Below are 115,343 nucleotides of genomic sequence, written 5' to 3'. Positions count from 1 at the left end.
AAGAATAGTTTGCTCTTCCGAAGAAAGAAACCAGGTAGTTTTCCGTTTCGTCTTTTGAATTAACAATTACGGTACTGAAACGATCCACTTCGTAAGCCGAGGCGTTGGACCAGAAGTGTTGCCACTCATAACCAGCCATGGCATCCACACGGCTATCGATGTTCGTAAGGTCTTTCTTGTAGTTCAGGTAAAAGTTGAAAAGCTTATTGCGTCTTTTTTGCGTGTAATCACGTTTTACGCCTGACGAAGCTGTTTGTACCCATGAAGCTGAAGGATCTGTATTGGTGAAACCATCACTGTCTGATTCGTCCAAACCAACTTTTAAAGTGGCTGTGATGTCGGGGAAGAAGTGCAGTTTATAGTTTGCCTGCGCATCCACGATGTAGCGATTCACATCCGACTCGTCATGGCGCTGTTGCAATTGGGCTACCGGGTTACGGGTTCCGTTTACGTTGCGTGAGCCATCGCCCATCAACCAAGTGGTGTAACCGCCATAAATACCCGTGTTGTTGAATACCGGTTTGGTTGGATCAAAACGCAGGGCGTTACCAATGGCTGCTTTATCTGCAAAGCGGTTGTCAATGTTCATGTACTTAATACCGGCAGTTACTTTCAGGTGATTGTCAAACAAGCTTGGATTGACCTTAAACGTAGCTGTCTTACGATCCATGGATGAGGTTCTCAGGATACCGAACTGATCGGTATACCCCACAGAGGCACGGAATGGAATTTTGTCAACTGCTCCCGATACACTTAAGTTGTGCTCATGTCCAATGGCTGTTTGGAAAATCTCGTCTTGCCAATTGGTTTTGGCATTGCCCATCAGTGCCGGATTGACTGAACTATTGACGGCTGCACGCTCATTTACCAAATTTCTGAAGGCATCGGCATCCAACACATCAATATATTCTTTGATTTCGTTGACGCTCATTTTAGATTCCAGCTCCACACGGAAATCCTGGTTTTGCTTGCCTTCCTTAGTTGTAATCAAAATAACCCCGTTTGAGGCACGAGAACCATAAATAGCTGTTGATGAGGCATCCTTCAACACAGTGAATGAAGCGATATCGTTAGGGTTAATTGACGTCAATACGTTGCTCATTCCGTCAATGGTACGGTTGTCAATGGGCATTCCGTCAATCACGATCAACGGATCGTTACTGGCAGACATGGATGAACCTCCACGAATTCGGATTTTGGCTGAGGAACCGGGGGCGCCACCTTCTGTTTGAATCAGTACACCAGCTACTTTCCCTTGAATCAGGTCTTGTGGGGAGCTGGTAGCACCTTGGTTAAAATCAGATGAATTCACAGAGGCGACAGCTCCGGTAGCATCTTCTTTGCGTATTTGTCCGTAACCAATGACCACAACTTCTTCCAGCTGTTCTGTATCGAGCCGAAGGCCAACATTTAGTGTTTGAGCACTTGAGATAACAAATTCGGATGTTTCATAACCAATGTAGGAGAACTGAACCGTTGCTCCTGGTTCAACACTCAATGTATAGTTGCCATCAAAATTGGTGATTGTTCCATTGGTCGTTCCTTTCACAAGGACGGTTACCCCGGGAAGTCCTTCTCCGGTTTCCTGGTCGGTGACCGTACCGGAGATACTGACAACCTGAGCAAAAGAAATCTGTGAAATGATCAATCCCAGGATCATCAGCGAGATCTTTAGGTTTTTGCGAATAATCTTCATAATGATTTAATAATTAGTTTTTAAACTCAATTAGATCAGCATTTTTGTCATTTAAATTCTTGATTTTTTAATGTTTGGTTAATTCTTTTTTACTTCAATTTTTGTATTCCGATGGGCAATGATAGCCTTTTTAACAGGACTTTCTTTTGTTTTAAAGCAGGCCTTCAACTGCAAACGTTTGCGGTGTCGTTTGCAGTTAATATGTTTCACAACAGGTAGTCACTGGTAGGTATCATCTTTTTTTTCATAATTTTGAGACTATTTTATAAGCAGAGAGTGATTATTAAGCTCATCTGGAATGGGTTGGCAGTTCTGGTAGCTGTTTAAACAGGTGTCTGTCAGAAAAATAAGTATTGATTTGCTTCGGAAGATGGCAGGAAATCAAATCCCGGATAATTCGATGTCAACTAAATAAATTGCTATTTTTAACGACAGATAGTAAGGATTAACAGTTCTTTTAAGCATGAGCAGTAATCAGGTCACCATAAAAGATATTGCACGTATTTTGGGCATATCTGCATCAACGGTATCGCGGGCGTTGAAAAATCATCCGGATATTAGTGAGGCCACTAAACAGGCGGTTAATGAGTTGGCTCAAAAGCTGAACTATGAGCCGAATGCGGTGGCTTTGAGTCTAAAGCATAACCGAAGCAATACCATTGGTGTCATCATTCCAGAGATTGTCCATTATTTTTTCTCCTCGGTAATTAGTGGGATTGAAGATGTGGCCTATGATGCGGGTTTTACGGTAATCATTTGCCAGTCGAACGAGCGTTATGACCGGGAGGTGGCGAATGTGAAAGCCTTGCTTTCTCACCGGGTTGATGGTGTTTTGGTGGCCATTTCAAAGGAAACGCATCAATACGATCATCTTTTTGCCATTCAAGATCGCAATGTACCCATGGTTTTTTTTGATCGGGTCATTCCGGAAATAGAAGCTGATCATGTGATTATTGACGACCGTAAAGCATCGTACGAAGCAACCAAACACCTAATTGATGGAGGACGAAAGCGTATTGCTCACTTTGCAGGTCCTCAAAATTTGTCGATCGGTATTGAACGCCGTATTGGCTATGAGCAAGCCTTGAAAGACGCAAATTTACCGGTGATTCCTGAGCTAATTATTGAAGCTGACAGTTTTGAAAAGGCGATAAAAGCAACGAATAAGCTGTTAGACATGGAGAATCTGCCTGATGGCATCTTTGCCGTTAACGACCTGACTGCCATTGGTGCGATGCAAACCCTTCAGAAACGGGGCATAAAAATTCCGAAGCAGATTGCGGTGGTTGGCTTTAGCGATGGCCGTTTTTCCGGAATAACAGACCCAACATTAACTTCGGTCGATCAACATGGTTATGAAATGGGCAGTGTTGCTACCAAAATGTTGCTTAGGCGCTTGCTGAATCCGAACTACGATGCGCCGGTACAAAGCCATGTTTTGGATGCCAATCTGATTGTGCGCGGATCATCGGTTTAGGGAAAATAAGGTTTCCTGACTCCTTGATTGGTTGTTTGTATGCTGGCTTATTAAGACCTGTTTTTGAGAAAACAGCTTTAAACGCAATTTTTTTCAAAAAAACCGAACCTCACTCGCAAACGTTTGCAATAAGGGGTTGCGCCTGTTTATGGGGGCTAAAGCGCCGAAATATGCCTGTGCAGCATGCCTGAGGGCTTGATTTATTCGAAATTACATCTTTATATTTGTAGCGTATTTCCGATTACATACAATTCTTTTTTACTTCCTGAGATTGTTAACCGCTAACGGTTAGCACCTGTATTGTACCTTTTGTTTGGATCAAATTGAGAATAGCTGGCATTAGAGCTGGTAATGACAAATGCGTCGATTCAATTGATTTTTAACAAAACCTGATTTTAAGAACTAATTCATTCTGTTATGAAACGAAAACCTGTGCTGAGTTTTTGGCAAGTGTGGAACATGAGTTTTGGCTTTCTGGGTATCCAGTTTGGCTTTGCACTGCAAAATGCCAACGTGTCCCGGATCTTTCAAACCCTGGGTAGTGATGTCGACCGACTTGCTGTGCTTTGGCTGGCAGCTCCTGTTACGGGACTGATTGTACAGCCAATCATTGGGCATTATAGTGACAAAACCTGGGGAAAATTGGGGCGTCGGCGTCCTTATTTCCTGGTTGGAGCAATTTTGGCTTCGCTGGCCTTGTTTGTTATGCCTAACTCTCCGCTATTGTGGGTGGCTGTTGGAATGCTTTGGATTATGGATGCTTCCATTAATGTTTCGATGGAACCTTTCCGGGCTTTCGTTGGGGATATGCTGCCAAGCGAACAACGAACCCAGGGATTTGCCATGCAAAGCTTTTTTATCGGCACCGGTGCTGTTGTGGCTTCTTTGCTGCCTTACATGCTTAGCAATTGGTTTGGCATTGCGAATGTGGCTTCGGGCGATGAGTTGATTCCACCTTCCGTAAAATGGTCGTTTTACATTGGTGGCTCAGTCTTCTTCTTAGCGGTGCTTTGGACGGTGATTCGAACCAAGGAGTATAGTCCGGAAGAACTGAAAGCGTTTGAAGAAGAAAAAATATTGAGCAACCCCGAAGCGAAAGTCACAGCAAAATCAGCCATTGAATTGCTGGGTGCTTTCGTTCGTAATGGGGTGTTGTTTTCAGTTGCTGGAATCGTATTGAGCTTCCTATTCTACCACTTTGATCTGGAAAAGGAACTCTACATTTTAAGTGGAGGCCTGCTTGTTTTTGGAATGGTTCAGTTGCTGACAGCTTTCTTGTCAAAACAGCGGAAAACCAACAATGGCTTGGTGGAGGTGATTACAGATATGATGAATATGCCTAAAACCATGGGGCAGCTGGCAGTGGTTCAGTTCTTTTCGTGGTTTGCCCTTTTCTCCATGTGGATTTACTCTACGCCGGCGGTTACCGGTTATGTGTTTGGTGCTACCGATACCACCTCGGCTTTGTATAACGATGGAGCTGATTGGGTGGGGGTTTTGTTCGGTGTTTACAATGGCTTTGCGGCTGTTGTTGCGTTCTTATTACCTGTGATTGCGCGGTACACCAATCGAAAAGTAACACACGCCATTGCCTTGGTACTTGGAGGTTTGGGACTGGCTTCTTTTTACGTCGTTCGCGATCCCAATATTCTCATTATTTCCATGCTGGGAGTTGGTGTAGCCTGGGCCAGTATTTTATCCATGCCTTACGCGATTTTAACGGGTTCACTTCCGGCTGAGAAGATGGGAACCTACATGGGAATCTTCAACTTTTTCATTGTCATTCCACAGATTTTAGCGGCCAGTATCTTGGGGTTTTTCATGACCCATGTTTTTGGCGGTGAATCGATCATGGCCTTGTTACTGGGCGGGGCTTCGATGCTGATTGCAGCAGTAACCGTGTTGTTTGTCGATGATGTTGATAGCCCGGATAAATAAAACGATTAAAGAAAAATAGGATGTAGTAGTTGTAGGCTACTGTAATTAAACAATTTATGGATGGAAATAAAAGCATGTCTTTTTGATTTGGATGGTGTAATTGTCGATACAGCTAAGTATCATTATTTAGCTTGGCAACAATTGGCCAATGGACTGGGAATAAGCTTTACTGAGGAGCACAACGAGTTACTGAAAGGAGTAAGTCGGATGCGGTCTTTAGACATTATTCTCGAACTGGGAAACACGACTTTGGCTGATGACGAAAAAATGAAATTGGCAACTCAAAAAAATGAGGTTTACCTCAGCTACATTCAACGGATGAAGGACGATGAGTTACTTCCCGGGGTGAAGGAGTTTATCGAAGAAATTAGAAACAAAGGAATAGTTGTGGCTTTAGGATCAGCTAGTAAGAATGCCCGGTTAATTCTAAAGCAACTACATATTGAAGAATTATTTGATGCCATTATTGATGGTAACGAGGTGACCAAAGCAAAACCCGATCCGGAAGTATTTCTAAAAGGTGCAGAGGCACTGCAGGTCCAAAGCCGGAGTTGTGTGGTGTTTGAAGATGCCATTGCAGGGGTTGAAGCAGCTAAAAATGCAGGCATGGCTTGCATTGGCGTTGGTGATCCGAAAAACCTGTCAGAAGCCGATCAGGTTATCTCCGGCTTCGAAGGGTTCAACTTAAAGCAATTAGCCACTTTTTTAAGCGATAAGAATTAACGGACTAAAAAGCATTACCAGTGAAAAATTACATCATACATTGCGATTGGAAGGTCATTGAAGAAGGATTTGACCCCAAAAACAACCGGGTTTCCGAGAGCTTATTCAGCTTAGGAAATGGCCACACAGGCCAACGCGCAAACTTCGAAGAAAAGTATAGTGGCGACAGCTTGCAAGGGAACTACCTGGCTGGGGTGTATTATCCTGATAAGACCCGGGTTGGCTGGTGGAAAAATGGTTATCCCGAATACTTTGCCAAGGTGTTGAATGCTGCCAACTGGATCGGTATTCACATTCAGGTTGATGGTGAAGAGTTGGATTTAGCCACAGCTCAAGTGGACGAATTCAAACGCGAACTGGACATGCATTCCGCTTTGCTGACCCGTTCATTTGTGGCAAGCTTACCTTCCGGGAAAAAATTGGAAGTTGAGGTCAAACGCTTTCTGAGCATGAAGAATCAGGAGATTGGGGTGATTCGCTACCAACTTAAAAGTTTGAATTTTTCAGCTCCAGTAACAGTCACCTCTTTCATCGATGGTGATGTTATGAATGAAGATTCCAACTACGATGAGAAATTCTGGGTGGAGCTTGAAAAAGAAGTGGAGGGAGCAAATGCTTTCCTGTGCATGGAAACCAAAAAGACGGGTTTTCATTCCGGCAATCGACAGTTAACACGCGTACTGCTGAATGGAAAAGAGCAGCTTGATCAGCCAGAAGCGTTGCAAAAGGAGAAACTCGTTGGCTCCGTGTTTCATAGCCAGCTTCAGGAAGATGATACCTTGTTGGTTGAGAAGTACGCGGCTATCTGTTCGTCACTGCAAACACCAAAGGGAAAAATGAAAGCCTATACCCAGAAGCTTGTTGAGGAGGCTTCAGCCAAAGGGTTTGAGCATTTGTATCAGGAACACAGCAAAGCTTGGGAACTACGCTGGGAAACCAGCGATATTGAGATTAAAGGAGATCGTGCCGCTCAGCAGGGGATACGCTTCAATATTTTCCACCTGATGCAAACTTATACCGGCGATGATGAGCGCCTCAATATTGGACCAAAAGGTTTTACAGGCGAAAAATACGGAGGTGTAACCTATTGGGACACCGAAGCGTACTGTTTGCCTTTCTTTTTAGGAACTGCACCGGAGCGCGTGGCAAAGAACCTGCTCATGTACCGCTACAAACACTTGGGTAGAGCCATTGAAAATGCTGAGAAGTTGGGCTTTAAAAATGGGGCTGCTTTGTATCCTATGGTGACCATCAATGGTGAAGAATGCCACAATGAATGGGAAATCACGTTTGAAGAAATTCACCGAAATGGAGCAATTGCCTATGCCATTTACAACTACATCAACTATACTGGCGATCGACAGTACTTAGCGCCTTATGGCTTTGAAGTGCTGCTTGGAATTTCGCGTTTTTGGGCGCAACGGGTAAACTGGTCCGAAGAAAAGCAGGCTTATGTGATTCTTGGAGTTACTGGCCCCAACGAATACGAAAACAACGTAAATAATAATTTCCATACCAACAAAATGGCGGTGTGGACACTGAAATATACCTTGGATGTTATTGCTTACATCAAGCGCGAACATCCTTACCTGTTCGAAGAACTGATTCAGAAATGGAAGTTCAACGAATTGCAGGAAACAGATCATTGGAAGGAAATCATTGAGAAAATGTACTTTCCTTATGATGCAAAAAGGGAAATCTTTTTACAGCAAGATGGCTTCCTGGATAAGGAGCTTGTTCCGGTTGATTTGCTGCCTGAGGACGAATACCCAATTAATCAAAACTGGTCCTGGGATCGCATTTTGCGTTCATGCTACATCAAGCAGGCGGATACCCTTCAAAGCTTGTATTGGTTTCAGGAAGAGTATGATGAAGAATGCGTGAAACGGCATTTCGATTTTTACGAACCAATCACTGTTCATGAGTCTTCATTATCGCCTTGTGTTCATAGTATTTTGGCCTCACGAATTGGCCGCGAAGACAAAGCATATGAGTTTTATTTGCGTACAGCACGCTTAGATTTGGACGATTACAACAACGATACAGAAGATGGTTTGCACATCACCAGTATGGCAGGAACATGGATGTCGTTTGTGGAAGCTTTTGGGGGTATGCGTGTTAAAAATGGCCAGCTGATGCTGGATCCTTTCATCCCGGAATCATGGGAATCATATTCCTTTAAGATTAGTTTCAGAGGCTCACACCTCGAAATTCAAATGGGAGAGGAACTAAAAATCATCAACCATAACCCGGGAATGGTGTCGGCCATTATTTGGGGCAAAAGTTATGAGTTACAGGAAAAACAAGAACTGATACTAAATAGAGAAGAGAAATGATTAAACAAATAGCGATTGTCTTTTTACTGGTGTTAGCCGGATCGGCTCAATTACTGGCCACTTCAGTTGAGCGGGTAGAACCAATGTTTTGGTGGGTAGGCATGAAGAATCCAAACCTGCAATTGATGGTGCACGGAGAGGATATTGCCCAAGCTGATGTTAGCTTTGATTATCCCGGAGTGAGCTTGGAAAGTGTGAGTCGGGTAAAGAACCCCAATTACCTTTTTATCAACCTTAAAATTGATGAAGAAACCCGCCCTGGAACCTTTGATTTAACCTTTACAACCGGCCGGAAGAAAACAACTTCATATACCTACGAATTGCGGGATCGGGAGGCTAATTCGGCTAACCGAATGGGCTTTAATAGCTCGGATGTCATTTACCTGATCACACCGGATCGATTTGTCAATGGCAATCTGGATAACGACGCTGTTGAGGGAATGAAGGAGCTTCCAAACCGAGCTGATAAAGATGGCCGTCATGGAGGTGATATCCGGGGAATTATCAATAGCCTGGATTATCTGCAAGGGCTTGGCTTTACGGCTGTCTGGTTAAACCCGGTGCTGGAAAATAACATGACTCAGGTGTCCTATCATGGTTACTCAACCACCGACTTTTACAAGGTCGATCCACGCTATGGTAGCAATGAAGAATACCTGGAGCTGTCGAAAGAGCTGAAGAAACGGGGCATGAAGCTGATTATGGATATGATTTTCAACCACTGTGGTTCGGAGCATTGGTGGATGGATGATATGCCTATGGATGATTGGATTCATCATTACCCGGAATACAAAATTACGACGCATCGACGTACCGTGCATCAGGATCCGCATGTGTCTGAAGCAGATCGCAAAGCCATGCTGGATGGTTGGTTTGTACCAACAATGCCTGACTTGAACCAGGAAAATCCCTTCATGGCTACTTACCTGATTCAAAACAGTATTTGGTGGATTGAATATGTTGGTCTGGAGGGGATTCGTCAGGATACCTGGCCTTACCCGGACAAACACATGATGGCCGACTGGACAGAGCAAGTACTGGAAGAATACCCAAATTTCAACATTGTAGGCGAAGAGTGGAGCATGAATCCGGCCATTGTGTCCTACTGGCAAAAAGGCAAGCAAAACTCAGATGGCTACCATTGTAGCTTGCCGAGCTTGATGGATTTCCCGGTTCAAAATGCGACAAGCCGCGCTATGCAGCACGAAGAAAGCTGGGACAAAGGGTTGCAGGAATTGTACGAAGCCTTATCCAATGATTTTCTTTACCCGGATGCTGACAACTTGGTGGTCTTCCCGGACAATCATGATATGTCACGCTTTTACACGCAAGTGGGAGAGGATGTTGAAAAGCTGAAAATGGGCTTGGCTTTCTTTTTAACCACCCGTGGTATTCCACAAATCTTCTACGGAACAGAGGTGCTGATGTCTAATCCGGGCACCGAAGACCATGGGATCATCCGAAGTGATTTTCCGGGGGGATGGGCCGGTGATGCGGTGAATGCATTTACTGGCGAAGGCTTAAGCGATGCGCAAAAAGACCTTCAAAATTACATTGGAACCATTCAGAATTGGCGGAAAAACAAAGAAGTGATTCATACGGGCAAACTCATGCATTTTGTGCCTGAAAATGGTTTGTACGTGTACTTCCGCTACAATGAAGATGAAACGGTGATGGTTGTTTTGAATAAGAATACGACTGATAACCAGCTGGAAACTGCCCGTTTTGAAGAGCTTATTGGAAAGTTTTCACGTGGAACAGAAATTATTCGTTCGAAACCAATCAATGATCTTTCAACCATCACGGTTCCGGCAAAAGCAGCCATGATTATCGAATTAAAATAAACCGATTGAAATCAAGAAAAATGACCAGAAAAATACGACTGTTAGCAGTCATCCTATTGGTAAGTAGTTTTATTGCCAAAGCTCAGCAAATCCAGTCGCCAGATGGGCAACTGATTCTGTCGTTTGAGCTTAAAAATGAAGTGCCTTTTTATACCCTTTCTTACAAAGGACAACCGGTGATTCAGCCTAGTTCTTTGGGAATTGAATTGTTTGACGACCAATGGGGCTTAACCGACGGGTTTACCCTTGGTCAAACCGAAACATCCACCTTTGATGAAAACTGGGAGCCTGTTTGGGGTGAGTACCGGTCGATTCTGAACCACTACAATGAATTGGCTGTCACGCTGAATCAAGAGGATGCCTCGCGTCATATTGTTCTCCGTTTTAGGCTGTTTAATGATGGGCTCGGATTTCGTTACGAGTTTCCAGAGCAGCCTAACTTAAACTATATGGTTGTCAAAGAGGAGCATACCCAGTTTGCGATGACAGGCGATCATAAAGCCTTTTGGATTCCGGGAGACTTTGACACCCAGGAATACGATTACACCGAATCAAAGCTTTCTGAAATCAGGGGCTTTATGGAAACGGCAATTACTCCAAATGCGTCGCAAACTCCATTCTCACCAACAGGGGTGCAAACTTCGTTGATGATGAAAAGTGACGATGGCTTGTACATCAATATTCATGAGGCTGCCTTGGTTGATTATTCCTGCATGCACTTGGAGTTGGATGATCAAAACATGGTTTTTGAATCATTCCTAACACCTGATGCGCAAGGGAAAAAGGGCTACTTACTGGCTCCATGCACTTCTCCTTGGCGGACGGTCATAGTTAGCGACCAAGCGGCTGATATTCTTCAGTCAACCCTGACGCTGAACTTGAATGAACCTTGTAAAATTGAGGATACTTCGTGGATTAAGCCCGTTAAATACATGGGTGTTTGGTGGGAAATGATTACCGGAAAAAGCAGTTGGGCTTATACCGATGTGCCTTCGGTTAAACTGGAAACATTTGATTACTCCAAAGCTAAACCGAATGGAAAGCACGCTGCCAACAATGAGAAAGTAAAGGCTTACATCGATTTTGCCGCTGAAAATGGTTTCGACCAATTGTTGGTTGAAGGTTGGAATACCGGTTGGGAAGATTGGTTTGGCAAGTCGAAAGACTATGTGTTCGATTTTGTAACACCTTATCCTGATTTTGATGTAGATATGTTGCAGGATTACGCCGAATCCAAGGGAATTCAATTGATGATGCACCACGAAACATCAGGCTCGGTGCGTAACTACGAGCGCCACATGGATCAAGCCTACCAGTTTATGGTTGATCATGGCTACAATTCGGTAAAAAGCGGTTATGTAGGAGATATGATCCCGAGAGGAGAGTATCACTACGGGCAATGGATGGTGAATCACTATCATTACGCGATCGAAAAAGCAGCTGAATACAAAATAATGGTTAATGCGCACGAGGCTGTTCGCCCAACGGGTTTATGCCGGACTTATCCGAACCTGATTGGCAATGAGTCGGCCCGGGGAACCGAATACGAAGCGTTTGGTGGAAGCAAGCCGTTCCACACCACAATTCTTCCATTTACCAGATTGATTGGCGGCCCAATGGATTACACTCCCGGTATTTTTGAAATGGACATTTCCAAACTGAATCCGGAGAACAATTCACATGTAAATACAACGCTGGCGCGTCAATTGGCTTTGTATGTAACCATGTACAGCCCCTTGCAAATGGCAGCCGACCTTCCGGAACATTACCAGCGTTTTGAAGATGCTTTTCAGTTTATCAAAGATGTGGCCATTGACTGGGATGATTCACGTGCGTTAGCAGCAGAGCCCGGCGATTACATCACCATTGCACGGAAAGCCAAAGGAACCAACAACTGGTTTGTAGGAACCACTGTGGATGAAAATGGGTACCAGTCAGTCCTGAAATTTGATTTTCTGGATGAAGGCAAGAAATACATCGCGACAATTTATGCGGATGCTGCGGACGCACACTACAAAAATAATCCACAGGCCTACACCATTCGGAAGGCTGTGGTTACCAATAAATCGGTTTTGAAACAAGCTTGTGCTCCGGGCGGTGGCTATGCCATCAGTATCATCGAAGTTACGGATAAAGCACAAACGAAAGGATTGAAGAAACTATAAGCTAATTGGAATAACATGCAGTTAAAAGTGTTTAAACTATTTACGATTTTGTTTGTGGCGGGAGCCTTGGTGTCCTGTCAGCCAAAAACAAAGCCTGAATCGAATCAGGAGCAGGTGATAACCGGTCAGCAATTGCCGAATCCGGATTGGGTAAAAGATGCCGTGCTCTACGAAGTAAACATTCGCCAATATACGCCAGAAGGTACTTTCAAGGCATTTGCCGAGCATTTGCCCCGCTTGAAAGATCTGGGAGTCGATATTTTGTGGATCATGCCCATTCACCCAATTTCGGAGAAAAACCGGAAAGGAACTTTGGGTTCGTACTACGCGGTGAAAGACTACAAAGGAATTAACCCGGAGTTTGGAACGATGGCAGATTTTAAAAATCTGGTTAATGAGGCACACGACCTCGGTTTCAAGGTAATTATCGACTGGGTGGCAAACCATACTGGCTGGGACAACCGGTGGATTTTTGATCATCCGGAGTGGTACACCAAAGATTCAACCGGCGCTATTATTGCACCGAATCCGGACTGGTCCGATATTGCTGATCTAAACTTTGATGTTCAGCCCATGCGCCGTGCTATGATCGATGCCATGGACTTTTGGCTGGAGGAAGCCAATATAGATGGTTTTCGCTGCGATGTGGCTTGGGGAGTGCCTCAGGACTTTTGGGAAGAAGCGCGTGCTTCATTTGACTCCATTAAGCCCATCTATATGCTTGCCGAGGATGAAGATCATCCGGGCTTGCTGAAGTATGCGTTTGAATCGAATTACACCTGGAAGCTGCATCATACGATGAATGCTGTTGCTAAAGGCGAACAAACGGCACAGGATCTGAGAAACTACTTCGTCGAAATGGATGACGAAAAATACACACCGGGTTCTTTCCCTATGCAGTTTATTACCAACCACGATGAAAACTCATGGGCTGGAACAGTGAGCCAACGCATGGGGGACGCGGCTGATGCCTTTGCTGTATTTAGCTTCACCGTACCTGGAATTCCTTTGATTTACAGTGGGCAAGAAGCTGGCTTGGATAAGCAGCTGGCATTTTTTGAGAAAGATGAAATTGATTGGTCAAAGCTCGATAAAGAGGAATTTTATCGTCGTTTAATTGAGCTAAAAAAGACCAATGAAGCGCTGTGGAATGGCTTGGATGGCGGGGATATGAAGTTGCTCAACACCAATCATAACGATCAGGTTTTCGCCTTTACCCGCGAAAAAAACTCAAACAAACTTTTGATCATTATGAACCTTTCCGATACTCCTGTTGTTTGTAATATCAAGTTCGATGTTCATGAAATGTACGAGGGAATTTGGGAAGAGAGCGATTTGGTAGCAGAAGAGAAGGAGAGCATCGAACTTCAAGCATGGGAATACAAAATATACAAACGCAAATAGATTTTTTAGGTTTAGTTTAGGTTTAGTTGGTTTATTAGTTTGAGAAGGGACCGCAATTGGCGGCCCCTTTTTTTATGCTCTTTGGTCTTGTGCCACAACATTTGTGGTGAAAATACTAGCGGGCTGATGCGTTTTAATGGGTATGGTTATGAAAGTAACTGTGTGAAAACTTTTCGAGCGTAGTCCGTAAGTTTTCAATGACCTCCAGGTCGGTGCTTTGCTTGGCCTTCATTGAATAAACCAGCAACTGGTGCAGCAATGCTAACTGGTTGGTATATTTTGCGTAAGCTTCTACCTCCGTCGGTGAAACAGGCTTGATGCGCTGGTGCAAAAAGTACTGGCTCACAATATCTTGAATCTTTTGCGCATGCTCTTCTTTATTCACCACCCAACGAACCAGCTGGTTGTAATTTTTATCCCCGGCTTTGGACAATTCGTTGATTTGATTCATGGACTTCTCCAATGTCTCAATATGCTCAGCAATGAGTGTTACACGTACCGAATCGCCGTAAATGCCACAGGGGATTTCACAGTGAGCAAAGCTTTTCTGGCTAAAAGCCAAAAGACCGATAAAAAGAGTAAGAATGGCTAATTTTTTCATAACTAGTTTTGTTTAAATTTCTATCAGTAAAACAATTGTAAAACGAAGTGGTTTGTTAAGTTTTTGATTATATGTCTCTTGTTACTCCTGATAGCAATGAACTGTTTGGGATATTAGACGTTGATTAAGACGGTTTTATCTTTAATTAATTGTCATGAAAAAAATATTGATTACGGGCTGTAGTTCAGGGTTTGGCTATCAGGCGGCTAAATACTTGGCAGAAAAGGGACATCACGTTTATGCTACCATGCGAAAGGTGGCCGGTAATAATGCAGGAAAAGCTTCAGATTTAAAGGAGTTCGCAAAGGCTAACAAGCTCAACATTGATGTTCTCGACATGGATGTTACTTCTGATGAGAGTGTCAATTCTGCTGTCAAACAGATTCCGACACTAGATGTTGTTATCAACAATGCCGGATATGGATATGGCGGACCTGTGGAGGCATTTTCTTCCGAAGAAATATTACAGCAGTTAGATTTAAATATCGTTGGAACCATCCGTGTTGCTAAAGCGGTATTACCTAAGCTGCGAAAGCAAAAATCGGGTTTGATTATTCAGGTTAGCTCTACGGCCGGGAGAGCCGCTTTTCCTGGCTTTGGTGTATATCATGCCAGTAAGTGGGGACTGGAAGGAGTTAGCGAAGCCATGCGTTACGAATTAGCTCCACTGGGGATTGATGTGGTGATTGTTGAACCAGGACCATTTTCAACAAATTTCTTTGGCAACATTGTGCAGCCCAAGGATGCTGAGATTGCTTCAGCTTATGAACATGTTGCAGGATTTATTCAAGACTTTGGAGGTCAGGTTCAAAACTTCTTTGAGGATGAGAATGCACCGACTGACCCGATGGTCGTTGTTAAGATTTTCGAAGATCTGATCAATAAACCAGCAGGCAGTCGTCCTCTTAGAACGATTGCAGGATTGGATTTCGGTTTTCAGGCATTGAATGATGCAGTTGAGCCAATTCGGGTGGGAGCTCTTGCCGCAATGGGAGTAGGCGATTGGGATGGTCCTAAAGCCTAGTTATTGCTTGTTTTGATAAAAATATGGTTGCCCGACTGATAAAATAGCCGGGCTTTTTTTATTTCAACTCCCAGCTGGAACCATCTTTGGTGTCTTTCACCACAAAGCCAAGTTTACTGAGTTCATCGCGAATTTTATCCGCAGTTCCCCAATCCTTATTGGCTTTGGCTTCCTGACGAAGCTGCAACAGCAAGTCGATGGCATGTTCGTAGGCTTCCGTGTTTGCATTATCTTGTTGTTCTGGTTGCTGCAGACCAAATAAGTCAAACAGGAAGGTGGAATACAAAGTCTTCAGCTCTTTCAGATCATCAGCTGAAATGCTTGCTTTTCCATCGGCCAGAGAGTTAATCATCTTCACACCGTCAAAAAGGTGAGCAATGGCAATCGGGCTGTTCAAGTCGTCATTCATCGCCTGGTAACATTTGCTCTTCAGCTCTGCAACCTGAACCGTTGATGTGGCTGAGCTTTCCAGCTTATCCAGTGTTTCCACAGCTTTAAGCAGCCGCTCCATGCCTTTCTCGGCAGCCTGCAGCGCTTCGTTGGAGAAGTCCAATGTACTGCGGTAGTGCGCCATTAGCATAAAAAAGCGAATGGTCATGGGCTTGTAGGCTTTTTCCAGCAAGGGATGGTTGCCTTCAAAAAAGTCATCCAGTGAGATGGCATTGCCCAGGGATTTACCCATTTTCTGGCCGTTCAGTGTCACCATGTTGTTATGCATCCAGTAGCGAACCGCATCGTGTCCGTTGGCTGCTTTGGCCTGAGCAATCTCTGCTTCGTGGTGCGGGAAGGTCAGATCCATTCCACCACCATGAATATCGAATGTTTCACCAAGGTACTTGCAGCTCATGGCAGTACATTCCACGTGCCAGCCGGGAAATCCGTCTCCCCATTTGGAGGGCCAGCGCATGATGTGCTCGGGTGCCGCCTTTTTCCAGATGGCAAAATCCAGCGACGATCGTTTTTCGTCTTGTCCGTCCAACTGGCGGGTATTGGCTTGCAGGTCTTCAATTTTTCGGCCCGAAAGCTCGCCATAAGGATAATCTTTGGCATATTTCTCGACATCAAAATAAACCGAACCGTTGCTTTCGTAAGCATAGCCGGCGGCCAATATCTTTTCTACCGTTTCAATCTGTTCAATGATATGTCCGGTAGCACGGGGCTCAATGCTGGGGGGAAGAACATTGAGTTGCTGCATGTTTTTATGGTAGTCGTTGGTGTAAATTTGAACGATCTCCATGGGTTCAAGCTCTTCCAGCCGGGCTCTTTTGGCAATTTTGTCTTCACCTTCATCGGCGTCATTCACCAGGTGCCCCACATCGGTAATGTTACGCACGTAGCGAACCTTGTAGCCAATGTGTTTTAGGTAGCGAAAAAGCAGGTCGTAGGTCACTGCCGGACGCGCGTGTCCCAAATGGGCTTTGCTGTAAACGGTAGGCCCACAAACGTACAAGCCGGCTTTACCCGGATGAAGCGGTTCAAAAACTTCTTTTTTGCGACTTAATGTATTGTAAATCTGTAGTTGATTTTCCATGGATTCGAGAAATTTTTGCAAAGTTAAAAATTTTAACTCAACTGTGGCTAAATGAGCCGGTGAGAGTCACCCCGAATCTAAATTGGGCGAATCAACTGGTTTGTTGTCCAGTCATTTTTGCCGGATCAACCCATGCATCATACTGCTCAGCCGTTAGAAGCTTCAGCTTAATGGCCGCTTCTTTCAAACTGGTATTTTCTGCGTGTGCTTTTTGGGCAATTTTAGCTGCATTTTCATAGCCAAGGTAGGGATTAAGTGCCGTTACCAGCATCAAGGAATTGCTGAGGTGGGTATCAATCCGAGCCTGATTGGGTTGAATACCAACAACGCAGTGCTGGGTAAACGACTTACAAGCATCGCCCAGTAGATTGGCCGACTGTAGGAAGGCGTGGATCATAACCGGTTTGAAAACATTCAGCTCAAACTGTCCGTTCGATCCGGCTATGGAAATGGTGGTGTCGTTGCCCATTACCTGAGCACAAACCATGGTGAGTGCTTCCACCTGGGTCGGGTTGACCTTTCCGGGCATGATGGAGGAGCCAGGCTCGTTGGCCGGGATGGTAATTTCGCCAATGCCGGCCCGGGGCCCTGAGGCCAGTAAACGGATGTCATTTGCAATTTTCATCAAGCTGACGCCCAGTTGTTTCAAAGCGCCATGCGATTCCACCAACGCGTCGTGGGCTGCTAATGATTCGAACTTATTTTCAGCCGTTACAAATGGCAGGCCGGTGAGTGTGGCAATGGCCTGGGCTACTTCTTCGGCATAGCCCTCAGGCGTATTGAGGCCGGTTCCAACTGCCGTTCCTCCCAAAGCCAGTTCCGATAAGTGGGAAAGCGTGTTTCTAAGGGCTTTCAACCCATGATTGAGTTGCGAAACGTAGCCGGAGAATTCCTGCCCCAAAGTGAGCGGAGTGGCATCCATCCAGTGGGTACGACCAATTTTGATCACGTCCTTCATGGCTTCGGATTTGGTTTCCAGCGCGTCACGCAGCAGTTCCACCTGTGGAATGGTATGTTCGACCAGTGTTTTATAGGCGGCCAAGTGCATGGCGGTTGGAAAGGTGTCGTTGGATGATTGTGATCTGTTGGCATCATCATTGGGGTGAATTGGAGATTCTCCAATCCCCAGTTGGTTTCCAGCCAGCACATGTGCCCGGTTTGAAATCACCTCATTGACATTCATGTTGGTTTGTGTTCCTGAACCGGTTTGCCAGATCACCAGTGGAAATTCGGCATCCAGTTTTCCGGCGATAATTTCGTCACAAACCCGCTGGATCAGTTCACTTTTGGTTTTGGGCAATACACCTGCTTTTTCGTTCGTTTGGGCGGCTGCTTTTTTCAGGTAACCAAAGGCATGAATCACTTCCAATGGCATACTGGCTGCTGCCCCGATCTTGAAATTTTCGATAGAACGCTGGGTTTGTGCACCCCAATAGCGTTCAGCAGGCACTTTAACTTCACCCAAGCTGTCCTTTTCCATTCTGAAATTCATAATCAGTGTGTTTTGGTCCTGTTAATTCAGACAATCCAGAGCTTCATTTGTTTGGTTTTCAAAAGAACCATAAAAATGAATAAAGCTGTTTTTTGAAATCAAAATGGAACTATATTTACGGCCAGTTATTTGATGTTTTGAATGAATAGGTTAACACCTTTAAAAGAGCGGCACCTGCTGAGGAATCAGGAGGAGTACCAGGTGAAATACAACTATTTGAAATTCCCTTCACCGGAAGAAGCAGCGACTGCTATGCAGGAACGACAAGCCATTTTGTCGGCCATTGAAAGCAGGATCAAGTGGGGATTTCATAACAGCAAAGTGGATGTGACAAAACTTTCAAAAGGATGTCAGCTTTGTGGAGAGGGGCAGTGGTCCTGTCTTTTTATCAATAACCTGTGCAACGGGAAATGTTTTTATTGTCCCACACAGCAAACCGATCTGGGCAAGCCGCAGACCAATACGCTGACGTTTGATGATCCGCAAAACTATGTGGACTACATCCGTCGGTTTGGGTTTAAAGGAGTCAGTATTTCGGGGGGTGAGCCGCTGGTTTCGTTCGAGAAAAGCCTGGCTTTTGTGCAAGTGGTAAAAGAGGCTTTTGGCGACGAAGTGTATGTTTGGTTATATACCAATGGCATTTTGCTAACCGAGGAAAAGGTTGCCGCTTTAAAGCAGGCAGGTCTGAATGAAATGCGCTTTGACATTGGTGCTACGGAATACAAAACCGATAAAATTCAGTTGGCTGTTGGTCAGATCCCGGTGGTAACGGTGGAAATTCCGGCCGTGCCGCAGGAAGAAGAATTGCTGAAGGAGAAAATCCGGGAGTTGCATCAGTTGGGTGTCAATCACCTGAATTTTCACCAGATGCGGCTTACTCCCTACAATTTCAATCAGCTGATTGAGCACGATTATACGTATTCGCATGGCGAAAAGGTGACGGTCATTGAATCTGAACTGACTGCTTTGCGCCTGATTCAATTTACTTTGGATGAAGGCATTGATTTGCCCATCAATTACTGTTCGTTTGTTTATAAGAACCGGCATCAGAAATCGGCTAATCGCATGAAACATGCGCCACAGGTGGTTAAACCCTGGGAGCGAGTCACCGAAAACGGCTTTATCCGTCGCTTGTTTGTGAAGCTTCCCGTTGAGCAGGAAGCCGTTGTTTTGGCTGAGCTGGATTCACTGATTGAGCAGCAGTTGGCTTTTTATTATCCGCAAAAACGGGAGTTGAGTTTTCACCACTACATTTTGGACGAAATAAAGCAACTGGCTCTGCCTATGTTTCTGGAGTACCACGTCAGTCATATCTTCCCGCAGGAAACGGGCATCAATGAGTTTGATCCGATTCCCTTGAATGAGGAGTGCCAGGTGGTGATCGAACGGGGGGCCGCTATTTTGCCTATTGAACTCAATGTTGAAATGCTTCAGCTTTTGGAGCAATTGCTGGATGGTCAGCTGAGTTACCAGGAAGCTGACTCGAAGGCGATTCAGGAAATCATGACTCACGAATTTATCCCGGAAGGACTGGGCGAATACCATTAATTGAAGGATCCGGTCTGTGGGGAAGACCGGATCCCTTTAAATGCTTTTGGGCCTTTAAACTACCCGGATCAGATCGTTCTGCGGAGCGACCAGTTGTCCAAATGGTTCGGCTGTAATGTTGTGTTTTTTCAGAATTTCCTGCACCTGTGGCAGGGCATCCGGTTCAACAGCGACCAGTAATCCGCCACTGGTTTGTGCATCGCACAGCAACAGTTTGTCCGACTCATTTTTCAGTTTCACCTTACTTCCATAGCTGTCCCAGTTTCGGTGTGTACCGCCGGGAATACAGCCTAATTCAATGTATTCGGCTACTTCTGCAAAACGTGGAATTTTGTCCAGTTCAATTTCGGCCGAAAGCTGGCTTCCCTCGCACAGCTCGGTTAAATGGCCCAGCAGCCCAAAGCCTGTGACGTCAGTCATTGCCTTGATGCCCGGCACAGCGGCCAGTTCAAAGCCTACCTTGTTGAGTTGCATCATGGAATTTGGAGCCAGGTGTTGGTGCTCTGCTTTTAACTTTCCTTTCTTTTGTGCTGTGGATAACACACCTACACCGAGGGGTTTGGTGAGCAACAGTTGGCAGCCTTGGGTCGCCGTGTCGTTTCGTTTCAGTTGGTCCATAGCCACCTGGCCGGTAACGGCCAAGCCAAAAATAGGCTCAGGACTGTCGATGCTGTGTCCGCCTGCCAGCGGAATGCCTGCCTCCTGACAGGTCTCACGTCCGCCTTCCAGCACTTTTTGGGCCACTTCGGGGGCCAGTTTATCGATGGGCCAGCCCAAAATAGCAATGGCCAGCAGGGGTTTGCCGCCCATGGCATATACATCGCTGATGGCATTGGCTGCTGCAATTTTCCCAAAGGTGAACGGATCATCAACAATGGGCATGAAAAAGTCGGTTGTGCTGATGATGGCTGTTCCGTCCTGCATGTCGTAAACCGCGGCATCATCGCGGCTGTCGTTTCCTACCAACAAGTTGGGCGAGTTAAAAGGTGCCAGATTGGTTTGAAGAATGGAGCTGAGAACTTTGGGTGATATTTTGCAGCCACAACCGGCGCCGTGACTATACTGTGTGAGTTTTATTTCGTTCATATTTTTCGACTAAAGTGATCAGTGTTTTTGCATTATTTTCGTGGTTCATGTCGGGAAGTGGAACCATGCAAACCAATTCCGGGTTGCGGTTCTGTACTCCTCTCAGGTAGGCTTTATCGTAATACTGAAGGGCCAAAAGCGCCACCTCGTAAAATTTTTGTTGGGCCAGGTATTCGTGGGCCAGTTTTACATTTTGCCCGCCAAGCCGCTTGGCAATCCCATTGATGGCGTAAGCCAGCTCGGGCGTTTCGCAAACGGTGTATTGACCAACCAGATGCCGGGCCCGCTGTTCTTTGCTGAGTTGAATGAAGTAAACCATTTGCTGACGCATTTGCCGGAACAGCGGGATGGGAATTTTTACCTTTCCAATGCTGTGGCTTTCATCCTCCAGCCAAATTGGCTGCTGCAGGTTGAGCTGCCGAAAGGCTTCAAACAAGTTGTTTTCGAATTGCTCTACGGTGGGCTGCGGACTTTCGCCGATTGCTCCAAAAGCAGAGCCTTTGTGGTGGGCCAGCCCTTCCAGGTCGACGACTTGCTGCCCTTGTTGCTGCAGGTTTTTCAGAAGCAGGGTTTTGCCACTACCTGTAAAGCCGCCCAGAATGCGCAGCTGGAGTGGCTGAGCAAAAAAGTCAAGCACATAATTCCGATAGGCTTTATAGCCACCGGTAATTACATAAACCTCATCAAAGCCGTTTTCGTGCAAGTGTTCGGCAAAGGCATGACTGCGCATTCCTCCGCGCCAACAGTGTACGGCAACCGGGGAATTTCCGGCTACTTTCCGGCTTTCGCTGATAAACCAATCCAGCTTCGGTGTAACAAACCGATAGCCCAGCTCAACGGCTTCGTCGCGCGATTGCTGAACGTAAACGGTGCCTACCTGCGCCCGCTCCTCATTGGAAAATAGGGCAATATTGGTTGCACCCGGAAGGTGTCCTTTTTCATATTCTCCCGGTGAACGTACATCAATTAAAGGCAGGCGATGTTGCTGGCAATAAAAATCGTGGATGCTGATTTCAATAATCATGACCACAAAAGTAGCTGATTTTCGATGACGAAAGGAAGCCGGAAAAAATTAAATCATCACCCTTTCCATTTTTATTCCGGCGAAGGTTACCATTCCTTTTATTTTAAAGCTTAACCCGTCCATTTCTTGATAATTATCAGTTTACACACTACATTTGCATGAAATTATCAAATGTTCCCATCGTTTGGGAATTCTTGGTTATAAGGAAGAGTGGAGAGAGCGGGCTCCTGGAAACTCTGGCAACCCTCTGTTCAACAATGGAAACGGTGCCAAAACCCGGCCGGAAACGGAATTATAATTGATCTTAAAAAATGAAACGAGTGAAGAAACAAGCCAATTCTCTTTTTCTGCTGAGCTGTATGCATTTTGCAAACTGCTGCATGCGCTAATCGGCGCACGATCTTTTTTCCATTATTCGGACCATTTCAGTCAAAACAAATGAGTTTTTCGTGAATTCGAACCTCAGGCTTTGAAACAGGAACTCAATAGCTTATAAGAACGATGTTATTTAAACCCAAAACATACCGCGACAGCTTTTCCAAAGAACGTTTTCAATCGTTTGTAGTTACCTACAAGGAGTCCGATTTATGGATCGGAATGAATGCGGATTCGTACAAGGAAGAGATGGAAACTCTGGCCCTTGAAACCGTAAAAAGCCTGGCTGACGCGCTGGAACAGTATATGGCTGAAGAGCCCTTTTTTAAAAAAAGCCTGAAGCCGTGCCAGGTGAGCGAAAACGCCCCGCAGGCGGTTCAGCAAATGGCGGCTGCGGCCGAAAAAGCCGGCGTAGGACCTACTGCTGCCTGGTCGGGAACGTTTAGCGAGCAGGTCGGAAAAGCCCTTTTGGAGAACTTTTCAATTCAAGAGTTGGTTGTTGAGAACGATGGTGACTGTTTTCTGAAGCTGCAGAGCCCCTTGGTGCTACCCATTTTTGCGGGCGAATCGCCTTTGTCAGGCATGGCCGGACTGGAAATTCAGGCTGCGCAAACCCCACTGGGGATATGCACTTCCGCAGGAACAAGTGGCACATCACGCAGTTTTGGCAAGGCCGATGCCGTGCTGATTGCCTGCAAGGATACCGCCCTGGCTGATGCTTTGGCTACCGGCCTGGGGAACCTGATCAAGAAACCGGCTGACGTGGAAAAAGTACTGAATCGGGCCGAACGCATGGAGGAAATCATTTCGGCGGTATTGATTTGCGATGACCAGATCGGTATTCGGGGGGAGTTTGAATTAAATATATTAGGTTGAAACGAAAGTGTCGGGAACATTGGCAATGAGCCGACACGAAAATAGACGAGGATGATAACAAAAAACGACATACGCGAGGAGTTAAAAAGCAGGGTGCTGGTGTTGGATGGAGCCATGGGAACCATGATTCAGAAACACAAGCTGACAGAGGATGATTTCCGCAACGGGGAGATGGCGGCCATGACGAATGATTTGTTTGGAAACAATGATTTTCTGTCGCTTACACGTCCGGATATTATTCGGGGCATCCATGCCGACTTTCTGGAGGCGGGTTCTGATATTATTGAAACCAATACCTTCAATGCGAACCGGATTTCACAGGCTGATTACCACACCGAAAAATGGGTGTATGCCATGAACAAGGCCTCGGCCGAACTGGCGCGCGAGGTGGCCGATGAATACACGCAAAAGGACCCGTCGAAACCGCGTTATGTTGCCGGTGCATTGGGACCAACGAATAAGACCCTTTCGCTGTCGCCCGATGTGAATGACCCGGGCTACCGGGCCGAGTCGTTTGATGGCATCAAAGAGGCCTACCGGGAGCAGCTGGAAGGCCTGCTGGATGGTGGCGTGGACCTGTTGCTGGTGGAAACCATCTTCGATACCCTGAATGCCAAGGCTGCCCTTTTTGCCATTGAAGAAGAGCTGGAGAAACGCGGTCAACGCTTGCCGGTGATGGTTTCCGGAACGATTACCGACGCCAGTGGACGAACCTTATCGGGGCAAACCGTGGAGGCATTTTTGAACTCCATGCGCCACATCGATTTGCTGAGTATTGGTTTGAACTGCTCGCTGGGAGCCAAAGATATGCGCCCGTACCTGGAAGAGCTGGCGAAAAAAGCCCCTTTCTTCATCAGTGCCTACCCCAACGCCGGTTTGCCGAACCAGTTTGGGGAGTACGACGAAACTCCGGAGGAAATGGCCACCCAGGTGAAGGATTTCCTGGACAACCATTTTGTCAACATCATTGGAGGGTGCTGCGGAACAACACCTGACCATATCCGCAAATTTGCCGGAGTAGCTGCGGCTGCTCAACCGCACATCAAACAAAAGAATGACGAATTAACTCGATTCAGCGGACTGGAGCCGGTGACCATCACGCCCGAAACCAACTTTGTAAATATTGGCGAACGGTGTAATGTGTCGGGATCACGCAAGTTTGCCCGCCTGATTCGGGAAGAAAAATACGAAGAAGCGCTGGCCGTTGCCCGCGACCAGGTGGAAGACGGTGCCCAGGTGATTGATGTGAACCTGGATGATGCCATGCTGGATGCTAAAAAGGAAATGGTGCGGTTCCTGAACCTGTTGATGGCCGAACCTGATATTGCCAAGTTGCCGGTGATGGTCGACTCCTCGAAATGGGAAGTGATTGAAGCCGGACTGAAATGTCTGCAGGGCAAGGCCATTGTGAACTCCATCAGCATGAAGGAAGGGGAGGAGCAATTCCTGGAGCAGGCGCAAAAGATTAAACGTTATGGTGCTGCGGTGGTGGTCATGGCTTTTGATGAAAAAGGCCAGGCCGACAACTACCAGCGGCGCATTGAAATATGTGAACGGGCTTATAAACTGTTGACTGAGAAAATCAACTTCCCACCCGAAGATATCATTTTCGACCCCAATATTCTGACCATTGGGACAGGGATGGAAGAGCACAACAATTACGCGGTGGACTTCATCAATGCCATTCGCTGGATTAAGGAAAACTTGCCGCATGCCAAAACAAGTGGTGGGGTGAGCAACGTGTCGTTCTCTTTCCGCGGAAACAACCTGGTGCGCGAAGCCATTCACTCGGTCTTCCTGTTTCATGCCATTAAAGCCGGGCTGGACATGGGAATTGTGAATCCGGGAATGCTACAGATTTACGATGAAATTCCGAAGGATTTGCTCGAATATATTGAAGATTTGGTGATGAACCGTCGCCCCGATGCAACAGAGCGTTTGCTGGATTTTGCACAAAACCTGAAGGAAGATCCGGCCAAGGCTGTGCGGAAAGATGCATGGCGTGAGTTACCGCTTGAAAAACGACTGGAGCATGCTTTGGTGAAAGGATTGCCTGACTATGTGGAGATTGATTTGGCCGAGGCCTTGCCGCACTATCAGCCCACGTTAAACATCATTGAAGGTCCGCTGATGGATGGAATGAATGTGGTGGGTGACCTGTTTGGCTCCGGAAAGATGTTCCTGCCCCAGGTGATCAAATCGGCCCGGGTAATGAAAAAGGCGGTGGCTTTCCTGCTGCCTTACATTGAGGCCGACAAGGCGAAGTTTAAGAACCAGCAGAGTAACCAAAAAAAGGTGCTGATGGCTACCGTAAAGGGCGACGTTCACGATATTGGTAAAAACATTGTTGGCGTGGTGCTGGGCTGTAACAACTATGAAGTGATTGACTTGGGCGTGATGGTGCCTACGGAAAAAATATTGGAAGTGGCCAAAAAGGAGCAGGTTGACATTATTGGCCTGAGTGGTTTGATTACCCCTTCGCTGGAAATTATGGCCAGCGTGGCCGTTGAAATGGAACGTCAGAACTTCCACCTGCCATTGTTGATCGGTGGGGCAACTACGTCTAAAATCCATACCGCGGTTAAAATAGAACCCCATTATTCGCATCCGGTGGTGCATGTAAAAGATGCCAGCCGCACGGTGAATGTGGTGGCCAACCTGTTGGCAAACAACCAGGAGTATATTCAGTCGGTAAAAGATGAATATGCTAAAATTCGTGAGTTCCACGGGCAGAAGAAGAAAAAGGAATACCTGACTTTGGAGCAAGCCCGTGCCAATAAATTCCGGATTGACTGGAGTAAAAATGAAATTTACAAACCCAGACAAACCGGGGTTTTCGAGCTGATCGACTTCCCGATTGAAGAACTGCGCAAGTACATCGACTGGAATTTCTTCTTCTTTGTGTGGGAGTTGCGTGGCCGGTTCCCGGAAATTTTGGAAGACGAACGCCAGGGCGAACAAGCCCGCAAGGTGTATGAAGATGCCCAGATCATGCTCGATGAAATCATTGAGAAGAAGATGCTTCAGGCGAATGGTATTTATGCCATTTGGCCGGCGCATACCGAGGGCGACGACATTGTGTTGTTTGAAGATGAAGCGCGCAGCAAGGAACTGGGCCGTTTTTACCACCTGCGTCAGCAGGAGAAGAAGCGCGAAGGTTCGCCTAATTTCTGCTTGTCGGATTTTGTAGCTCCCAAGGAAATTGATCAAACCGACTACTGTGGCGCTTTTGCCGTAACGGCGGGTATTGGCATTGAAAAGTGGATGGCTGAATACAAGGCCGATCACGACGATTACAAGGCCATTATGCTGGAAGCACTGGCCGATCGGCTGGCGGAGGCCTTTGCCGAGCTGCTGCACGAAAAAGTGCGTCAGGAATATTGGGCATACGCCCCGGATGAGAAGCTTTCGTGGGACGATATCCTGAAGGTGAAATACCAGGGAATCCGTCCGGCCATGGGCTACCCGGCTTGTCCGGAGCACCACGAAAAGGAGAACCTGTTCAACATCCTTGGAGCCGAGAAGATCGGCATCACCTTGTCGGAACACTATGCCATGTACCCAACAGCAGCGGTGTGCGGACAGTTTTTCGCCCATCCCGAATCCCGCTACTTCAGCCTGGAGAAAATTGGCAAGGACCAGGTGGAAGATTACGCCAATCGTAAAGGCGTTCCGGTGGATGTGGTGGAGCAGTTTTTACCCGTTAACCTGAACTATAAAGGAATTTAAAATACCAAAAGTTCGTCATCCTGAGCTCGTTTCAGGATCTCTAAAATAGAAAGGACAGGCCCTGAAATGAATTCAGGGAGACGATTATAAAAAGGATCAAAAAACAGATAGATCATGAAGAATTCGGCAACAAAAGTTCTTATTGCCTTTGTGTTAGGAATGGCTCTTATGTTTGTATTGGATATGGTTTTTCATTTCAACAATTCAATTGAAAAGGAACTGGAACGCGAAGCCCAAAGAGCGCAGAAGAAAATAGAAAACATTTTTAAATAATCAGAGTAAGTGAAAGTATGACTCACAGCTCGAAATGCACGACCCGACTATGAAAGTGATAGACATCATCAAGCAGAGCGATCAAACGGTTTTTTCATTTGAATTGCTTCCCCCTTTGAAAGGGAATGATGCCAGTAATATTTACCGGACCATCGAAAGCTTAGTGGATTACAACCCCAAGTACATCAACATTACCACCCATCGCGACGAGATGGTGTTTAAGGAGTTAAACGATGGAAGCATTGAAAAACGCACGGTTCGCAAACGTCCCGGAACGGTTGCCATTGCAGCCGCTATTCAGCACAAATACGGCATTCCGGTGGTGCCCCACATTTTGTGTGGTGGTTTTTCGAAAAGCGAAACCGAACACGTGCTGATTGACCTGAATTTTATGGGAATCAGCAATGTGCTGGCCTTACGGGGCGATGGCCTGAAAACCGACAACATGTTCCGCCCCAACCCCGATGGGCATGCCAATGCCAACGAGCTGGTGGAGCAGATCGTGAATTTGCGCGAAGGCAAATACCTGGAGCCGGACCTGAAAAACAACGCTCCACTCGATTTTTGCATTGGGGTGGCGGGTTACCCCGAGAAGCACTTCGAAGCGCCCAATTTCGATACCGATATGGCTTATTTGAAGCAAAAAGTGGATGCCGGGGCCGACTACATCGTAACGCAGATGTTTTTCGACAACCAGATGTACTACAATTTTGTGGATAAATGCCGCGAAGCCGGAATTACCGTGCCCATCATTCCGGGTATTAAACCCATTAACCTGAAGAATCAGCTGACCGTGCTGCCCAAAATTTTCAGCATTGATTTACCGCAGGAACTGGCGACCGAGCTGGCCAAATGCAAAAACAACGACGATGCCAAGATTGTAGGAACCGAATGGGCCATTCACCAGTCGAAAGACCTGGTGGCCAACAAAGTGCCCAGCTTACACCTATACACCTATGGCGTGTCGGACAATGCCCGTAAAATTGTGGAAGCCGTATTTTAACAGGCTATAAAAGAGAATCAAAATACAGGAATCCGGTCTTCAAAGGCCGGATTTTTTGTTGGGGAAATGTTGTGTTTCAGGAGAATTCTCAGGCGTACATTTTCCATTGTAAATGGGGCGTTGCCCCTGAACCCCAATTCCTTTTTTGCCTTGATGCCAAAAAGGAATCAAAAAAGATCAAGGCTGACCAGTCTTTTGAACGAAAACGACGGGTCAGTCACTCCCCGAAAACCAACTCCTCCCGTTGGTCGTCAAACAAGGTTTTCTTAGCGAGTACCTGCGCTGTATCCTTCCCTTGTTTTCTGTTTCAAAAGCCTCGTAGGCCAACCGAACCGCCCGACTCGAAGCGTCATGCTGAACTTGTTTCAGAATCTGCCAGCGAGTTATTGGATGGTCGCGCAGTATTGGGGAAGATTGCGGAAAGGCCCTTCTGTATGCTAGCAGGCGTCTATTCGACTAATCAAAGACAGTTACTCCTTATTCAAATGTATCGTTTTTTGATTTCCATAGCCTTGTAATACGATACTGTCTTGGTGAATTTCAAGTATTGCATAAGAGCTAACCCTGGTGTCTACCATTCCGGATATCGTAATGTAGTGTATCCCATTTTTGAATTCATAGCCTCCGGCATGATTGTGTCCATTAATATAGGCTACAACATTCGAACTCTTCTCGATGAGGTTGATAATTTCATCATCATTCCATAGGTTATGCGGATCATCCTCCGGCTTTAGTGGCAAATGCGAAAAGAGAATCACCTGTTGATTCAATGATTTTGCAGCATCCAATTCCTGTTTAAGCCAGCTTTGCTGGTCTTTTCCGATTGCACTGTTCCAACGGTGATTATTTGATTTTCCTTGGGTTTTATCCAAATAGGAATCTATTTGATTGATATCGTGATGATGCAGCAAATTTGAATAGTATGAATAATCAGTAGCGTCCAGCACGATAAATCTGTAACCTTCTTTTGAATAGGAGTAATAATAGTTTGGCATTGATAACCTTTCAAGTAAACCGTTCAAATGAGTTGAATCAATATCAAAATCATGATTTCCCAGAAGATGGTAGTTTTCAATACCAGGGGTAAGTTTATCGTAGACAGATAAAATGGAATCAAAACTTTCCCATTCTGTATCTATAATATCTCCAAGGTTTTGAACAAAGTCAACCTTGTGATAATTAAAGGTGTCAATGGCTTCTTCCAGTTTCCATAAGGATTCCCTATAATACCTTTTTCCTGCTGTTGGTTTATTGGCATATTGCGGGTCAGCGACCAGACCAATTTTTAGAACGGGTTCTTTTTTTGAACAAGAACTGAGAAGGATGAGTACCGATACCAGGTAAAATGAGAAATCTTTCATTGGTGTATGAGGTGTTTATTAATGATTCGGTATATCGTGTATTACGTTTGCAGTTTTTGCTACCGCGTGTAATTGCCTCGGCTGCTTAAGGCGAGTAAGTAGCGCTTCACAACCTGGTTCGACGTCAGCATGGGGCAAGTTAGCAAAAACAAGTTGCTCATAAGCTCACTTTTTCAAAAGTTTTTGAGTCATTTTCATTTTTTGGGGTGCTGGCTGAGGCTCAGAAAAGTTGCCTGAGGTTCAGTTCTGCTCAGCCGAGGCTCAGCTGGCTTGTTTTTTATTGAGTTCTGTTCAGCTGAGGCTCAGCCGGGCTGTTTTTGTTCCGGTTCTGCTTAGCTGAGGCTCAGCCAGCTTGTTTTTGTTTCAGTTCTGCTCAGCTGAGGCTCAGCCGGGGTGCCTTTAATTGGTTTGGGCTTAGCTGAGGCTCGGCCGGATTCAAAAAATGGCATGGCGCCCAAGTGGTGGCCTTGCATCGGGTGTTTGGCTTGATTTTCAGTCGAAAAGGCAGCTTAAAAATGGCAATTTATCAGTAGAAATGTTTTTTATTTCATCAGAAGGTCATAACTTGTAGTTAATTATAAACATAAAACGACCTAGCGATGAAACATTTTCTTGAGTCTTTGCGCGTTTCTGCGCTTTCGAACCTGGAAGCAGGCCAATTAGTTAACCGGCATTTAGCCGATTTGGGAACGATTGATCAGGCTCTGATGACCGATGAGCCATTTAACAACTACATGAGTAAGTTAAGTGATCATAGTGATTTGTTCGAGAAGGCCATGGCACAGATCAGGGCGAGTGAAATAACCCTGAATATTGCCAATGCCGATACCAAACGGGATAAGTCGAACCAGGCCTGCCGGCGATGTTTGGCCCTTTATGCGCTTTCGGACGACCCGGAGGAAGTGGCTGCCAGCCGTAGCCTGAACCTGATTTTCAAAAACTTTAAAAATTTGCCCAACCTGAATTACGAAGCCGAAACGATTGCCATTGACAAATTGATCAGCGATTTAGAAGAACCAACGGCTGCGGCGCATGTGAGTACCCTAAACATGGAGCGCTATGTTGAGCGTTTAAGGGCCGACAATGAAGCTTTTAAAGTGTTGTTTGGTCAGCGTATTCAAACCGAAGCCCAAACGGAAGATTACGATATGAAGACCATCCGCCGGGAAACCTTTCAAACCTATCGGGATTTCTGCAATTACGTGTTGGCAATGGCTAAGGCCCTGGGCAGTCCGTTGTTTGAAGAGGCCCTGGATTTAATCAACGCCGGAAGAAATTACTACGCGAATATGTTAGCCCGCCGAAATCCGAAAGAAGAAGCCTTAAGTCCGAACTAATAAGGTGAAATATCCTCATTTTCGATGAAAATAAACCCGCCGGTTCTCACTGGTGGGTTTGTTTTTTGTGATCGCTGCTTTCGCAGGCTTGCATCCTTGCTTTGCGCTTTCTTCGCGCCTTTGCGGTTATATCGCGTGGTCAAGCTTAGCAGGAAATACCACACGATACAATCGTGCGGTAGCGGGTCAGCTGGGGTGCCTTTAATTGGTTTGGGCTTAGCTGAGGCTCGGCCGGAGTCAAAAAATGGCAAGGCGGCTAAGGGGTGGCCTTGCATCGAAATCCCAGTTTCTGAGTTCCTTTCTTTGTGCCTTTGCGGTTAAGAGCGGGGTTTTCTTAGCGAGTCCCTGCGCATATTCCATCCCTTGTTTTCTAGCTCAAAAACCTCGTAGGCCAAGCGAACCGCCCCAAGCAAAGCGCCATTCTGAACTTGTTTCAGAATCTTGGTTCTTCAAATCCAGCAATCCAAACATCCAGCAATTTGAGAATCAGGATATAGGGTGAAATCGTGCGGTAGTGAATCTTATTCACTTTCGTTATAATCCAGGCTGAAAAATCCGTTTTTATAATACATTTTTTCTCCGGCATCAGATCTGTTTTCGTCTCTCACCAACCTTAGTTCAAATGTTCCGCTGATCTTTTTCTTATCCGTGTCAAATGAGTTGATTGTAATCAGGTTATTGTAGTTAGAGTCGATTATATAGCTATCTCCGATGGCATCTCCTCCAATAACAAAATCCCATCTGGCGTAAAAGTCTGTTACGGTATTGGATTCTGAAATGTCAGTTGTTTTAAAGCTAAGGTGTAATTGTTCATCCTGATAATATTCAGAATCCCTTTTTGAGCCCGCAATCACCATTTTTTCATTCGTTAGGGAATAGTTGGCCCAACTGCTTGTTGAAATCCATTGGCGATTATCCTTTAAGGCGTAAAATGGAGAATCTGTCGTGAACTTGTCATCGTCTTTTTCGCATGATAGCAAGGAAAAGCCGATCAAAATGTAAAGTAGAATGCATTTCTTTTTCATTACGAGTAGGTTGTTGTTTCAACTATGATGAATTCAAGCGATTTAGGGTTGCGTCGTTAGTCCGTTTTATTAATGATAACCGCATTCAAATAGACTAATCCATTTCATCCTGGCTCTTCAAGCCCAGTCATCCAGATTTCCAGCAACCTGAGAATCCGAAAATCATTTGCGTGCTTTTCCTGATCGAATTGGCAAAACCTCGTGCCAGGGGGTGGCGGGGCGGTTGGCAGGATAACCGTGCTCCAGGCGGTAGGCTTTGCGTTCGTTGGTAAAGTCCCACCACTTTTTGGTTGCGTCGTGGGTGTTGGCATAGTGCACCACCAGGCGAAACTGATCTTCCACGCAGGGATCGGTCCAGAAGCCTTTTTGAAGCTCGTAGGCATCGGTCAATTGGGCGCCATCCAGGCCCTTCAGCTCATCGATGGCGTAGTAGCCCAGGAAAACCAAGTCTTCGGCAAACCTGGGGCCAACCGAAGGGATGCTCTGGAACTCGGCCAAAGCATGAATTTCCCGGGCACGTTCGGGGCTGGTGTCCAGTAAAACTTCCAGCTCATCTACGGCAAAATTAAGAAGTTCACCCAAGCGTACTTTATGCGCTTTGAGTGCGGCTTTTTCGGCTTCAAGCAATGGTAGTTTGATGGTGGACTTGGCTTTCATGTTCTGTAAATCTTGGTTGATGTTCTTGCCTTCATTCGGATTTCTAAGTTACAAAAAATCCAAAGGGCTCCGACTGCGCCGATTTTAGAGGTTTTCAAGGCTACCCTCATTTTTTTAAGAAAAAAAGTAGGGTACAGGCTGTTTGCTCAGGATACAATGAAAGAACAGCTTAGAAATCGGACTTTCGCCGGAAAGTCTTCATCTTAAAATTTGGTACTATGACTAAAAAAATTGGAATGCTCATCTTACTTTGGGCAGCACTTATCCCCTCCGTTCTGGCCAAGGAATGGTTAGCCAACCTGGATGTGGCTAAATCAGAAGCCGCAGCAACAAAGCAGAACATTTTATTGGTTTTTTCCGGTTCCGACTGGTGTATTCCATGTATGAAACTGGAGAAGTTTATTTGGAGTTCCGACGAGTTTAAAACCTTCTCGGAAGATCATTTTGTGTTGCTGCGGGCCGACTTTCTGAAACAAAAGAAAAACAGGCTGAGCGACGAACAACAAGCCTACAACGAGCAGTTGGCTGAAAAGTACAATCCGAATGGCTTTTTCCCGCTGGTGCTGGTGTTGGATCACCAAGGAGAGGTGCTTGGCCAGACCGGCTATAAAAATGTCTCTCCGTCGGAGTACATCAAACACTTGGTTGAACTAGAAAAATAAATGATGGTACGATTCATTTCAGCTTTAATTCTGGTAAGTCTTTCTTTCAACACGTTTGCTTCGGAAACGGTTATGCGCACGCTGAAACTGATGGGCTCGCGCTACGAAATCTCAGTGGTGGCCGCCAGTCAGGCCGAAGGTGACCGCTATATTGATCTGGCGGTGGCCGAGATCAGCCGCATTGAAAAAAGCATCTCTTCGTGGGATGCAGCTTCCCAAACTTCCGAAGTGAATAGGAATGCAGGCATTGCCCCGGTGAAAGTTGATCAGGAGCTTTTTCAACTGATTGAACGGGCCCTGCAAATCTCGAAGATTACGGATGGGGCCTTCGACATTTCGTATGCAGCCATGGATCGCATCTGGACGTTCGATGGAAGCCTGCAGGAAATGCCGGCGGAGGAAATCATCCGGCAGTCTGTGGCTAAGGTGGGCTACGAAAACATTGTGCTTAACCGGGCTGAGCAAACCGTTTTTTTGAAGTTGCCAGGCATGAAAATTGGCTTCGGCGCCATCGGGAAAGGCTATTCAGCCGATCGGGCCAAGGCGCTGTTGATGGAAAAAGGCGTGGTGGCCGGTATGATCAATGCTTCGGGCGATCTCAACTGCTGGGGGCAAAGGCTGGATGGCACTCCCTGGCTGGTGGGAATCACCAATCCGATGAATAAGAACCGGGTTTTTGCCTGGTTTCCAATTGAGAACAGTGCCGTGGTCACCTCGGGCGATTACGAAAAGTTCGTGCTACTCAAGGGCAAGCGTTATGCGCACATCATTGATCCCCGAACAGGGTATCCGGCATCCGGGCTGGTGAGTGTCAGCATTTTTGCGCCCAAGGCTGAGTTGGCCGATGCCTTGGCTACTTCGGTTTTTGTAATGGGGATTGAGGCTGGAATCAACCTGGTTAACCAGCTGGCCGGTATTGAATGCATCCTGGTGGATGATCAGGGGAAAGTGTACTATTCAAAAAATATCAAGAAGAATGAACAGGAAATGGAGATTGCAGCGCGGCAGAAATAGCCTGAAGCATGTGTTGCTGATTGGTTTGGCGATGTTGGCATTGAGCTCATGCGTGGCAGTAAAAGAGTACGAGAAAGTGTACATCAACGACCCGAATATGAAGCTGAGTGCTGCCAGTGATCAGCGGTTTGAGTTGAATTTTCAGGTGTATCGCGAAGCCGCAGCAGGAGCCAATGGCGGAAAAACAGGTGGAGGATGTGGATGTAATTAATCAACTATGAAAAGAATACTGCTTTTATTGATCTTGATGTTTCTCGTTCATTTTGGGAAAGCGCAATCGACCAGTCCCAATTCGTATCAAAAAAGGGTGCTGGAAACACCGGAAATTGAACTTTTGATGAGCTACTACCAGCAGGATGGCGATCATTCGGCTGTTGGGGGAGGCATTGGCGATGAGTCGCTGGATGATGTGACGCCAACGATTGTGATTACGCTCCCCTTGAATGACAATGATGTTTTGACGATTGATGCGGGCTTGTCGGCTTACACGTCAGCCTCTTCCAGTAACATCAATCCGTTCAACAGTACCGGCGCTTCAGGCCGCGGAGGAGATGACGAAGAAGATGAAGATGATTACGAGGGGGATGATGAAGATGACTTTCGCCCGGGGACATCCGGTGCCGCGGTGGGGACACCCTGGCTGGCTTCGTCCGGCGCTTCCAAATCCGATGTGCTGGCCAGTGTCAGCCTGGCTTACAGTCACAGCTCCGACGATCGTAACTGGATTTTAGGCTTGCATGGTTCTGTGTCGAAAGAATACGATTACCATTCGCTGGGATTTGGCGGTAGTGTCGCCCGGCTTTTTGCGGAGAAAAACACGGAGCTGAGCTTAAAAACACAGGTTTACCTGGATGCCTGGAACCCCATTTACCCCACAGAGCTGCACGAGTACAGCCAGTACGGGAGTAATTTTCTGAACTCGGGCTATTTTGAAGGGATGACGGTGCTGAACGAACAAGGCAACCCAACAACGGCCTATTTGCCTAACCTGTTCTCCGAATGGGATGCTAAAAAGCGCAATTCGTATTCGGCCTCGCTGGGCCTATCACAAATTTTCAGCCGACGTTTGCAGGCCTCTTTCTTTGTTGATCTGATTTACCAGGAAGGACTGTTGTCCACGCCTTATCACCGCATCTATTTTGCCGATCGACCCAATTATTACATCGGCAATGCCAGCGATATTCCGGTTTACACCAGCCGTGAAAATACCGGTGTTTTTCGCCTGGCCGATGAGGTGGAGCGCCTGCCTGACACCCGCCTGAAAATACCCTTTGGTGCCCGCATCAATTACTACCTGAGCCAAACCTTCAAGCTACGAACCTATTACCGCTATTACACCGATGATTGGGGAATTACGGCGCATACCGGAAGTGTGGAATTGCCCGTCAGTTTGTCGCCCAGCTTCACGCTAACACCTACTTACCGGTACTATGAGCAGACAGCGGCTACCTATTTTGCCCCGTTCGAAACGCATGTTTCTACCGAGCAGTATTACACCTCGGACTACGATTTAGCCGACTTTCAAAGTAACCAGTATGGAATTGGGCTGAGCTACACCAACATTTTTTCGAAGCCCAAACTGTTTAATCTGGGCCTGAAGAATGTCAACCTGCGCTTTAGTCATTACGACCGCAGCGATGGACTGAAAGCCAACATTGTTTCTTTTGGCTTGAAGTATGTTTTTGAATAGGGTAGGGTTTCCGGCCCTTCGTCAGGATAAATTATAAACAGCGTTCTAATCCGTTGGTCTGAAAAAATTGGTTGGCGTGAGGAGGCAAGGTATTTTCATTTATCTTTGGTTGTGATGTGAAAATATGCAGCCATTGACCAGAGAAGATTTCAATTTTTTATTCCACACGTATTTTGAAGAAGTCAGGCGATACGTGTTTTACCGCTCAGGCAATGAGGAGGTAGCCACCGATATTGCGCAGGACACTTTTCTGCGGCTTTGGGAAAAGCGGGAAGAGATCAGACTGGAGACGGTGAAAGGTTTGCTGCTGAAAATAGCGTCAGACCGCTACATTACAAAGTACCACAAGGAAAAACTGGCTTTCAACTTCTTCAATACGTTTGTGCCCCGGGAACATGCTCCTACACCGGAAGATCAGCTGAATTACGAGGAATTGAAGAAAGCCTATGAAGAAGCTTTAAAAAGTATGCCGGAAAAACAACGGGTGGTATTTCTGATGAATCGCATTGATGAGCTGAAGTACCGGGAAATTGCTGAACAGCTGGGCTTGAGCGTTAAAGCCATTGAAAAGCGGATGAGCCAGGCGCTGGAGCACCTCAAGCAGCAGTTGAAGGATCAGTTGACCAATATTGTTTTGCTGATTCTGAATAGTTGTTTTTTCCGCAGATTGAAACATTGAACCGTGAAAGACAATAAGGAACATATCAAACTGAAAGCGATTGACAGGCAGAGCCAGGCTTTTTTTGCCGGAGGAACCTTCCGCTGGAAAAAGAGTGAGGCTGAAGTACTGGCCGAGCTGAACAGGCAACTTGACCGTAAAGCTGCTGGCCGGTCGTTTCGTTTGAGCCGACGTTGGGTGGCTGTAGCCGCCAGCTTGTTGCTCATCGTTGGCTTGGGAAGCTTGCTTCGGTTTTATGCCATTAGCGTGGATGTTTCGGCCGGAACACATCAATTGGTGGATTTGCCCGATGGCTCAACCGTGGAGCTGAATGCCGGTTCCAGCCTGAGGTACTATCCTTATTGGTGGTCGTTTAAACGCATTGTAACCCTCGACGGGGAAGCTTTCTTTGAGGTTCAAAAAGGCCGGAGCTTTGTTGTTCGTTCGTTGCAGGGAAGGACAACGGTTTTGGGAACCAGCTTCAACATCCTGGCGCGGGGCAGCAACTACCGGGTTACCTGTTTGAGCGGACGTGTTGGGGTGCGCTCCAGGCAAAGGCAAAAGGTTGTTTTAATGCCGGGAAGCCAGGCTGTTGTTCAGCCTGACGGCAAAATAGAAGTCCGCGAAAATATTGAAACCTACCCCGAAATATCGTGGCGCGAGCATGTTTTTGTGTTTACCGAAACCCCCATTCAGGAAGTTTTTGAAGAAATAGAACGCCAGTATAAAGTGACCATCCAGTCAACCATTCAAGCGAAGATTCTGTATACCGGCAATTTCACAAAAGAAGAGGACGTTGAAAACATACTGGAGTATGTGTGTCCTGCCGTTGGTTTGAAATACAGCAGAAAATCACCTACCTTGTATTTCATTACGCAGGCGAATGAATGAAACGTATTTTAATCATCGGAAGCCTTTTTTTGATTTCGAGCCTTGCCGTGTGGGCGCAAAACCAACCCATCGTTATTGAGGCAGATAACCAGCAGCTGACCGAGGTTTTGGTCCAGCTGCGTGATCGGTATGGCTTTTTGCTTTCCTACAATGCCAGCGAACTGGCCACTTACACGATTTCTCTTTCCGAAAGCTATCCGAATCAGGAAGACGCTTTGCGCGGACTACTGGAAGGTTTGCCCTTGCGACTGAAAAAGTCGCGGCAGGTGTTTATCATTCTTTCCGATCGGTCAAAAGCAAGCGAGCCGCCGGAAAGGCGACCCGTCTCCGGGCAGATTGTGGAAGCAAAAACCGGGGAGCCCTTGCCTTTTTCAGCACTAGCCATCAATCAGCAACAACTCTTTGCCGATGTTAACGGCTCGTTTAACTACACCACCAGCGGAGACAGTCTGGTGCGGTTGAAGGTTTCGCATTTGGGCTATTATGTGTTGGATACCCTGCTGAAACCGGGCATTAACCAGCATATTGAGCTGATTCCTTCGTTTAAGCATTTACCGGAAGTCAGAGTAGAAAACAACGTGGTTGAAAAGGCAGCCATTGTTGGCGAAAAGTCGGGCAACATGAAGTTGAATCACAGCATCTCCCGGTTTCTGGCGGGGCAGGGCGACAACGCCGTTTTTAACCTGCTGAAGCTGATGCCTGGCATTCAGGCTTCGAATGAGCAAACCGTGGATTTGTACATTTGGGGAAGCTATGAAGGACAAAGCCAAATCTCGTTTGATGACTTCACCCTGTTTGGCTTGAAGGAGTTCAACACCAACATCAGCCTGATCAATCCATTTCTGGTTAAAAACATTGAGGTGTATAAGGGAGGCTACGAAGCGCGTTATGGCAACCGGGTTGGAGGTTTGGTCAATATTCAGGGGAAGACCGGAAACCCTCAAAAGCCGGGCTTTCAGTTTAACATTAACCCGATGACCTTGAATGGCATGGCCGAACTACCTGTTGGCGACCATTCGTCGCTTATTGTGGCCTATCGCCAAACCTATTACAATCCGTATAGTCACAATGATTTCAACCTGTTTGGACTGAAGATTCACGGGAAGCAAGATAATGCCGGACGAACCTATGAGGAAGGAGAAATTGCCAGTGTCAGCGTGTTTCCCGACCGGTACCAGTTTCGCGACTTCAATGTGAAATATACCGCGAACATCAGTGCGAATGACCAGCTGGGCGTAAGCGCGTATTATGGCGGGGACGATTTTAGCCTGAGTATGGCCAACCGCCTGGTAGAAACCCATTACGATGAAGAAGAGGATGAGGAGCAAGAGACTTCGCTGGAGGTTTTATTTTCGAGCCAGGAAGAGAACCGGCAACTGGGTACTTCCCTGTATTACAGCCGGGACTGGGCTAATGGAAATCGCTCGCGTTTGGTTTTGGCGCATTCCAACTTTCGCCAAAGTATTCTTGATTTAATTGAAGCCGATAACCTGGACGATGGAGAGGTTTATAACCGCGACTGGATTGAGATTGAGAATGAAGCCCGCGAAAGCGCTGTTCGGCTGGAAAACAGCGTGACCATTGCCGGAGCCCACCAGCTGGAGTTTGGCGGTGGTTTTTTTGCCAACGAAGGGTTTGTTGAAAACAGCAACTTGTATGAGGATCCTCAGCTTGCCGACTCGCATGTAAACTTTAAGAATCAACGCTTTTTTCTGTTTGTACAAGATAACTTACCCTTGATGGGACGGCTGACTCTACGAACCGGGTTGCGGCTCAATAAAATGAAAAATAAGCTTTTAATGGAGCCGCGGATGAACCTGACCTATCAACTCAGTGAAAGCCTTAAAATCAACGGTTCGTGGGGAATTTACAACCAGTTTATTTACAAAACGGCTTATGTTGACCGCGACGACAATTATACCTATCTGTGGACGACTGGTGATGAGCATTCCGGGATTTTGCATGCCATGCACGGGAGCGCGGGGATTAACTTTTCGAAGCCGGACTTGACGATGAGCGTGGAAGCTTATTACAAAACCACCGATAATTTGTCGCGCTACCGGCAGGAGAGCCGGCTTGTTGGCACTAACCCAAGGGAAGATTACTACCTGTACCGGGGCGATTCCAAAGCCTACGGACTTGATGTTTACCTGAAAAAGGATTTCGGCAAACATGCCATTTGGGGAGCTTATACGCTAAGCGAAACCCGCGAGCGCCTGGCCTACGAACCGGAGGCTTTGAGCGCCTACCAAGCGGCTCCGCACGACCAGCGTCATGAGTTGAAACTGGCCGGTTTGTACAACTTAAACCAATTCTATTTGTCGGCTAACTACGTGTATGGGTCGGGCCTGTACATTCTTCAAAAACAAGCCGGGAAACCGGTTCACTACAAGCGTCTGGATGCGGCGGTCACCTACCGGTTCAACTGGAAACAGGTGCGCGGCGAAACGGGCTTGTCGGTGCTCAACTTGCTCGATACCCGAAATGTTATTCGGGGCTACCTCACCAATGTGAAAATTAACGAGGAGCTGGGAACCTTTAAGATTTATACCGATGCCATGCCACTCATGCCCATCTTATTTCTGAAGCTGGCCTTTTAGAAGATATGGGGACGGCTTAGTATGGGGCTTTATCCGGACTTTTGGGTTTCTGCTATCCCCACAATTAGTTTGTTAAAGGCTTCAGAAGCCTTGTTTGGGGCGCGTATCAATCGCCTCTTTTTCCCGGTTTAAGTTATGCCTGTTTTTGCCGCTCTTAAACTGATAGCTGATCCGAAACATCAACGGAATGGTGGGTAACGTTAGGTTGCCGGTATACTTGCTGGTGAATCTGGAAGCCTGAATTTCGGAGCCCTGGTAAACAAAGGATTTGGCAAAAGGCAAGGGACTGACGATCCCTATTTTCAGCTTTTTATGAAATGTTTTGTCCAGCGAGATAAAGTAAAGCGGTTCATAAAAAGCATTGTCCTGAATGTTTTCGCGGGCCGTAGCGCATTGAAAAATCGCTGACAAGGCAAAGTCCTTTTTGAAAGATAGAATGGAGGAAATGCTTGATTCAAGTACCAGCTTGTTTTTGTTGGCGATATCGAATTGTTTTGCCGTACTGTTTCCGGCAGTGCTTAGCCGGTACAAACGAAAGGATGGATTGATGGAGACCATCCCAAATTGGAGTGCCCCACTTAGTTGCAGGCCATATTGGTGAATGTCGCCAAGGTTTTCTACCTGTTTGACGAATAAACTCGTGTCGTCTAAGTAGGTCAGCTGGTTGATGGCGTTGGATTGTGTTTCGTAAAACAACTGAGCCGAGAGGGAGTTACTATTGAAACGCCTGGTATACTTAAACTGCACTTGGCTGCGGAACTCCGGCTCTAGCCGTGGATTGCCTTTACGGATGGTGTACGGATCGTCTTGATTAACTGAGGGATTAAGCGAATAAACCGATGGGCGATTGACCGAACGGCGGTACGATACATAAAGGTTGCTGTGCTGGTTTAGGGGGTAATGGCAGGCTACATAGGGCAGCAAGGAAAAGGATGACCGGTGCTGATCGTCGTTGAGCTTTGTTTCTGCATTTTCGGCCCGCAGACCGAGTTTTACATCAAACTTGGGTCGTTGGTAGCTTAGCGTGCTATACAAAGCGTAAACGTGCTCCTGATACGAAAAACGATCCGATGTTTGGTCGTGCATCGCCCGGGTTTTAAGCTTGAGGCCGGTGTCCCATTGCAGGTGCTGCTTGAGCGGGTTGGTAAAATCAACCTTCAGCACAACGCTTGATTGCCTGGGGGTTTCGGCATTGGTTTGGTGCCCGGTATTGGTTCGGTAGCTTACCGTATTTTCCGAACGGCTGTGGGCGTGGCTCAGATCCACCATCAGTGCACGTCCTTCAGCGCGAAACAAGCGTTTGTAGTAAAGAGAATTCAGTTGACTGAGGTTCTTGTCGCTTTCTTCTTTCTGGGCTTCCCAATCCGCACTTCCGCTTGCTTGTGAGACAACATCGCCATCTTGCTCATAGGAATAGGGATTGATAAAGCCGTAAAGGTTGAAAACATCCTTGGGGCTGAGGTGGTAATCCAGCCCATAGTGAAATTTGTGCGACCGGTTTTTCTGTCGCACATGCTGAACGGAGGACAGCTCGGTAAGGGATTTGTTACCAATAATTTGGCGGTTAATTTTCTCATCAATATCTTCGGAATTAATCTCGCCATTGTACGACGTGTACAGGTTGATTTTGTTGTGGCTGTAGTTGAATTGGTAGGTCGGAAACAGGTAAACCACCTTGGACGAAAGGGGAATTTCAGAAAACAGTCGTCCGCTAAAACCACGAAGTTGCTCTTTTTTCAGAACGATATTGATCACGCCTGACACATTTCCCTCGTAGTTGGAAGGAGGCGTATCCAGCACCTCAATCTTGTCGATACTCGACGGGTTAAGTTGGCTGAGATAGCTTTTGTCGCGCTCTTTTCCATCCACAAAAAGGAGGATGTTTGATTGTCCGTTAATCGAAATGTTTTGCTTGAGGTCGACCCGTACTCCGGGAAGCTGTCTCAACAGTTCTGGCGCATTTCCTGTGGCCGACAGCATTTTGTTGTTCACGAAGTAAATGGTTTTATCTGTGGCTGATTTACCTTGAATGCGGTCGGCTACCACCACCGCTTCGGCAATAAACAGTAAGGAATCCCGAAGGTAAATGGGCCCGGCCTCGATCGCTGTGGGACTGGCTATTTCAAAGGTTTTATGGGCCTTTCCATAGCCCACGGAACTGACCAGTAGCTGGTAGTTGCCATTGGGCACCTGGCTGATGGCAAAAGTGCCTTGCTCATTGCTAATGGTTCCTGCCAGCAATTGCGGTGTACTGCCGGAAACATTCATCAACCGAAGGGTCGCAAAAGGGATGGGCTGATGGCTTTCGGCTTCGAGAATGCTTCCGGAGATTGTGGAAGTGCTTTGAGCAAAAAGGGCCATGGAGAGGAATAGCAAAAGGCTCGTTAGTACGTATTTGATGAAGCTTTTCATGACTGTGAGATTTTGGATTTTTACACAAAGAAAAGCCGGAGAACGCCTGCTCTGCAAGTTATTGTGACCGATAGCTAGGAATTGGGACAGATGACAAAGTCGCCTTGAAAAGTGGTTGGGGAAGCAAGCTTTTGGGGATGGGGAGTGGGAGTTATTTTACAGCATGGCTTGCTCAAACTGGCGGGCATTTTGCCGCGAAACCGGAACAATATGGGTGCAATTGGCCAGCGATAGGCGATAGCCCAACGCATTCCCTGTGCGGGAGGTAATTTGCTTGAGATTGACAATGAAAGCGCGGTGTGTCCGCATAAAATGGGGGATGGATGCAAGCTGCGTTTCAATGTCGCTGATGGAATTCCGAATGCTGACAGCGACGGGGCCATCCGGCTTGATCAGGTGAAAAACGACGTAGTTCCCTTGTGACTCGGCAAACAGAAATTCGTGGGGGTAAAACTCCAGATGCTCCTTTTTGGCCTTCGACTCAATTTGTATCAGCGTCTCCTGGCTGTCGTTTGCCTGATCCCGAAGCTCATAGCTTTGAAAGGTTTCCTGGGCAAAGGCATAGCGAATGTTGAACAAGGAGGGCAGGAGCACCGGAACCAACCCAACTAAAACGGCGCGGGAAAAGGAGTCGAAAAAGGTTGGCCAGTTCCATCGCGAGCTGGCGGGTTCCATGACAAAGCCGGCAAAATACGTGGAAATCCCAATGCCCAAAAGGAGAAGAGCCACAGCAAGAAGTTCGGAGCTAACCGTCCAGTTGCCTTTGGGCGAAAAGCCATTGGTCTGCGCAATTGCACTGGCCACCAGCAGCTCGGCTGTGGCAATAAGGACGCAATAGGCCAGCACCGTCAGTTTAAAGCTGAGTAAGGCTGTTTCGTGCACCTGGAGCGGGCGATAGGCGACCACAAACACAAACAGCACCATCAAAAACAACAAGGCTCCCCAAACGGGTTTCCGAATGAGCAGGTTTTGTGGAAAGGGCCGAACAAATAGCTCTTTGATGGTTTGCATCCTTTTTTCCATAGTGTGTTGGTTTGACATTGGTTTCGTTTGTGCGTTTTAAGGAAAATGATAGCCCCGGTTCCGGTTCTGTTGTTTGAGGCTGCGGAAGCGGTAGGGTTGCATGTGCTGATAAGCCTGGAAGAATTGCGTAAAACTGCTCGACGAAAAGCCCATAACTTTCCCGATGGCTTTAAACGGGAGTTGGGTGTGTTCCAGCAAATCGCAAGCCACCAGCCGCAAATATTCATTCATCCATTCGTGCGAACTGATGCCCGACATGCACCGGATTGCTCCATCGAACTGGCGCGGGTCGGCTCCCAGCAAGCGGGCATAACCTTTAGCCGGCTTTTTCCCATGCTTTCGAATCAGCTCGGCAAACAAATCCATGTAACTGTTGCCGCTGGGGTGGTTCTCGCGCAGCATTTCTGCAAGAACCGGGGCTTTTGCGCTCAGGTCTTCTGCCAGTCCGGCGTAAACCATTTGCGGGAGAATGGGCGTGTATTTCAGGGACATAATGGTGTGATTTGCTCTGTTCTTGTGCTCAATTTACGCCTATTTTTTATGAATTTCAACATTTCCCTAAAATCAAAAGACCTATATTTTAGGAAAATGTAACAGGTCCTAAAATCACACTTTGCACACTTTAGGAATGTGTTCTTTGTGATAAAATCTATGGAAGGATCAGAACCACCCACTCCTTCAAGCGGGCGTGTTCAGGCCGGACTTGGTTTTCTTCTTTGAAAATTCCTACCTTTCGTGTCTTAAAACAACGGAAACCATGAATCTGCCCAATATCACCCATACCAATGTGGATGTTTTTCTGAACCGCGAAGACATCATTCTCGATACCATTGCCCAAATTATGAAGGATTTCGGGCTGTTTGGGGTCGAAATTCACTTTTCGGGGCACATTGATGAGGCTTACCATGAGTTGCACCAGCAGCTGGTGGAGCAGATTGATTCCTTGCTGATCAGCAACTCCGACCTGCTGATGTCGATCCTGTATCAGGTCGATATTTCGGATCGTGATATTGCGCGCACACAGCTCGATTTTCCGCGTTACAACCAGGTAGAGGTAATTGCCCATCAGATTATCTTCCGCGACCTGAAAAAGGTCTTATTCCGCCGTTATTTCAGCAGTAAAAGTTAAGCCTCAATTTGGGCTGAAGCGCGATCGGATTTCGGGCGTACATCCCTGTTCAGGATACGGACTTTGCCGAGGGAAAATCCTTGGCAGTAAGACATAAAAAAAGCCAGACAATTGTTGTCCGGCTTTCATTTTTATAGTGGTAGTATCTATCGTTTGCTCAATTCCACAAAGTCGCGTTGCGATTTGATTAAGTTGATCGAATGCAGAATCAGGTTTTTGGTCTCCTTAATGATGTTGAAGAACAGCAGCGAATTACGTGTGCTCACGTCTTTGCCTTTGATCCGCTTGATCTGCTTTTTCTCCAGCTGAGTCAGCATATCAGTCAGTGTTTCTTTCTTCACCAAAACTTCCTCAAACTTCTCGTATTGATCTTCCTTCACCAGATGCAGGGCCAAGTTGAAGAACTCGTCTACCTGGTTGATCAGCTCTGTCATTTCCTCCAGCTGAATTTCAATGAATGGCTTGTGGTTATTGCTCAGGTGCTTGTACAACGGTTCAACCAGGAACTTCAACGAGTGTGAAACCTCGCGCTGGTAATCCACAATCTGAACATAGCAATGTCCGCTTTCCATGGATTCCTGCTGAAGTGTTTGGATGGTTGGGAATACCTTGTCTTTCGCTTTCTTGACCTTTTTCAGGAATTTCTTGTTAAGATCCAGTGATTCTTTCAGGTGAGTCCGGTCTTCCTTGATAAAGCTGTCAATACTGATGGAATAAACCTGGTTGGCGTTCAGGATGGTGTTGAACACTTGCTTTTTGGTTTTTTCAATAATCCGGTCTGATAACTCAATCTCTTCTTCCTCTTCTTCCTCTTCTTCCTTGGCGCGTTTTTTAAACAGCAGGTAAGTGCGTCCGACCATGATCATGGCCACAATGATGAAGACAAAGATCATGAAATTGCCGCTGATTGAAATGATCCAGGCGATGAAGCAGGCAACGGTAAAGGCAACCAAGGCCGTCATAAACCAGCCTCCAATAACCGTGAAAACTCCGGAGATCCGGTAAACAGCACTTTCACGATCCCAGGCGCGGTCGGCCAGCGAGGTTCCCATAGCCACCATAAAGGTGACGTAGGTGGTTGATAAAGGCAATTTGTATGAGGTTCCGATGGAAATCAGAATACCGGCAACCACCAGGTTCACGGATGCTCTGATCTTATCAAAAGCCGGGCGGTCTTTTTCTTTGTATTTGGAATACTCTTCCGTGTTGGGTTCAAAGCGCTTGTCCAAACTGTCGATGACGATCTTGGGAGTAATCTTCCGAAGGGCTTTGTTGATCGACATGGTGCTGCGTACCATGGCGCGTGAAAAGGCCGATGAGGCAAAACGCTCTTCGCCTTCACTTTGCCGCGAAAGGTCAACCGAAGTGGCGACAACCGAACGTGCTTTACGTGAGGTAATCAGGGTGATAATCATGATGAAACCAGCAATGGCCAACATATAGGTTGGTGTAGGAACGGCACCACTCAGCATCCCCATTTCGAATGAGTCAGCCGACATGCCACCACTGGCAGCCCAGGCTTTAAACGAAGAGAAACCGGCCAGCGGAACGCCGATAAAGTTAACCAGGTCGTTCCCGGCAAAGGCCATAGCCAGACCAAAAGTACCCACCAGCACAATGACTTTCGGGATATCGATTTTGAACACCCAGTACAGCAGTTGTAACAGAATTGTCCAGCCAATGAAACTGTACAGCAGAATATTGGTGATGTTGTTTTTCAGGTAATCAACGGTTGTTTCCGACATGAATGAAGCGCCTTTGGCTCCTTTAATGATCATGAAGTAAGTCATGGCTGCAATTGCCACACCTCCAAAGAGCGACCCGTAATACTTGAGTGTTTTATGATGTTTGAACGAGAAAATGACCCGCGCAATGTATTGAACCACTGCTCCGACAAGGAAGGCAATAAAAACGGAGAGCAAAATACCTGTGATGATCGCCAGGGCTTTTTCCGAGTTGATGTACTTGTGTAGTTCGGCGATGGATTGTCCGGCTTGGTTGAGTTTCACCACCGAAACGGCGACGGCTGCTCCCAAAAGCTCGAAAACAATCGATACCGTTGTTGAGGTGGGTAGACCCAGGGTGTTGAATAAATCCAAAAGAATCACATCGGTAATCATGACGGCCATGAAAATGATCATGATTTCGGAGAAGAAAAACATGTCGGGATGAAAAATCCCTTTCCGGGCTACTTCCATCATTCCGCTTGAAAACGTTGAGCCGACCAAAACTCCCACACTGGCAACAGCAAAGATGATCCATTTGGGGGCGGCTTTTGATCCAATTGCAGAATTCAGAAAGTTAACCGCGTCGTTACTTACTCCGACGATTAAATCAGATATTGCCAGGGCAAAAAGTACGACAACAAGAATAAGGTAAAATTGTTCCATTTTTTTTAGTATGATTGACGGAGGCAAAAATAACGCTAACAATTTTTCCACTGCATCTGGGACGTTAAATAAATGTTAACGAACCGTCAATTTACTATTAATGAGAATACAAGCAAAATTTTATTATAAATTAGCCACAAAACAGTTGATTTTATGAAGACTTATTCGCCACAAAAGTTGGCTTTCTATTTGGGATTGGTTTTAACCGTTTTAACGGTTGTTTTTGTCATTGCCTTCTCAGTGTTAACCATTTCCCACTGGGTTTTTCTGGCACTGTCGCTTCTGTATTTCGGGATCATTTATGCGCTGATTGTTTACATCATGCGTGAATATGTGGACAACCGCATTGAGCCGATTTATAAGATTATCCGAAAAATCCCTATCGAAGGGAAAAAAATCAAAAATCAGGATGACCGGGTTGATTTGGTTTCCCGTGCCCGGATTGAAGTGGAAGAATGGGCCAAAAATCAAACCCGCGAAATTACCCGTTTGAAAGACCTCGAACGCTACCGTAAAGACTTTGTCGGGAATGTGTCGCACGAATTGAAAACCCCGATTTTCAACATCCAGGGGTATATTCTTACCTTGCTTGAAGGCGGAATTGATGATCCGAAAGTAAACAAGCTATACCTCAAGCGAACCGAAAAAAGCATCGATCGGATGATTTCTATTGTTGAAGATCTGGAGTCCATTACCAAGCTGGAGTCCGGAGAGTTGAAACTGAAACTGGAAGTTTTTGATTTGGTGCGTTTGGTTGATGATGTGCTGGAAATGGAGCAAATGATGGCTTCGGAACGCAAGATTCAACTGCAGTTTAACCGACCTGAAAAACCGGTAAAGGTGCTTGCTGACAAAAAGCGGATCATGGAGGTGATGACCAACCTGGTGGTGAATGGAATTAAGTACGGGAAGCGAAAAGGGTTTGTGAAAATCTCCTTTTACGACCTGAAGCAGAGTCTGATGGTTGAAGTGGCAGACAATGGCCTTGGAATTGATAATAAACATTTGTCACGTATCTTTGAGCGGTTCTACCGGGCAGACAAATCCCGTTCGCGCGAGCAGGGAGGAACCGGCTTGGGACTTTCCATTGTGAAACACATTATTGAAGCGCACGAGCAAACGATTAATGTTAAGTCTGCAGTTGATGAAGGAACAACTTTTACCTTCACCCTTGAAAAAGCCAAATGAAAGTAGTAATTTCCCTTGGTTTTCAAGTTTAAAGTATAATTAACAATCTATTTACGCTATAGGTCTACTTTAGCGGCGGTTAAAGCTACCAACTATGAGTGATACGAAATACAAAATTTTATTGGTCGATGATGAGGTCGACATTCTGGAATTCATTAGTTACAACCTCGAAAAAGAAGGCTACAAGGTTTACACGGCACAAAATGGTGTAGAAGCCATTAAGCTGGCCGAGAAGAAAACACCTGATCTGATTATTCTGGATGTGATGATGCCGGAAATGGACGGTATTGCCGCCTGCGAAGAAATCCGGAAAATCCCGACCCTGCCCAATGTGGTTATCGCCTTTTTAACAGCACGTGGTGAAGATTACTCGCAGATTGCCGGTTTCGAGGCCGGAGCCGATGATTACATCACCAAGCCTATTCGTCCGAAAGTACTGGTTAGCCGGGTAAAGGCTTTGCTGAAACGCACTGGTGGCGGAATTGCTCCGGAGCAGACTGTTGAAAGTTCAACCACCATTACCATTGGTAACCTGGTTATCGACAAGGAACGCTACCTGATTAACACGAATGGTGTGGAAATGATTCTTCCCCGCAAAGAGTTTGAACTGCTCTCACTTTTGGTTTCCAAACCCGGGAAAGTATTTACCCGCGAAGAGATTTATTATTCGGTTTGGGGTGATAATGTGGTGGTTGGTGACCGGACCATCGATGTGCATATTCGGAAGCTTCGCGAGAAGATCGGTAATGATCATATTAAGACCTTAAAAGGTATTGGTTATAAATTTGTTGAATAGCCATTAATCCCTTAGTTTATAAGGGATTTTTTTATTTCTTTCCTTACCTTTGTTTAAAAGCACGTTGGATATGAAATCAAAAAATCTATTCGTATTAATAGTTTTAGTGGTATTGGTAGCCTGTAAAACCAAAGAGAAAAAAGAAGAGCTACAGGTTGAAGTAGCACCGCAGGATACAGTACAGGTGGCTGAAGTGGTTGAACCAGAGCCGGAACCCGTTCCTGAAGTGGATATGGGGGTTAACCTGGACGATAAATACTTTTTGATTGCCGATACCTATACGGTCAAGGAATTTGCCGAAAGCTGGAATAAGAAGTACCAGCAACAAGGCTACAAATCTGCCGTTATTATGCGCAATGAAGATGGCTATTACCGCCTGGCTTTACAATCATTCAACGATTTCGATTTAGCGCAAAGTGCGTTGGAGGTACTTCGTCAGGAGGAGGACCTTAAAGACGCCTGGATTATGGTTATAGAAAAATAATCACCAGGTAGTTAATTGCAAATCCCAGAAAGAACCCGGCATAAATCTGAATCGGATTATGCTTGTTGAGTAGCAAGCGCGAACTTCCGATCAGGCCGGCCGTGCTGATCAATCCAATCAGAAGAAAAGAACTGTTCATTCCCAGGCGAAAAGACAAAGCCAGTACGGCTCCAATCAGTCCGCCTATGCCCGCCATATGGGCACTGATTTTCCATTTCATGGAGATCAGTAAAAGCAGAATGATAATGAGGATGGTGGATAGCATGAAAATGCGGTAGATGGGATAAACCTGTAGCTTACCCAGGTAAAAATACCCCATGTAAAAATAAACCGCAGTAAATAGAAGAGGAATCACTCGGTCGGTACTCTTATCCATTTTTAGGTTGAATCGTTTGTTAAACGACAGGATGCCCAGGCTGATCAAAGGGAGCAAAAAGGTACTCATGAAGATAATCAGCAAGAGTAGTTTTTTCGCTTCAAAGCTAAGCATGGCAAAATAAAAGTCGGAGTTCATCAGCAACAGAAAACCATAGGTCGGAATCAGTAGCGGATGAAACAGCAGCGATAATAACTGGGCAATGCGTTGATTAATCTTCATGCGTTGTTTTTAGAGTTCTTTTCTTAACCGGGCTACCGGAATGCCCAACTGCTCGCGGTATTTGGCAACGGTTCGTCGGGCGATTGGGTACGACTTTTCTTTTAAAATCTTGGCCAGACGATCATCCGTCAAGGGTTTCCGTTTGTCTTCCTTCTCAATACATTCTTCTAGAATTTTTTTGATTTCCCGGGTGGAAACTTCCTCGCCTGTGTCCTTTTGCATACCTTCGGAAAAGAAATATTTAAGCGGGTAGATCCCGAAGTGAGTTTGAATGTACTTGCTGTTCGACACCCTCGAAATGGTGGAAATATCCAGTTCGGTGCGGTCGGCAATATCTTTCAAAATCATGGGGCGAAGCTTGGTTTCATCGCCTTCCTTGAAGTATTCTTTTTGAAACTCAATAATCTCCGACATGGTTAACAGCAAGGTTTGCTGGCGCTGCTTGATGGCATCGATAAACCATTTGGCCGAATCCAGTTTTTGCTTGACAAACTGGACGGCCTCCTTCTGGTTTTTCGAGGCACTTTTCCGGTTGCTGGAATAGCCTTTCAGCATGTCCAGGTAGGAATTGTTCATACGCAGGTCGGGGACGTTGCGTTGGTTCAGCGACAGGATAAGTTCACCGTCCACATTGTCCAGCGTAAAATCGGGCACAATAACCTGGTTCGAGCGGTTATGCGGATTGTTCATCGAGCCACCGGGCTTGGGATTCAGCTTCAGAATCTCATTCAAGGCCTCTTTTAGCTCTTCCTCGGTAACTTCGTACTTGTGAATGATCTTGTCGTAGTGCTTTTTGGTAAACTCGTCAAAACTGTGCTGAAGGATGCGTGATGCCAGGCAGGTGGAGTCATTGCCTTTTTTACGTTGAATTTGCAGCAACAAGCATTCCTGCAGCGTACGCGCACCAACTCCAGCCGGGTCAAAATCCTGAATGACTTCAAGAATTTCTACCAGCTCCCGTTCGCTTACGTTCATGTTGAGCGTAAAGGCCAGGTCATCGCTAATGGACATTAAATCGCGGCGCAAATAGCCGTCTTCATCAATGTTGCCAATGATATATTGTGCCAGCATTTTCTGCTGGTCAGTTAATTCTGTTAAACCCAACTGCTCGGTCAGCGATTCATAAAAGCTGGTTCCGGTACTGAATGGAATATCGACTTGTTTGTCGTCTTTCGAATAGTTATTGGCATTCAGCTTATAGCTTGGAATATCGTCTTCGTCCATGTAATCTTCCAGCGAAAATTCATCACTGTCATTGCTATCCGTGTCTTCGCTATGATCAATGGGTTCGTCATCAATCAATTCCAGAACCGGATTTTCTTCAATCTCTTTTTTGATGCGCTGTTCGAGCTGAATAGTAGGGATCTCCAAAAGCTTAATCACCTGAATCTGCTGAGGTGAAAGCTTTTGTAACAGTTTTTGCTGTAAACTTAATTTCTGAGATGGCATACTATCCTATTTTCTTCAAAGTTAACTTTTATCGGGATAACAAATATAAGCTTTGTAATCAAAAAGAGGCCATCCTTTGCGGACAGCCTCTTTGATTTATTATCAATGAATAATTCTTTCGTTTAGAACTCAGCATTTTTGGGTGTCCGTGGAAAGGCAATGACGTCGCGAATATTTCCCATGCCGGTAGCAAATAAAATAAAGCGTTCGAAGCCTAAGCCGAAACCAGCGTGAGGCACGGTTCCGAAGCGGCGGGTGTCGAGGTACCACCACATTTCATCAGTTGGAACATCCATTTCCTCCATGCGCTTAACCAGCTTGTCGTAGTCGGATTCGCGCTCTGATCCACCGATGATTTCCCCGATTTGAGGGAACAATACATCCATGGCGGCCACGGTTTTGCCATCATCGTTCTGCTTCATGTAGAAAGCCTTGATATCCTTTGGATAGTCAATAAGAATGACGGGTTTCTTGAAATGCTTTTCAACCAGGTAACGTTCGTGCTCGCTTTGCAGGTCGATGCCCCATTCTACCGGATATTGGAATTTGCCTTTTTTGAATGGCTTGGAATTGCGCAGAATGTCAATGGCTTCGGTGTACGTGCAGCGGATGAAATCATTCTCCAATACAAACTGAAGCTTTTCAATCAACTCCATGGAACGCTGATCCTGTGGTTTGTTTTTTTCTTCTTGCTGCAGGCGGTTGCTCAAAAACTTCAGGTCGTCCATGCAGTTGTCCAGGGCATAACGAATCAGGTACTTCAGGAAGTCTTCAGCCAGATCCATGTTGTCCTTCAGCTCGTAAAATGCCATTTCCGGCTCAATCATCCAGAACTCGGCCAGGTGGCGGGTGGTGTTTGAGTTTTCAGCACGGAAAGTGGGGCCAAAAGTGTACACTTCACCCAAAGCAGTTGCTCCCAGCTCGCCTTCCAGCTGGCCCGAAACGGTCAGGTTGGTCGGACGTCCGAAAAAATCTTGGGTATAGTCAATTTCCCCTTCTTCATTTAAAGGAGGCTCAACGGCAGGCAGGGTGGATACCCGAAACATTTGTCCGGCGCCTTCAGCATCCGAAGCTGTGATGATTGGGGTATGCAAATAATAAAAGCCTTTGTCGTTGAAATATTTATGAATGGCAAAAGCCATGGCATGACGAATGCGAAAAACGGCACTAAAAGTAGCCGTACGAAAGCGGAGGTGAGCGTTTTCACGTAAAAACTCCAGGCTGTGTTTTTTGGGTTGAATGGGGTATTTTTCCGGATCGGATTTTCCGTAAATCGTAATTTCCGAAGCCACCAGTTCTAAGGCTTGTCCGCTTCCCATTGATTCAACCAACTCACCGGTAATGCCCAGTGCGGCGCTGGTATTGATGTTATGCAATAATTCTTCACCAAACTTTTCAACATCAGCAACAACCTGCAAATTATTGATGGTTGATCCGTCATTCAGGGCGATAAAATTGACATTCTTACTGCCGCGCTTGGTTCGTACCCATCCTTTTACCAACACTTGCTGACCCACTTGGCCGCCAGTCAATACTTCTTTAATTTTCAGTCGTTTCATGTTGTTTTTCCTTTTTTGCAGATTTTGGTGTTATCCCTGACTTTCAGGATTTAAAATTGAACAGCAAAAGTACATTTTTCTGTTGAAAAACATGAATTGCCCCTTGGAAAAGTTCTAAGCCAGATGGATTGTGATCAAAAAACAAGTGAGGAGCCACAAATATCAAAAGCGGATCGCCGGCAGATATTGCCGCATGATTTGGTATAGAAAGCAAAAGCCCTCCAAAATTGGAAGGCTTTCTTGCTTGGGTTTTATCTTTTTCACTTAAAAATTATCTGCTTTGCGGTAAGCTTCTATGAAGGCCAGTTCGCCTTCTTTGCCGGGCAGGCTGCGGCCGTGCTCGCAGCATAGTACTCCATCGTAGCCTTTGCTATGGATGTGTTTAAAGACATTCACAAAATTGATTTCGCCGGTGCCTGGTTCTTTGCGGCCCGGGTTGTCGCCAATGTGGAAAGCAGCGATGGAATCCCACGCTTTGTCGATATTGGGGATCAGGTTGCCTTCGGTAATTTGTTGGTGGTATAAGTCGTTCACCAGTTTACAGCTTGGGCTGTTAACGGCCTGGCAAATCATGTGTGTTTGCGGAATTTTGGTGAGGAATAATCCGGGATGGTCTTTCCAGGCATTCAGGGGTTCCAAAACCAGTGTCAGACCATCAGGTTCAACGATGTCGCAGCACATGCGCATGTTGTCAATGACGTTGGCGGTTTGGTAATCCCATTCCAGGTTGTCGGCAAAGCGTCCGGGAACCACCAGCGCGGTTTTGGCGTTGGTTCGTTTGGCGCATTCCAGACCTTCCTTCATTTTGTTTTTCAGCATTTCTTTGATCTCCGGATCTTGCGTAACAAACGATTTCACGCTAAAATCGGCATACAAAACGAACGGACCTAAATCCATCCCCAACCGGGCCAGTTCGTTGGCAATTTTTTCCTGCAGCGCCGGATCTTTGTGCATCAGCCCATTGTCGAAAATGGCGCGAAAGCCTTGGTCGTGCATAAATTTTATCTGGTCAATGGGATCATTGCCGGCAAGTTCTTTAAAGGTTCCCAGTCCGGGAGCATATTTCAGTTTAAACTGAGCGGAGTTTGACTCTTTTGAAGTTGAAGCGGTGGCCGAAAGCCCTGAAACTAATCCTGTGGCAGCAAAGCCTCCGATGGCCGTGTTTTTTATAAAATTACGTCGTTTCATGTTGTGTTTGGTTTAGTGAGAACTCAAAAATAGCTTTATTTCTTGCAGATTACAAGTAGATTTTACGAGTCCTTTCAGCTAATTTCGTTTAGTTCTATTCCTTTGTGGAATAGGATCCTTGGTAAAGATAGATTTAGTTTTGGGAAAGAAGCTAGTAGTTTTGTAAAAAGTATAAGTGGTTTGATAGAATGCAGACTATGGTTTTTTGAATGAAGTAATACTTCTTGAAAATTGAGAATAAGTTTTGCCGGACCCTGATCAGGATTTGAACAATGATAAATTGTATTTGATCAATGCATAAGGGTATTTGTACAATTTAGGAATGATTCGAATTAATAAAGATTTGATTTTCAAGAATGAAGAATTAGTTTTAACTTTAATGAGCTTATCGTAACTCACTAAAACTATTCTTCGTCATGTTACACTACAACCTACGCTATTTACTCGAAATTAAAGGAATTGCCAATCCTTACAACTTCTTAATTAAGCAGGGACTGACCCCCAATGTGGCCACGCGTTCGCTCAACGGGAAAATCACCCAGCTGAAGCTAAATCACCTCAGCGCCATTTGCCGGGCATTGCATTGCACGCCCAACGATTTAATGGAATGGGAGGATGATGGGCAGGAGCCTTTGCCGGAAAATCATCCCTTGCAGGCCTTGGTGCGCGAACAGATTCCGCTGAATATACGCGGACAATTGCGCGAGTTGACGTTTGACCAGCTGAAAGAAGTCCGCTCGTTAATCACCCGGTTGAAGGAAGCCGAAAACAAGCAGAACGGGGACGCCGAAAGCTAAAAGAAGGGCTTTGGGGGAGTCTTTCAGCCTGACCCGAAGCTTTTGTCTTTCCCGATACTATTCTGGTCTGTTTTTTCCGTCTTCAACAGAAGTTTTATACATTTGAGAAGTACTTAAAGTCTAATAAACCAATTACTATGAATCGTAAACTTCGCATGGGAATGGTCGGAGGAGGCTCAGATGCCTTCATTGGTGCCGTTCATCGTCTTGCCGCTTTTATGGATAACCAGATTGAACTGGTGTGTGGCTGTTTCAGTGTTGATCCGGAAATCTCGAAAGCTTCGGGTAAATCGTATTTTCTTCCCGAAAACCGGGTGTACACAACCTACCAGGAAATGTTTGAACAGGAAGCCCGCTTGCCCGAAGGCGAACGCATGGACTTTGTGACCATTGTAACCCCCAACTTTGTGCATTTTGCCCCGGCCATGATGGCCCTGGAAAACGGGTTTCATGTGGTCATTGACAAGCCCATCACCTTTACGCTGGACGAAGCACTGTCGCTTCAATCGAAGTTGCAGGAAACCGGCCTGACCTTGGCCCTGACGCATACCTATTCCGGTTATCCGGCAGTAAAAGAAGCCAAAGAGCGCGTGGCCCGTGGCGAACTGGGCGAGATTAAACGCATTTATGTGGAATACCCGCAAGGATGGCTGGCTTCGAAGCTCGAGGATACCGGGAATAAGCAAGCCAGCTGGCGTACCGACCCCAAACGATCGGGCAAAGCCGGTTGCATGGGCGATATCGGAACACACGCTCATCATTTGGCAGAATATATTTCAGGATTGAAAGTGACGGAACTCTGCGCCGAGCTCAATGTTTTTGTACCCGGACGTTTGCTGGACGATGATGGTGCCGCTTTGCTGCGTTTTGACAACGGGGCGCGTGGTGTTTTGATGGCCACACAAATTGCTACCGGCGAAGAAAATGCGCTGAAAATACGGATGTATGGCGACAAAGGCGGACTGGAGTGGAATCAGCACGAACCCAACACCCTTTGGATGAAATGGGCCGACCGTCCGACAGAGATGGTACGCGTAGGAACGGGACAAATGGGCGCTGTTTCGCAGCACAACACCCGCACTCCCGGCGGGCATCCCGAAGGCTACCTCGAGGCTTTTGCCAACATTTACCGCAACTTCTCCTTAACTGTTCGCGCCAAAATGAACAACGAACAACCCACCGCTGCCATGCTTGACTTTCCGGGCATTGAAGATGGTGTTCGGGGCATGCGCTTTATTGACACGGTGGTGGAAGCGGGCTACAGCGATACGGTAAAATGGGTCAGGTTTGAGGAGTAAGCAGACCACGCTTCGTTGTTGGGGAGGCATTCCTTGAAGGGCTTCAGCCAACAACGCACGTTCAATAACTAATTATCTAATCAGAATAACCACTTAAAAATAAAACTATGGGCAGACCAGTAACCTTATTTACCGGACAATGGGCTGATTTACCATTCGAAACCATGTGTCAGAAAGCCAAGGATTTTGGCTACGATGGCCTGGAACTATGCTGTTGGGGCGACCACATGGAAGTTGATAAAGCCGACCAAGAGTATTGTGACGAGCGGAAGGCGATCATGGAAAAGTATGATTTGCAGTTATTCGCCATATCCAATCACTTGGTGGGGCAATGTGTTTGCGACAATATTGATGAGCGGCATAAAAACATTTTACCCGATTACATTTGGGGCGATGGCGATCCGGAAGGTGTTCGCCAGCGTGCGGCACAGGAAATAATTAAAACCGGGCATGTGGCGAAACGACTGGGTTTGGATACGGTGGTTGGATTCACCGGCAGCTCCATCTGGCACTTGTTGTATGCCTTTCCACCGATGTCGCAGGACATGATTGACCGGGGGTTTGAGGATTTTGCCAAACGTTGGAAACCCATTCTGGATGAATACCAGAAAATAGGGGTGAAGTTTGCCTTGGAAGTGCATCCAACCGAAATCGCTTTTGACATTGAAACCGCCGGAATGGCTCTGAAAGCCTTGGATTATCATCCGGCTTTTGGCTTTAACTACGATCCCAGCCACTTGGGCTATCAGCATGTCGACTATGTGCGCTTCATCTACGACTTTGCCGACCGCATTTTTCATGTGCATATGAAAGACGTGTATTGGAGCGATGTGCCTACCACTATCGGAGTATTCGGAGGTCATACTCCTTTTGGAGATCATCGTCGCTACTGGGATTTTAGAAGTGTAGGACGGGGAAAAATCGATTTCGAAAACATCATCCGCGCGCTGAATACCATTCAGTATTCAGGCCCATTATCCATTGAGTGGGAAGACAGTGGCATGGATCGTGAAGCCGGCGCTGCTGAGTCCTGCGAGTTTGTGCGCTACAGTGACTTTGCTCCTTCGGACATTGCCTTTGATGATGCCATGCAGAAGGAATAATTAATAACCGAACCAATGACTAGTAGAAGATCATTTATCAAGAAGACCACTGCGGCAACAGCTGCAGTGGGCCTGGCGGCCTCGATGCCGGCTGCCATGAGCGCCTGCTCGCCCAACAAGGTAATCCGTTGTGGGTTGATTGGTGCAAAAGGCATGGGCTTTGCCGACTTGCGTGCGTTTTTGGGGCAGCCCAATACCGAGTGTGTGGCCATTTGTGATGTGGACCAGCGGGTGCTGGATGCCCGACTGACGGACACCGAAAAGTTGCAAGGGAAGAAACCCAAGGCGTATAACGACTATCGCCAGTTGATTGCTGATCCGGAGGTGGATGTGGTTATCATCGGAACGCCGGATCACTGGCACTGCCTGCCTTTTGTTGAGGCTTGTCAGGCTGGCAAAGATATTTATTGTGAAAAGCCGCTGGGGAATTCCATCGAGGAAATCAACCTGATGGAAGCCGCAGCTCACAAGTATAAAACCGTGGTTCAGGTGGGGCAGTGGCAACGAAGTGATCCCCATTGGCGCGATGCTGTTGAGTATGTTTATTCTGGGAAGCTGGGCAAAATCCGCACCGTGCGCACCTGGGCTTATCAAGGTTGGATGGAGCCCGTTCCGGTGAAACCTGACCGGGAAGCTCCGGAAGGCGTGGACTATGATTTCTGGCTCGGGCCGGCCGAAAAGCGCCCGTTCAATCCCAATCGTTTTCACTTCAATTTCCGGTGGTTTTGGGATTATGCCGGCGGATTGATGACCGACTGGGGCGTGCACATCATTGATTATGGTCTATTTGGCATGCAGGCCAAGGCCCCCAAATCGGTGATGGCCATGGGCGGTAAGTTTGCCTACCCCGATGACGCTGCCGAAACGCCTGACAGCTTGCAGGCTCTCTATGAATTTGATGGGTTTACCATGCTGTGGGACCACGGAACCGGCATTGATGGCGGCCACTTTGGACGTAACCATGGCGTGGGCTTCGTTGGTAACAACGGCACGCTGGTTGTTGACCGCGAGGGCTGGGAAGTAATTCCCGAGCGCAAAAATGATAAGGATTTGGTGGAGCGTGTGGAGTTGCAAAAAGGGTCAGGGAAAGGCCTGGACCTGCATATGGCTGACTTCCTGAATGGGGTTCGCAATCGCCGGCGCGATTTGAATTGCAGCATTGAAATAGCTGCCAATACCGCGCGTGTGGCACATTTGGGCAACATTGCCCTGAAAACCGGCCGCCGCTTGTATTGGGACAGCGAAAAGAGCTTGTTTATAGACGATCCGGAAGCCAATGAATACCTGGTTCCGACTTACCGAAGTCCATGGACCTTACCAAAAATTTAAGCGTACAGCTCATTCAAAAATCCGAAGGCAATTTTCCTTCGGATTTTTTGTTTGTAATTCTAGCATCCATTCACCATTTTTGAGTCTACAAATTAAACATTATCATCAAATGAAAAGGTATCGATCCTTATTATTCACGCTGGCCAGTGTGCTTTTGTTTGCTTGCCAGCCTAAAGACCCTGCTCTTATGACTTCAACCTTACTGAATGGAGGATGGCAATTTTCGGAACACGGAAAAAATGAATGGTTGCCAGCCACGGTGCCCGGGAGTGTTCATACCGACCTGCTGGCTAACGGCAAGATTGAAGATCCGTTCTACCGGCTGAACGAGCGCGATGTGCAGTGGATTGATAAGCTGGACTGGGATTATAAAACGTCATTCACTGTTGACAAAACGCTTCTAAGGAAAGACCGTATTGCGCTCGACTTTAAAGGGCTTGATACCTATGCGCAGGTGTTTGTGAATGGCCAGCAAGTAATCGCAACGGACAACATGTTCCGGGAATACCTGGTCGATATTAAACCCTACCTGGAAGAGGGGGAAAACACCTTGCTGATCACTTTTCTTTCACCCATCCAGGAAGGAATCAAAAAATACGATGCCAATGGCTTTGTTATCATGGTTTCAGACAACGACCTGGCTGCAATTGGTGAGGTTGAGGGAGGCAAGAAAGTGAGCGCATACGTGCGTAAAGCGCCTTATCATTTTGGATGGGATTGGGGGCCACGCCTGGTGCCCAGTGGTATTTGGCGGCCGGTACATCTGAAAGCCTGGGATGAAGCCCGGATAGAGAACCTGCAGGTGGTTCAGCATGAAGTTCAGGATGATTTAGCCAAATTTTCAGCGATTATTGAAGTTGATTCGGAGACTGAGAAACCCGCCACCTACCGGGTTGAGGTGGATGGCCAAAAGGCCGGCTCTGTTGTGGTCAACCTTCAAAAAGGGTTGCATACCTATTCCGTCGATTTTGAAATTGAAAATCCGAAGTTGTGGTGGACCAATGGGTTGGGCGAACAGCCGCTTTATACGATTACAGCCAACCTGACGGTCAATGACCGGACCACTCAAAAGACCGATCGGATTGGAATTCGAACCCTGGAGCTGGTTCGTGATCAGGATGAAGATGGAACCTCTTTCTATTTCAAGCTCAATGGAGTGCCCGTTTTTATGAAAGGAGCCAACTACATTCCCAACGATGTTTTTGTTGCGCGCGTGTCGGATGAGCAATACCGCAAGGTGGTCAATACGGCAAAAACGTCGAACATGAACATGCTGCGTGTTTGGGGAGGTGGGATCTACGAGAACGATATTTTCTATGATTTGTGCGATGAAGCCGGAATTCTGGTGTGGCAGGATTTTATGTTTGCCTGCTCCATGTATCCGGGCGATGAGGCTTTTCTGAATAATGTGAAAGAAGAAGCCATTGATAACATCAAGCGTTTGCGTAATCACCCCAGTATTGCCTTGTGGTGTGGCAACAATGAAATACTTGCGGCCTGGTATGGTTGGGGCTGGAAACGCGATGAAGAAGCTAAAAACCAGGCGAATGCCGACAAAATGTGGAAAGCGTATGAGGATATTTTCCACAAAATTTTGCCCGATGCGGTGGAGGCTTTTGATGCTTCCCGGTCCTATTGGGCATCCAGCCCATCGTCAGGCACCGGTGTACCGGCAGACCTGGTTAATGGTGATGAGCATTATTGGGGCGTTTGGTGGGGAAAAGAACCCTTCCAAACCTACGCCACGCATATTGCCCGTTTTATGAGCGAATACGGTTTCCAGTCGTTTCCGGAGTTTAAGAGTGTGAAGCAATACGCGCTCCCTGAGGACTATGACATTGTTTCCGAAGTCATGAATTCTCATCAGCGTTCGTCAATTGGCAATAAAACCATTGAATACTACATGTTGCAGGATTATGACCAGCCCAAGGATTTTGAGTCGTTTCTATATGTAAACCATGTGTTGCAAGCCGAAGGGATTAAGTTTGCCGTGGAGGGACACCGAAGAGCGATGCCTTTTTGCATGGGGAGCTTGTACTGGCAAATCAACGATTGCTGGCCGGTGGCCTCATGGAGTTCAACCGACTATTACCAGCGCTGGAAAGCCTTGCAGTACTTTGTAAAGAAAGGCTTTGAGTCCGTTCTGGTATCACCCTATATCGATGAAAACTTCCTGAAAGTGGGCATTGTAAATGATGAGCTTCGGGAGATTAATGCCCAGCTGAATCTTCGGATGGTTAACTTTGATGGGGAAGTTGTTTGGGAAAAAGCCGTGTTGGCCGATGTTCCTGCCAATTCCAGCGCCTCTTATTTCGATGTTAACCGCTATGATTTTTTACGGGATAAGGACAGCTACCGCCAGGTATTGGTTGCTGAAGTGATTGAGGGCGGAAAGGTAATTGCCAGTAACGTGTTTTATTTCCGGCCGGTAAAGGAAATGAAGCTTCCAACGCCTGAGGTGACTTATGAAATTGTACCTGAAGAAGGTGGTTATACAATTTCGGTTAAAACCGATAAGTTGGCCAAAAACCTGTTCATGACGATTGGTGATGAAGAGGGATTTTTCTCGGATAATTACTTTGATTTGCTGCCGGACGAAACGGCCGAGATCACGCTTTCAACCAGTGTTTCAGAAGAAAAGTTGCGGGAAGTGTTCAACATACAAACCTTGGACGCAGCATTCAAATAAGGTAAAAGCCAATGAATGAATAGCCTGAAGGGCTAAAAAAGAAAATCTCCAAAGCACGTTACTTTGGAGATTTTTGTTTTCTGGTTCTAACTAAATTGTTTTGTTTAATTGTTTCCACGGCTAAGTGGCGTATATGTTGTTTTCTCTTGACTTGGTATATACAATTACTGTGCCAAACTCACCGGCTGCCGATTGTGTTTCTTGGATTTTTTGGCTTGTTTGATTTATGCTCCTTGTTGTCAGTTATTTATCTTTCATAGTTTATTTTTCAGCCGATTAGGACAAAAGCAGCTTGATAATTTCCACGGATATCTGACTAATATCTTCAAACAAAAACTTGGAAAATGAGTCATGAGCCTCTTCGTCGGCATGGTCTGAAATAATTCGTATGACCGTGCATGGAAGCTGGTAATCAGCACTCACCTGGGCGATGGCTGCTCCCTCCATTTCAGTACACAAAATTTGTGGGAAGCGTTCGTTTATGCGCACTTTTCCTTCTTTGGAAGCAATAAACTGATCACCCGTACCAATGGCTCCAACATGTACTGTGGGGGCATAGCTGGCATTGATTGCCGGATACTGGCCGTTTTTCAAATTGAGAACAAAATTATCAACAGCAGAAAGTGCTTTGGCACCGGAATCCGGAAAAACATTGAATTCAAAGGTCTTCCAAAATGGTGATTCAACTTTCGGAAAGCCCTCTAAGCGTGTCAAATCGACATCGTGTTGAATGAGCTGGTTGCCTACCACAATATCGCCAATGTTGAGTTGTGGCTGAACTGAACCGGCCAGCCCGATAAAGACCAGTTGATCCACCTGGTAGTGGTTAATCAGGGTGGTTGCAGTTGAGGCGGCGGCAACCTTTCCCCAGCCCGATAAGGCCATGACCAGCTCCTGCCCGTTAAGGGTGCCGGAATAGAATTCGCGGGAACCAAATTTGTCGGTTTTTAACTGTTGGATGTCTTTTTTTAAAAGCAGGATCTCTTCCCGCATCGCGCCAATTAGTCCGGTTTTCATCATTTTATATTTACAATGTTTGGACAAAAATACAGCTCTGCCCTGATTTTAGGCAATTGGTCGGTGTAAAATCTGATTTTAACTATATTTGTTTCATGCCTACTAACTATCTGCGATATCTGATGCTTGCCTGTATCCTGACGATAACCAATTTGTCGTTTGGGCAATTGAAAGATGTGGGGATTCCCGACATCCAACACTTCTCGAAACAGGAATATCGAGGCAGTGCGCAAAACTGGCACATTGCTTCCAACCAGTCTAACTTCATGTACTTTGCCAATAACGATGGGGTCCTTGAATTTGATGGTAACCACTGGCAGCTTTATGGCTTGCCCAATCGCTCCATTGTTCGGGCTTTGCAGATTGACGATAATGGGCGTATTTATGTGGGGCAACAAAATGACTTTGGGTACATGGAGCCCGATGCCAAAGGAGAGCTTCAATACCGTTCTCTGTTGGATTTGGTGGCGGTTGACGAACGGAATTTTGAAGAAATTTGGTGCATTCACTTAACCAGTTTTGGTGTTGTTTTTCAGTCGTACACACATTTGTTTATCTATCGGAATGAAGCCATTGTAAGTGTTCCCTTATCCAACCGGATTCGATTTTCATTCTATGTTAATGGACACCTGTGGGTACAGGATGAGGTGGACGGATTGTGCGAATACCGTCAAGGGCATTTTTTCAAGCTGAAAGGGCTGGATGAGCTTGATGATAAGGAAATTTGGGCGATACTGCCCGTTTACAATAACCGGGTGCTTATTGGTACGGCCAACCATGGGGTGTATAGTTATGACGGGGAGAAGTTAACGCCATGGAAAGGCCCGGCCAATGATTTCTTGCTTGAAAATCAGATTTTTTCGGCCACGCGGTTTAACGAGGCTTACTATGCTTTTGGAACCATTCAGGGAGGTTTACTTATTACCGATGAGTCCGGGCAAATTATCCAGCATGTGAACAAGAAAAAAGGCTTGCAGAATAATACGATCCTTAGCATTGGGGCTGATCAGGAGGGTAATTTATGGCTCGGACTGGATAATGGCATTGATTACATTGATGTGGGATCTCCGTTTACGTTCATGTTTGACCCGGAAGGACTAGGGGCTACTTACACGTCATTGGTTCATAACGGGAAGTTGTATGTGGGCACCAATCATGGCCTGTATGTAAAAGACTGGCCTGAAGATGTGACGATTGATCCTAAAGGCTTTCGGTTGATTCCAAAAACCATTGGTCAGGTTTGGTATTTGGGGGTTCATAATGGGGTTGTGCTGTGCGGACATGATAATGGGACTTATGAGATTGCGGGTGAAACGGCCCGAATGATTTCGGATGTTCGTGGGGCCTGGATTTTCATCGAACTCATGCAAAATGACGATTACCTGCTTGGTGGAAATTATAACGGACTGACTCTTTTCAGGAAGACCGCCGATGGGCAGTCCTGGGAGTTCGTGACTCAGGTCAAGGATTTCTCTGAGTCGTCTAAACTGATGGCTCAGGATGAGAATGGCGATATTTGGATGAGTCATGGTTTTAAAGGTGTTTTCCGGATGCGTTTAAATGAAGCGCTCGACCGGGTTGTTCATTACGATTTTTACAACTCAAACGATGGGCTTCCTTCTGATATTTATATCAACCTGATGACCATTAAGGGTGACATTCTTTTTACCTCGCCCAACGGAATCTATACCTACGATCAGGCTTTGAATCGGTTTGAGCGCTCAGTCGAATATAATAAACTCTTTGGAGAGGGAAATAATGTCGATTACATCAAAGAAGATCAGTACAACAACATTTGGTTTATCGGAGAAAACGGACCAGGGGTGTTGCGGTTTCTCGAGGATGGAAGCTATACGAAAGTGGTGGGGCCTTTTGAAAAGATAGCGGGACTTACCATTTCCGGCTTCCAGCATATCAATGTGGTTGATATGGAGCATACTTTTATCTCGCTTGAAGATGGTCTGGCCCATTATTCTCCCAGTTACCAGCCGAAAAAAGACCGTCAGGAACAGGTGTACATCCGGGAGGTGGTGAATCAGCTGAATCAAAAAAGATTCCATCCCAATTTGATGGACGAAAACTTTCCGGAGGACTCCCTGGCCTTTAAATTTAAAGGAAACAACTTGAAGTTTGTCTATTCAAGTCCGGATTATAAAAACCTGAATCGGATTCGGTTCAGTTATTTTTTGGAGAACTACAGTACCGAGTGGTCAGAATGGTCGGAGGAGGCGAGCTCGGAGTTTATGAACTTGCGGGAAGGTGATTACACCTTCAAGGTGAAAACCGTTAATCCATTTGGGCACGAAAGTCAACCAGCAAGTTTTTCATTTAGTATCAAACCGCCTTGGTATCGGTCAGCTTTGGCTTGGTTTGTTTACATGCTTAGTGGCCTGCTATTGATCGCGGCTATTATTTGGTGGGTTTACTACCGCATGCAGGTATCCAAACGAAAGGAACGGCTCAAAAACCTGCAGGAATACCGGAAGCGGATTCATCAGTACCAGCGTGAAGTGTTGGTTTCAGAGCGGGAGATCGTGAAGCTCAGGAATGAAAAGTTGCGGGGAAAAATGATTCATTTGGATAAGGAGTTAGCCAACCAAACGATGAGTCTGGTTCAGAAGAACAAATTTATGGGCAAACTGAAAACGGAGCTTAAAAGTCTGCAAACCCTGGTGACTGACAGTACCGTGAAATCAAAAATCAGTTTGATTATTAGCCGGATTGACCGGGAATTTGATAATAAAAAGCAGCAAGAGCTTTTTGAAACCTATTTTGATGAAGTACACGAAGACTTCTTCAAGCGACTAACTGAAAAATTCCCAACGCTAACCCCCCGGGAGCAAAAACTCTGTGCCTACATTAAAATGAATATTTCCACCAAAGAGATTGCGACACTGCAAAACATAAGCTCTCGCGGTGTTGAAATTGGCCGGTACCGCCTTCGGAAAAAACTGGGGCTTGATCGTGACACCAATTTGAGCTCATTTATCGCTAGCATTTAAACTTCTGTTGTAAAGCATATTTTCAGATGATGTATGCAAAAACAATCGTTAATCAGAGCTAAACGTCTGTCAGTCAGTGTGTGTTGTTTTTGATTGATGTATTGTTGTAGGGGTGGAAATAAAGACCATGTAGCATTATTGAAGTGTTAAAAAATTTTAAAGTGAGGTTTCTTTACTCCATTTTCGCTTATGGATTTGAAATTCCTAAGTGAAGAATAATTATTTGCTATTTAAAAACTTATCGTATGAAAAGAATCTTGTTTTTCCTATTCTGTTCTTTTTTTAGCGTGAGTTTATTTGCCCAGGAGATATCAGTTTCGGGGCAGGTAACAGCTAAAGAAGATGGACAACCTCTTCCGGGGGTGTCTGTAGTTATTCAGGGAACGACTACGGGTACAATTACTGATTTTGATGGTAATTATACGCTTGAAGTTCCATCCTCTGCCATTCTGGAATTCTCCTACATTGGGATGAAGGGCCAGGTGTTGCCTGTTGATGGAAGGGCTGTAATTAATGTTGCACTTGCCGAAGATTTTACCGACCTGGATGAAGTTGTTGTGGTTGGTTATGGTGTACAGAAAAAAAGTGTGGTAACGGCCGCCATTAGTAGTGTGTCTTCCGAAGAGCTGGAGAACTCCACTCCAACGCGGATTGAAGATGTCATGAAAGGACGGGTTTCCGGAGTTCAGATTACGCAAAGCTCTGGTCAGCCTGGATCAGACTCGAAAGTTCGGATTCGGGGTATTGGTACGATTAACAATAGCGAACCCCTTTATATTGTAGATGGAATGGCTGTTGGTGGCGGTATTAGCTACTTAAACCCAACCGATATTGAATCCGTGGAGGTGCTGAAAGATGCGGCTTCTGCAGCTGTATATGGAGCCCGTGCTGCCAACGGCGTAATTCTGATTACCACCAAAAAAGGTAAGTCCGGAAAAGCCTCTATTAACTATGACTTTTCGTATGGGTGGCAAAACCCATGGAAAAAGAAATCGGTTTTGAATGCTAAGGAATACATGCTGATTATGAATGAATCGGAGCTCAATGATAACAAAGCTCCTCGTTACTCAGCCGAACAAATTGCCAATGCTGGAGCCGGAACGGACTGGCAGGATGAAACGTTCAACTACGATGCTCCGGTGCAGTCACACCAAATCAGCATTAACGGAGGCAACGAAGATGTTACTTACTTCTTATCCTTTGGTTATCTGAACCAGGAAGGTATTGTAGGGGGCGACTATGGTCGTTCAAATTATGAGCGTTACAGTATTCGTTCGAACACCACTTACAATGTGTTTGAAGCCGATCGTTCTTTCCTGAACAATGTGAAGGTAGGCGTGAATGCCGGTTATTCCCGGGTGTTGTCCAGTGGTATTGAAACCAACTCTGAGTATGGTTCCATTTTGGGAAGTGCCCTGACGTTCAATCCTCTTGTTCCGGTGTATGCTGAGGATCCGGATGGGGTTCTGGCTGACTATCCCAATGCCGTAAAAGATAAAAACGGAAACGTATTTTCGATTCCGCCAGCAGGTTTCCAGGAAATTGCCAACCCGGTAGCGATGCTTAATGCACCAACCGGAGCTCAAAACAATGAAGATAAATTTGTTTCTTCTTTCTGGGGAGAAATCAATGTGATCGAAGGACTGAAATTCAAATCAAGCTACGGTGTTGACCTCGCTTTCTGGGGAGCCGATGGCTATGAATTTGAGCACTTCTTAGCGACGCAGGGGAAAGACCTGACGCAAAGCCATGTATATTCAAACATGCATCGAGGTTTCGTGTGGCAGCTTGAAAACACATTGACCTACAACAAAACGATCAACGAAAAACACAGCTTTACGGTATTGTTGGGTCAATCGGCTCAGGAGTACACCGTTCGTCACCTGTCAGGCGATGATTACGACTTGCTGGAAAGCGATCCGAATAAAGCCAATATCGACTACGCGATTGCTCCTCCTACCGAAGGACGTGTTAGCGGTGGAACAGAAGGTTTCTCCAATGAAACTCTGGCTTCTTACTTCGGACGGATAGACTATAACTATGATGAAAAGTATATGTTGCAGGCGACTATTCGCCGCGATGGTTCTTCTTCATTTGGACCCAATAACAAATGGGCGGTATTCCCTTCTGTTTCTGTGGGATGGAATGTGACTAACGAAGCTTTTATGGAAGATATTCCGGAATGGTTCAACTACCTGAAGCTTAGAGCAAGCTGGGGGACAAACGGAAACAACCGGATTGGAAACTTCTCTTACACCAGTTTGATGGATGGTAACCAAAACTATTATTTCGGTGCAGGTGATGCCATGTATATGCAGTATGGTAGTGCCCCTTCAAAATTGGCTAATGCCAATGTGAAATGGGAAGAGTCGGAGCAAATTGACCTCGGTTTTGATGCCCGGTTCTTAAACAGCGCTTTATCCTTCGGTTTCGATTATTTCAAAAAGACCACCAATGGAATGTTGATTGATCAGCCGATTCCTGGTTATGTAGGAAAAGGTGCTCCGATTGCCAATGCCGGTGATATGGAAAACAGCGGATTGGAGTTTGAATTGGGTTACCGCGGAAGTGCTGGTGATTTTAGCTACAACATTTCGGCCAATGCCACTTACCTGAAAAATAAGCTGATCAACATGGGAAATGAATCCGGTGAAGCTATTTATGAAAATGCTGGAGCTTCAGGTGTAGGAAGTTATGTGAAAGGGATGAACGGCGAAGTATTCCCTTATTTCTACGGTTTCCAAACTGATGGTCTTATTCAAAACCAAGCCGAAGCGGATGCTTACAACAGCTTGTACGGCGAAAATGCCAAGCCTGGAGATGTGCGTTTTGTAGACCTGAATGGTGATGAAAGCATTACCGATGATGATAAAACGAAAATTGGAAAAGGTATGCCGGACTGGACCTATGGATTTACGGTTGGTGCAGAATGGAAGCAGTTTGACTTCAATATGTTCTGGCAAGGTTCATTAGGTAACGACATCTTTGACTTCTCACAGCGTGGTGACATTCCTGCCATGAACCGTCCAAGCTGGATTTTGGATCGCTGGACTGGCGAAGGAACTTCCAATTCAATTCCGCGCATGACGAATCAAAACAATAACCGGAACTGGCGTTCATCTGATTTGTACATCAAGAATGGCTCCTATGCCCGCCTGAAAAATGTTCAGCTGGGTTATTCGTTGCCAACAGAGTTGTTGCACAAAGCATCAATCTCCCGTCTGCGTGTATTTGTGTCGGCTGAAAACCTGTTTACAATTACGGATTATGATGGTTTTGATCCTGAAGTTGCATCGGGTGGCTATACTACCATTGGTATTGACCGGGGAATCTATCCTCAATCAAGAACCATTAACATTGGTGCCAATATTACTTTCTAATCAATAAAAACAGAAGAAGTTATGAATAAATATATCAAAGCAATAGCGTTTATTGCGATCCTGGGATTTACATCGTGTACGGATGATTTCCTGACCAATTACCCGACCGATTCGCAAGAAGCCGGTGGCCCGGCAACGGAAGGTGCTATTTTATCAAACTTAGGCTCCTGCTATCAGGTGCTGCTGTTTGATAGTTATGCCAACCAAAACTACAACAGTATAGTGCTGATGTCTGACCTACGTTCAGATGATATCTTTAAAGGTGGTGGTGACGCTGGTGACCAGGGACAGTTGTACCGTTTGTCACAACTCGATGCTACTCCGGACGAATTGCCCGAAGGCCTTTGGATCATTTACTATAACGCCTTGGCTCGGTGTAACAATGCCATTTCAGCATGCGAAAATGCCGTTGATGTCGATGAAACCCGTCTGGCTCAATACAAAGCTGAGGCGCATTTCCTGCGTGCTTATTACATGCATTGGCTGTGGAAATTCTGGGGCAACATTCCTTATTTCGAAGAAGATTTGGAAGAACCTTATTTTGCCCGTCAGTACTCCGCTGATGAAATTTATGCCGAAATTATTGAGGATGTCAATTTTGCACTGGAAGGCGACAAGCTGCCTATGAGTGTTTCGGGTGCTGATCAGGGGCGGGCCACTAAAGCTGCTGCCATGTTGCTGAAAGCCCGCGTGGTGATGTATCAAAACGATGAATCAAGATATGCTGAAGTACTGGCTGACATGAACGAAATTTATGAAAGTGGTGCTTACAGCCTGGTTGATTTTGCATCGATCTGGACCCGGGAAGGTGAGTTTGGTGCTGAATCTATTCTGGAAACAAATCATCTTCCGGGAGAATATGGTGGTAAAACATGGGGTGACGGTTGGACTGGTTTTGGAACCAACTTGCCTGCTTTCATCTCGCCAAACGGTTTGAGTGGTGCTGACGAACTCAGTGGCTTGTCGGTGTATAAAGGCGGCTGGGGTTTTGGGCCCGTACGCCCAGAAATCGTGGATATTTATGAAGATGGCGATAAGCGCCTGAGTGCATCTATCAATCATTTTGCAGATGGAACCTATACGCCACGTTTCCAAAATACAGGATACTTTATGGCTAAATATGCCGCTCGCGAAGGGTATAACGAGCCACCGGGTGATGTTGACCTGAACTACGAAAACAACCTGCGTATTTTCCGTTACGCCGAAGTACTGTTGAATGCGGCTGAATTGATCGTTGTTCACGGTGTAGCGCCAGTAGGCCAGTTGACAGCTGAAGTCGCTATTACTGAAATCAGAGAGCGTGCCGGCCTGGCCACTGCTGCGCCAACAACAGAGTTGATCAAACTGGAAAGACGCCGTGAATTTTTAGGTGAAGGCATGCGTTTCTGGGACCTGGTTCGCTGGGGCGAAGCCAATACCTTAACTGAGAATCTTCCTGAATACTCTTCAAACCGTACGTGGGCACCCACTAAAAAGTACCTGCCGATTCCTCAATCTGAAATCGACAAAACAGAAGGTGAGTTCAAGCTGGTTCAAAATGATGGTTATTAATCGCTAAAAACGAAAAAACGATGAAAAATATATTTAAACTAGGCTTGCTGATGTCCATGTTGACGATGTTCTTCATTGGCTGTGAGCCACAGGAATTTGATTCGGGCGACGCCAGAGAGAGCTACCCGCCTTCGGCCGAGGAAGTGACGGCAACTGTTAGCCAGGGGAGTGATGCCTATCATTTCAATATGGTAAGTAATGCGGGTGTTTCGGGCATCCATTTGATAAAGTGGGATTTGGGCAATGGAAATGTTGCCGAAGGCAAAGAAATTGTGGCCTATTACCCGCTGCCCGGAACCTATGACGTAACATTGACGATTACCACCAATACCGGTGCGTTTACTGAAAAAGTTGTCGCTCAGGTTGTTCAGGAAGAAACAGACTACTCTATTTTTTCCAACGAAAAGTTTATTTTCCTGAGTGGTGGAGTCGATGACCTGGATGGAAAAACCTGGGTGCTGGATAGTTTGTCCCAAGGGCATCTTGGTGTTGGACCTGCCGGTTCAAACGGACTGGCATGGTGGTCTGCCGGCCCGCTGGCCAAGCAAGGCGTTGGCGTCTTGTACGATGATGAGATTAACTTTCAGATCAATGGCTTTGTGGCTACTTTGGAGAATAAAGGACAAAGTTATGTGAAGGCTTTTGTTAGCGATAGCCCGGGTTATAGCAACGGTTATGAAGATGATTCGGACTTTGTGGTGGACTACACACCCTCGCCCGGAAGTTGGTTTGTCGAGGAAAGAGATGGTAAGTGGTATTTAACGCTTTCCGGACCTACGCCAATGTTCCCATGTTTCGACGTAGGAGCCGTCAATGGTTCTTACGAAATTTTGAGATTGGAAGAGAACCTGATGGAGCTAGTTGCAACCGACCGTGTTGAAGGGAATGCCTGGCATTTTCAGTTGATTCCTAAAGGATATGTAAAACCAGCTGTTTCTGCAGAACTATTGGTTAACGACTTATCGGCAACAGCGGTTAATACCTACGAAGTTTCATTGGCAAATGCTGCTATTCCTGAAGGTCAGGCGATCAATGGGGTAACTTTCGACTTTGGTGATGGTACTACAGTGGTGGCTGACAATTATACGGATGTTGTTTCGCATACTTACATGCGTGCCGGAACCTTTATGATTTCAGCGGTTGTGAACACTTCTATCGGGGAATTGAATTTATCTGAAACGGTGACTGTTACGACGAATCATCCAGACTATGTTCCATTCTTACTGGATGAAATGGTCATGTACAACGACTTTAGCGAAGTGGCTATGGCTGCTGTTGTTGGCGAGGATTGCTCTGTCGTTACGATGGCAAATCCTGACCGGATCTATCCAAACCGAAGTGCCAGTGTAGCGATGTATTCTAAAACAGACAATCCATGGGCGAATGCGAATATGAAGCTGCCTTCCGGCTATCGCTTTGACTTGCGCTCCATCTCAACTTTCAAAATCATGGTGTACGGTAAAGCAGGCGATGTGGTGCTGCTGAAACTGGAAAACACGGATTGGGGTGGCGATGCCTGGATGTCAGGTGTGGAATTGAATTACACGATTCAAGAAGATAATACCTGGGAAGTGGCTGAATACGACTTTGCCGGTGTTGCCAATAATGGTTCGGCAGGCGGAGTATTTACCAATGATGTAACCGATCCTGATGCTGCTGTAAGTCATGATTTCTATGATATCGTACGTATCATGCTGAATCCAGGTGTTGGAGAAGGAACCCATGAATTCTATTTCGATGAATTGGCCGGTCCTCACGTAGAGGGAATCAAATCGGCACAAATCAAGTAATTACAAATTGAATCTTAACTAAAAACCGACCTGCCCGATTGGGGGCAGGTCAGGTTTCTTACACGCTACAAACATGAAAGCAATCTCCTTATTTTTAATTGGACTGCTCCTGCTAACCGGAGCCTGTGCACCAGTTTCTTCGGACAAGAAAGAACAGACAGACAAAAGGATAAAGGAACTGATTTCCCAAATGACACTGGAGGAAAAGCTGGGACAGATGTCGCAGTTTGATCCCGGCCAGTTAGGCGGACCGGAAAATGCAAAACAAGCCATTAAAGATGGGAAAGTGGGTTCTATTTTAAACCTGGTTGGTGCCGAAACGATCAATGAGCTGCAGAAAGTTGCAGTAGAAGAAAGCCGTTTGGGAATTCCTCTGGTTATTGCCCGCGATGTGATTCATGGTTACCGCACCATCATGCCCATTCCATTAGGGTTGGCGGCTAGCTGGAATGCTGAAATAGCAGAAAAAACGATGGCTGTATCTGCCGTAGAAGCCGCTTCTGAAGGCATTCACTGGACCTTTGCCCCGATGATTGATGTGTCGCGTGATCCGCGATGGGGGCGTATTGCCGAAAGCTGTGGCGAAGATACTTACCTGACCTCTGTTATGGCTAAAGCCATGGTTAAAGGGTTTCAGGGCGATGATTTGAGTGATCCGAAAACCATTGCTGCCTGTGCCAAGCATTTTGTGGGCTACGGGGCAGCCGAAGGCGGACGCGATTACAATACGACTTTGATTCCGGAAGTTCAGCTTCGGAATGATTATTTACCTCCTTTTAAAGCTGCTGCCGATGCCGGCGTAGCTACCTTTATGTCGGCCTTCAACGATTTGAACGGCGTTCCAACCAGTGGAAACGAATTTACCCTGAAGCAGATTTTGCGGCAGGAGTGGGGCTACCAGGGAATGGTAGTCAGCGACTGGGCATCCATTGCCGAAATGATTCCTCATGGCTATGCCGCCAATAAGAAAGAAGCTGCCGAACGAGCATTAATGGCTGGTGTTGATATGGAAATGGCCAGCGACTGCTACGCCGGAAATGTAAAAGCGCTGTTGGACGAAGGCAAAATCGATATGGCTACCATTGATCGGTATGTGGCCAATATCTTGCGCTTAAAATTTGACCTGGGCTTATTTGAAAATCCCTATACCGATGAAACATTGGCCGAAAAAACACTTCTGGCCGAAAAACATAAAGAAATTGCCCAACAGGCAGCCAGCGAAAGTTTTGTGCTGCTTCAAAACAAGAACGAATTACTGCCCTTGTCCAATGACATTAGCTCGGTTGCGGTGATTGGCCCTTTGGCCGATTCGCCACACGACCAGATGGGAACCTGGGTGTTTGATGGGAACAAAGAAAATTCGGTGACTCCGCTTACTGCTTTGAAAGCCAAGCTGGGCGACGCTAAAATTAATTTTGCAAAAGGACTGGAGATTAGCCGTACTAAATCTACAGAAGGCTTTGTCGCCGCTGTTGAGGCTGCGAAAAAATCGGATGTGGCTGTTCTGTTTCTGGGTGAAGAGTCGATTCTTTCGGGCGAAGCCCATAGTCTGGCCAACCTGAATCTTCAAGGCAGCCAAACCGAACTGCTGGAAGCTGTTCAGGCAACCGGGAAACCAGTGGTGGTGGTGATCATGGCCGGACGCCAACTGACCATTGCGCGCGAACTGCAACTGGCTGATGCCGTATTGTACGCCTGGCATCCCGGAACCATGGGTGGTCCGGCTATTGCTGACATGTTGTTGGGCGAAACGGTTCCGTCCGGAAAACTGCCGGTTACTTTCCCCAAAACAGTTGGGCAAATCCCTATCTACTACAACCATAAAAACACCGGACGTCCGGCTGATTATGAGCAATGGACCGATATTAATAAAATTCCGGCTGAAGCCACGCAGCACTCGCTGGGAAACACCTCGCATTACCTGGATGCCGGCTTTGAGCCACTTTTTCCGTTTGGCTTTGGATTAAGCTATAGTTCGTTTGATTATTCCAATTTGGAATTATCGGCCAACAGCATGGGAACCGATGGCGTTATTGAAGTGTCAATTGATTTGAAAAATACCGGCAAGTACGAAGCTGCAGAGGTGGTTCAGCTCTACATTCGTGACCGATTTGGAAGTGTTACCCGCCCGGTCAAACAATTGAAAGGGTATCAGAAAGTCACTTTAAAACCGGGAGAAACCAAAAATGTCGTAATTCAACTGAAGGCAAAAGATTTGGAGTTTTTTAACGGCAAAGACTATGTTGTTGAAGCCGGCGATTTTGATGTGTGGGTGGGAACCAATTCACAGGAAGGCTTGCATGCGGAGTTTTCAGTTAACGAATGAATCAGTCAACGTATCGATATATGAAGCGAACGCATTTTACTTCAGTCGTCCTGTTTTTGTTAGCGGTTGTTAGTGTTTCCTGTAGCAATTTCAAATCGAATCGGGAAGAAGCTTACCCCGGCTATAAGCTGGTGTGGTCGGATGAATTTGATTACCAAGGTCTGCCGGATTCCTCGAAATGGAGCTACGATACCCATGGAAATGACTGGGGATGGGGAAACCAGGAGGCACAGTTTTATACCAGCCGACGGCTGGCCAATGCGGAGGTGAAAGAGGGGAAACTATTTATCACGGCTATTCAGGAGTTTTATAAAGACCATAAATACACTTCGGCACGCCTAATAACTAAAGGGAAAGGCGATTGGCTTTATGGGAAGATAGAGGTTTGTGCCAAGCTACCGAAAGGACGGGGTTTGTGGCCGGCCATTTGGATGTTGCCAACAGATGGGGCGTATGGCAGCTGGCCAGCTAGTGGTGAAATCGACATCATGGAAAATGTGGGTTACATGCCTGATACCATTCTGGCTTCGTCACACACCAAAACGTACAATCATAAGGTTGGCACTCAGCGGTCTGACACGATCATTGTGCCCACTTGCTATGAGCAGTTTCATGTTTACCAACTTGAGTGGGAGCCCGGAGAATACCGGGTTTATGTAGATGGGCAACACTTTTTCACCTTTGAAAATGAGGGGACTGGGCCTGATGAATGGCCTTACGACAAGCGCTTTCACCTTATACTGAACCTTGCTGTTGGGGGAAGCTGGGGCGGATTGAAAGGGGTTGATCCAACTATTTTCCCGAGTACGATGGAAGTGGACTATGTTCGTGTTTATCAGAAAATTTAACATCGTGTGTTCATGAATTACCTAAGCTTTTTCCTGCTGCTGTTTGCTTTCCTGCCAAGCCACGGAGTATTTGCCCAACAAGATTGTGAGAAACTGGTGTGGTCGGATGAATTTAGCACGGACGGAGCTCCTTCCGAAGAAAGATGGGGCTACGACACTGGTGGTGGTGGCTGGGGAAACAATGAGTTGCAAACCTATACCAATACACGCACCAACTCCTGGGTTGAAAACGGAAACCTTTACATTAAGGCGGTTAAGAAGGATAATAACTGGACATCAGCGCGTTTAATTACCAAAGGAAAAGGGGATTGGCGATATGGGCGGATTGAAGTGCGGGCCAAGTTGCCTTCGGGTAAAGGAACCTGGCCGGCTATCTGGATGCTGCCTACCGACTGGGAATATGGTGGCTGGCCGGCCAGCGGCGAGATTGACATCATGGAGCATGTGGGTTATGACCCGGGCGTGGTGCACGGCACCATCCATACCGAGGCGTATAATCACGGCATTGGAACGCAGAAGGGCGGAAGCATCACCATTGACGATGCCATGGCCAATTTTCATGTTTATGTCCTGGAGTGGACCGAAGAAACCATGCGCTGGTATGTGGATGACGAACTGTATTTTACTTTCAACAATGAAAACAGAACCTATAAAGAGTGGCCGTTTGACAAACGGTTTCACCTGATGCTGAATGTCGCCATTGGAGGAAACTGGGGAGGAGCAGAGGGCATTGATCCGAACCTGACGGAAGCAACCATGACGGTTGATTACGTTCGTGTGTATGCCAGTAAACTGCCCAAACCGGTGATTCAGGGATCTCAGCTGAACAGCTTGAATGAAGAGACTAGCTATGCTGTTAATGCCATTGAAGGAGCGCAATACAATTGGCTGCTGCCCGAAGGTGTAACTGTGCTAAGTGGAGTAGGTACCTCAGCCATTACCGTACAATGGAATGATGCTCCCGGCGACATTCAGGTGGAAGTGTCAACCGCTTGTGATGCGGTGGTGTCGGATGTTTTTCATGTTGATTACCTGATTCAACCGGATGCGGAGGGGTTTGATGTTGCTCCGGTGAATGAGGATCAGGAGCTGCTGTGGCAGACCCATGCCGGTACCGATAACAGTTTGACTTTGGCTGAATCGGATGGCGTATTGTTGGTGGACTTCGATATTAACAATCCTTCTCAAAATGCCTATTTTTCTTACGTCTTTAATGGCCTGATTGACCTGACTGCACATAATGAACTGGCCCTGGAGCTAAAGATTGATCCGGCCAATCCGCCTTCCAATATGCGCTTCGATTTGGTGGATGTAAATGGGCACGTAGAGTTGGTTGATCTGTTTAAAATGGAATCGTTTGATCAGGACGACAGTTTTCATTTTCATTACCACCATTTTGCGTCCAAAACCGACGGCTCTTTTCTGCTGGATAAAATTGCGGAAATCCGGGTGTACGTCAACTACGGAATTTTTGGGAAGGCTGGTAGTGGTCAGCTTCAACTTCAAAATGTCCGGTTGCAGGAAGCAAAAAGCACAGCAGCAGAGGATTGGTTCAGTGCGCCCGAATTTTTGGTCTACCCCAATCCGGCACAGCAGTTTGTCAATATTGATTCGAACGAACCGTTGAATAGCGTGCAAGTTTATGGCATGAGCGGGCAGTTGCTGATGGTTAAGTCAGGTCTTCGGGCCAGGAATTATCGCCTCGATCTGAATGGCTTGCAAACCGGAATGTATTTGTTGAGAATCAATCAGCTGTCCTCGCAGCTGATCTCGGTTCGCTAATCAGGAGAACGAAAGACCGGCTATTTTCTGTTCGGGAAACAATCCTTAATTTTGCCGGCATGAATAAGATTCCTCAAGAAGTAAATAATATCATCTTTGATTTAGGCGGCGTATTGCTGCATATCGACGCGCAGCGGTCCATCAAAGCCTTTGAGTCGCTGGGATTGACGAATGCCATTAACCATGGTGGCTGGGGCTATCAGCACGAGGTTTTCCTGCAAATGGAAAAAGGCTTGCTATCGGACGAGCAGTTTCGGAATGGTATTCGGGAATTGTTGCCGGAGCCTGCCAGTGATGAAGCGATCGATAAAGCCTGGTGCGCCATGATCATTGACTTCTCAGACGACCGCATTAACTTGCTTCATGAGCTGAAAAAGAGCTACAAACTTTACCTGTTTTCCAATACCAATAACATTCATCTGAATCATTTTCAGACGCTGTTTCAGCAGCGGTTTGGCTTTCCAATATCAGACTTGTTCGAGAATGATTACTACTCGCATGTGCTGAATCAGCGGAAGCCAAGTGTGGAATCTTTCCAGACGGTACTCAACCATGCCGGGCTAAATCCGCAGGAGACATTATTCATCGACGATTCGAAGGAAAATACCCTTGGGGCAGAAAAAGCAGGCATGCATGCTGTTCACCTGACAATGGAACAAAACCTGCAGGCACTTTTTGGACGGAACTAGTTCTCTTCCGGATCGTTCCAGTCGCCACTGTCGCGAATGAGTGTTTCCAGTTCATAAACGGCATTTTCAAAGGGAATGTGTCGCTTCTTAAGGGTTTGTCCCTTGTAGAGGTTTACTTTGCCTGGTCCGGCTCCTACAAAGCCGTAATCCACATCGCCCATTTCGCCGGGCCCATTCACCACGCAACCCATTACGCCAATCTTCAGGTGGCTCAGGTGCTTGAAATGCGCCTTGATGTTCTTGGTGGTTTCATGCAGGTCGAAAAGAGTACGACCACAGCCGGGGCACGAGATAAACTCGGTTTTAGTTACCCGCATGCGGCTGGCCTGCAAAATGGAAAAACTTAGGTTTTTCAGGTCGGTAAAGGTGATGTTGTCGCCGTCATTGGTGATGCACAGACCATCGCCATAACCATCCAGCAATAAGCCACCCAAATCCACCGAAGCTTTAATTTGAAGGTCATCCAGGCTTTGTTCGTTGTAGCGGCGGTAGATGATTACCGGTACTTTCCAGATGTGCGTTTCCAGATTCATAAAGAACGCGCGCAACTCGGCCAGCGGGTTTTTGTTAAAGCTTTCCAGAATAAGAACCGTTTTACGGGTTTGTTTCAGCTTGGTGATAATCTCTGGGTTCTCGGCCATGAAACGGTCAAACTCCGGCTTGTTGGTGCGGATAAACTTCATCTGTCCCCAGTGTGAGCCACCAAACAGGTACTCATCAATCGAAAGAATGGGGTATGCGTTTCCTTCCAGATCCAGCACTTCATCATTTTTCAGGAAGTACTCCGGTATTTGTTTGCCGCGCAGTGGAAGAATTTCGGCCATGCTACGGTCGCGCAAGTCAGCGACGACCACCGGAACTTGCTTATCGCCCATATTCATCACCGGACGTACCGATCGACGTTCGTATTCAAATGGGTTGGTTTGCGCAAAAAGAGGCGCTTTTATAGGGGCGTGACCTTGATAGGAGGTCACATGATTGATAATTTTTTGAGCCACCGGAATTTCAGCTTCCGGCGATTCGGTGAGCGAAACCCGAATGGTATCGCCAATTCCGTCAACCAGCAAGGCGCCAATGCCAACGGCGGACTTGATGCGGGCGTCTTCGCCTTCGCCTGCTTCAGTAACGCCCAAGTGAAGCGGAAATTTCATATCCTCCAGGCGCATTTTTTTATTCAGAAGCCGAACCGTGTACACCATCATCCGGGTGTTGCTCGACTTGATGGAGATGACTACGTTGTTGTAATCTACTTTTTTGCAGATGCGCAGAAATTCCATGACCGATTCGGAAATTCCGGCCGGGGTGTCTCCAAAACGGCTCATAATCCGGTCAGAAAGAGAGCCCTGGTTGGCTCCAATGCGCAAAGCCGTGTTGGTTTTTTTCAACATTTCAAGGAACGGAATAAATTGCTCTTCAATTTTACTCAGCTCGGCTTTGTATTCCGCATCGGTGTATAAATGATGCTCAAAACGAGCACGTTTGTCGTAGAAATTTCCGGGGTTAATCCGGATTTTTGAAATGTACTTGGCTGCCACTTCTGCCAGGCGCGGGTTAAAATGAATGTCCGCGATAAGCGGTGTTTCATAGCCTCGGGCTACCAGCTCCTTCTTAATGTTTTTGAGGTTTTCCGCATCATTGATCCCTTTGACGGTTACCCGCACATAGTCAGCACCAGCCTTGATAATCCGGATGATCTGTTCAACAGTTGCATCGGTATCCCGCGAGTCGGTGTCAGTCATCGATTGAATGCGAATCAGGAAATCACTTCCCATTGGCACTTTCCCAATCGTAACGGTAGACGTTGATTGGCGCTGGTATTTTGTTAAATCTTTGATATAATTAAAATTCCGATCTTTCATCTTCAGCCATGCATTTTTTGAGCGCCACAAAGTTAATTTAAAGTTAAGAAATAAAAAATCCCCAAGCCGAAATTCCTGCGCTCAGTGAAAAGAATTCTGGAGGAGTGTTTTCTGACTGAAAATCACTAGTGTTATTCGCGTTTGAAGAACGCCTTTTTTCCCATTTGACGAACCGATTTTTAACGTCCGAAAGAAAGGCATTTTTTTGCAGTCAGGTATTAGGTTAAACTTAATTCTTCGTGACTTGCTCAACTTTCTGTTTTGCCCGAAATCACGTACTTTTGAGAAAACTAAGTTTGAAGTCATGCCGGTAAAAGTTGACAAGATATGCAAAACTTATGGAGTTCAAAAAGCGCTGGACGAAGTAAGCTTTCAGTTTGAAGAAGGAGAGTTGGTTGGTTTTCTGGGGCCTAATGGTGCTGGAAAATCTACCTTGATGAAAATTATGACCGGTTATTTGGCGGCCGATTCAGGAGAGGTGCTGCTGAATGGTGAGCAGATGACTCCAGAGAACTATGCCTTGCGACGGGAAATTGGCTATTTGCCCGAGCACAATCCGTTGTATACGGACTTATATGTCAAAGAATTTTTGGGGTTTGCTGCCGGTTTTTATCAGCTTCAAAATAAAAAGCAAAAGATTGCTGAAGTGATTGAAATGACCGGTTTGGGCCTGGAGCAGCACAAAAAAATACGGCAGCTGTCGAAAGGTTATCGCCAACGGGTGGGGCTGGCCCAAGCACTGATTCACGATCCTTCGGTGTTGATTTTGGACGAGCCAACCACCGGACTTGATCCCAACCAGTTGGATGAAATACGAAGCCTGATTCGCACGATCAGTCGGGAGAAGACCGTGCTTTTTTCTTCTCACATCATGCAGGAAGTGGAAGCCATCTGCAACCGGGTGATCATCATCAACCGGGGAAATTTGGTGACCGATGGCTCGGTCGATCTGGTCAAGTCGGGTCAACTACTGAGTCGGCAGCAGGTGCTGGTCGAACTTTCCACCCCGGTGAATGAAGCAAGCTGGAAGCAGCTTCCGGGCGTAGACAGCCTGCAAGTTGTTTCCGAGAATGTTGCGTTGTTGACCGCTTCGGATGAGCGAGATTTGCGTCCGTCCATCTTTCACTTTGCCGTTGAGCACGGATTGGTTATTTTGACCATGAATGAAAAACAGGCTGGCCTGGAAGATGTTTTCCGGGAATTAACCCGCACAACCCGTTAGTTTCTGCCTATGAGTTTTTGTGCTGTTTCCGTTGTCCTACCTTTTTATCAGGCCGAAAATACCCTAAATCGTGCTGTTACCTCTATTTTGAATCAGACATTCACGGATTTTGAGTTGTTGCTGGTAGATAATAATTCGACCGACCGCGGTGGCGAAATTGGCCGCGAATTTGCTCAGACTGATGCACGTGTCCGAGTCATTCAGGAAAATCAGCAGGGGGTTGTGTTTGCCATGAACCGAGGCATGCAGGAGGCCCGGGGAGCATTTATTGCCCGAATGGATGCTGATGATGTGTCGCTGTCCGAACGCCTGGAAAAGCAATTTCAGTTTTTACAGCAGCATCCGCATATAGGCTTGGTGGGCTGCCAGGTGAAGCATGTTTCCCCCTTGCCATCAAAGGGACTGGAGCGATTTGTCAACTGGGTTAATTCCTTTCACGCCTCTGACGCCATTTTTCAGAACCGGCTGGTGGAGATTCCAATTATTCAGCCCACGGTGATGTTTCGGGCCGAACTGGTTGGAAAGCACGGGAACTACCGGGAGGGGGATTTTCCGGAAGATTATGAGTTGTTCCTACGTTGGTTGGATGCCGGTGTCCGGTTTTACCAACTGCCCGAAATGCTGCACGAGTGGCATGATTCGGAAACCCGTTTAACCCGTACCGATGATCGCTATAGTGCTGAGGCGTTTTACAAAACCAAGGCGTACTATTTTGCCCGTTGGTTTGTGCGTACGCATCCGCAAAGGGAATTGTGGGTGTGGGGTGCCGGACGCAAAGCGCGGCAACGGGCCCGGTTGCTGGAAGAGCAGGGCCTGACGATTTCGGGCTACTACGACTTGAAAGCCGGTAAAACCACAGAAAAAGCCTGTCGCTCGTATGTGGATATTCCAGCTCCGGGGCAGCAGTTTATCCTGTCGATGGTGGGCAATCGTGGTGCCCGCGAAAAAATAACCAACTTCCTGCTGGAGCGCAACTACCAGGCAGGTTCCGATTTTCTGCTGATGGCCTAGCGGAGCTGCTTGAACCTTATTGCTGGCGTGTGTAGCTCCATTGTCCTTGTCCCCTTTTTAAAATGAGTGAGTCGGCTGTAATTTTCTGAATTAACAGGGTGTCGGTGAAATCGAAGCTTACTCCGTTGCCAATGCTTTTTCCTGAGAGTATGAGCTGTGTGTCGGTATTGCTCCAGCTTTTGTATTGTAAGGTGCTCATGTTAATCGATGAAGCCTTGCCATCTTCCTTCAATTCAAATCCTTGTACTTTGGGTTCCTGTCCGGGAATGGATTGTGTCCACGATCCAATGAGCTGATCTTTGGGATTGCTGCATGCTGAAAGTAAAAGTAGGACTGCTGCTGCCAGAATACCGAGTCCGGCACGGATTTGTGGGGAACTGTTTTCGATGTGTGTGTTCATGGCTTTCTTATTTTTAGTTGACAGGCAAAGGTAATAGGCGGAATTAATTTTTCACCGATTGGAAAAGCGATGGTTGGAAGAAAAACTTGTTTATGCAACGTGCTGGCTTCAGCCCTTAGCTTGGCGTATTCTCGTTCTGGTGATTGGATACCGGCAAAGTAAAGGTGAACTTACTGCCTTTTCCGGGTTCGCTTTCAAGCCAGATTTGTCCCTTGTTCTTTGTAATAAACTCTTTGCTAAGGATAAGTCCCAAGCCCGTTCCCTGTTCGCTTTGGGTGCCGTGTTGGGAAATCATCTGGGTGATGTCGAAGAGTTTGTCGCGGGTTTGTTTATTCATACCGATACCGTTGTCTGACACTGAAATTTCAATGTAGTTTGCTTTTTTCACGGTTTCGATCACCACCTCACCTCCCGGGTTGGTGTACTTGATGGCGTTGGAAACCAGGTTCCGAAGAACACTGGAAACGGATTTTTCGTCGCCATAAGCCAGGGTGTCTTTCTGGATTTTACGGACCAGGCTGATTTCTTTCTGGGCAGCGTTGCTTTCAAGTAGCTGACTTACATTCATTCCAATTTCATGCACATCAATCTTTTCAAACTGGTATTGCATGGTTTCCGTTTGAACTTGTGCCCATTGCAGTAAACTTTCCAACAAGGCATACAGGTTGGAAGAAGAATCTTTTAGGGCTACCAGGAACTTCTTGATGGTACCGGGGGGTAGGTCGTCAAAATTATTGACTAGCAGATCGGTGGTTCCCAAAAATCCATTGAAAGGGCTTTTCAGGTCGTGTGCAATGATGGTGAAAAACTTGTCTTTATCGGCATTTACTTTTCGCAATTCGGCTTCCGACTTTTCAAGACGCACACTCAGCTTTTTCAAGGATATGCGACTTCGGGCTACAACAACTAAAATCAGCAAGACCAGCACACCACCGGTAATGAGAATGTGACTGACCATTTTTTGTTGCCGGATGGTTACCCGCTGAAGCTCATTGTTTGTCCTTAAAATCTGGTTTTCCTTTTCCTGTTGTTCGGTGAAATACTTGACCTGAAGGTCATTAAACTTCGTGAGTTCTTCTGCACTAAAAAGACTGTCCTTCAGGGCTGATGCTTGTTTGTAATACTTCAGGGCATTAGTCGTCTGTCCTTCTTTTTCGGCCATTTCAGCTAAAACAAAAAGGTTGTCGCGAATCAATCCGGCGTAGTTTTTTTCTTGCGAAAGCTTCAGGCTTTTTTGCGTATAGTACCGGGCCGAATCCAGCTGGTTAAGGTGCAAAAAATTGTGTCCCAAGTGATGTTCAGCAATGGCAATCCGGTTGAGGTTGTTCATTTGAATGCCGTATTTCACCGCCTGACGGTAATGATACTGAGCCGAATCCAGCTGGTTCATTTTGCTGTAGACATTCGCAATATTGACCGATACAAACGAATAGGAAGGATTGTCGTCCTCCTTTTCCGTAAGAATATCCAGTGCTTGGGTGTAATTTTTTAGCGCCTTGTCCAGCTCATTCATTTTCTCGTAGCAATTGCCAATGTTGGCATACGAATAAGCCACCGAACTCATGCTCTTTATCTGCCTGGCTTGTTCCAGTGCCTGGTAGTGAAGTTCGTAAGCTTTGTCGTACAAGCCCCATTCCTGGTAAACCAGGCCCATGTTGTTCATCACTTTGGAGACGCCATTCGTGTCATTGATGGCTTCGCGGATGGTAAGTGCTTTCTGGTAATGCCTGAGTGCATCGATGCTGTTGCCCATGCCCCAATTGACGACGGCGATGTTGTTAAGTACCTTCCCCAGCCACAGGCTGTCATTCAGCTCGGTAAAGAGGGCATGGGATTGGTTGAAATAATTAATGGCTTCCTGAAAGTTGCCCAGTTGCCAGTTGAAAACCCCAATTTTATCCAGTATGAATGCGCGTTGGAAAGAGTCTTTCTCAAACTCCAGGGCTGAGGTGTAGAAGTATACGGATTTGTTTTTTTCCAACGAAGACTGCGCCAACTTCTTTAAAAGTTCTGCTTTGGCCGAATCTCCCTGTGTATCTGCTAACAAGTCATTCAAGTTTTCCTGATGGGAGCTATGCGCTAACCCAGTGTAAAGAGTTAGGAAAAAAACAGCAAAAAAAAGCAGGCGCGTATTAGTTGGTATAAGCATCAATGTATATTCTCAAAACAGTGTAAATCATAATCTCTGACCAGGCTAATATAACTATTTATCGGCTAAAATAGTTCTCGGTTAAGATTGATTTAAATCAAAATAAAAAAGACGTGATTCTTCCCTGTAAATGTCTGTCACTTCATCAATCTGAGGGCATTTTTGAGCCTGGAGAATGGCTCCTAAAACGCTTTTAAGAACACTGGGCCTAATAAGCCGGCATCCTTGATTTCCCAGGAAGAAGCGTCAAAGGGCTGGTAGTTGATGTTTACAAAATTGATGTCATGAAACTTACGCCAGACAATTCCCCGGCGGTCTAAGTCGCGGATGCGGTTTGCAGCCACGTTGGTCACTTCAACCTGCAGGATGTTTTTCCCGGGCACCAGGTTGTCTACTTTCACCTTGTACACTGGGCCTAGCAAAGTTCCAAAGTCTTTGCCATTAAGGATTACCCGGGCACAATCTTTCACAAGTCCCAAGTCCAGCAAAGCCTCTTTTTCGGTTTGGTCGCGGTTAAATAGGGTGGTGTAGCGCACTGTTCCGGCAAAACGACGGGTTTCCATGTCACCCATTTTAGTCCACGACAGCAGCTCGTCGGTTTGCAGGTTGCCGGGGAATACGGGGCCGCCCTCAATGAACTCAACTTTCCAGAGCGAACCAGCTTCATGGGGCATTTGGTCGGAATTTTCGTAGCGATAATCCGGTGCCTTTGCCTTGTTCCTGGAGCAGAGGATAAACAGTGCCTGCTCTGATTCGAGTTGAATCCGGACCGAATCTCCTTTTTGCCCGGCGAGCGTAATTTCGCCGTTCATCGGATTCATAAAAACATAGGATCGGGCTGAAGCATTCAAGCTAAGCCAGGCGTCTTTCTGATCGGTTGTGGAATTGACAATCCAATACAAATCATCATGGCCCAGCTTCATTTTGCGATAATAAAATCCGTTTTCGGTCAGCGAAACTTCTCCCCGAATCCCGGAACCTGCAAGTAGTTCCAGTACTTTCCCAGTCGTTTTTTCGGGAGACAGGCTTAACTGAAGTTTCATCAGTTGCTGTTCCCGCTCGTGAAGGTTGGCCAGGCCGGGAACACTTTTCGGCAAGCTTTCATCAAAAAATACCTTTGCACCACTTGCCACCAACTGCACCAGTTGCTGCATGGTTGCCAAAGGCATATAAGCCGTTTTGGGAACTACCACGGCCTTATACCGGGCTTTTCCTTCCGTAGCGATTTCACCCTCCTGAATCCGGCAGTTTAGCAATTGCTTGTCGGAGATGTAGTCGAAACTGTATCCGGCCTTGGTCAGTTTTTCGGAAAGCCCGGCCAGTGGAAAGTCGCTAAACCAGGAGGCCTGATCACCTTTATCAATGTTCAGGTTGTTGAAAAGCCGTCCTTCGCTGGCTGCCACGTCAAAATAAGGCCAATACACCAGCAGGTCGTTTTGCGGACTGGCTTGCTGAAGCAGGCTCTGAGAACGTTCGATGTATTGAAACAAGGCAGGAAGCTCACGCCACAAGGGGTTGCGGTTGTTCACCTGGGTAGAGGCATAGAATAACCATCCGGGCCATGGGGCATCAGCCGGCGAATAGCAGGTGCCATGAAAAAACAGGTGGTTTACGCCTGCCAGAAAAAGTCGGTTGGTTGCCCGCACCATGTCTGAAGTATTTACTGTCCAGTGCTCATTGAGCCAAGTGAAGCTTTCTGCTGAAACCAGCTTTTGACCGGTAACATGGGCGGCTGAAGACGCAAATTTATTGACAAAAATACGGACCGTACCCGGCTCAATTGTTTTGAAAATCTCTGTTTCGGGAATGTCGCAGGCAGCATACAAATCCAGAATGTTTCCGGGCGAACCGTGTGCCTGGTTGCGGTTCATACTTTGATGGCTGTTGGCCCAGGCAGTCATGGGTTGGATAAAGGACTCCAGCACCAAGTCGGACAGCGTTTGCCGGTAATCTGATTTGACACGGGCAACCAGCTCTTTGTCGGGATAGTCGTCGGTCAGCACATGCAGGTATTGTGCCAGGTCGTAACCTCTTCGCTTGCGGAATTCCTCGGTGAAATGGGGGGTAAAGTCACCGGTATATTCAAACGAATCGTGAAAAAAGCAACGAAGCAAACCTTCGTCAATCCCCAGTTTGTTCCAGAATTCATTGAAATACCAGTTCGAAATTGTTTGGTCAAAAGTATCAATCGCCCAACCTTCACCTCCTTGTGAGGGGCGTTTTACCTTGTCTTTATTCTTCTGGCGTAGTGCCAGGTAAACGGTGCCGTTTTGAGGTGCGGTAAATTGCCCGGCAGTATTCAGTACCGTTGTTTCTCCTTTGGAATTGACAAAAGAAGCGGCAGCCAACCGACCGGATAGCTTGTTTGGTGCTTGCCACTTTTCACCTTCACGCAGTTCCGTTTGCTGTATTTCCAACGACCACAAGCCTTTTTCTTCCGGAACAAACGGACCTCCGCAGCGCCAGCCACTTCCGGGAGGAAGGTCCACACCCATTCCCAAACCGTGGGCTTGGTTGACGGTGTAGCGAATCAGGTCTGAAAATTCGGGCGAAAGGAATTCAATAAACCGCTGATCTTCGCCTTGGACCCCATAGATGGGGGTTATTTCAACCCCACCAATTCCTGCTCGGGCCATTTCCTGCAACTCGCGTGTGATGTTTTCCTGGTCAACCGCGTTGCCCATCCACCACCAGCGTGTCCATGGTTTTGATTCGCGGGTTGGTGTGGGCCAGGAGACTTGCTGAGCTGAGCCGGAAGTGACAAGACATAGGAAAACCAGTGTTTGCAGAAACCGTGAAAGAAGAGTGTGCATCGTGTTGGATTAAATATTTGGCACAGTAAGTTTACAAAGTTTTTGTGAAGGATGAATTCCTGAAGAGCTTTTATTTCTTCCACACAATTGGGGGCGAAAGCAAGTATAGCAGCGGGGAGGCTTGCCGGGCTTGGGGCTAAACAACAATGGCCACATTGCCTTTTTTATGTCCCTGGTCGACATAGGTGTGCGCCTGAGCAATTTGCTCCAGCGCGTAAGTCCGGTCAATGACTGGTTTTACTTGGCCGGTTTCCAGCAGTTCTTTCAGCAGAAGCAGGTCTTTGGCTCTTTCTTTTGGAGGGCGCAAGCCTGTGGCGGCAATCTTCACTTTTTGTTTTCCAACGAGCGAAGTCCATAGCACGTTTGGAAGAACGCCCAGACCAATAGCCACTTCCAGAAAGGTACCGTTCGGACTCAGTACTTTCTTAACTTGAGGAAAGCGGATTTTTCCCACCGCATCCAGTATGATATCGTAAGTTTGCCCGTTTTGCGTAAAATCTTCTGCAGAATAGTCAATGGCCTTGTCTGCTCCAAGCGATTTAACCAACTCAATATTGGTGCTGCTGCAAACAGCTGTTACTTCTGCGCCGAAGTACTTGGCCAACTGAACGGCCGAAGAACCAACACTTCCGGAAGCTCCGTAAATCAGCACGCGTTGGCCTGGTTTGATTTTGCCGGTATCGCGGAGAAAGGGTAGAGCCGTTAAAAAGCCATCCACGCTGGCAGCGGCTTCTTCCGGACTAATCCCGGCCGGCTTTGGGGCCAGAACCCCTTCCTCGGGGAGGCAAATGTATTCGGCATTGGCTCCAAATTCGGGTCCTGCTGTTCCAAATACCAGATCGCCCTTTTTAAAGCGTTGAACCTCTTGCCCTACGGCTTCAATTTCACCTGCCAGCTCTTCTCCCAGCCGGTTGATTTTGGGTTTCACAAGTCCGGTGAACAGCCGGGTCATAAATGGTTTGCCTTGGCGGAAGTAGCATTCGGTGGTTGTTACGGTAGTGGCCTGTATTTTTACGAGCACCTCATGGGTTTTTGGGCTTGGCTTTTCTACCTCTACGAGTTCCAGCACTTCCGGTCCCCCGTATCTTTTATAAGCTATGGCTTTCATTTTTTCCATTTTTTAGATTTTCTTTGGCGAATTTCCCGGAGCCTGGCTTTCACCAGTCAGTTTGTCGTTAAGTTTGTTGCTTTTAAGTAGCTAACGTTTTCGACAATAAAAGGTTGCCGCGAGATGTGATTCGTCCCGGTAGCTTATGTTGAAGCCAGAGGTTGGCAGTTATTCAGGTTTGAAGGGACAAACAAAAAGCGCAGCAGATGCGTTGCACCTTAGGAAGGAGATTATTATGGAGCGAGATAAATATAAAAATTTGCGGTATCGGTTGATGGAGAGCGAAACCTGGCCGTTGGAATACATGTTTAAGTTCATTACCCCAAACAAAGATGGCAATGTGGAGCAAATTAAGGCCTTGTTGCCTGAACATGGCAAAATTTCCTACAAACATACTTCCAACCTTGCGCATGTGGCCATTACCTGCGTGGCGACCATGCAAAATGCGGATGAGATTGTAGAGGTAACTGAGAAGGTTGGGCAAATTGAAGGCGTGATCGTCCTGTAAATTACCATTTAAATTTCGTGTGAAGATGCATGGTATTTTTCTGATTTTGAGGTTGTCGTGAGTTTAGATCCAGTGTCTGGCAAGGATACCGTGGATCAACCCAAGTATGTCGGGAAAATCTTTTAAAATGCGACGATTGATAATTCGAAGCAGTGGTTTTTGTGGATTAACTTTCCCGAGAAATGAGTTTGCTGAGGGAATAACTTTTGCTTGAAATTTTTAGGCGAACCGGTTACTCCCTGAATAATATGCTTTTTCTTTCGTTTTAGGCCATCAACTACTTCGCTTAACTTTTTGCTGATGCTCTGATTCTGATTGTTTTGTATCCCAAAAAAAGATTGTACATTTGTGCCATCATTGTGGAAAGATTTGAGATTGATTGCAACCACACTAAAAAAATGCTAAAGCAATCGGCTTTACCTTTTGGATTTCCATTCAATCTCCTTTTTTACCGCTGATTTTAGACTGACGCAATGAGTTTGTGTCAGGCAAAGTTGTTCATTTAATATACTTCGATATGAGTTATTTATTTACAAGCGAATCAGTATCCGAGGGGCATCCGGATAAAGTTTCTGATCAGATTTCAGATGCCTTGCTGGATGAGTTTCTGGCTTTTGACCCCAACTCTAAAGTGGCGATTGAAACTCTGGTAACAACCGGACAGGTGGTATTGGCCGGCGAGGTAAAATCGAAAACTTACGTAGATGTGCAGGAAGCTGCCCGTAAGGTGATTAACGAGATTGGCTACACCAAAGCCGCTTACCGCTTCGATGGGGACTCCTGCGGCGTATTGACGGCGATTCATGAACAAAGTCCCGACATCAACCGCGGGGTGGATAAAACCGATAAAATGGATCAGGGCGCCGGCGACCAGGGAATGATGTTTGGCTATGCCAGCAAGGAAACCGATGACTACATGCCGCTTCCTCTTGAATTATCGCACCGTATTTTGATGGAACTGGCGGTTATTCGTCGCGAAGGAAAGGAAATGACCTACTTGCGTCCGGATTCCAAGTCGCAGGTAACCATTGAATACAACGATGATCATAGCCCGAAACGTGTTGATACCATTGTGGTTTCAACGCAGCACGATGAGTTTGATGCCGATGAGCCCATGTTGGCGAAAATCAAGGAAGATGTCATTACGATTTTAATGCCACGGGTGATTGCTCAACTTCCTGAGCGCGTGAAAGCCTTGTTTGGCAGCGATATTATCTACCATGTAAACCCAACCGGAAAGTTTGTGATTGGCGGACCTCATGGCGATACCGGCTTGACCGGCCGTAAAATTATTGTGGATACCTATGGTGGAAAAGGAGCTCATGGTGGTGGTGCTTTCTCCGGGAAAGACCCTTCCAAAGTAGACCGTTCGGCGGCTTATGCAGCCCGTCACATTGCCAAAAACCTGGTGGCCGCTGGCGTGACCGATGAGGTGTTGGTTCAGCTGGCTTACGCAATTGGTGTGGCTCAGCCGGTAGGTTTGTTTATCGATACCTACGGAAAAGCCAACGTGAAGCTGGATGACGGACAAATTGCCAAAAAGGTACAGGAGATTTTCGACCTGCGTCCGGCAGCCATCGAAGAGCGCCTGAAGCTTCGTAACCCGATTTACCGCGAAACAGCGGCCTACGGACACATGGGGCGTACGCCTGCTGTGGTTACCAAAACCTTTGATTCCCCTTATTTCGGTAAGGTTGAGAAGAAAGTGGAACTGTTTACCTGGGAAAAACTCGACTATGTCGATACCATCAAAGCAGCCTTTGATCTATAGGTCGAACAGCATACAATAAAAAAATAAAGCCCGGAGATTAATCTCCGGGCTTTATTGGTTATAAATCCTCCGCAGTTGCTAAAACTCTTTTTCGCCAAACTCACTTTTGGGGAGTTTGCTGTTGATGTTTTTCTTGTTCAGGTTGAAGCTGAGGTTCACCAAAATCATATCTGTTTCATAAATGTAATTGGTGGTGGTATAGAAGTCTTTGCCCCAGGTAGTGATGCGCTGCCGGTTGCTTTCATGCATGCCCAGGTCAATGTTTTGCCATTGCACGCTGGCGGTCATCCGGTTGTTGAATAAACTCTTTTTCAGGCTGAGGTTGGGGCTTAAAAAACGGGAATCTTCGCCTTGTGCTGTTGGGCGCACCGAAAGGTAATTCACATTGGCATCCAGGCTCCAGGTGGGAGCCAGTGTAAAGTTGGTGTTTGCATTGATGGAATATACCCAATCGTCTTTTGGATCAATCCGAACCGGCTCACCCAGAATGACCAGGTCACCCTCGTATTTCTGCTTGTAAATCGTGGTTCCCAGGTAAAAATTCCACCAACTGACGGGCTGCACATTTACACCCAGTTCAAGGCCCAAGGCGGTTGCTTTTTCAACATTGGTATACACCCGGTTCAGGATGGTGTCGGCATATACGCTGTTAACCCGTTGCACCGGATCTTTGCTTGAGCGGTAATAAGCTGTGGTAAACAGGGAACCTTTGTCAAAGGTTTTAATCAGCCCCAGCTCGAAGGAATTGATCAACTCCGGACGCAGATCCGGATCACCAATTTCCAGGGTTTCGGAGTGCTCACGCTCCGGAATTGGGTTGAGCTGGTTGTTGGACGATCGCTGAATCCGACGGCTGTAAGCTCCTTTCACTTTCCAGTCGTTATCTAATGCATAAAGCGCACTGATCGAGGGAAACAGGTTGGACAGTTTCAGCTTGTGTGGGTTGGGATCGGTCGATAAAACAACGGTACGGCTTGAATACTCGTAACGCAAGCCCGCCGAATATTCCAAACGGTCTCTTTGTGCCGAATACTGGACGTAGGCCGAATTGATCCGGTTTTTTGAAACGGCTGTTCCGCTAAATTGATCCAGGCCGGGTTGGTTCGGATCAAAGGGAGTCACCAGGTAGTCGAATACCCCATCTTGGCGGTCGTTGCGAAACTGGTAACCGGTTTCCAGCATGCCACTGGCCACGGGCAGGCGGTAGTCGGCTTTCAGGCGGTAGCCTTTAATGGGTTTCTCGTACGGATTCTGGACGTATTGCAACACTTCGCCTCCCTGTCTGCTCAGGTTGTAGTTGTGGGTGTTGCCATACAAATCATCGTATTCATACAGGCCCGAAAGCGTCAGGTGGGACTGATTGGCAAAAGTGTGGGTGTAGTCCAGGTTCCCCAGGGTAAAGGTTCCTTGCTTGATCTGCTTGTTGGGGTTGTAGTAGTTGAAATGGTAGATGAAGTTATCCTGCAAATCGGTTTGCGAGTTCTTGTAAAAGATGTTGGCATCGCGTTCCTGGTAGCGTTTGCCGCTGTACACACCCAGTGAGATCACATTGTTTTCATCGGCAGCGTAGCTGACAGATGCCCGCCCCATGTAGTTGTAGCGGTAAAAACTACGTTCTCCGGCACTCGGAAAATGATTGATGGTGCCATTCTCCGGATTGGTAATCCGGACATAGCCATCGCGAAAGCCGGCCAGATCGTCGCGGGCGTAATTTCCGCTAAGGGTGATGTCCCACTTATCCTTTTGGTAGCTGAAACTGGCATCGGCCGCATAACGAACAGGTTGATCTTCGTTGCCAAAGGTAGTGGTGCTGGGCAGGCCTCCTTTAAGGTTGATACTAAGCCCGGTATGGTCGCTGCTTCCTTTTTTGGTGGTGATGTTGATGATTCCACCCTTGCCATCCGGATCGTATTTGGCTGACGGAGAGGTGATCAGTTCGACATTTTCGATAGTGTTGGCCGGCAGTTGACTTAACATGCTTTGCGGATCAGCCAATACCGGCTTGCCATTAACCAAGAGCAGAAAGCCGGAGGAGCCGCGCATGGAAATTTCACCCAACCCATTGACCGAAACGGAGGGCATATTCTTGAGGACATCGATGGCCGAACCGCCTTGAGCAGACTCAAACTGATCGGCTTTATACAGTTGCTTATCGAGCTTGTTAAATGCTTGTATTTTGGTTCCGGTTACCGCAATCTCGTCAACCAGCACCTGTGAAGGAGTCAGGGCAATATCGCCCAGCGCTACCGGTTTGTCGGCACTTATCCGGAATACTTCGGATGCTTGTTTCTCATAGCCCATAAACTGAATCTGCACAAAGTAGCTTCCGGCTTTAATTTTAGTGAAAGTGAACTTGCCCGATACATCGGTGATTCCGCCAGCCACCAGCTCCTGGTTTTCGGATTGATACAAAGCCACACTGGCGTATTCCATGGGTTCTTTGGCCTCGTAATCAATAACCCTTCCGGTAACATTGGAAGCGGTTGCATTTGCTGCCAGCAGCAAGCAAATAAAAAAGAGAACATTTCGTAAAATCATAATGGATTGTAATTGAGTTAGCAATGAAGGAGGAGCAAGGTTCAACAGAACATCATGCTTTTATCCTACCATTTCACTTGGATAAAAAAACATGCAAATCTAAAAATAGTTTTGGATTTCTGTGCCCGTCTGAATGCGATGTCGGAAATTGCCTGGCTGATTGTGTTTTGCATAAAATACCTGAAGTGTTATTTCTGCTTTTATTATTTTTGAATGGTGTAGGTTGCTGCATCTGCAGATGTGTGTTGGGGTGAAGCGCAGAGCTTCCTTGATGGGAGGTCTGGAAGAGGAGCAGATTTCAGCCTTTGTAATCTGTTGGTCGAAAAAAGTTTGATTTGTAATCTTTTTGCAACAATTTGCAAGTATTAGGCTGTTAGGGGGGTAGGTGTGTTTCTTGAGAGGTGTTACCAATTCTTAATGACGAATTTAATCGAATTGTAATATTTCATTAACGGACCTGTAATGTTTTAGGTCTTCATTTGTCAGTGAATTCTGTTAAAGGAATTTGAAAAATTCAATCTTAAGTATATGAAACGTATTGGCGTATTAGTAATGGTCATGTTGAGCATGATCGCCTTGGGCCAGGCCCAAACAACCAATGAATTTAAACCAAGTGGAAAACCAGTTATGCGGATTTACAGTAATTATCACAGTACATTTTCGGATGGTGAATCTGCTTCCACCTTTGAACTGACCCGGGTTTACCTGGGCTACCAACACCAGTTTAGCCGGGAATTGTCTGGCGCAATTGTTTTAGATGTTGCCGATCCCGGTGTTGGCGGACTGGAAATGACTGCTTTCGTGAAGAACGCTTACCTGAAATACCATACCGGAAACTTCACAGCAAATTTCGGGATGATTGCAACAACCCAGTTTAAAGTACAGGAAAATGCCTGGGGCTACCGGTATTTGTACAAATCGCTTCAGGATGAGCACAAATACAACGCCAGCGCTGACCTTGGAATTAGTTTGGCTTACCAATTTTCGGATGTTTTGAGTGCCGACGTGATTGTGGCCAATGGTGAAGGCTACAAGAAAGTACAGGCCGACAGCACCTTCCGTACAGGCTTTGGGGTGACACTTACCCCGACTAAAAAGCTGACCGGACGGGTTTACTACGATTTTATTTCCAAAGAAAATACCCAGTCGTCGCTGGCCACCTTTATTGGTTATGCCGCCGACAAGTTTTCGGTCAATGCCGAATACAACCACCAGTTTAATGCCGGTTTTAAAGATGGCCAGGATTTAAATGGTGTTTCGTTCTACGGAACCTGGAAAGCCGCCTCTAAAATTAAGGTGTTTGCCCGCTATGATCAGCTTTATTCCAACACTGTGGATGGAGCTGCCAACGACTGGAACCTGAGCAAGGATGGTCAGCTGTATCTGGCCGGACTGGAGTTTGCTCCGGTTAAAGGTGTAAAACTGTCGCCTAACTTCCAGGGATGGAGCCCGGCGGACAGCAACAAAGATTTTAGTGCATCAGTCTTTTTGAATTGTGAGATCAAATTCTAATCTATAATTGATTTTAGTCATGAAAGTAATTGTATCCTTTGTTTTGGCACTTGTCTTGTTTAGTGCATGCCAAAATTCAAGTAAGAAAACCAATGATTCAGGTAACGAAAGCGTTAGTCTGACTGCCGCTGGAGCAACCTTCCCACTACCATACTACAACCTGGTATTTAAAAACTACACCAAAGCAACCGATGTGCTGGTCACTTACGGAGGTATTGGTTCAGGCGGAGGTATCCGTAGTTTGAAAGATAAAGTGGTGGATTTTGGAGCCACTGACGCCTACCTGGAAGATGGTAAATTAGGCGAAATGCCGGGTGAAGTAGTCCACATTCCAACTTGTATTGGGGCCGTAGTAATTGCTTATAACCTGCCCGGAGTGGACGAGCTGAAGCTTTCAGATCAACTGCTGGAGAAAATCTTCATGGGTGAGATTACCAACTGGAACGATCCGGCTTTAAAAGCCAACAACCCGGATGTGAACTTTCCAGACCTGGAAATCACCTTTGTACACCGTTCAGACGGTAGTGGTACAACCCATATTTTTAGCGACTACATGAGTAAAGTGAGCCAGAAATGGGCCGATGCTGTAGGAACAGGTAAATCGTTGAAATGGCCGGTTGGTATGGGTGCTAAAGGGAACCCCGGTGTTGCCGGTACCATTAGCCAAACCGAAGGCTCCATTGGCTATATCGGTTCTGAGTTTGCCTTTGCCCAGAAAATACAAACAGCCAAAGTGCAGAACAGCAGTGGCGCCTACATTTTGCCAAGCATTGAAAGCATCAGTGCAGCAGCACAGGGCGAAATTCCGGCTGACACCCGGGTGATGTTGACTAACTCATCCGATCCGGATTCGTACCCCATCAGCGGATTTACCTGGATTATTCTGTATAAAGACCAGTCGTATGATGGCCGCTCCAAAGCACAGGCCCAGGCTACGGTTGAATTCCTGGATTGGCTGGTAGGCGAAGAAGCGCAGGGACAGGCCGCCCGGGTTAACTATGCGCCGCTTCCGCAGGCAGCTGTGCAGAAAGCCAAAGCGATCCTTCGCGGGGTCACTTACGGCGGTGAAACACTTTTAAAATAGTTAAATGGTTTAGTCATCGGATGACCCTGAAATCATCCGATGATTAATGGAGTAAACTCTTAGTCGATGAACAGTGATAAAATCACCAAAGCCGTTTTATTCTCCGTATCCATTCTCATTCTGATGCTGGCGGCAGGTATGGTTTACTCCTTGGTTGGTGGTGCTGTACCGGCATTCAAAGCCTTTGGCTGGCAGTTTATATTTTCCGGTGAGTGGAACCCTACGGAAGGACGGGAAGAATATGGTGCCTTACCTTTCATTGTTGGAACCCTGATGACCTCTTTTGCAGCCTTGTTGCTGTGTTTACCCTTGTCTTTTTCCACCTCTCTTTTTCTGGGTGAATACTTTCGGGGAACACGTGTGGCGCGCATCTTAGGTATTCTCGTGGATTTATTGGCGGGAATCCCGTCAATCGTATACGGATTGTGGGGCTTCTATGTGTTGCGGCCAGCTTTGATTGAGCTGGGTTTTGGCGGACGAGGATTCGGAATTTTTACGGCCAGCTTGATTCTGGCCATTATGATTATTCCCTATGCCACTTCGCTGAGTAATGAAATCATCAGCATGGTACCCAACGATTTGAAGGAAGCAGCCTATTCGCTGGGGGCTACCCGGCTCGAAGTCATCGCTACGGTGACGATTCCGAATGCCCGGTCGGGGATTGTTGCCGGCTACATTCTGGCATTTGGGCGTGCACTGGGAGAAACTATGGCCGTTACCATGCTTGTTGGAAACACCAATGTGGTTCCGTCCAGCTTTTTTGACACCGGAAACACCATGGCCAGTGTGATTGCCAACCAGTTTGGCGAAGCCGACGGGCTGAAGTTGAGTTCGTTGATTGCCATTGGTCTGCTCTTGTTTTTGATCACCGGTATCATCAATGCTGTGGGTAAGTTGATAATTAAAAAGATGAACTAATTGGGAAATGGAATCAATTCAGGCACTTAAAAATCAGGATCACTCGTCGGGTCGTTTGTTGAAAGACAAGCTGGTACTTATCGGCGTGGTCATTTTATCGCTGGTCACCATTTCGCCCATCATGCTGATCATCTTCAAGCTGGTGATGGAAGGCTACCGGCAGATCAGTCTTGATTTTCTGATTCAGAATACGCCGGACACCTTTGAAGCGATGACCGCAGTAGCCAACGGCGAGAAGATTCCGGGGGGGATAGCCAACGGAATTGTCGGTACGCTGGTGATGGTGGTGCTGGCAGCTGTTATTGCCATCCCTGTTGGGGTGTTAACCGGCATTTACCTGTATGAAAACCAGGGAAAGATGATGGCGAACCTGACACGCAATGTTTCGGACATCTTACAGGGGGTTCCCTCGATTGTATTGGGCTTAATCTCGTATTTGTGGGTGGTGAAGCACGTTACCAGCGGCTATTCGGCCCTGGCAGGTAGCGTATCGCTGGCCATTATGATGCTGCCCATGATTGTACGATCAACCGAGGAAACGCTGAAAATGATTCCGCAAACGCTGAAAGAAGCCGCACTGGCCTTGGGCGTTCCGTATCATAAAGTCATTTTAAGGGTGTTGGTGCCTACCGGATTCAGTGGTTTACTAACCGGTATTTTGCTGGGTATTTCGCGTATTTTGGGTGAAACAGCACCGCTCTTGTTAACGGCCTTAGGCAGTTCGCGCATCAACCTGGACATCTCTGAGCCAACCAGCGCCATTCCGCTGCTAATCTGGGAGTTTTATAACGACCCCAACATGATTGACCTGATTTGGAGCTCATCCCTGCTTTTAATGGCGATTGTCTTAATTTTAAACATCGTTTCGAAACAACTGGCAGGCAAAAGAAATTAGAACATGACAAACACAATAGCTGAAGTAAAAAAACCGATCCTGTCGATCAACGACTTGTCGATTGCCTATGACAAAAACTATGCAGTCAAAAATGTATCGGTTGAAATCAAAAAGAACACGGTCACTGCCATTATGGGGCCTTCGGGATGCGGAAAAAGTACCTTGCTGCGCGCCCTGAACCGGATGCATGAGCTGTATGAAAACATCAGCACAGAGGGCGAAGTATTGCTGAATGACAGTAATATTTACGACATGTCACCCATCAAGTTGAGGCGGCATATGGGCATGGTGTTTCAGCGGCCCAACCCCTTCCCAACCATGAGCATTTACGACAACGTAATTGCCGGTTACAAGCTGAATGGCATTCGAACCAAAAAGAAGGAGCGCGATGAAATTGTTGAACGTTCCTTGCGCGATGTGGCCCTTTGGGATGAAGTGAAAGATTCGCTTTACAAGAAAGGAACTTTTCTTTCGGGCGGGCAGCAGCAACGCTTGTGCATTGCGCGGGCACTGGCTTTTAGTCCGGAAGTGATTCTGATGGACGAACCCACTTCGGCCCTCGACCCGATTGCCACTTCCAAAGTGGAGGATTTGCTGGTCAAACTGAAAGAAAACTATACCATTGTGCTGGTGACACACAACATGTCGCAGGCGGCACGAATCTCTGACTATTCATTATTTATGTATCTTGGTGAGTTGGTTGAATACGGGAAAACCAAAAACATGTTTACCAACCCGATCGACCCCAGAACCGAAGAATACCTGACCGGAAAATTTGGTTAACAGTCATTTAATAAATTCAAATCATGACCATAAAAAAAGACGACGCGATCAATCACATCCAGGAAGATTTTGAAGCCATGGCCAACCTGGTGCTGGAACAGCTGGATTTGCTGGAACAGATTATTATTTCGGGAGAAATAGAGGTGCCGGAAGAGCTGCTGAAAAAGATTACCCGGAATGAAAAGGACATTGATAAACGGGAAGTCAAACTGAGCGAAAAAATTGTGAATGCCATTGTGTTGTATAAGCCGGTAGCTTCTGATTTACGCTGGATTATGGCTTGTTACCGGATCATTCTGAGTCTGGAGCGGATTGGCGATATTGTGCTGAATGTCACCAATTTCATTGATAAGATTAAAACACCGGAAATTTACGAACGTTTGCTGGAAGTTTTGTCAACCATGACCATTCAGAGCATTAAAATGGTTCGGAAATCCTTGCTGTCCTATTTGAATGACGACCGGGAATTTGCGGTTTGGACCATTAAGAATGATGTGGTTTTTGAAGAAATCAACCATAAGTTGCTGAAAAAGATTTTGGCTAAAACCGAAACGGCAGAAAGCAACAAGCACCTGCTGATGAGCATTGTGACCATTAAAGAAATGATGTCGAACATTGAACGGATTGCTGATCACGCTACCAACATTGCCGAGGCAGCCATTTATTCCATCGAAGGAAAAGATATCCGTCATCATAAATTGGAGAAATAGGCCCATGAATACTACCCCTAAGATATTGGTTGTTGATGACGAAAAGGACCTGCGCGAAATTCTTCAGTTCAATTTATCCAGTGAAGGTTTTGAAATTGACGTGGCTGCATCGGCTGAAGAAGCGTTAGCGCTGCCGCTTGAAAATTACCACCTGATTTTGCTGGATGTGATGATGGGCGGCATGTCGGGCTACAAAATGGCGGATTTGCTTCGGAAAGAGAAAGCCTTGGACATTCCCATCATTTTTCTGACGGCCAAGGGCTCGGAAAACGATTTGCTGACAGGGTTCAACGTGGGAGGCGACGACTACATTGTCAAGCCATTCTCCATCAAGGAAGTGGTGGTGCGGATTAAGGCCATTCTGAAGCGCGGAAAAATGACCGAGCAGGCTTCCACCGTGCTCGAATACCAAGGGCTGCAGCTGGATATTAGCCGAAAAATGACCTCGCTGGATGGAGAACCGATAAAACTGACCCGCAAGGAATTTGAGATTCTGGCGATGTTGATGAAAAACCGGGGCAAGTTTATCTCGCGACAGGAAATCCTGGACCGGATTTGGAGTGATGATGTAATTGTTACCGAGCGCAATGTGGATGTGAATATTGCCCGCTTGCGGAAAAAAATAAAAGACTATGGCACCGTGATTAAAGGGCGTTCGGGCTATGGCTATTGCTTTGATTCTTAAATAAAGCGAGAACCTTCACCCGAGGGATGGAAACGGCCATTAGGCCGCACACCTCATGAGTGGGTTCATGAATCATTACTAAAACTTTTAAAAACAGATACTGTGGGACTTCAACGTAGAACATACAAGCAGCGGATTTTCATCTACTTTTTTGCTGCATTTTCTTTTTTCATGATCGCGATTCTGGCCTTTCAGTTTAACCGCGAAAAACGCTACCGGACCGATCAGCTGGAGAATACGCTGGATAACATTGCGGGCTTTACCAGCCGGTATATCAAGCATTACGATGTGATGGAGGAGCAGGATTTTGCCCGTTTGGACACCCTTCGTTACCTGATTCCGGAAAGCAATACCCGGGTGACGGTGATCGATACCAAGGGCGATGTGTTGTACGATAGCTATGTGTCGGACTACAGCCAGATGGAGAATCACCTCTCGCGTCCGGAAGTGCAAAAGGCGCTTTACTCCGAAACCGGTAGCAACATCCGCCACTCGGAAACCACCGGGCAGGACTTCTACTATTTTGCGCGCTACTACAACGGCTATTTTGTGCGCTGTGCGGTGGAATACAACATTGAAATTAAGAATTTTCTGAAGACCGAGCGGGTGTTTATCTTCTTCATGATTGCCCTCTTTGTCATTATGTGGGGCTTGCTGTCGCTGGTAACCAACCGCCTGGGTGAGTTTGTGAACAAGCTGCGTGACTTTGCCGTCCGCGCCGGACGCAACGAAAATATTGACCCGAACCTGACCTTTGCCGACTCGGAGTTTGGCGATATCCGCCGGCAAATTGTGCACATCTACAACGACCTGAGGGAAGCCAAGGAAGACCTGACTGCCGAGAAGGAGCGATTGTTTAACCACCTGAATGCCCTGAACGAGGGGATTGCCTTCTTTCTGCCCAACAAAGAAAAAATATTGGCGAACAGCCATTTCATTCAATACATCAACCTGATTTCAGACCGCTCGTCGATTTCGGCCGAGATGCTTTTTGATATTGAGGATTTCAAACCGCTGGTTTATCAAATCGATAAATACCTGGAAAGTGATATCGTGATTAACCCCAAAGACCTGCCTCAGTTTTCGATTACCATTTCGCGCAACGAAAAGTATTTCCGGGTGCAAAGCATCGTCTTTCCCGATAAGAGTTTCGAGGTGTTGATCAGCGATATTACCAAGCCGGAGAAACGCCGTTTGCTGAAACAGCAGCTGACCTCCAACATTGCGCATGAGCTGAAAACGCCGCTGGCTTCGGTTAAAGGCTACTTGGAAACCATTCTGAATAACAAGAATCTGCCCAAGGAAAAGCTGGACTACTTTATTGAACGGGCTTTTAGCCAGAGCGAACGCCTGAATGACTTGCTGAACGACATTTCCCTGCTCAACAACATTGAAGATGCCGGCGACTTGTTTGAATTTAAATACACGCACCTGCGTCCGTTGATTAATGACGTGATTGAGAACCTGGAGTCGCGCCTGAACGAGCGTAACATGCTGGTGCAGGTGGCCGTGAGCGATGAGGTAAAAGTTTATGGAAACGACAGTTTGCTGTCCTCCATTTTCCAGAATTTCATTGAGAACTCCATCAACTATGCCGGCGAAAATACGCGCATTCAGATTAAGCAGTACCTCGAAGACGAGAAGTTTTATTACCTGAGTTATTCCGATACCGGAAAAGGAATTCCGGAGGAACACCTGGCACGTATTTTTGAGCGTTTTTACCGAGCCGATGAGGGCCGCACCCGCGAAAACGGGGGAACCGGCCTGGGCTTGTCTATTGTAAAAAATGCGGTGCAGCTGCATAAGGGCGAAATCTCGGTCCGTAACAAGCCCGAAGGAGGACTCGAGTTCCTGTTCTCGCTGGCTAAAGGCTAAGCCCGGAGCAGAACCCGGAAACAATAGCGAATAAAATTATTGATGCATATTGAAATCCTCAGTCGGAATTTTTATGTCCAGACCAGCTTTTCCAAAGTTTAAAACTTTGGAAAAGTTAAGAAAACGTTCCATGCCCAAAAGATTATCAGCCAAATGATAGCAGAATCAACGATTTCGGTCCGATCCGCAAGTGTTTCGGTTCAATCCGCTGGCATTTCGGAACAATCCGACGGTATTTCGGTGTAGTCCGAGAGTATTTCCATGCCCTCCGCAAGCGTTTCGTAACCATCCGTAGCAAATGCGCTCCAATGAGCCGTTCTTTCGTGGCCATCCTACTGCATGCTCATCTTCCCAGTGAAACACAAAACCCAGAGCCCCTGATTAAAGGCTGAGTTCCCTCATTTTTGCTGTCTTTTGCATCCCGTAGATGACAAACCCGACTCCAATGATGATGTAGGGAATACTCAAAAGTTGTCCCATATCTAATTTCATATTCTCCTCAAATGCCACTTGTCTTTCCTTGATAAATTCGACAAAAAACCTGGCAATAAAGACTAACAACAAGGTGAATCCGAAGAAAAATCCATTTCTCAGATAGGCTCTTTTCGTTTTATACAAGGTGAATGTTATGCCAAAAATCAAAAAATAAATCAATGCTTCATAGAGCTGTGCTGGATGTCTTGGAATTTGATCCACCCGTTCGAAGATAAAGCCCCAGGATGCAAAAGTTGGCCGGCCAATAATTTCTGAGTTCATCAGGTTGGCCAATCGAATAAAGCCAGCTCCCAGGCCGGCAACAACAGCAATCAAATCCAGTGTATCAATGATGGCGTGTTTTGTTCTTCGGGAATAAAAAATTATGGCAACAATTAGACCTAAAGTACCTCCGTGGCTGGCAAGCCCCTGATAGCCCGTAAACTTAACGCCACCATTTTCCAGAAATTTGATTGGAAGAATCATTTCAATGGGGTGTGATAAATAGTATTCAGGCTCATAAAAAAGACAATGCCCCAACCTGGCACCTACCAGAATACCAATAAAGCCATAGGTCGAAAGTATTTGCAGCTTGTCATTCGAGAGCTTCTCCTGCTTAAATATCCAGCTAAGCACATAAAGACTCAGAAAAAGACCACTCACAAATAACAATGAATAATAACGAATTGAGATCCCAAAAACCTTAATGATCTCCGGGTCCGGATTCCAATGAATGTAGTTCAACAGCATCATTCAGTTTCCTTTCTTAGCAGGCCTCATTTAGCTTCGCGCTCGCAGAGTTGCTGTAGCAGCAAATAATTAGTTGAAAAAATACAGATTTTGCGGGGTAAAGTTGATCGGGAAGCTTTTTCATTGGTTTTCGTTTTAAGGGTGTTAGCAAGTCGATTAGCGTTTCTAAAAATAGGAATTTATTGTTTCATGTTTGGCACGTTTACCCAACAAATCAACCGCCTTTATATTAAGATGGCTCAACGCTATCTTACGTCAAGCCATCTTAATGGAGGCCAAGGGGAGTATCCTATTCATTAATTTCTTCCTTCATTTGAAGTTCCAGACCAAGCTGCATCATCATACCCAGTTCATCCATAACTTCCCATTCTTCAACAATCTTTCCGTCCACCAATCGAAAAACCGTAAAGATATCTACCTCAACCTTCTTCCCGGTAGCAGGCAGGCCTTCCATATCCCCCTTATGAACTGCCTCCAGCCTTACACGACTCATCACCCAATCGTCTTCAGCAATTAATTGATTAATCGTGAGGTGGGAATCATGCATTGCTGAAAGATAACTCTGATACACCTCCTTGTACTCTTCCAGTCCATTCATCTCCATGGACGTTCCATGATAAACCACATGGGGAGATTGTAACTCTTCTAAAATCTCAGCATGTCGTTCATTCCACTTCCCATCCCAATACCGCTGAATAATTTGCTTATTCTGCTCCTCAATGTTCTGTTTTAGCTTAAAGGCGTCAAGCTCAGTCCTCGCTGTTTTATCATGGCATGAAGTACCGAATAATAAAACACATGCTAAAAACATAAAAACGATATTTTTCATGACTGTTAATTTTTGGTCCAATATTAAATTTACGAAATAAGCACCTCACACACAAGGATCTAGACTTAAAAGACAATGCACCCTGCCAAACAGTTGTCAAGAGGAGAAACGGCCTCCTGACGGTTCAGAAACCGAAAAAAGCAAGTCCGTTCCCAGACATTCATGAGTCGATGTACTTAGGGCACTTTTTTTACCTTTGCACCAAAACACAAACATGTCAAAAGTCAATTGGAAACCGGGAACCATGGTGTACCCCCTCCCCGCGGTGTTGGTTAGCTGTGGTGTTACCCCCGACGAATACAACCTGATTACCATTGCCTGGACTGGAACCATTTGCAGCGATCCGCCCATGTGCTATATTTCGGTTCGGCCCAACCGCCATTCCTACGAAATCATCAAACGCACCGGCGAGTACGTGATCAACCTGACCACCGAGAAGCTGGCGCGGGCCACCGACTGGTGCGGGGTTCGTTCGGGCCGCAAGTTCGACAAGTGGAAAGAAATGGGACTGACTCCGGCTCCGGCAAGTGTCATCCAAACCCCCGTTATCGAAGAAGCCCCCATCAGCATTGAGTGTCGGGTGAAAGAAATTGTTTCGCTGGGCACCCACGACATGTTTATTTCCGAAGTGGTGAATGTCATGGCTGATGAGCAATACCTCGACTCTGAAACCGGAGCATTTAGCCTGAAGAAAGCCGACCCGATTTGTTACTCACACGGGCATTATTTTAAGCTCGGCGATCCGATAGGCAAGTTTGGCTGGTCGGTTGAAAAGAAGAAGCGCAAGAAGAAACGAAAATAAGGATGAACTATTTTTAAAGTTTTCTGTAATATTCTGTTACAACTTACAACACATCCTACAAACAATTTACTGAAAACTTAAAAACGAATAACAATGAAAAACAATTACAGGGTGTTAACCACCCTCTTAGTCTTATTGATTATGATGACAACGCAAGCAGAGAACAGCGAAAATCCGCTACTGAAACCTTTTCAGGATATCCATCAAACCGCCCCCTTTGGCGAAATTAAAAACGAGCATTTTTTACCCGCTTTCAAAGCCGCCATTGAAGAAGCACGGGCCGAGGTTAATGCCATTATCAACAACCCCGAACCCGCATCATTTGAGAATACGATTGTAGCCATGACCAAATCCGGTGATCGTTTGTCAACCATTCGCAAAATCTTTTTCAACCTGAACTCGGCGGAAACCAATGAGGAGATTCAGAAGATTGCCCAGGAAGTGGCTCCGATGCTTTCTGAATTCGGAAACGATATTTCGTTGAACCCCGATTTGTTTGCCCGCGTAAAAGCCGTTTACGAGCAAAAAGACCAGCTGAATCTGAATCCGGAACAGGCTACCCTGCTCGAAAACTCCTACCTGGGATTTGTACGCAGCGGAGCAAACCTGAACGATGCCGACAAGGCCCGCTACCGCGAAATTACCGGCGAGCTGTCGAAATTAAGCCTGAAGTTTTCAGAGAATGTGCTGGCCGAAACCAATGCCTTTGAAATGCACATCACCAACGAAGACGAGCTGGCCGGACTTCCGGATTTTGCCAAAGAAGCTGCTGCCCACACGGCCCAGTCAAAAGGCAAAGAAGGCTGGATTTTTACCCTTCAGTACCCCAGCTACATCCCTTTCATGAAATACGCCGACAACCGTGCATTAAGGGAAAAAATGTACCGGGCTTTCTCGACTAAAGGCAACCAGGGCAACGCGTACGACAACAACGAAATCATTCATACCCTTGTCAACCTAAAGCTGGAAAAAGCCAAATTACTGGGCTACCAGTCGCATGCCGACTACACGCTGAAACGCCGCATGGCCGAAACGCCCGAGCGCGTAATGGAATTCCTGGATGATTTACACCAGGCATCGCGGCCGGCTGCCGAGAAAGACTTTGCCGAGGTGGTTGAGTTTGCCCGTTCAGAAGGCTTTGATGGCGATTTGCAACGCTGGGATTGGGGCTATTATTCAGAAAGACTGAAAAAGGCCCGTTACGGATTCAACGAAGAAGAAGTAAAACCTTACTTCAAACTTGAAAATGTGATTGATGGCGTATTCGACCTGGCTCAAACCCTGTATGGCCTTGAGCTGAAAGAAAACCAATCTATTCCGGTTTACCATCCGGATGTAAAAGCTTACGAGGTATTTGATGCCGACGGCTCCTTTGTTTCGGTGCTTTACATGGACTTCTTCCCACGCGACGGCAAACGCTCCGGTGCCTGGATGACCGATTTCCGCGGGCAATGGCTGGAAGATGGAAAAGACATCCGCCCCCATGTCAGCATAGTGACCAACTTTACCAAGCCTACCGACACCAAACCATCGCTGCTTACCTTTGATGAGGTAACCACCTTTTTGCACGAGTTTGGGCACGGATTGCACGGCATGCTGAGCCAGTGCCAGTACGAAAGCACCTCGGGAACCAACGTCTTCTGGGACTTTGTGGAGTTGCCATCGCAAATTCATGAAAACTGGGCCTACGAAAAAGAATGGCTCGACCGCTTTGCCGTTCATTACGAAACCGGCGAGAAAATTCCTGCCGAGTTGATTGAGAAGATTGTCGCTGCCAAAAACTTCCAGTCGGGCTACATGTCTGAACGCCAACTAAGCTTTGGCATGCTCGACATGGCTTACCATAACATTACTACGCCGCTAACACAGGAAGTGGCCGAAGTGGAAACAAAAGCCATGACACCAACCGAGCTGTTCCCTGTTGTTGAAGGAAGTCTGATGAGTACCTCGTTTAGCCACATTTTTGCCGGAGGCTACTCGGCCGGCTACTACAGCTACAAATGGGCTGAAGTGCTGGATGCCGATGCTTTTGCGGCTTTCAAGGAACATGGCATTTTTGATCGGGAAACAGCCAAGGCTTTCCGCACCAATATCCTTGAAAAAGGCGGAAGCGAAAACCCAATGGAGCTGTATGTTCGTTTCCGCGGACAAGAGCCAACCGTAGACGCCTTGCTTGAGCGCAGCGGACTAAAAAACTAACTTGCACCAAGTGGCAAGCACAAAGCCTGGACATTCATTTGTTCAGGCTTTTTTGGGCTCAAACTGGTCGTTTCTTTCCCCATTCTGAATGGAAAGCAAAAGCAGCAACTCGCTATTTACAAATTTTTTAGAAAGTTCAATCAACATTTAAAAGCACTTGCCTGTTGTGTGCTTAAAACCTAACAAGAAGATTTGTAATCAAGCATTTAAACCATACAAACGATGAAAAGACAAAACTTACCGGCTGTTTTTGCGCTCAGCATGATCTTCAGCCTGCTTACTTTGACCGGACAAGCCAATCCCAAAACCGAAGCCGACACCTTGCAAGTCCCTCAAAATGTCAAAGTGATTCTTAACAATTCCTGCTTTGGCTGCCACAATACCGACTCGCGAAACGATGACGCCAAAGAGGAGCTTGACCTGAAAACCTGGCACCAACTCACCGGTACGAAAAGGCTGCTTGCCTTAAAACACATTCGCGAAACCATTGAGGAAAATGAGATGCCTCCTAAAAAGTTTCTGCAGCACAAGCCGGAAAAGGCACTGAGTGCCGAGCAAAAAAAACTGTTGATTGACTGGGTGAAGCAGGAAAGTTCCGCTTTATTGAAAAAGTAGGTTTTAACGTCAAAAAAAACATCTATGCGAACTGCTTTTCGTTTGCTGATCCTGCTATTTATTGTGGGATTGGTAGTTATCCAGTTTTTTCAACCCGAGAAGAATACCGCGACTGACAGCCCCAACCATCTGTTTAAGCAAGTAGATGTGCCCGATGATGTTTCGGCCTTGCTCAAGCAGGCTTGTCTCGACTGTCATTCCAACCAAACCCAATACCTTTGGTACCACCAGTTTGCACCAGTTTCGTGGTTCATTAACGACCATATTGTTGAAGGGAAGGAAGAACTGAATCTTTCCAACTGGGGGAACATGGAAATTTTAGATCAGATAGCCGCCATGGAAGACATGAGTAAGGAAATCCGAAATGGCAAAATGCCAATCGCCTCTTACAAACTGATGCACCCCAAAGCACGCCTCTCCGAACAAGAAAGCCAACGCCTGATCGAATGGACTTCAAGCTTTAGTGAAAAACTGCTGACCGGAGAATGAGGCAATTGACCAGGGAACCAATTACAATTTACGATTTGGGGAGGAAAGAAAATAGAGAGGCAAAGGGAGAGGAATAGGCAAAGAGAAGGAAATCAACCTACAAGAAATGAAAAAACCGCTTCTGCTCTCAGAAGCGGTGTCAATCTTAAGTATAGACTAGAAACCAGAACCGTTTTAATCCGCTGTTCTAAGACTAAAATTCACCTGGTTTTTCTTGGGACTAATTTGAGCAGCTTCAACCGTTGCTTTTTCGTATGGAATCTGAAGGACATCGGCCGCCTTGTTTTCTTTTGATTCCTTTTCAGCAGCAAAAGAAAAACTGACTATTCCGGCTAACAAAAAGCTTACGATAAGTGCTTTCATCTTGTTGATTTTATATTCTACTCAAATATACCTCAACCCGATCAAGTCTGGATTACATAAAAATTAAAGTTCAATTAAACAGAAAAAGTCCCGGACACAAGGTGCCGGAACTTTTTAATTTACGGGAATTGAAGTCTGCTTAACTTCAATATTGTTAGTCTAGTTTAGTCTACAATCACTTCGCCATTGCTGGCGGTATTTAGCTCATCAGACAACCAAGCTGGTTTTCCAATGCCATTGCCAGCTCCTTTGGCTTCCGTATTTTCACCAATTGTCAGCCCATCGGGACCTTTTGCCTGATCACCAATTTCCACAAAGTTGGCATTGGTAATCACAATGTCGCCAGCAGTAATGCGGGCAACCGCATCGGCATCAGCGTAGAAGTAGGAATGGCTTGAGCCATCCACCAAACCGCCAATCACGATGTTGTCAATGTTTTGCTTACCACCGCCTTCTTTAAAGTAGAACGGCTTTTCACCCATACCATAAACGGTCAGGTTTTTTAGCGTGGCGTTGGTCATTGGCGTAGCTTCCGCATTGTCGCCATTGTTTGAGCCTTCGATTCCTGATTTGGTGGAATACAACGACAACCAGTTCTCGCCGGTTCCTGACCAGCCATCGGCAAAGTCAATCCCGTCGTCATCGCTGTATACCGACACCAGGTGAGAAGCATCCACGGTTCCTCCGAAAAACTCAATTCCGTCGTCTTTGCCTTTGTAAGAGACAACATAATCAACAACGGTTCCCGAACCTACTCCGAAGAAAGAAACGCCGTTAAATTGCTTCGTATCGCTGTAGTTGAATCCGGTATATTCTACACGCAGGTAGTTGATTACGCCGGAATTGTCATCGGCCACATTTCCGCCATAAGGCAAGCCTGAAACCTCCGCTCCGGCTGAAGCATCTGATTTGTTGGTTGGTGCTTTTCCGCAAACAACCAGTCCACCCCACGAACCCGGAGTTGGATCATCTGAAGTCATCACCACAGGTGCGTCCGCAGTTCCGTTAATGAAGATTTGAGCATCCTGTGCCACGGCAATGTAAGAGATTTGTCCGCCAATGGCTTCAATCACTGTTCCGGCAGGAATCGTCAATGAAGCACCTGCTTTTACCACCAAGGCTCCGGTTAGTTTATAAGCTGTTCCGGCATCCAGCACAACATCTGTTGTAATGTCACCACTCAAAGCCACTTCGCCTCCGGTTGGCGCATCGCCAAATACTGTAGTCGACTCATTGACCTGATTCAAAGCGTCCGGCATCCAGTCTGGTTTTTCAATGCCGTTACCCGCTCCGGTAGCCGCCGGGTTTTCGCCAATTGTCAATCCGTCCATTGCTTTAGTTTGCGCACCAACCAGGTCCACAAAACGAGCGTTGGTTACCACCACATCACCAGCTGCAATACGGGCCGCAGCATCAGCATCGTCGCCATCGGCATAAAACATGGATTGTTCCTTGCTGGCTACCAAGCCTCCAATTACCAGGTTGTCAACTGTTACCTGTCCGGCACCTTCTTTCAGGTAGAAAGGCTTTTCGCCCATACCATAAACAGTCAGGTTTCTCAAGGTTGCGTTGGTCATTGGTGTGGCAGCACCATTGTCGCCGTTGTTTGATCCTTCAATTCCTGATTTGGTTGAGTTCAGAGCGACCCAGTATTCACCGGTTCCTGACCAGCCATCAGCAAAGTCGATACCATCATCATCACTTCCTACAGATACCAGGTGAGAGGCATTGACGGTTCCGCCAAAGAACTCGATACCATCATCCTTACCCATGTAAGAAACCACGTAATCAACCTCTGTTCCGGATCCTACGCCGAAGAAAGAAACACCATTGAACTGCTTGGTGTCGCTGTAGTTGAATCCGGTGTATTCGACACGCAGGTAGTTAATTACTCCGGAGTTGTCATCGGCCACATTGCCACCATAAGGCAAGCCCGAAACTTCCGCTCCGGCCGAAGCATCCGATTTGTTGGTTGGCGCTTTTCCGCAAACAACCAAACCACCCCATGATCCGGAAGTTTTGTCGCTTGAAGTCATCACGACCGGTGCACTGGCCGTACCGTTAATAAAGATTTTGGCATCCTGTGCCACAGCAATGTAGGAGATTTGTCCACCTACTGCTTCAATCACCGTTCCGGCAGGAATCGTCAAAGAACCCCCTGCTTTTACAATCAAGGCTCCGGTCAAGCTATACTTGGTGTTAGCATCCAAAACCATATCCGTTGTTACCTCTCCTTCCAGATTCGAATTCTCTTCAGGAACTTCAGGGGTCGGATTGTCTTCATTACATCCGGCAAAGCCCAGCAATACGATAGCAAACAATACGAAAAGTAATTTTTTCATGTTTTAAAAATTTAATTCGTGTAATCGATTCAATTCATTTTAAAATTTATAAGACAGTCCTACACTGAATTTCACTCCTTGCTTGTAGGATCTGATCAGGTGATCGGCAGAGGCATTTTCCTGCACCCGGTCGATGGCACCATTGAGCATATTTTTAGCGGAGAAATTCACGCCCAGCTTATTGAAAGATGCTTTCAATACATAGTCGAGCGTGTGGACACGCTTGTCGACCTGGTTGCCGAAAGAGGAAAAGCCAATCAGGTAAAGGCGGTCGGAAACATAGCCATACACCAGCGAAGAGCTTAGCGCGTTTTTCCCTTCGCCCCAGGTGCGTTTATAGCCCAGGCTGGCATTGGCCATTAAAGGCGCAGCCCCCTGCAAGACATCCTTATCCTGGTTGAAATTGATATTGATCAGGGAGTTTCCGTTCTGATCTTTCGTCTCTTCCCGAACTTTAGCCCCATCCAACTCCTGGCTGGTTTCCATCAGCGTCAGGTTGGCCGAGGCAAACAGTTTCTGATAGTCAGTTCCCGTTGTTTGGGTCCACAAATCTTTTTTCACTTCCAGCTCCGCGCCATACAAATAGGCATAGTCGCCCGTATTGGCATAGGTAAAATCGTTGGAAGCTGAGGCCATCACCACCCGGTTCATCGGGTCGGTAATGTATTTTCCGAAAGCGGCTACCGACACCAGTTCGCCACTGTTCGGGAACCATTCCCACTTCAGGTCGCCATTGTACACTTTGGAAGGATACAGGTGAGGGTTACCCACCGTGGTTTCGGTAATTCCTTCAAATAGAAACAGGGCCATTTCGGTAAACTGAGGCAAGACATACGTGTTACTGGCCGCCAGACGTAAATTGCTTTTCTCGTTCAGAGCATAGCGCAACGACAAGCTTGGTAAAACTTCCAGTTCGTTGAAGTTGCCGGTTCCACCATCCGTATCCAGCGCAGTTACAAAATCGACCTGCTGGTTGACATTCTCCACCCGAAGGCCCAGAACTCCCAATAGTTTTGGTGACAGCTGGTACTCCAGCGACGCAAAGCCTGCATTGATCAGCTGTGTTCCCTCGTAAGTTGAAGGGCGAATGGTGTTTCCAAAGAAGGTTTTCAGGTAAAAGCCATAGCCATCAGGGCGCTGCAGGTTGGCAGCATTCAGAAAAGCGTCCACGTCCATCACGTCAACATAAACATGGTATCCGCCCGGAGGTGGGTTGAAAATGTTCCGGTTCCGGTAAATGTCGTGGTTAAACTGAGTGGCTTCAAACTGACGCTCTTTGTACTTTCCGGAGTAGCCCAGAGTAAGTTTTCCGCGGAAATCATCTGTTCCGATTCCTTCGCCAAATCGGTAAGCCGTGCTCCAGTTCAGGGCATATTCATTTTCGTTGAAGTCGTGGAAATAGCGAAAGTTGTCCGACTCATTGTCATCCGTAAAATAAGCGCGACCATCCCTCAGCCCGTTCAGGGAAAGGTGACGACGGTCGGGCGTAATGTTATGTACTTTGTTGTAAGAGAGGCCCCAGTTCATGGTTACCTGCGGGTTCAGTTCGTGCTCGCCCAACAGCTGATTCACCCAAATGGTGGTTCGCTCAAACTCCGAGCGACGAATCAGCGCGCTGTCTTCAGCCAGGTCTTTGACAAATCCACGCAGGTTTTTCAAGTCCTGATTCGACGAATTCAGCAACATGGTATTGAAATAGTAATCCGACTGCTTGTGTTCCAGGTTCAGGTTAAGCATGGCTGTAGTCTGCGTTTCATAGGCATACTGCTCGCCTTGCAGGTCCTTGCGCACATCGTCACTCCCATTAATCCGCCGCTGCATCAAGTCGCTGTAGCTGTATTCATTATCGAAAGACGCCGTAAAAAAGGCATTCAATCTCGAATCAGCCACTTCAAACGATTTGCCGCCGGAAAGGCCGATTCCCAGGTTCGGGATGGCTGTTTTCTCCACCGGGTTCCAGGAGTTGCCGAAGTCATAAGCATCCAAGGAAGGCGTTGGCTGGAAGTTGTCGAAACCCGAAAAGCCCGGCCCGTCTTGCAGGTAGAAATGATCCACGCCCGGCACGCTGCTGTTTATGCCGGACTTAAGGGCGAGCTCAAAAAAAGGATCGCCGGTAAATTTCTTCGAAACAATGTCGATATTGGCCCCCGCAAAATCGCCATACAAGGCACTGGTAGCTACTTTTTCCACTCCAATGAACCCAATCACATCCGAAGAGAAAAGTCCCAGGTCAATGTTCTTGGTCTCGGCATTGTTGGATGGAAAAGGCAGGCCATTCAGGGTCGTGGCATTGTAGCGGTCGCCCAGCCCGCGAATGTTCAGGCTTTTACTGCCTTCCTGCTTGCTCACCCCGGTAATTTTTGTGGCGGCAGCAGCGGCATCTGAAACTCCCTGCGCTGAAAGCTGCTGAGCGCCAATAGACTCCTTCATAATGGCAGCCTCCTTCTGGTACATCAGCAACATGGTTTCCGACTCGCGGTTGGCCTTAGCCACCACTTTTACATCCTCAATCTGTACTGTTGATTCGCCCAAAACAAAGGGCAGATCGACGATTTGATCCTCCACAACAGTAACATCTTCGAGCGTTTTCGTTTCATACGAAATAAACGAGCAACGCACCGTGTACTTTCCGGCGGGCACTTGCTCCAACCGGTAGTTCCCATCAAAATCGGTAATGGTTCCCAAGCTGGTTCCTTCCAGAAAGATGGTGGCGCCAATCAGTGTTTCTTTGGTTTTTGCATCGACAACCGTTCCCACAAGGGATCCAGTTTTAGCTGATGCCAGCTGTGAAAAGTTTGCCAACAGGCAAACGAAAAGTAATTTTTTAAGTCCCATAAATTTGTAATCAATTATCCAATCTGCTCAACCACTGGGGTTGATTCCTGCCGATGGACACAAGCTGTTGCTGGTTTACAAAAGGTTGGCTGATGCCAATTCGGGCTTTAGCAGCTCACCCAAATTCGATGTTCAAAATCACCTTTTACAAACATGCCACTGCGTGTCCAGTCGCTTTTGTTTTCACAGGCGAATTACGAGGAATTAGATTACAACTTGATTACAGTTTTTATACGGTTAAATTACATCTGGATAACAAAAGGGAAAAGGAACAGGCAGAGGCGAAGGCACCAGGGACAGGCACAGGCACAGAGGAAAGGGATAGGAATCGGTGACGGTTGAACCTCAGAAACAGGCTAATGAGGAACGGATGAAGTATGGAGCCCGTGTCTTGCGTGGTCAGGCGGGATTTCCAACAGAAATCCTGTCAGACTCGCAGGAAAGTGAGCGCAAGGTCTGACTTGTCAGACCGCTACCTACCCCTGCCATATACAATTTGTTACCACCAGTTTTTTATTCTGTAATTTTTACTAATAAATTGAAGTATTCATATAATTTCTCCAATATCAAATCATCATTTTGGTCAAGAATTACATCCATGTGTAAATAAACACGATTATTAACCTTGTCCAAAAAGTTATTAGGGAATTTCTGCATCAAGGTTTTTTCATATGGAACCCAATCCTTGAGATTCCAGGTTGTTATGTAAATTCTAAATTCTCCTAAAGCATTAGTCCTTGTATTTTTAAACGAAGATTCAATACCAATTCTCGGCTTGTCTTTATTAAATGAATCAAATCCTAAATCCCAACCTTGCCAAGCCCACCACTCTTTGTCTGTTTTGATAGAAATTTGTTCTTTCAATTCTGAGATTTTATCTCTCTGAATTCTACGAATTCGTTCTTTATAATTCTCATGAACAAGAATTAATTCATCTATTTGAGAAGAGTTGTCAAAGAAAAATTCTGAAAGTTTTTTGTCTGCTGGATTTAAAGGATTCATATTTTCTAATGTTTGAATAAAATCGTAAAGTTGTATTAAGTATTTTTGGTTGGAAGTCGATATATAACCCCCAATATTACGCTTTAGGGTTTCGAAAAACTCGGAATAAGTTATAGCAATAAAACCATTGTTTTTGATTAAATCACATTCTTCTTTTTTTGTGATTTTCTCAACCGATAAAACAAGTTTTATGGTATTTTCTATATTATACTCTTGCAACCTTTTTTTATAGGAGTCCAGAGGATTATACAATGAGGCAGTTATTTTGTTCTCTATTCCAATTATGAAGTCAGGACTATAAATTACTAAATCAATCCTTTTCCCATCTGCATTGTCTTCTGTAATTATTTTTATTTGTTCTTCTTGATAAGATATATCGGTTTTACCTAATAACTCTAAAAGTGAGCTAATAAACAAATCTTTAAGTCTATGCTCTTTTCTTGGGTTGAAGTAGAAACAAAGAATCCTGCTACAAATTTCTTCAAAACGTCGTTTCGGATAACTGCATAATTCTAAAAATGGGGTGTCAATATTGTTCTTGGGAACTTTTTTAAAGTCATTTAATAATTTGAGAGCTAATTCAATATTCATGTTTTGTTTTTCTTGTCTTAGAATTGGTGGCAACGTCTGTGTATATTTACTAGGTACATCTGTTCTGCTATTATTCAACTTGTTTTTTTACACTCTCAATGATCGTTTGGCGATTCCGGATTGAAAAGCGGAGGAGGGCTGGAGTTTGGATTCATATTCTTAGGTTTCGGTCATGTTAGTTTTCGCCGATTAAGGTATAAAAATTTACAAAATGTATGTACAAATAAGTATCTTTTTATTTGCGTTCTAAATAACTGATAATCTTCAGGGAACATTTGGTAGTGTTCATTAAACTGTGTCAATTATATTTTGCTATTAGAGTTTTAGTTTGCATCGTTCTCCAAATTTGATAAT

Annotated in this window: 84 protein-coding genes and 1 riboswitch (1 of these 85 running past the window's edge); of the genes, 54 read left to right on the top strand and 30 right to left on the bottom strand. The window is 46.4% G+C overall.

Going from position 1 to position 115,343, the window contains the following annotated elements:
* On the bottom strand, positions 1–1,696 hold the 5' portion of the coding sequence (locus Q1A18_RS08135; protein ID WP_299578448.1) for a TonB-dependent receptor. The gene continues 1,274 nt to the left of window position 1, outside the view; only the first 1,696 of its 2,970 coding nucleotides appear in the window; the start codon lies at positions 1,694–1,696; its stop codon lies off the left edge, out of view.
* 463 nt (positions 1,697–2,159) lie between these two features.
* On the opposite strand from Q1A18_RS08135, the gene Q1A18_RS08130 reads away from it, so the two are divergent.
* The 7 genes from Q1A18_RS08130 (at position 2,160) to Q1A18_RS08100 (ending at position 13,583) form a co-directional block, all read left to right on the top strand.
* Positions 2,160–3,173 (top strand): LacI family DNA-binding transcriptional regulator, encoded by a 1,014-nt coding sequence (locus Q1A18_RS08130; protein WP_299578447.1) that lies wholly within the window; start codon positions 2,160–2,162, stop codon positions 3,171–3,173.
* 417 nt (positions 3,174–3,590) lie between these two features.
* The gene (locus Q1A18_RS08125; RefSeq protein WP_299578446.1) at positions 3,591–5,111 is read left to right on the top strand and encodes an MFS transporter; all 1,521 of its coding nucleotides are present in this window, start codon (positions 3,591–3,593) and stop codon (positions 5,109–5,111) included.
* 60 nt (positions 5,112–5,171) lie between these two features.
* Positions 5,172–5,834: a beta-phosphoglucomutase gene (gene pgmB, locus Q1A18_RS08120; protein WP_299578445.1), complete on the top strand. Its 663-nt coding sequence runs from the start codon at positions 5,172–5,174 to the stop codon at positions 5,832–5,834.
* A 20-nt stretch (positions 5,835–5,854) separates the two neighbouring features.
* On the top strand, positions 5,855–8,170 hold the full coding sequence (locus Q1A18_RS08115) for a family 65 glycosyl hydrolase domain-containing protein (protein WP_299578444.1): 2,316 nt from the start codon (positions 5,855–5,857) through the stop codon (positions 8,168–8,170).
* Positions 8,167–10,014 (top strand): glycoside hydrolase family 13 protein, encoded by a 1,848-nt coding sequence (locus Q1A18_RS08110; RefSeq protein WP_299578443.1) that lies wholly within the window; start codon positions 8,167–8,169, stop codon positions 10,012–10,014. Before Q1A18_RS08115 ends, Q1A18_RS08110 begins: the two co-directional genes overlap by 4 nt.
* 20 nt (positions 10,015–10,034) lie before the next feature.
* Complete coding sequence (locus tag Q1A18_RS08105; protein ID WP_299578442.1) at positions 10,035–12,179, top strand: glycoside hydrolase family 97 protein; 2,145 nt, start codon at positions 10,035–10,037, stop codon at positions 12,177–12,179.
* Positions 12,180–12,194: 15 nt separating this feature from the next.
* Positions 12,195–13,583, top strand: a complete 1,389-nt coding sequence (locus Q1A18_RS08100; RefSeq protein ID WP_299578441.1) for an alpha-amylase family glycosyl hydrolase — start codon at positions 12,195–12,197, stop codon at positions 13,581–13,583.
* Between the two features lie 133 nt (positions 13,584–13,716).
* On the opposite strand, the gene Q1A18_RS08095 is transcribed toward Q1A18_RS08100, so the two are convergent.
* The gene (locus Q1A18_RS08095; protein ID WP_299578440.1) at positions 13,717–14,184 is read right to left on the bottom strand and encodes a superoxide dismutase [Ni]; all 468 of its coding nucleotides are present in this window, start codon (positions 14,182–14,184) and stop codon (positions 13,717–13,719) included.
* Between the two features lie 154 nt (positions 14,185–14,338).
* On the opposite strand from Q1A18_RS08095, the gene Q1A18_RS08090 reads away from it, so the two are divergent.
* A complete protein-coding gene (locus tag Q1A18_RS08090; RefSeq protein WP_299578439.1) occupies positions 14,339–15,208 on the top strand; it encodes an SDR family oxidoreductase in 870 nt (289 codons plus the stop codon).
* A 58-nt stretch (positions 15,209–15,266) separates the two neighbouring features.
* On the opposite strand, the gene cysS is transcribed toward Q1A18_RS08090, so the two are convergent.
* Together cysS and fumC are read right to left on the bottom strand one after the other, a co-directional pair.
* A complete protein-coding gene (gene cysS / locus Q1A18_RS08085; protein ID WP_299578438.1) occupies positions 15,267–16,739 on the bottom strand; it encodes a cysteine--tRNA ligase in 1,473 nt (490 codons plus the stop codon).
* Between the two features lie 91 nt (positions 16,740–16,830).
* On the bottom strand, positions 16,831–18,231 hold the full coding sequence (gene fumC / locus Q1A18_RS08080) for a class II fumarate hydratase (RefSeq protein WP_299578437.1): 1,401 nt from the start codon (positions 18,229–18,231) through the stop codon (positions 16,831–16,833).
* A 141-nt stretch (positions 18,232–18,372) separates the two neighbouring features.
* Between fumC and Q1A18_RS08075 the strand changes: the two genes are divergently transcribed.
* Complete coding sequence (locus tag Q1A18_RS08075) at positions 18,373–19,779, top strand: radical SAM protein (RefSeq protein ID WP_299578436.1); 1,407 nt, start codon at positions 18,373–18,375, stop codon at positions 19,777–19,779.
* A gap of 54 nt (positions 19,780–19,833) precedes the next feature.
* Here the strand turns inward: Q1A18_RS08075 and selD are convergent, their stop codons facing one another.
* Positions 19,834–20,865 carry a selenide, water dikinase SelD gene (gene selD / locus Q1A18_RS08070; protein ID WP_299578435.1) on the bottom strand — a complete coding sequence of 344 codons (1,032 nt, stop codon included), beginning with the start codon at positions 20,863–20,865 and terminating at the stop codon, positions 19,834–19,836.
* Complete coding sequence (gene mnmH, locus Q1A18_RS08065; protein ID WP_299578434.1) at positions 20,837–21,889, bottom strand: tRNA 2-selenouridine(34) synthase MnmH; 1,053 nt, start codon at positions 21,887–21,889, stop codon at positions 20,837–20,839. Before mnmH ends, selD begins: the two co-directional genes overlap by 29 nt.
* A 195-nt stretch (positions 21,890–22,084) precedes the next feature.
* A riboswitch (SAM riboswitch) is annotated at positions 22,085–22,190 on the top strand.
* Positions 22,191–22,390: 200 nt separating this feature from the next.
* Between mnmH and Q1A18_RS08060 the strand changes: the two genes are divergently transcribed.
* The 4 genes from Q1A18_RS08060 to metF all read left to right on the top strand — a co-directional run bounded on the left by Q1A18_RS08060 (position 22,391) and on the right by metF (position 28,145).
* Positions 22,391–23,140: a UPF0280 family protein gene (locus Q1A18_RS08060; protein WP_299578433.1), complete on the top strand. Its 750-nt coding sequence runs from the start codon at positions 22,391–22,393 to the stop codon at positions 23,138–23,140.
* A 51-nt stretch (positions 23,141–23,191) separates the two neighbouring features.
* Complete coding sequence (gene metH / locus Q1A18_RS08055; RefSeq protein ID WP_299578432.1) at positions 23,192–26,869, top strand: methionine synthase; 3,678 nt, start codon at positions 23,192–23,194, stop codon at positions 26,867–26,869.
* A 114-nt stretch (positions 26,870–26,983) separates the two neighbouring features.
* The gene (locus tag Q1A18_RS08050) at positions 26,984–27,142 is read left to right on the top strand and encodes a hypothetical protein (protein WP_299578431.1); all 159 of its coding nucleotides are present in this window, start codon (positions 26,984–26,986) and stop codon (positions 27,140–27,142) included.
* A 49-nt stretch (positions 27,143–27,191) separates the two neighbouring features.
* Positions 27,192–28,145, top strand: a complete 954-nt coding sequence (metF, locus tag Q1A18_RS08045) for a methylenetetrahydrofolate reductase [NAD(P)H] (RefSeq protein ID WP_299578430.1) — start codon at positions 27,192–27,194, stop codon at positions 28,143–28,145.
* 470 nt (positions 28,146–28,615) lie between these two features.
* Here the strand turns inward: metF and Q1A18_RS08040 are convergent, their stop codons facing one another.
* Complete coding sequence (locus Q1A18_RS08040) at positions 28,616–29,506, bottom strand: metallophosphoesterase (RefSeq protein WP_299578429.1); 891 nt, start codon at positions 29,504–29,506, stop codon at positions 28,616–28,618.
* 599 nt (positions 29,507–30,105) lie between these two features.
* Here Q1A18_RS08040 and Q1A18_RS08035 point away from each other — a divergent pair.
* On the top strand, positions 30,106–30,843 hold the full coding sequence (locus tag Q1A18_RS08035) for a DUF6261 family protein (RefSeq protein WP_299578428.1): 738 nt from the start codon (positions 30,106–30,108) through the stop codon (positions 30,841–30,843).
* Positions 30,844–31,364: 521 nt separating this feature from the next.
* Here the strand turns inward: Q1A18_RS08035 and Q1A18_RS08030 are convergent.
* Together Q1A18_RS08030 and Q1A18_RS08025 are read right to left on the bottom strand one after the other, a co-directional pair.
* Entirely contained in the window at positions 31,365–31,868 is a 504-nt protein-coding gene (locus Q1A18_RS08030) for a DUF6252 family protein (RefSeq protein ID WP_299578427.1), read from the bottom strand.
* 162 nt (positions 31,869–32,030) lie between these two features.
* Entirely contained in the window at positions 32,031–32,525 is a 495-nt protein-coding gene (locus Q1A18_RS08025; RefSeq protein ID WP_299578426.1) for a helix-hairpin-helix domain-containing protein, read from the bottom strand.
* A gap of 218 nt (positions 32,526–32,743) precedes the next feature.
* Between Q1A18_RS08025 and Q1A18_RS08020 the strand changes: the two genes are divergently transcribed.
* The 7 genes from Q1A18_RS08020 to Q1A18_RS07990 all read left to right on the top strand — a co-directional run bounded on the left by Q1A18_RS08020 (position 32,744) and on the right by Q1A18_RS07990 (position 40,040).
* Positions 32,744–33,187, top strand: coding sequence for a thioredoxin family protein (locus Q1A18_RS08020; protein WP_299578425.1), 444 nt, complete (start codon positions 32,744–32,746; stop codon positions 33,185–33,187).
* Positions 33,188–34,201, top strand: coding sequence for an FAD:protein FMN transferase (locus Q1A18_RS08015; protein WP_299578424.1), 1,014 nt, complete (start codon positions 33,188–33,190; stop codon positions 34,199–34,201).
* A complete protein-coding gene (locus tag Q1A18_RS08010) occupies positions 34,164–34,412 on the top strand; it encodes a DUF4266 domain-containing protein (protein ID WP_299578423.1) in 249 nt (82 codons plus the stop codon). Before Q1A18_RS08015 ends, Q1A18_RS08010 begins: the two co-directional genes overlap by 38 nt.
* 6 nt (positions 34,413–34,418) lie before the next feature.
* Positions 34,419–35,891: a DUF3570 domain-containing protein gene (locus Q1A18_RS08005; protein ID WP_299578422.1), complete on the top strand. Its 1,473-nt coding sequence runs from the start codon at positions 34,419–34,421 to the stop codon at positions 35,889–35,891.
* A 124-nt stretch (positions 35,892–36,015) separates the two neighbouring features.
* A complete protein-coding gene (locus Q1A18_RS08000) occupies positions 36,016–36,570 on the top strand; it encodes a sigma-70 family RNA polymerase sigma factor (RefSeq protein WP_299578421.1) in 555 nt (184 codons plus the stop codon).
* Between the two features lie 3 nt (positions 36,571–36,573).
* Entirely contained in the window at positions 36,574–37,440 is an 867-nt protein-coding gene (locus Q1A18_RS07995) for a FecR family protein (RefSeq protein WP_299578420.1), read from the top strand.
* Entirely contained in the window at positions 37,437–40,040 is a 2,604-nt protein-coding gene (locus Q1A18_RS07990) for a TonB-dependent receptor plug domain-containing protein (protein WP_299578419.1), read from the top strand. The genes Q1A18_RS07995 and Q1A18_RS07990 overlap by 4 nt, the downstream gene beginning before the upstream one ends.
* A gap of 81 nt (positions 40,041–40,121) precedes the next feature.
* On the opposite strand, the gene Q1A18_RS07985 is transcribed toward Q1A18_RS07990, so the two are convergent.
* The 3 genes from Q1A18_RS07985 to Q1A18_RS07975 all read right to left on the bottom strand — a co-directional run bounded on the left by Q1A18_RS07985 (position 40,122) and on the right by Q1A18_RS07975 (position 43,967).
* Positions 40,122–42,452, bottom strand: a complete 2,331-nt coding sequence (locus tag Q1A18_RS07985) for a TonB-dependent receptor (protein ID WP_299578418.1) — start codon at positions 42,450–42,452, stop codon at positions 40,122–40,124.
* Between the two features lie 156 nt (positions 42,453–42,608).
* Positions 42,609–43,475 carry a LytTR family DNA-binding domain-containing protein gene (locus tag Q1A18_RS07980; protein WP_299578417.1) on the bottom strand — a complete coding sequence of 289 codons (867 nt, stop codon included), beginning with the start codon at positions 43,473–43,475 and terminating at the stop codon, positions 42,609–42,611.
* Between the two features lie 36 nt (positions 43,476–43,511).
* Complete coding sequence (locus Q1A18_RS07975; protein WP_299578416.1) at positions 43,512–43,967, bottom strand: helix-turn-helix domain-containing protein; 456 nt, start codon at positions 43,965–43,967, stop codon at positions 43,512–43,514.
* 265 nt (positions 43,968–44,232) lie between these two features.
* Here Q1A18_RS07975 and Q1A18_RS07970 point away from each other — a divergent pair, with 265 nt between their 5' ends.
* Positions 44,233–44,604: a hypothetical protein gene (locus Q1A18_RS07970; protein WP_299578415.1), complete on the top strand. Its 372-nt coding sequence runs from the start codon at positions 44,233–44,235 to the stop codon at positions 44,602–44,604.
* 146 nt (positions 44,605–44,750) lie between these two features.
* On the opposite strand, the gene Q1A18_RS07965 is transcribed toward Q1A18_RS07970, so the two are convergent.
* On the bottom strand, positions 44,751–46,994 hold the full coding sequence (locus Q1A18_RS07965; protein ID WP_299578414.1) for an inorganic phosphate transporter: 2,244 nt from the start codon (positions 46,992–46,994) through the stop codon (positions 44,751–44,753).
* A gap of 153 nt (positions 46,995–47,147) precedes the next feature.
* Between Q1A18_RS07965 and Q1A18_RS07960 the strand changes: the two genes are divergently transcribed.
* The 3 genes from Q1A18_RS07960 to Q1A18_RS07950 all read left to right on the top strand — a co-directional run bounded on the left by Q1A18_RS07960 (position 47,148) and on the right by Q1A18_RS07950 (position 49,462).
* Positions 47,148–48,182 (top strand): ATP-binding protein, encoded by a 1,035-nt coding sequence (locus Q1A18_RS07960; protein WP_299578413.1) that lies wholly within the window; start codon positions 47,148–47,150, stop codon positions 48,180–48,182.
* 94 nt (positions 48,183–48,276) lie between these two features.
* Positions 48,277–48,978, top strand: a complete 702-nt coding sequence (locus Q1A18_RS07955; protein WP_299578412.1) for a response regulator transcription factor — start codon at positions 48,277–48,279, stop codon at positions 48,976–48,978.
* A 70-nt stretch (positions 48,979–49,048) separates the two neighbouring features.
* A complete protein-coding gene (locus Q1A18_RS07950; protein WP_299578411.1) occupies positions 49,049–49,462 on the top strand; it encodes an SPOR domain-containing protein in 414 nt (137 codons plus the stop codon).
* On the opposite strand, the gene Q1A18_RS07945 is transcribed toward Q1A18_RS07950, so the two are convergent.
* The 4 genes from Q1A18_RS07945 to Q1A18_RS07930 all read right to left on the bottom strand — a co-directional run bounded on the left by Q1A18_RS07945 (position 49,449) and on the right by Q1A18_RS07930 (position 54,256).
* Positions 49,449–50,060, bottom strand: coding sequence for a phosphatase PAP2 family protein (locus Q1A18_RS07945; protein WP_299578410.1), 612 nt, complete (start codon positions 50,058–50,060; stop codon positions 49,449–49,451). The genes Q1A18_RS07950 and Q1A18_RS07945 overlap by 14 nt on opposite strands.
* Before the next feature lie 9 nt (positions 50,061–50,069).
* Positions 50,070–51,509: an RNA polymerase factor sigma-54 gene (gene rpoN, locus Q1A18_RS07940; protein ID WP_299578409.1), complete on the bottom strand. Its 1,440-nt coding sequence runs from the start codon at positions 51,507–51,509 to the stop codon at positions 50,070–50,072.
* Between the two features lie 122 nt (positions 51,510–51,631).
* Positions 51,632–53,068 carry an asparagine--tRNA ligase gene (asnS, locus tag Q1A18_RS07935; protein WP_299578408.1) on the bottom strand — a complete coding sequence of 479 codons (1,437 nt, stop codon included), beginning with the start codon at positions 53,066–53,068 and terminating at the stop codon, positions 51,632–51,634.
* Between the two features lie 264 nt (positions 53,069–53,332).
* Positions 53,333–54,256 (bottom strand): TIM barrel protein, encoded by a 924-nt coding sequence (locus Q1A18_RS07930; RefSeq protein WP_299578407.1) that lies wholly within the window; start codon positions 54,254–54,256, stop codon positions 53,333–53,335.
* Between the two features lie 416 nt (positions 54,257–54,672).
* Between Q1A18_RS07930 and Q1A18_RS07925 the strand changes: the two genes are divergently transcribed.
* The 5 genes from Q1A18_RS07925 (at position 54,673) to Q1A18_RS07905 (ending at position 61,472) form a co-directional block, all read left to right on the top strand.
* On the top strand, positions 54,673–55,053 hold the full coding sequence (locus tag Q1A18_RS07925; RefSeq protein WP_299578406.1) for a helix-turn-helix transcriptional regulator: 381 nt from the start codon (positions 54,673–54,675) through the stop codon (positions 55,051–55,053).
* Positions 55,054–55,190: 137 nt separating this feature from the next.
* Positions 55,191–56,351, top strand: a complete 1,161-nt coding sequence (locus Q1A18_RS07920; RefSeq protein ID WP_299578405.1) for a Gfo/Idh/MocA family oxidoreductase — start codon at positions 55,191–55,193, stop codon at positions 56,349–56,351.
* A gap of 107 nt (positions 56,352–56,458) precedes the next feature.
* The gene (locus Q1A18_RS07915) at positions 56,459–57,454 is read left to right on the top strand and encodes a sugar phosphate isomerase/epimerase family protein (protein WP_299578404.1); all 996 of its coding nucleotides are present in this window, start codon (positions 56,459–56,461) and stop codon (positions 57,452–57,454) included.
* Between the two features lie 15 nt (positions 57,455–57,469).
* Entirely contained in the window at positions 57,470–58,783 is a 1,314-nt protein-coding gene (locus tag Q1A18_RS07910; protein WP_299578403.1) for a Gfo/Idh/MocA family oxidoreductase, read from the top strand.
* Between the two features lie 109 nt (positions 58,784–58,892).
* On the top strand, positions 58,893–61,472 hold the full coding sequence (locus tag Q1A18_RS07905) for a glycoside hydrolase family 2 protein (protein ID WP_299578402.1): 2,580 nt from the start codon (positions 58,893–58,895) through the stop codon (positions 61,470–61,472).
* 276 nt (positions 61,473–61,748) lie between these two features.
* Here the strand turns inward: Q1A18_RS07905 and Q1A18_RS07900 are convergent, their stop codons facing one another.
* Positions 61,749–62,492 carry a 5'-methylthioadenosine/adenosylhomocysteine nucleosidase gene (locus Q1A18_RS07900; RefSeq protein WP_299578401.1) on the bottom strand — a complete coding sequence of 248 codons (744 nt, stop codon included), beginning with the start codon at positions 62,490–62,492 and terminating at the stop codon, positions 61,749–61,751.
* 92 nt (positions 62,493–62,584) lie between these two features.
* On the opposite strand from Q1A18_RS07900, the gene Q1A18_RS07895 reads away from it, so the two are divergent.
* The 8 genes from Q1A18_RS07895 (at position 62,585) to Q1A18_RS07860 (ending at position 77,857) form a co-directional block, all read left to right on the top strand.
* Positions 62,585–65,491 carry a triple tyrosine motif-containing protein gene (locus tag Q1A18_RS07895; protein ID WP_299578400.1) on the top strand — a complete coding sequence of 969 codons (2,907 nt, stop codon included), beginning with the start codon at positions 62,585–62,587 and terminating at the stop codon, positions 65,489–65,491.
* 245 nt (positions 65,492–65,736) lie between these two features.
* The gene (locus Q1A18_RS07890) at positions 65,737–68,871 is read left to right on the top strand and encodes a TonB-dependent receptor (protein ID WP_299578399.1); all 3,135 of its coding nucleotides are present in this window, start codon (positions 65,737–65,739) and stop codon (positions 68,869–68,871) included.
* 21 nt (positions 68,872–68,892) lie between these two features.
* Entirely contained in the window at positions 68,893–70,422 is a 1,530-nt protein-coding gene (locus tag Q1A18_RS07885) for a RagB/SusD family nutrient uptake outer membrane protein (RefSeq protein ID WP_299578398.1), read from the top strand.
* 20 nt (positions 70,423–70,442) lie between these two features.
* The gene (locus Q1A18_RS07880) at positions 70,443–72,212 is read left to right on the top strand and encodes a PKD domain-containing protein (RefSeq protein WP_299578397.1); all 1,770 of its coding nucleotides are present in this window, start codon (positions 70,443–70,445) and stop codon (positions 72,210–72,212) included.
* Positions 72,213–72,285: 73 nt separating this feature from the next.
* Positions 72,286–74,538 (top strand): beta-glucosidase BglX, encoded by a 2,253-nt coding sequence (gene bglX, locus Q1A18_RS07875; RefSeq protein WP_299578396.1) that lies wholly within the window; start codon positions 72,286–72,288, stop codon positions 74,536–74,538.
* Positions 74,539–74,558: 20 nt separating this feature from the next.
* Complete coding sequence (locus tag Q1A18_RS07870; protein ID WP_299578395.1) at positions 74,559–75,386, top strand: glycoside hydrolase family 16 protein; 828 nt, start codon at positions 74,559–74,561, stop codon at positions 75,384–75,386.
* 12 nt (positions 75,387–75,398) lie between these two features.
* Positions 75,399–77,168 carry a family 16 glycosylhydrolase gene (locus Q1A18_RS07865; protein ID WP_299578394.1) on the top strand — a complete coding sequence of 590 codons (1,770 nt, stop codon included), beginning with the start codon at positions 75,399–75,401 and terminating at the stop codon, positions 77,166–77,168.
* 59 nt (positions 77,169–77,227) lie between these two features.
* The gene (locus tag Q1A18_RS07860) at positions 77,228–77,857 is read left to right on the top strand and encodes an HAD family phosphatase (RefSeq protein WP_299578393.1); all 630 of its coding nucleotides are present in this window, start codon (positions 77,228–77,230) and stop codon (positions 77,855–77,857) included.
* Here the strand turns inward: Q1A18_RS07860 and ispG are convergent.
* Positions 77,854–79,716 carry a (E)-4-hydroxy-3-methylbut-2-enyl-diphosphate synthase gene (gene ispG / locus Q1A18_RS07855; protein ID WP_299578392.1) on the bottom strand — a complete coding sequence of 621 codons (1,863 nt, stop codon included), beginning with the start codon at positions 79,714–79,716 and terminating at the stop codon, positions 77,854–77,856. The two genes, Q1A18_RS07860 and ispG, sit on opposite strands and share 4 nt — an antisense overlap.
* Before the next feature lie 304 nt (positions 79,717–80,020).
* Between ispG and gldA the strand changes: the two genes are divergently transcribed.
* A complete protein-coding gene (gene gldA, locus Q1A18_RS07850; protein WP_299578391.1) occupies positions 80,021–80,938 on the top strand; it encodes a gliding motility-associated ABC transporter ATP-binding subunit GldA in 918 nt (305 codons plus the stop codon).
* Between the two features lie 9 nt (positions 80,939–80,947).
* Positions 80,948–81,949, top strand: a complete 1,002-nt coding sequence (locus Q1A18_RS07845) for a glycosyltransferase family 2 protein (protein ID WP_299578390.1) — start codon at positions 80,948–80,950, stop codon at positions 81,947–81,949.
* Positions 81,950–81,965: 16 nt separating this feature from the next.
* Here Q1A18_RS07845 and Q1A18_RS07840 read toward each other — a convergent pair whose 3' ends face one another.
* From Q1A18_RS07840 to Q1A18_RS07825, 4 genes are all read right to left on the bottom strand, one after another.
* Positions 81,966–82,349, bottom strand: coding sequence for a lipocalin family protein (locus tag Q1A18_RS07840; protein WP_299578389.1), 384 nt, complete (start codon positions 82,347–82,349; stop codon positions 81,966–81,968).
* Positions 82,350–82,464: 115 nt separating this feature from the next.
* Positions 82,465–84,396 (bottom strand): tetratricopeptide repeat-containing sensor histidine kinase, encoded by a 1,932-nt coding sequence (locus Q1A18_RS07835; protein WP_299578388.1) that lies wholly within the window; start codon positions 84,394–84,396, stop codon positions 82,465–82,467.
* 284 nt (positions 84,397–84,680) lie between these two features.
* Positions 84,681–87,311, bottom strand: a complete 2,631-nt coding sequence (locus Q1A18_RS07830; RefSeq protein ID WP_299578387.1) for a glycosyl hydrolase — start codon at positions 87,309–87,311, stop codon at positions 84,681–84,683.
* Between the two features lie 136 nt (positions 87,312–87,447).
* Entirely contained in the window at positions 87,448–88,419 is a 972-nt protein-coding gene (locus tag Q1A18_RS07825; protein WP_299578386.1) for an NAD(P)-dependent alcohol dehydrogenase, read from the bottom strand.
* A 235-nt stretch (positions 88,420–88,654) separates the two neighbouring features.
* Between Q1A18_RS07825 and Q1A18_RS07820 the strand changes: the two genes are divergently transcribed.
* A complete protein-coding gene (locus Q1A18_RS07820; RefSeq protein WP_299578385.1) occupies positions 88,655–88,927 on the top strand; it encodes a DUF493 family protein in 273 nt (90 codons plus the stop codon).
* A 517-nt stretch (positions 88,928–89,444) separates the two neighbouring features.
* Positions 89,445–90,698: a methionine adenosyltransferase gene (metK, locus tag Q1A18_RS07815; RefSeq protein ID WP_299578384.1), complete on the top strand. Its 1,254-nt coding sequence runs from the start codon at positions 89,445–89,447 to the stop codon at positions 90,696–90,698.
* Between the two features lie 78 nt (positions 90,699–90,776).
* On the opposite strand, the gene Q1A18_RS07810 is transcribed toward metK, so the two are convergent.
* The gene (locus Q1A18_RS07810; RefSeq protein WP_299578383.1) at positions 90,777–93,236 is read right to left on the bottom strand and encodes a TonB-dependent receptor; all 2,460 of its coding nucleotides are present in this window, start codon (positions 93,234–93,236) and stop codon (positions 90,777–90,779) included.
* 528 nt (positions 93,237–93,764) lie between these two features.
* Between Q1A18_RS07810 and Q1A18_RS07805 the strand changes: the two genes are divergently transcribed.
* The 8 genes from Q1A18_RS07805 (at position 93,765) to Q1A18_RS07770 (ending at position 101,698) form a co-directional block, all read left to right on the top strand.
* Entirely contained in the window at positions 93,765–94,748 is a 984-nt protein-coding gene (locus Q1A18_RS07805) for a hypothetical protein (protein ID WP_299578382.1), read from the top strand.
* A 19-nt stretch (positions 94,749–94,767) separates the two neighbouring features.
* Positions 94,768–95,832, top strand: a complete 1,065-nt coding sequence (gene pstS / locus Q1A18_RS07800; RefSeq protein ID WP_299578381.1) for a phosphate ABC transporter substrate-binding protein PstS — start codon at positions 94,768–94,770, stop codon at positions 95,830–95,832.
* Positions 95,833–95,898: 66 nt separating this feature from the next.
* Entirely contained in the window at positions 95,899–96,750 is an 852-nt protein-coding gene (gene pstC / locus Q1A18_RS07795) for a phosphate ABC transporter permease subunit PstC (RefSeq protein WP_299578380.1), read from the top strand.
* A 7-nt stretch (positions 96,751–96,757) separates the two neighbouring features.
* Positions 96,758–97,645, top strand: coding sequence for a phosphate ABC transporter permease PstA (gene pstA, locus Q1A18_RS07790; RefSeq protein WP_299578379.1), 888 nt, complete (start codon positions 96,758–96,760; stop codon positions 97,643–97,645).
* 3 nt (positions 97,646–97,648) lie between these two features.
* Positions 97,649–98,428, top strand: a complete 780-nt coding sequence (pstB, locus tag Q1A18_RS07785) for a phosphate ABC transporter ATP-binding protein PstB (protein ID WP_299578378.1) — start codon at positions 97,649–97,651, stop codon at positions 98,426–98,428.
* Positions 98,429–98,451: 23 nt separating this feature from the next.
* The gene (locus Q1A18_RS07780) at positions 98,452–99,138 is read left to right on the top strand and encodes a PhoU domain-containing protein (protein WP_299578377.1); all 687 of its coding nucleotides are present in this window, start codon (positions 98,452–98,454) and stop codon (positions 99,136–99,138) included.
* Positions 99,139–99,142: 4 nt separating this feature from the next.
* On the top strand, positions 99,143–99,823 hold the full coding sequence (locus tag Q1A18_RS07775; protein WP_299578376.1) for a response regulator transcription factor: 681 nt from the start codon (positions 99,143–99,145) through the stop codon (positions 99,821–99,823).
* A 102-nt stretch (positions 99,824–99,925) separates the two neighbouring features.
* Complete coding sequence (locus Q1A18_RS07770; RefSeq protein WP_299578375.1) at positions 99,926–101,698, top strand: ATP-binding protein; 1,773 nt, start codon at positions 99,926–99,928, stop codon at positions 101,696–101,698.
* Between the two features lie 381 nt (positions 101,699–102,079).
* Here Q1A18_RS07770 and lgt read toward each other — a convergent pair whose 3' ends face one another.
* Both lgt and Q1A18_RS07760 read right to left on the bottom strand, forming a co-directional pair.
* Positions 102,080–102,925 (bottom strand): prolipoprotein diacylglyceryl transferase, encoded by an 846-nt coding sequence (lgt, locus tag Q1A18_RS07765; protein ID WP_299578374.1) that lies wholly within the window; start codon positions 102,923–102,925, stop codon positions 102,080–102,082.
* A 286-nt stretch (positions 102,926–103,211) separates the two neighbouring features.
* A complete protein-coding gene (locus Q1A18_RS07760) occupies positions 103,212–103,751 on the bottom strand; it encodes an ester cyclase (protein WP_299578373.1) in 540 nt (179 codons plus the stop codon).
* Between the two features lie 214 nt (positions 103,752–103,965).
* Here Q1A18_RS07760 and Q1A18_RS07755 point away from each other — a divergent pair, with 214 nt between their 5' ends.
* The 4 genes from Q1A18_RS07755 to Q1A18_RS07740 all read left to right on the top strand — a co-directional run bounded on the left by Q1A18_RS07755 (position 103,966) and on the right by Q1A18_RS07740 (position 107,856).
* Positions 103,966–104,553: a flavin reductase family protein gene (locus Q1A18_RS07755; protein WP_299578372.1), complete on the top strand. Its 588-nt coding sequence runs from the start codon at positions 103,966–103,968 to the stop codon at positions 104,551–104,553.
* 93 nt (positions 104,554–104,646) lie between these two features.
* Positions 104,647–106,752, top strand: coding sequence for a M3 family metallopeptidase (locus Q1A18_RS07750; protein WP_299578371.1), 2,106 nt, complete (start codon positions 104,647–104,649; stop codon positions 106,750–106,752).
* A gap of 222 nt (positions 106,753–106,974) precedes the next feature.
* Positions 106,975–107,367 (top strand): heme-binding domain-containing protein, encoded by a 393-nt coding sequence (locus tag Q1A18_RS07745; protein ID WP_299578370.1) that lies wholly within the window; start codon positions 106,975–106,977, stop codon positions 107,365–107,367.
* Between the two features lie 24 nt (positions 107,368–107,391).
* Positions 107,392–107,856 carry a heme-binding domain-containing protein gene (locus Q1A18_RS07740; RefSeq protein ID WP_299578369.1) on the top strand — a complete coding sequence of 155 codons (465 nt, stop codon included), beginning with the start codon at positions 107,392–107,394 and terminating at the stop codon, positions 107,854–107,856.
* Positions 107,857–108,030: 174 nt separating this feature from the next.
* Here the strand turns inward: Q1A18_RS07740 and Q1A18_RS07735 are convergent, their stop codons facing one another.
* The 4 genes from Q1A18_RS07735 to Q1A18_RS07720 all read right to left on the bottom strand — a co-directional run bounded on the left by Q1A18_RS07735 (position 108,031) and on the right by Q1A18_RS07720 (position 114,989).
* Positions 108,031–108,219 carry a hypothetical protein gene (locus Q1A18_RS07735; protein ID WP_299578368.1) on the bottom strand — a complete coding sequence of 63 codons (189 nt, stop codon included), beginning with the start codon at positions 108,217–108,219 and terminating at the stop codon, positions 108,031–108,033.
* Between the two features lie 164 nt (positions 108,220–108,383).
* Positions 108,384–110,561: a hypothetical protein gene (locus tag Q1A18_RS07730; protein WP_299578367.1), complete on the bottom strand. Its 2,178-nt coding sequence runs from the start codon at positions 110,559–110,561 to the stop codon at positions 108,384–108,386.
* Between the two features lie 39 nt (positions 110,562–110,600).
* On the bottom strand, positions 110,601–113,318 hold the full coding sequence (locus Q1A18_RS07725) for a TonB-dependent receptor (RefSeq protein WP_299578366.1): 2,718 nt from the start codon (positions 113,316–113,318) through the stop codon (positions 110,601–110,603).
* Positions 113,319–113,909: 591 nt separating this feature from the next.
* A complete protein-coding gene (locus Q1A18_RS07720; protein WP_299578365.1) occupies positions 113,910–114,989 on the bottom strand; it encodes a PD-(D/E)XK nuclease family protein in 1,080 nt (359 codons plus the stop codon).
* Positions 114,990–115,343 lie beyond the last annotated feature (354 nt).

Source organism: uncultured Sunxiuqinia sp. (genome assembly GCF_947495665.1).
GTDB lineage: Bacteria > Bacteroidota > Bacteroidia > Bacteroidales > Prolixibacteraceae > Sunxiuqinia > Sunxiuqinia rutila.
Note: the sequence above shows the minus strand (reverse complement) of the source record. Positions and strands in the feature narration are given on the sequence as shown.

What these genes read in the sequence shown, in the direction of transcription:
- Q1A18_RS07900 (WP_299578401.1), bottom strand. Translation starts at nt 62,492, where the DNA reads ATGATGAAAACCGGACTAATTGGCGCGATGCGGGAAGAGATCCTGCTT.
- Q1A18_RS08005 (WP_299578422.1), top strand. Translation starts at nt 34,419, where the DNA reads ATGAAAAGAATACTGCTTTTATTGATCTTGATGTTTCTCGTTCATTTT.
- gldA (WP_299578391.1), top strand. Translation starts at nt 80,021, where the DNA reads ATGCCGGTAAAAGTTGACAAGATATGCAAAACTTATGGAGTTCAAAAA.
- pstA (WP_299578379.1), top strand. Translation starts at nt 96,758, where the DNA reads ATGGAATCAATTCAGGCACTTAAAAATCAGGATCACTCGTCGGGTCGT.
- Q1A18_RS07805 (WP_299578382.1), top strand. Translation starts at nt 93,765, where the DNA reads ATGAAACGTATTGGCGTATTAGTAATGGTCATGTTGAGCATGATCGCC.
- Q1A18_RS07970 (WP_299578415.1), top strand. Translation starts at nt 44,233, where the DNA reads ATGAATCTGCCCAATATCACCCATACCAATGTGGATGTTTTTCTGAAC.
- Q1A18_RS07775 (WP_299578376.1), top strand. Translation starts at nt 99,143, where the DNA reads ATGAATACTACCCCTAAGATATTGGTTGTTGATGACGAAAAGGACCTG.
- Q1A18_RS07925 (WP_299578406.1), top strand. Translation starts at nt 54,673, where the DNA reads ATGTTACACTACAACCTACGCTATTTACTCGAAATTAAAGGAATTGCC.
- Q1A18_RS07830 (WP_299578387.1), bottom strand. Translation starts at nt 87,311, where the DNA reads ATGCACACTCTTCTTTCACGGTTTCTGCAAACACTGGTTTTCCTATGT.
- pstC (WP_299578380.1), top strand. Translation starts at nt 95,899, where the DNA reads ATGAACAGTGATAAAATCACCAAAGCCGTTTTATTCTCCGTATCCATT.
- Q1A18_RS08100 (WP_299578441.1), top strand. Translation starts at nt 12,195, where the DNA reads ATGCAGTTAAAAGTGTTTAAACTATTTACGATTTTGTTTGTGGCGGGA.
- Q1A18_RS07755 (WP_299578372.1), top strand. Translation starts at nt 103,966, where the DNA reads ATGTCAAAAGTCAATTGGAAACCGGGAACCATGGTGTACCCCCTCCCC.
- Q1A18_RS08125 (WP_299578446.1), top strand. Translation starts at nt 3,591, where the DNA reads ATGAAACGAAAACCTGTGCTGAGTTTTTGGCAAGTGTGGAACATGAGT.
- Q1A18_RS08015 (WP_299578424.1), top strand. Translation starts at nt 33,188, where the DNA reads ATGATGGTACGATTCATTTCAGCTTTAATTCTGGTAAGTCTTTCTTTC.
- Q1A18_RS08110 (WP_299578443.1), top strand. Translation starts at nt 8,167, where the DNA reads ATGATTAAACAAATAGCGATTGTCTTTTTACTGGTGTTAGCCGGATCG.
- Q1A18_RS07745 (WP_299578370.1), top strand. Translation starts at nt 106,975, where the DNA reads ATGAAAAGACAAAACTTACCGGCTGTTTTTGCGCTCAGCATGATCTTC.
- Q1A18_RS08040 (WP_299578429.1), bottom strand. Translation starts at nt 29,506, where the DNA reads ATGAAAGATTTCTCATTTTACCTGGTATCGGTACTCATCCTTCTCAGT.
- Q1A18_RS07965 (WP_299578414.1), bottom strand. Translation starts at nt 46,994, where the DNA reads ATGGAACAATTTTACCTTATTCTTGTTGTCGTACTTTTTGCCCTGGCA.
- Q1A18_RS08010 (WP_299578423.1), top strand. Translation starts at nt 34,164, where the DNA reads ATGAACAGGAAATGGAGATTGCAGCGCGGCAGAAATAGCCTGAAGCAT.
- Q1A18_RS07825 (WP_299578386.1), bottom strand. Translation starts at nt 88,419, where the DNA reads ATGAAAGCCATAGCTTATAAAAGATACGGGGGACCGGAAGTGCTGGAA.
- Q1A18_RS07810 (WP_299578383.1), bottom strand. Translation starts at nt 93,236, where the DNA reads ATGATTTTACGAAATGTTCTCTTTTTTATTTGCTTGCTGCTGGCAGCA.
- Q1A18_RS08035 (WP_299578428.1), top strand. Translation starts at nt 30,106, where the DNA reads ATGAAACATTTTCTTGAGTCTTTGCGCGTTTCTGCGCTTTCGAACCTG.
- Q1A18_RS07750 (WP_299578371.1), top strand. Translation starts at nt 104,647, where the DNA reads ATGAAAAACAATTACAGGGTGTTAACCACCCTCTTAGTCTTATTGATT.
- Q1A18_RS07865 (WP_299578394.1), top strand. Translation starts at nt 75,399, where the DNA reads ATGAATTACCTAAGCTTTTTCCTGCTGCTGTTTGCTTTCCTGCCAAGC.
- Q1A18_RS08090 (WP_299578439.1), top strand. Translation starts at nt 14,339, where the DNA reads ATGAAAAAAATATTGATTACGGGCTGTAGTTCAGGGTTTGGCTATCAG.
- Q1A18_RS07730 (WP_299578367.1), bottom strand. Translation starts at nt 110,561, where the DNA reads ATGAAAAAATTACTTTTCGTATTGTTTGCTATCGTATTGCTGGGCTTT.
- Q1A18_RS07985 (WP_299578418.1), bottom strand. Translation starts at nt 42,452, where the DNA reads ATGAAAAGCTTCATCAAATACGTACTAACGAGCCTTTTGCTATTCCTC.
- Q1A18_RS07945 (WP_299578410.1), bottom strand. Translation starts at nt 50,060, where the DNA reads ATGAAGATTAATCAACGCATTGCCCAGTTATTATCGCTGCTGTTTCAT.
- Q1A18_RS07820 (WP_299578385.1), top strand. Translation starts at nt 88,655, where the DNA reads ATGGAGCGAGATAAATATAAAAATTTGCGGTATCGGTTGATGGAGAGC.
- Q1A18_RS08095 (WP_299578440.1), bottom strand. Translation starts at nt 14,184, where the DNA reads ATGAAAAAATTAGCCATTCTTACTCTTTTTATCGGTCTTTTGGCTTTT.
- Q1A18_RS08130 (WP_299578447.1), top strand. Translation starts at nt 2,160, where the DNA reads ATGAGCAGTAATCAGGTCACCATAAAAGATATTGCACGTATTTTGGGC.
- Q1A18_RS07735 (WP_299578368.1), bottom strand. Translation starts at nt 108,219, where the DNA reads ATGAAAGCACTTATCGTAAGCTTTTTGTTAGCCGGAATAGTCAGTTTT.
- asnS (WP_299578408.1), bottom strand. Translation starts at nt 53,068, where the DNA reads ATGAAACGACTGAAAATTAAAGAAGTATTGACTGGCGGCCAAGTGGGT.
- Q1A18_RS07845 (WP_299578390.1), top strand. Translation starts at nt 80,948, where the DNA reads ATGAGTTTTTGTGCTGTTTCCGTTGTCCTACCTTTTTATCAGGCCGAA.
- Q1A18_RS08030 (WP_299578427.1), bottom strand. Translation starts at nt 31,868, where the DNA reads ATGAAAAAGAAATGCATTCTACTTTACATTTTGATCGGCTTTTCCTTG.
- Q1A18_RS07975 (WP_299578416.1), bottom strand. Translation starts at nt 43,967, where the DNA reads ATGTCCCTGAAATACACGCCCATTCTCCCGCAAATGGTTTACGCCGGA.
- Q1A18_RS07960 (WP_299578413.1), top strand. Translation starts at nt 47,148, where the DNA reads ATGAAGACTTATTCGCCACAAAAGTTGGCTTTCTATTTGGGATTGGTT.
- Q1A18_RS07760 (WP_299578373.1), bottom strand. Translation starts at nt 103,751, where the DNA reads ATGAAAAATATCGTTTTTATGTTTTTAGCATGTGTTTTATTATTCGGT.
- Q1A18_RS08075 (WP_299578436.1), top strand. Translation starts at nt 18,373, where the DNA reads ATGAATAGGTTAACACCTTTAAAAGAGCGGCACCTGCTGAGGAATCAG.
- Q1A18_RS08000 (WP_299578421.1), top strand. Translation starts at nt 36,016, where the DNA reads ATGCAGCCATTGACCAGAGAAGATTTCAATTTTTTATTCCACACGTAT.
- selD (WP_299578435.1), bottom strand. Translation starts at nt 20,865, where the DNA reads ATGAACGAAATAAAACTCACACAGTATAGTCACGGCGCCGGTTGTGGC.
- pstS (WP_299578381.1), top strand. Translation starts at nt 94,768, where the DNA reads ATGAAAGTAATTGTATCCTTTGTTTTGGCACTTGTCTTGTTTAGTGCA.
- Q1A18_RS07905 (WP_299578402.1), top strand. Translation starts at nt 58,893, where the DNA reads ATGAAAAGGTATCGATCCTTATTATTCACGCTGGCCAGTGTGCTTTTG.
- Q1A18_RS07980 (WP_299578417.1), bottom strand. Translation starts at nt 43,475, where the DNA reads ATGGAAAAAAGGATGCAAACCATCAAAGAGCTATTTGTTCGGCCCTTT.
- Q1A18_RS07890 (WP_299578399.1), top strand. Translation starts at nt 65,737, where the DNA reads ATGAAAAGAATCTTGTTTTTCCTATTCTGTTCTTTTTTTAGCGTGAGT.
- Q1A18_RS07885 (WP_299578398.1), top strand. Translation starts at nt 68,893, where the DNA reads ATGAATAAATATATCAAAGCAATAGCGTTTATTGCGATCCTGGGATTT.
- Q1A18_RS07840 (WP_299578389.1), bottom strand. Translation starts at nt 82,349, where the DNA reads ATGAACACACACATCGAAAACAGTTCCCCACAAATCCGTGCCGGACTC.
- cysS (WP_299578438.1), bottom strand. Translation starts at nt 16,739, where the DNA reads ATGGAAAATCAACTACAGATTTACAATACATTAAGTCGCAAAAAAGAA.
- ispG (WP_299578392.1), bottom strand. Translation starts at nt 79,716, where the DNA reads ATGAAAGATCGGAATTTTAATTATATCAAAGATTTAACAAAATACCAG.
- Q1A18_RS07910 (WP_299578403.1), top strand. Translation starts at nt 57,470, where the DNA reads ATGACTAGTAGAAGATCATTTATCAAGAAGACCACTGCGGCAACAGCT.
- mnmH (WP_299578434.1), bottom strand. Translation starts at nt 21,889, where the DNA reads ATGATTATTGAAATCAGCATCCACGATTTTTATTGCCAGCAACATCGC.
- Q1A18_RS07780 (WP_299578377.1), top strand. Translation starts at nt 98,452, where the DNA reads ATGACCATAAAAAAAGACGACGCGATCAATCACATCCAGGAAGATTTT.
- metF (WP_299578430.1), top strand. Translation starts at nt 27,192, where the DNA reads ATGAAAGTGATAGACATCATCAAGCAGAGCGATCAAACGGTTTTTTCA.
- Q1A18_RS07880 (WP_299578397.1), top strand. Translation starts at nt 70,443, where the DNA reads ATGAAAAATATATTTAAACTAGGCTTGCTGATGTCCATGTTGACGATG.
- Q1A18_RS07895 (WP_299578400.1), top strand. Translation starts at nt 62,585, where the DNA reads ATGCCTACTAACTATCTGCGATATCTGATGCTTGCCTGTATCCTGACG.
- Q1A18_RS07930 (WP_299578407.1), bottom strand. Translation starts at nt 54,256, where the DNA reads ATGAAACGACGTAATTTTATAAAAAACACGGCCATCGGAGGCTTTGCT.
- metH (WP_299578432.1), top strand. Translation starts at nt 23,192, where the DNA reads ATGATAACAAAAAACGACATACGCGAGGAGTTAAAAAGCAGGGTGCTG.
- fumC (WP_299578437.1), bottom strand. Translation starts at nt 18,231, where the DNA reads ATGAATTTCAGAATGGAAAAGGACAGCTTGGGTGAAGTTAAAGTGCCT.
- Q1A18_RS07870 (WP_299578395.1), top strand. Translation starts at nt 74,559, where the DNA reads ATGAAGCGAACGCATTTTACTTCAGTCGTCCTGTTTTTGTTAGCGGTT.
- pstB (WP_299578378.1), top strand. Translation starts at nt 97,649, where the DNA reads ATGACAAACACAATAGCTGAAGTAAAAAAACCGATCCTGTCGATCAAC.
- Q1A18_RS08025 (WP_299578426.1), bottom strand. Translation starts at nt 32,525, where the DNA reads ATGAAAGCCAAGTCCACCATCAAACTACCATTGCTTGAAGCCGAAAAA.
- Q1A18_RS07860 (WP_299578393.1), top strand. Translation starts at nt 77,228, where the DNA reads ATGAATAAGATTCCTCAAGAAGTAAATAATATCATCTTTGATTTAGGC.
- Q1A18_RS08020 (WP_299578425.1), top strand. Translation starts at nt 32,744, where the DNA reads ATGACTAAAAAAATTGGAATGCTCATCTTACTTTGGGCAGCACTTATC.
- bglX (WP_299578396.1), top strand. Translation starts at nt 72,286, where the DNA reads ATGAAAGCAATCTCCTTATTTTTAATTGGACTGCTCCTGCTAACCGGA.
- lgt (WP_299578374.1), bottom strand. Translation starts at nt 102,925, where the DNA reads ATGATGCTGTTGAACTACATTCATTGGAATCCGGACCCGGAGATCATT.
- Q1A18_RS08105 (WP_299578442.1), top strand. Translation starts at nt 10,035, where the DNA reads ATGACCAGAAAAATACGACTGTTAGCAGTCATCCTATTGGTAAGTAGT.
- Q1A18_RS07920 (WP_299578405.1), top strand. Translation starts at nt 55,191, where the DNA reads ATGAATCGTAAACTTCGCATGGGAATGGTCGGAGGAGGCTCAGATGCC.
- Q1A18_RS07915 (WP_299578404.1), top strand. Translation starts at nt 56,459, where the DNA reads ATGGGCAGACCAGTAACCTTATTTACCGGACAATGGGCTGATTTACCA.
- Q1A18_RS07990 (WP_299578419.1), top strand. Translation starts at nt 37,437, where the DNA reads ATGAAACGTATTTTAATCATCGGAAGCCTTTTTTTGATTTCGAGCCTT.
- Q1A18_RS07740 (WP_299578369.1), top strand. Translation starts at nt 107,392, where the DNA reads ATGCGAACTGCTTTTCGTTTGCTGATCCTGCTATTTATTGTGGGATTG.
- Q1A18_RS08060 (WP_299578433.1), top strand. Translation starts at nt 22,391, where the DNA reads ATGTTATTTAAACCCAAAACATACCGCGACAGCTTTTCCAAAGAACGT.
- Q1A18_RS07950 (WP_299578411.1), top strand. Translation starts at nt 49,049, where the DNA reads ATGAAATCAAAAAATCTATTCGTATTAATAGTTTTAGTGGTATTGGTA.
- rpoN (WP_299578409.1), bottom strand. Translation starts at nt 51,509, where the DNA reads ATGCCATCTCAGAAATTAAGTTTACAGCAAAAACTGTTACAAAAGCTT.
- metK (WP_299578384.1), top strand. Translation starts at nt 89,445, where the DNA reads ATGAGTTATTTATTTACAAGCGAATCAGTATCCGAGGGGCATCCGGAT.
- Q1A18_RS07955 (WP_299578412.1), top strand. Translation starts at nt 48,277, where the DNA reads ATGAGTGATACGAAATACAAAATTTTATTGGTCGATGATGAGGTCGAC.
- Q1A18_RS08050 (WP_299578431.1), top strand. Translation starts at nt 26,984, where the DNA reads ATGAAGAATTCGGCAACAAAAGTTCTTATTGCCTTTGTGTTAGGAATG.
- Q1A18_RS07720 (WP_299578365.1), bottom strand. Translation starts at nt 114,989, where the DNA reads ATGAATATTGAATTAGCTCTCAAATTATTAAATGACTTTAAAAAAGTT.
- pgmB (WP_299578445.1), top strand. Translation starts at nt 5,172, where the DNA reads ATGGAAATAAAAGCATGTCTTTTTGATTTGGATGGTGTAATTGTCGAT.